The organism is Streptomyces sp. NPDC096193 (genome assembly GCF_040302905.1).
GTDB lineage: Bacteria > Actinomycetota > Actinomycetes > Streptomycetales > Streptomycetaceae > Streptomyces.
Map to the genome: position 1 here is coordinate 171,588 of NZ_JBEOSJ010000002.1, position 115,343 is coordinate 286,930.

General features: G+C 69.8%; 90 protein-coding genes and 5 pseudogenes (2 of these 95 cut by a window edge). 65 read left to right on the top strand and 30 right to left on the bottom strand.

From position 1 onward, the window contains the following. From mpaP to ABTX78_RS03535, 6 genes are all read left to right on the top strand, one after another. Positions 1-1,561 carry the 3' portion of a daptide biosynthesis intramembrane metalloprotease gene (mpaP, locus tag ABTX78_RS03510; RefSeq protein ID WP_352205148.1) on the top strand. The gene continues 161 nt to the left of window position 1, outside the view, so 1,561 of the gene's 1,722 nt are visible here — the last part of the coding sequence; the start codon falls outside the window, past its left edge; the stop codon is at positions 1,559-1,561. A 148-nt stretch (positions 1,562-1,709) separates the two neighbouring features. Next, on the top strand, positions 1,710-4,190 hold the full coding sequence (gene lanKC / locus ABTX78_RS03515) for a class III lanthionine synthetase LanKC (protein WP_352205149.1): 2,481 nt from the start codon (positions 1,710-1,712) through the stop codon (positions 4,188-4,190). Next, positions 4,187-5,494, top strand: a complete 1,308-nt coding sequence (locus ABTX78_RS03520) for a YcaO-like family protein (RefSeq protein ID WP_352205150.1) — start codon at positions 4,187-4,189, stop codon at positions 5,492-5,494. Before lanKC ends, ABTX78_RS03520 begins: the two co-directional genes overlap by 4 nt. Before the next feature lie 95 nt (positions 5,495-5,589). After that, complete coding sequence (locus ABTX78_RS03525) at positions 5,590-6,648, top strand: glucose-1-phosphate thymidylyltransferase (RefSeq protein ID WP_352205151.1); 1,059 nt, start codon at positions 5,590-5,592, stop codon at positions 6,646-6,648. Then, complete coding sequence (rfbB, locus tag ABTX78_RS03530) at positions 6,645-7,652, top strand: dTDP-glucose 4,6-dehydratase (protein WP_352205152.1); 1,008 nt, start codon at positions 6,645-6,647, stop codon at positions 7,650-7,652. Before ABTX78_RS03525 ends, rfbB begins: the two co-directional genes overlap by 4 nt. Before the next feature lie 250 nt (positions 7,653-7,902). Continuing rightward, positions 7,903-8,493: a helix-turn-helix transcriptional regulator gene (locus ABTX78_RS03535; protein WP_352205153.1), complete on the top strand. Its 591-nt coding sequence runs from the start codon at positions 7,903-7,905 to the stop codon at positions 8,491-8,493. Positions 8,494-8,787: 294 nt separating this feature from the next. On the opposite strand, the gene ABTX78_RS03540 is transcribed toward ABTX78_RS03535, so the two are convergent. Genes ABTX78_RS03540 through ABTX78_RS03560 form a run of 5 tightly spaced genes read right to left on the bottom strand, consistent with a single transcriptional unit; the run spans position 8,788 to position 14,729 of the window. Further along, a complete protein-coding gene (locus ABTX78_RS03540; protein WP_352205154.1) occupies positions 8,788-10,221 on the bottom strand; it encodes an MATE family efflux transporter in 1,434 nt (477 codons plus the stop codon). A 4-nt stretch (positions 10,222-10,225) separates the two neighbouring features. Beyond that, complete coding sequence (locus ABTX78_RS03545) at positions 10,226-11,254, bottom strand: cysteine synthase family protein (protein ID WP_352205155.1); 1,029 nt, start codon at positions 11,252-11,254, stop codon at positions 10,226-10,228. 49 nt (positions 11,255-11,303) lie between these two features. Continuing rightward, on the bottom strand, positions 11,304-12,683 hold the full coding sequence (locus tag ABTX78_RS03550; RefSeq protein WP_352205156.1) for a type III PLP-dependent enzyme domain-containing protein: 1,380 nt from the start codon (positions 12,681-12,683) through the stop codon (positions 11,304-11,306). After that, positions 12,674-13,699 (bottom strand): ornithine cyclodeaminase family protein, encoded by a 1,026-nt coding sequence (locus tag ABTX78_RS03555; protein WP_352205157.1) that lies wholly within the window; start codon positions 13,697-13,699, stop codon positions 12,674-12,676. The genes ABTX78_RS03550 and ABTX78_RS03555 overlap by 10 nt, the downstream gene beginning before the upstream one ends. 34 nt (positions 13,700-13,733) lie before the next feature. Continuing rightward, positions 13,734-14,729 (bottom strand): TauD/TfdA family dioxygenase, encoded by a 996-nt coding sequence (locus ABTX78_RS03560; protein ID WP_352205158.1) that lies wholly within the window; start codon positions 14,727-14,729, stop codon positions 13,734-13,736. A 383-nt stretch (positions 14,730-15,112) separates the two neighbouring features. On the opposite strand from ABTX78_RS03560, the gene ABTX78_RS03565 reads away from it, so the two are divergent. The 4 genes from ABTX78_RS03565 (at position 15,113) to ABTX78_RS03580 (ending at position 20,029) form a co-directional block, all read left to right on the top strand. Next, the gene (locus ABTX78_RS03565) at positions 15,113-16,669 is read left to right on the top strand and encodes an ABC transporter substrate-binding protein (RefSeq protein ID WP_352205159.1); all 1,557 of its coding nucleotides are present in this window, start codon (positions 15,113-15,115) and stop codon (positions 16,667-16,669) included. A gap of 116 nt (positions 16,670-16,785) precedes the next feature. After that, on the top strand, positions 16,786-17,676 hold the full coding sequence (locus ABTX78_RS03570) for an ABC transporter permease (RefSeq protein ID WP_502993773.1): 891 nt from the start codon (positions 16,786-16,788) through the stop codon (positions 17,674-17,676). Next, positions 17,673-18,518: an ABC transporter permease gene (locus ABTX78_RS03575; RefSeq protein WP_352205161.1), complete on the top strand. Its 846-nt coding sequence runs from the start codon at positions 17,673-17,675 to the stop codon at positions 18,516-18,518. The genes ABTX78_RS03570 and ABTX78_RS03575 overlap by 4 nt, the downstream gene beginning before the upstream one ends. Further along, complete coding sequence (locus ABTX78_RS03580; RefSeq protein ID WP_352205162.1) at positions 18,515-20,029, top strand: ABC transporter ATP-binding protein; 1,515 nt, start codon at positions 18,515-18,517, stop codon at positions 20,027-20,029. The genes ABTX78_RS03575 and ABTX78_RS03580 overlap by 4 nt, the downstream gene beginning before the upstream one ends. 96 nt (positions 20,030-20,125) lie before the next feature. Here the strand turns inward: ABTX78_RS03580 and ABTX78_RS03585 are convergent, their stop codons facing one another. The 6 genes and pseudogenes from ABTX78_RS03585 to ABTX78_RS03610 all read right to left on the bottom strand — a co-directional run bounded on the left by ABTX78_RS03585 (position 20,126) and on the right by ABTX78_RS03610 (position 23,589). After that, positions 20,126-20,830 (bottom strand): response regulator, encoded by a 705-nt coding sequence (locus ABTX78_RS03585; protein ID WP_352205163.1) that lies wholly within the window; start codon positions 20,828-20,830, stop codon positions 20,126-20,128. 155 nt (positions 20,831-20,985) lie between these two features. Continuing rightward, the gene (locus ABTX78_RS03590) at positions 20,986-21,336 is read right to left on the bottom strand and encodes a sensor histidine kinase (protein ID WP_352205164.1); all 351 of its coding nucleotides are present in this window, start codon (positions 21,334-21,336) and stop codon (positions 20,986-20,988) included. Then, a complete protein-coding gene (locus ABTX78_RS03595; RefSeq protein ID WP_352205165.1) occupies positions 21,333-22,052 on the bottom strand; it encodes a hypothetical protein in 720 nt (239 codons plus the stop codon). The genes ABTX78_RS03590 and ABTX78_RS03595 overlap by 4 nt, the downstream gene beginning before the upstream one ends. A gap of 122 nt (positions 22,053-22,174) precedes the next feature. Next, on the bottom strand, positions 22,175-22,690 hold the full coding sequence (locus ABTX78_RS03600) for a hypothetical protein (RefSeq protein WP_352205166.1): 516 nt from the start codon (positions 22,688-22,690) through the stop codon (positions 22,175-22,177). Between the two features lie 129 nt (positions 22,691-22,819). Continuing rightward, positions 22,820-22,957 (bottom strand): annotated as a pseudogene (locus ABTX78_RS03605) (transposase); the annotation flags it as partial. Positions 22,958-23,073: 116 nt separating this feature from the next. Beyond that, on the bottom strand, positions 23,074-23,589 hold the full coding sequence (locus ABTX78_RS03610; protein WP_352205167.1) for a GtrA domain-containing protein: 516 nt from the start codon (positions 23,587-23,589) through the stop codon (positions 23,074-23,076). A gap of 534 nt (positions 23,590-24,123) precedes the next feature. Here ABTX78_RS03610 and ABTX78_RS03615 point away from each other — a divergent pair. The 4 genes from ABTX78_RS03615 (at position 24,124) to ABTX78_RS03630 (ending at position 27,465) form a co-directional block, all read left to right on the top strand. After that, positions 24,124-24,654, top strand: a complete 531-nt coding sequence (locus ABTX78_RS03615) for a hypothetical protein (protein WP_352205168.1) — start codon at positions 24,124-24,126, stop codon at positions 24,652-24,654. A gap of 79 nt (positions 24,655-24,733) precedes the next feature. Continuing rightward, a complete protein-coding gene (locus ABTX78_RS03620; RefSeq protein ID WP_352205169.1) occupies positions 24,734-25,579 on the top strand; it encodes a DUF4097 family beta strand repeat-containing protein in 846 nt (281 codons plus the stop codon). A gap of 99 nt (positions 25,580-25,678) precedes the next feature. Continuing rightward, on the top strand, positions 25,679-26,680 hold the full coding sequence (locus tag ABTX78_RS03625) for an ATP-binding cassette domain-containing protein (protein ID WP_352205170.1): 1,002 nt from the start codon (positions 25,679-25,681) through the stop codon (positions 26,678-26,680). Then, a complete protein-coding gene (locus tag ABTX78_RS03630; RefSeq protein WP_352205171.1) occupies positions 26,677-27,465 on the top strand; it encodes an ABC transporter permease in 789 nt (262 codons plus the stop codon). The genes ABTX78_RS03625 and ABTX78_RS03630 overlap by 4 nt, the downstream gene beginning before the upstream one ends. 922 nt (positions 27,466-28,387) lie before the next feature. Here ABTX78_RS03630 and ABTX78_RS03635 read toward each other — a convergent pair. Continuing rightward, a pseudogene (locus tag ABTX78_RS03635) lies at positions 28,388-28,902 on the bottom strand (alpha/beta hydrolase); the annotation flags it as partial. 431 nt (positions 28,903-29,333) lie between these two features. On the opposite strand from ABTX78_RS03635, the gene ABTX78_RS03640 reads away from it, so the two are divergent. Next, positions 29,334-30,653: an aldehyde dehydrogenase family protein gene (locus tag ABTX78_RS03640; RefSeq protein ID WP_352205172.1), complete on the top strand. Its 1,320-nt coding sequence runs from the start codon at positions 29,334-29,336 to the stop codon at positions 30,651-30,653. Between the two features lie 30 nt (positions 30,654-30,683). On the opposite strand, the pseudogene ABTX78_RS03645 reads toward ABTX78_RS03640, so the two are convergent. Next, a pseudogene (locus ABTX78_RS03645) lies at positions 30,684-31,420 on the bottom strand (aldo/keto reductase); the annotation flags it as partial. Between the two features lie 192 nt (positions 31,421-31,612). Between ABTX78_RS03645 and ABTX78_RS03650 the strand changes: the two are divergent. From ABTX78_RS03650 to argF, 11 genes and pseudogenes are all read left to right on the top strand, one after another. Further along, complete coding sequence (locus tag ABTX78_RS03650) at positions 31,613-32,044, top strand: nuclear transport factor 2 family protein (RefSeq protein WP_352205173.1); 432 nt, start codon at positions 31,613-31,615, stop codon at positions 32,042-32,044. Between the two features lie 78 nt (positions 32,045-32,122). Continuing rightward, entirely contained in the window at positions 32,123-32,539 is a 417-nt protein-coding gene (locus tag ABTX78_RS03655; protein WP_352205174.1) for a cell division protein SepF, read from the top strand. A gap of 56 nt (positions 32,540-32,595) precedes the next feature. Continuing rightward, on the top strand, positions 32,596-33,765 hold the full coding sequence (locus ABTX78_RS03660) for an AAA family ATPase (protein WP_352205175.1): 1,170 nt from the start codon (positions 32,596-32,598) through the stop codon (positions 33,763-33,765). Beyond that, positions 33,762-34,094 (top strand): nucleotide pyrophosphohydrolase, encoded by a 333-nt coding sequence (locus ABTX78_RS03665; RefSeq protein ID WP_352205176.1) that lies wholly within the window; start codon positions 33,762-33,764, stop codon positions 34,092-34,094. The genes ABTX78_RS03660 and ABTX78_RS03665 overlap by 4 nt, the downstream gene beginning before the upstream one ends. Positions 34,095-34,284: 190 nt before the next feature. Next, positions 34,285-34,779, top strand: a pseudogene (locus tag ABTX78_RS03670) (DUF6099 family protein); the annotation flags it as partial. 553 nt (positions 34,780-35,332) lie between these two features. After that, positions 35,333-36,256, top strand: a complete 924-nt coding sequence (locus tag ABTX78_RS03675; RefSeq protein ID WP_352205177.1) for an LLM class F420-dependent oxidoreductase — start codon at positions 35,333-35,335, stop codon at positions 36,254-36,256. A 5-nt stretch (positions 36,257-36,261) separates the two neighbouring features. Next, positions 36,262-37,170 carry a homocysteine S-methyltransferase gene (gene mmuM / locus ABTX78_RS03680; RefSeq protein ID WP_352205178.1) on the top strand — a complete coding sequence of 303 codons (909 nt, stop codon included), beginning with the start codon at positions 36,262-36,264 and terminating at the stop codon, positions 37,168-37,170. Between the two features lie 246 nt (positions 37,171-37,416). Continuing rightward, entirely contained in the window at positions 37,417-39,024 is a 1,608-nt protein-coding gene (locus ABTX78_RS03685) for a 3' terminal RNA ribose 2'-O-methyltransferase Hen1 (RefSeq protein WP_352205179.1), read from the top strand. Further along, positions 39,021-41,576 carry a polynucleotide kinase-phosphatase gene (locus ABTX78_RS03690; protein WP_352205180.1) on the top strand — a complete coding sequence of 852 codons (2,556 nt, stop codon included), beginning with the start codon at positions 39,021-39,023 and terminating at the stop codon, positions 41,574-41,576. Before ABTX78_RS03685 ends, ABTX78_RS03690 begins: the two co-directional genes overlap by 4 nt. A 366-nt stretch (positions 41,577-41,942) precedes the next feature. Next, a complete protein-coding gene (locus tag ABTX78_RS03695; protein ID WP_352205181.1) occupies positions 41,943-43,175 on the top strand; it encodes an arginine deiminase in 1,233 nt (410 codons plus the stop codon). 62 nt (positions 43,176-43,237) lie between these two features. Continuing rightward, positions 43,238-44,263: an ornithine carbamoyltransferase gene (gene argF / locus ABTX78_RS03700; protein WP_352205182.1), complete on the top strand. Its 1,026-nt coding sequence runs from the start codon at positions 43,238-43,240 to the stop codon at positions 44,261-44,263. 18 nt (positions 44,264-44,281) lie between these two features. Here argF and ABTX78_RS03705 read toward each other — a convergent pair whose 3' ends face one another. Beyond that, entirely contained in the window at positions 44,282-44,716 is a 435-nt protein-coding gene (locus ABTX78_RS03705) for an ATP-binding protein (RefSeq protein ID WP_502993750.1), read from the bottom strand. 273 nt (positions 44,717-44,989) lie between these two features. On the opposite strand from ABTX78_RS03705, the gene ABTX78_RS03710 reads away from it, so the two are divergent. Beyond that, positions 44,990-45,817 carry an enoyl-CoA hydratase family protein gene (locus ABTX78_RS03710; RefSeq protein ID WP_352205184.1) on the top strand — a complete coding sequence of 276 codons (828 nt, stop codon included), beginning with the start codon at positions 44,990-44,992 and terminating at the stop codon, positions 45,815-45,817. 146 nt (positions 45,818-45,963) lie between these two features. Beyond that, a complete protein-coding gene (locus ABTX78_RS03715) occupies positions 45,964-48,282 on the top strand; it encodes a bifunctional salicylyl-CoA 5-hydroxylase/oxidoreductase (protein WP_352205493.1) in 2,319 nt (772 codons plus the stop codon). Between the two features lie 61 nt (positions 48,283-48,343). On the opposite strand, the gene ABTX78_RS03720 is transcribed toward ABTX78_RS03715, so the two are convergent. Further along, complete coding sequence (locus ABTX78_RS03720; RefSeq protein WP_352205185.1) at positions 48,344-49,150, bottom strand: PaaX family transcriptional regulator; 807 nt, start codon at positions 49,148-49,150, stop codon at positions 48,344-48,346. Between the two features lie 4 nt (positions 49,151-49,154). Further along, the gene (locus ABTX78_RS03725; RefSeq protein ID WP_352205186.1) at positions 49,155-50,771 is read right to left on the bottom strand and encodes an AMP-binding protein; all 1,617 of its coding nucleotides are present in this window, start codon (positions 50,769-50,771) and stop codon (positions 49,155-49,157) included. Between the two features lie 129 nt (positions 50,772-50,900). On the opposite strand from ABTX78_RS03725, the gene ABTX78_RS03730 reads away from it, so the two are divergent. The 5 genes from ABTX78_RS03730 to ABTX78_RS03750 all read left to right on the top strand — a co-directional run bounded on the left by ABTX78_RS03730 (position 50,901) and on the right by ABTX78_RS03750 (position 56,601). After that, positions 50,901-52,043, top strand: coding sequence for an acyl-CoA dehydrogenase family protein (locus tag ABTX78_RS03730; RefSeq protein ID WP_352205187.1), 1,143 nt, complete (start codon positions 50,901-50,903; stop codon positions 52,041-52,043). Next, positions 52,040-52,438, top strand: coding sequence for a RidA family protein (locus tag ABTX78_RS03735; protein ID WP_352205188.1), 399 nt, complete (start codon positions 52,040-52,042; stop codon positions 52,436-52,438). Before ABTX78_RS03730 ends, ABTX78_RS03735 begins: the two co-directional genes overlap by 4 nt. A gap of 46 nt (positions 52,439-52,484) precedes the next feature. After that, positions 52,485-53,330: an alpha/beta fold hydrolase gene (locus ABTX78_RS03740; protein ID WP_352205189.1), complete on the top strand. Its 846-nt coding sequence runs from the start codon at positions 52,485-52,487 to the stop codon at positions 53,328-53,330. Between the two features lie 86 nt (positions 53,331-53,416). Then, the gene (locus tag ABTX78_RS03745) at positions 53,417-54,961 is read left to right on the top strand and encodes an MFS transporter (RefSeq protein ID WP_352205190.1); all 1,545 of its coding nucleotides are present in this window, start codon (positions 53,417-53,419) and stop codon (positions 54,959-54,961) included. A 257-nt stretch (positions 54,962-55,218) separates the two neighbouring features. Next, entirely contained in the window at positions 55,219-56,601 is a 1,383-nt protein-coding gene (locus tag ABTX78_RS03750; RefSeq protein ID WP_352205191.1) for a PP2C family protein-serine/threonine phosphatase, read from the top strand. A gap of 40 nt (positions 56,602-56,641) precedes the next feature. Here the strand turns inward: ABTX78_RS03750 and ABTX78_RS03755 are convergent, their stop codons facing one another. Next, on the bottom strand, positions 56,642-57,025 hold the full coding sequence (locus ABTX78_RS03755) for a hypothetical protein (RefSeq protein WP_352205192.1): 384 nt from the start codon (positions 57,023-57,025) through the stop codon (positions 56,642-56,644). 388 nt (positions 57,026-57,413) lie between these two features. Here ABTX78_RS03755 and ABTX78_RS03760 point away from each other — a divergent pair, with 388 nt between their 5' ends. The 5 genes and pseudogenes from ABTX78_RS03760 to ABTX78_RS03780 all read left to right on the top strand — a co-directional run bounded on the left by ABTX78_RS03760 (position 57,414) and on the right by ABTX78_RS03780 (position 62,053). Further along, a complete protein-coding gene (locus ABTX78_RS03760; RefSeq protein ID WP_352205494.1) occupies positions 57,414-57,842 on the top strand; it encodes a hypothetical protein in 429 nt (142 codons plus the stop codon). Between the two features lie 226 nt (positions 57,843-58,068). Further along, positions 58,069-58,416: pseudogene (locus ABTX78_RS03765) on the top strand (alcohol dehydrogenase catalytic domain-containing protein); the annotation flags it as partial. 257 nt (positions 58,417-58,673) lie between these two features. Then, entirely contained in the window at positions 58,674-59,072 is a 399-nt protein-coding gene (locus ABTX78_RS03770) for a zinc-binding dehydrogenase (protein WP_352205193.1), read from the top strand. Between the two features lie 346 nt (positions 59,073-59,418). Further along, positions 59,419-59,862: a nuclear transport factor 2 family protein gene (locus ABTX78_RS03775; protein WP_352205194.1), complete on the top strand. Its 444-nt coding sequence runs from the start codon at positions 59,419-59,421 to the stop codon at positions 59,860-59,862. A gap of 367 nt (positions 59,863-60,229) precedes the next feature. Continuing rightward, positions 60,230-62,053, top strand: coding sequence for a PhoX family protein (locus ABTX78_RS03780; RefSeq protein WP_502993752.1), 1,824 nt, complete (start codon positions 60,230-60,232; stop codon positions 62,051-62,053). 514 nt (positions 62,054-62,567) lie between these two features. On the opposite strand, the gene ABTX78_RS03785 is transcribed toward ABTX78_RS03780, so the two are convergent. Beyond that, positions 62,568-62,819: a hypothetical protein gene (locus tag ABTX78_RS03785; protein WP_352205196.1), complete on the bottom strand. Its 252-nt coding sequence runs from the start codon at positions 62,817-62,819 to the stop codon at positions 62,568-62,570. 201 nt (positions 62,820-63,020) lie between these two features. On the opposite strand from ABTX78_RS03785, the gene ABTX78_RS03790 reads away from it, so the two are divergent. After that, complete coding sequence (locus tag ABTX78_RS03790) at positions 63,021-66,521, top strand: NACHT domain-containing protein (protein ID WP_352205197.1); 3,501 nt, start codon at positions 63,021-63,023, stop codon at positions 66,519-66,521. Between the two features lie 6 nt (positions 66,522-66,527). Here ABTX78_RS03790 and ABTX78_RS03795 read toward each other — a convergent pair whose 3' ends face one another. Together ABTX78_RS03795 and ABTX78_RS03800 are read right to left on the bottom strand one after the other, a co-directional pair. Continuing rightward, positions 66,528-67,775 (bottom strand): NsdA family TPR-like regulatory protein, encoded by a 1,248-nt coding sequence (locus tag ABTX78_RS03795; RefSeq protein ID WP_352205198.1) that lies wholly within the window; start codon positions 67,773-67,775, stop codon positions 66,528-66,530. Positions 67,776-67,934: 159 nt separating this feature from the next. After that, positions 67,935-68,288, bottom strand: a complete 354-nt coding sequence (locus ABTX78_RS03800) for a winged helix-turn-helix domain-containing protein (RefSeq protein ID WP_352205199.1) — start codon at positions 68,286-68,288, stop codon at positions 67,935-67,937. Between the two features lie 160 nt (positions 68,289-68,448). On the opposite strand from ABTX78_RS03800, the gene ABTX78_RS03805 reads away from it, so the two are divergent. From ABTX78_RS03805 to ABTX78_RS03860, 12 genes are all read left to right on the top strand, one after another. Further along, positions 68,449-68,712, top strand: coding sequence for a hypothetical protein (locus ABTX78_RS03805; protein WP_352205200.1), 264 nt, complete (start codon positions 68,449-68,451; stop codon positions 68,710-68,712). Beyond that, positions 68,709-69,137: a WhiB family transcriptional regulator gene (locus tag ABTX78_RS03810; protein WP_352205201.1), complete on the top strand. Its 429-nt coding sequence runs from the start codon at positions 68,709-68,711 to the stop codon at positions 69,135-69,137. Before ABTX78_RS03805 ends, ABTX78_RS03810 begins: the two co-directional genes overlap by 4 nt. Further along, positions 69,134-70,165 (top strand): DUF2637 domain-containing protein, encoded by a 1,032-nt coding sequence (locus tag ABTX78_RS03815; RefSeq protein WP_352205202.1) that lies wholly within the window; start codon positions 69,134-69,136, stop codon positions 70,163-70,165. Before ABTX78_RS03810 ends, ABTX78_RS03815 begins: the two co-directional genes overlap by 4 nt. A 148-nt stretch (positions 70,166-70,313) precedes the next feature. After that, entirely contained in the window at positions 70,314-72,518 is a 2,205-nt protein-coding gene (locus ABTX78_RS03820) for a cell division protein FtsK (protein WP_352205203.1), read from the top strand. Between the two features lie 140 nt (positions 72,519-72,658). After that, on the top strand, positions 72,659-72,952 hold the full coding sequence (locus tag ABTX78_RS03825) for a hypothetical protein (protein WP_352205204.1): 294 nt from the start codon (positions 72,659-72,661) through the stop codon (positions 72,950-72,952). A 4-nt stretch (positions 72,953-72,956) separates the two neighbouring features. After that, the gene (locus ABTX78_RS03830; RefSeq protein WP_327680188.1) at positions 72,957-73,145 is read left to right on the top strand and encodes a hypothetical protein; all 189 of its coding nucleotides are present in this window, start codon (positions 72,957-72,959) and stop codon (positions 73,143-73,145) included. 9 nt (positions 73,146-73,154) lie between these two features. After that, on the top strand, positions 73,155-73,763 hold the full coding sequence (locus ABTX78_RS03835) for a hypothetical protein (RefSeq protein ID WP_352205205.1): 609 nt from the start codon (positions 73,155-73,157) through the stop codon (positions 73,761-73,763). A 6-nt stretch (positions 73,764-73,769) separates the two neighbouring features. Continuing rightward, positions 73,770-74,279, top strand: a complete 510-nt coding sequence (locus ABTX78_RS03840; protein WP_352205206.1) for a hypothetical protein — start codon at positions 73,770-73,772, stop codon at positions 74,277-74,279. Between the two features lie 85 nt (positions 74,280-74,364). Beyond that, positions 74,365-75,204, top strand: a complete 840-nt coding sequence (locus ABTX78_RS03845; protein ID WP_352205207.1) for a bifunctional DNA primase/polymerase — start codon at positions 74,365-74,367, stop codon at positions 75,202-75,204. Continuing rightward, on the top strand, positions 75,201-77,090 hold the full coding sequence (locus ABTX78_RS03850) for an AICE element replication initiation protein (protein WP_352205208.1): 1,890 nt from the start codon (positions 75,201-75,203) through the stop codon (positions 77,088-77,090). Before ABTX78_RS03845 ends, ABTX78_RS03850 begins: the two co-directional genes overlap by 4 nt. Continuing rightward, complete coding sequence (locus ABTX78_RS03855; RefSeq protein ID WP_352205209.1) at positions 77,074-77,268, top strand: helix-turn-helix transcriptional regulator; 195 nt, start codon at positions 77,074-77,076, stop codon at positions 77,266-77,268. Before ABTX78_RS03850 ends, ABTX78_RS03855 begins: the two co-directional genes overlap by 17 nt. 2 nt (positions 77,269-77,270) lie before the next feature. Next, complete coding sequence (locus tag ABTX78_RS03860) at positions 77,271-78,548, top strand: tyrosine-type recombinase/integrase (protein ID WP_352205210.1); 1,278 nt, start codon at positions 77,271-77,273, stop codon at positions 78,546-78,548. A gap of 734 nt (positions 78,549-79,282) precedes the next feature. Here ABTX78_RS03860 and ABTX78_RS03865 read toward each other — a convergent pair. Then, positions 79,283-80,812: a helix-turn-helix domain-containing protein gene (locus ABTX78_RS03865; RefSeq protein ID WP_352205211.1), complete on the bottom strand. Its 1,530-nt coding sequence runs from the start codon at positions 80,810-80,812 to the stop codon at positions 79,283-79,285. A 184-nt stretch (positions 80,813-80,996) separates the two neighbouring features. Between ABTX78_RS03865 and ABTX78_RS03870 the strand changes: the two genes are divergently transcribed. Both ABTX78_RS03870 and acnA read left to right on the top strand, forming a co-directional pair. Beyond that, complete coding sequence (locus ABTX78_RS03870) at positions 80,997-81,362, top strand: hypothetical protein (RefSeq protein WP_352205212.1); 366 nt, start codon at positions 80,997-80,999, stop codon at positions 81,360-81,362. A 196-nt stretch (positions 81,363-81,558) separates the two neighbouring features. After that, positions 81,559-84,276, top strand: coding sequence for an aconitate hydratase AcnA (gene acnA / locus ABTX78_RS03875; RefSeq protein ID WP_352205213.1), 2,718 nt, complete (start codon positions 81,559-81,561; stop codon positions 84,274-84,276). A gap of 397 nt (positions 84,277-84,673) precedes the next feature. Here acnA and ABTX78_RS03880 read toward each other — a convergent pair whose 3' ends face one another. After that, entirely contained in the window at positions 84,674-88,507 is a 3,834-nt protein-coding gene (locus ABTX78_RS03880; protein ID WP_352205214.1) for a GH92 family glycosyl hydrolase, read from the bottom strand. Positions 88,508-89,016: 509 nt separating this feature from the next. Here ABTX78_RS03880 and ngcE point away from each other — a divergent pair. The 10 genes from ngcE to ABTX78_RS03930 all read left to right on the top strand — a co-directional run bounded on the left by ngcE (position 89,017) and on the right by ABTX78_RS03930 (position 102,825). Then, positions 89,017-90,465 carry an N-acetylglucosamine/diacetylchitobiose ABC transporter substrate-binding protein gene (gene ngcE, locus ABTX78_RS03885; protein ID WP_352205215.1) on the top strand — a complete coding sequence of 483 codons (1,449 nt, stop codon included), beginning with the start codon at positions 89,017-89,019 and terminating at the stop codon, positions 90,463-90,465. A gap of 49 nt (positions 90,466-90,514) precedes the next feature. Next, positions 90,515-91,438 (top strand): carbohydrate ABC transporter permease, encoded by a 924-nt coding sequence (locus tag ABTX78_RS03890; protein WP_352205216.1) that lies wholly within the window; start codon positions 90,515-90,517, stop codon positions 91,436-91,438. Positions 91,439-91,529: 91 nt separating this feature from the next. After that, the gene (locus ABTX78_RS03895) at positions 91,530-92,447 is read left to right on the top strand and encodes a carbohydrate ABC transporter permease (protein ID WP_502993754.1); all 918 of its coding nucleotides are present in this window, start codon (positions 91,530-91,532) and stop codon (positions 92,445-92,447) included. Between the two features lie 241 nt (positions 92,448-92,688). After that, on the top strand, positions 92,689-93,888 hold the full coding sequence (locus tag ABTX78_RS03900) for an ROK family transcriptional regulator (RefSeq protein WP_352205217.1): 1,200 nt from the start codon (positions 92,689-92,691) through the stop codon (positions 93,886-93,888). A 122-nt stretch (positions 93,889-94,010) separates the two neighbouring features. Next, positions 94,011-95,123, top strand: a complete 1,113-nt coding sequence (locus ABTX78_RS03905) for a substrate-binding domain-containing protein (RefSeq protein WP_352205218.1) — start codon at positions 94,011-94,013, stop codon at positions 95,121-95,123. 181 nt (positions 95,124-95,304) lie between these two features. After that, entirely contained in the window at positions 95,305-96,093 is a 789-nt protein-coding gene (locus ABTX78_RS03910) for an ATP-binding cassette domain-containing protein (RefSeq protein WP_352205219.1), read from the top strand. Continuing rightward, positions 96,090-97,391: a sugar ABC transporter permease gene (locus ABTX78_RS03915; RefSeq protein WP_352205220.1), complete on the top strand. Its 1,302-nt coding sequence runs from the start codon at positions 96,090-96,092 to the stop codon at positions 97,389-97,391. The genes ABTX78_RS03910 and ABTX78_RS03915 overlap by 4 nt, the downstream gene beginning before the upstream one ends. A 163-nt stretch (positions 97,392-97,554) precedes the next feature. Then, a complete protein-coding gene (gene dxs, locus ABTX78_RS03920; protein WP_352205221.1) occupies positions 97,555-99,468 on the top strand; it encodes a 1-deoxy-D-xylulose-5-phosphate synthase in 1,914 nt (637 codons plus the stop codon). 172 nt (positions 99,469-99,640) lie between these two features. Next, positions 99,641-101,188: an amino acid permease gene (locus tag ABTX78_RS03925; protein WP_352205222.1), complete on the top strand. Its 1,548-nt coding sequence runs from the start codon at positions 99,641-99,643 to the stop codon at positions 101,186-101,188. 137 nt (positions 101,189-101,325) lie between these two features. Then, a complete protein-coding gene (locus ABTX78_RS03930; RefSeq protein ID WP_352205223.1) occupies positions 101,326-102,825 on the top strand; it encodes an ArnT family glycosyltransferase in 1,500 nt (499 codons plus the stop codon). On the opposite strand, the gene ABTX78_RS03935 is transcribed toward ABTX78_RS03930, so the two are convergent. From ABTX78_RS03935 to ABTX78_RS03960, 6 genes are all read right to left on the bottom strand, one after another. Next, positions 102,801-103,187: a PIN domain-containing protein gene (locus ABTX78_RS03935; protein ID WP_352205224.1), complete on the bottom strand. Its 387-nt coding sequence runs from the start codon at positions 103,185-103,187 to the stop codon at positions 102,801-102,803. The genes ABTX78_RS03930 and ABTX78_RS03935 overlap by 25 nt on opposite strands. A gap of 66 nt (positions 103,188-103,253) precedes the next feature. Then, on the bottom strand, positions 103,254-105,380 hold the full coding sequence (locus ABTX78_RS03940; RefSeq protein ID WP_352205225.1) for a 3-hydroxyacyl-CoA dehydrogenase NAD-binding domain-containing protein: 2,127 nt from the start codon (positions 105,378-105,380) through the stop codon (positions 103,254-103,256). Continuing rightward, complete coding sequence (locus ABTX78_RS03945; RefSeq protein ID WP_352205226.1) at positions 105,377-106,597, bottom strand: thiolase family protein; 1,221 nt, start codon at positions 106,595-106,597, stop codon at positions 105,377-105,379. The genes ABTX78_RS03940 and ABTX78_RS03945 overlap by 4 nt, the downstream gene beginning before the upstream one ends. 985 nt (positions 106,598-107,582) lie before the next feature. Further along, positions 107,583-108,872, bottom strand: a complete 1,290-nt coding sequence (locus tag ABTX78_RS03950; protein ID WP_352205227.1) for an HRDC domain-containing protein — start codon at positions 108,870-108,872, stop codon at positions 107,583-107,585. A 77-nt stretch (positions 108,873-108,949) separates the two neighbouring features. Beyond that, positions 108,950-109,612 carry a helix-turn-helix transcriptional regulator gene (locus tag ABTX78_RS03955; protein ID WP_313943533.1) on the bottom strand — a complete coding sequence of 221 codons (663 nt, stop codon included), beginning with the start codon at positions 109,610-109,612 and terminating at the stop codon, positions 108,950-108,952. A gap of 277 nt (positions 109,613-109,889) precedes the next feature. Continuing rightward, the gene (locus tag ABTX78_RS03960) at positions 109,890-110,570 is read right to left on the bottom strand and encodes a DUF3000 domain-containing protein (RefSeq protein ID WP_352205228.1); all 681 of its coding nucleotides are present in this window, start codon (positions 110,568-110,570) and stop codon (positions 109,890-109,892) included. A 92-nt stretch (positions 110,571-110,662) separates the two neighbouring features. On the opposite strand from ABTX78_RS03960, the gene hemE reads away from it, so the two are divergent. Beyond that, a complete protein-coding gene (gene hemE, locus ABTX78_RS03965; protein ID WP_352205229.1) occupies positions 110,663-111,727 on the top strand; it encodes a uroporphyrinogen decarboxylase in 1,065 nt (354 codons plus the stop codon). Between the two features lie 54 nt (positions 111,728-111,781). Here hemE and ABTX78_RS03970 read toward each other — a convergent pair whose 3' ends face one another. Both ABTX78_RS03970 and ABTX78_RS03975 read right to left on the bottom strand, forming a co-directional pair. Beyond that, positions 111,782-113,158 (bottom strand): FAD-dependent oxidoreductase, encoded by a 1,377-nt coding sequence (locus ABTX78_RS03970; RefSeq protein WP_352205230.1) that lies wholly within the window; start codon positions 113,156-113,158, stop codon positions 111,782-111,784. A 27-nt stretch (positions 113,159-113,185) separates the two neighbouring features. Beyond that, positions 113,186-114,151 (bottom strand): DUF4349 domain-containing protein, encoded by a 966-nt coding sequence (locus ABTX78_RS03975; RefSeq protein WP_352205231.1) that lies wholly within the window; start codon positions 114,149-114,151, stop codon positions 113,186-113,188. A gap of 127 nt (positions 114,152-114,278) precedes the next feature. On the opposite strand from ABTX78_RS03975, the gene hemG reads away from it, so the two are divergent. After that, positions 114,279-115,343 carry the 5' portion of a protoporphyrinogen oxidase gene (gene hemG / locus ABTX78_RS03980; protein ID WP_352205232.1) on the top strand. 375 nt of this gene lie beyond the right edge of the window, so the window shows 1,065 of its 1,440 coding nt (coding positions 1-1,065); it begins with the start codon at positions 114,279-114,281; its stop codon lies off the right edge, out of view.

The following is a 115,343-nucleotide window of genomic DNA, read 5'->3' on the forward strand; positions in this document are numbered from 1 at the left end:
GGCAGACGGTTCCCTGTGGATCGTGCAGTCCGGACAGCAGTACATCCGGGTCGGCGCGGACATGGCCAAGCTCATGCGTTCCATGGACGGAGAACGCGACCACGCGGCGCTGGTGAGCACGCTGGGCGGCCCCTGGACGGAGCACGCCGTCGCCACCGCCGTCCACAAGCTCCAGGAGATGCGCCTGCTGGAGGACGGACGGATCCACCGGCACAGCGGCACGTGGTTCAAATACGTACCGCCCCTGACACTGCAGTTCACCGTCCTGAAGCCGCAGCGACTGCTGAACCGGCTGGTGCCGCTCATCAGGCTGCTGGCGAACCGGGTCGCGGCCGTCGTCGCCGGGATGCTCGTCCTGGGCGGACTGCCGGCGCTCACCGTGCAGGCCCCGGCGCTGTCGCAGGCGCTCGGACAGCCCTTGCCGTTCGCCGTCCTGCTCGGTGTGATGACCGCGACGATCGTCACGACCGCGCTCCACGAGATGGGCCACGGTGCGGTCCTGGCCCACTACGGCGGACGCCCCAGCCGGATGGGCGTGATGCTCTTCTACATGTCGCCCGCCTTCTTCTGCGACGTGTCCGACGGCTGGCGCCTTCCCCACAAGGAACAGCGCACCCGCGTCGCCCTGGCGGGCATCGTCACGCAGACAGTGGTCGCCGGAACGGTCTCCCTTGCCGCGCTCGTGCTGTCCACGGTCAACGGCCCTTCGCCGCTGCACGACGGCATGCTGATCTTCGGAGTCTCCACCTACCTCACGGGCGTACTCAATTTCGTACCGCTCGTGAAGCTCGACGGCTATCTCGCGCTGATGAGCCACCTCGACATCCCGCACCTGCGCGACCGGTCCATGACCGACGCGCGGCGGTTCCTGGCCCGGATCCTGTTCGGTGGCCGGTACAGCCGTGAATTGCCGCAGCTCACCTGGGCCGTGCCCTTCGGCTTCGCCTGCATGCTCTTCCCCCTCTACCTCGTCGCCGTCGCGATCGGCCTGTGGTCGGACGTCGTGCAGAGCCTGGGCCTCGTCGGCGCGGCCGTGATGGCCGCGGCGATCAGCTACCTGATGTACCACGCCTGGAACGGCGGTGAACGGCTGCTGCGCGAGGCACGGCGGGCCGGGGCAGGCCGCCTGCGGATCGCCTTCGCCTCGGTGCTGGCCGTCGCCGGCGTCGCAGCCGCCCTGGTGTTCGTCCGGCTGCCCTACACCGTGGTCGGCGGATTCGTCCAGGAAGGCGGTCAGGTCCGGCTGGTACTGGCCGACACGGCCGACACCGACGCGGTCGCACGGGGCTCCCAGGTCCGCCTGGAACGGCGCGGCCTGGTCATCGGCACCGATGTCGGCACCGGCGTCGTCGCGGTGGACCGTGCCACACGGGGGACGGCACCACTGTCCGCCTTCGTCCCCTTCCGCGAGGGCGACCACTTCCCGATGGAGGTGTCGGGCTTCGCGCTGCGTACGGACAAGGCTCCGGCCGAGCGCGCCGGTCTGGCGTACGTCGACGCGGGCAGCCGCCCCGCGTGGGAGTGGCTGTATCTCAAGTACGTATCCCCCTATGGGCGTTGACATCCCGACGCCGGGCCAGGCAGCCGGCATGGGAGACAGGTAAAGGTTATGGACGTAGGCAGACATCTTCACTACTGCCCTCCCGGCAGCCCGTTCTTCGACCTGCCGGCCACGGCGCACACGGACGAGGACGACTTCCCTCTCGCCCATGAGGAGCCGGCCCCCGGGCCGGGACGGCGGCACCGAGTGGATCGGTATCTCGCCGCCCGACGCCGGAATACCCGGGCAGGGCTGGAAGATCCACGTGTCGGCGACCCCCGACAACGCCGAGGACGTCCTGGCCACCGTCTGGAAGTACTGCCTCGCGGGCGGCATCACCTTCAAGTTCCTGCGCAGCCGCGCCGTACTCGAATTCCGCAACAGCAAGTACGGCGACCGCAGCGCCAGCGGTAAGTTCGTCACCATCTACCCGCTCGACGAGGCCCACCTGGCCCTCATCCTGCGCGAGTTGGACGACCTCCTGGGGGGCTGCGAAGGCCCCTACATCCTCAGCGACCTGAGATACCGGTCCGGCCCGCTCTACGTGCGCTACGGCGGCTTCCTCCTGCGCACCGTACGGGCGGACAACGGCGAACTCGTGCACTGCGTGGAGGATCCCGAAGGCAGGCTGGTCCCCGACCACCGCGGCCCCGGCTTCCGCCCGCCCGCCTGGGCGCCCCTTCCGGATTGCCTGGCCGAATCGGCCGCGGCACGCGACTTGGGCACCCTGGAGGACTTCCCCTACCGAGTCACCTCCGCGGTGCACTTCTCCAACGGAGGAGGCGTCTACCGCGGCACCGACAACCGGGACGGCGCGGACGTCCTGCTCCGCGAAGCCCGTCCCTTCGCCGGTCTGGTGGACGGCGAGGACGCGGTCAGCCGCCAGCGACGGGAGCACTGGGCGCTGGAGCAACTGGCCGGACTGGACTGCATTCCCCGCCTCATCGATTTCCGCAAGGGGCGCGAACACTACTTCCTGGTCAGGGAGTACGCCGAAGGCGAGCCCCTCGCCAAGGAGATGGTCCGCCGCAACCCATTGGCGCGCGACAGCCGGTCCCCCGAGGACTTCACCGCGTACACCGAGTGGGCCCTGAGGATTCTGGGCCTGGTCGAAGAAGGCATCGCCTCCCTGCACGCCCGCGGAGTCGTCTTCCGCGACCTGCACCCGTCCAACATCCTCGTCCGCCCGGACGACACGGTCGCCTTCATCGACTTCGAGACGGCCGACTCCGTGGATTCCCCGGCCAGGCAGACCATGGGAGCACCCGGGTTCACCGCACCGGCCGAGTACCGGGGCCCGGCCATCGACCGTTACGCCTTGGGCTGTCTGCGCCTGGCCGTGTTCATCCCACTGCCGACTCTGCAGCTCTGGGGCCCGTCGAAGACGGAGGACCTCATCGACGCGGTCGTCGCACACTTCCCGGTACCCGCGGACTTCGCCGACACCGTTCGGCGCGATCTGGGCATCCCGGCCGACGCGACGCGCTCCCGGCCCGCCGCAGACCAGCGGCCGGTTCTACGTGAGGACTGGCCCGCGCTGCGCACACAGATCATCGACGGGGTCCTGGCCACCGCTACACCGGACCGACAGGACCGGCTCTTCCCCGGGGACCCGGAGCAGTTCGCCACGTCCGAGGGCGGGGCGGCCTTCGCCTATGGCGCCGCCGGGGTCCTGTGGTCCCTGGCCGAGGCCGGCGCGTCGGTCCCCGCACGCCTCACCGACTGGCTGGTCGCCGCCACCCACGCCCTGGAACGCCCTTCCCCCGGCTTCTGCAGCGGGCTGAGCGGAATCGCCTTCGCATTGGACCGGCTCGGGCGTGCCGAGACCGCCAGCGCACTCGTCTCCCAGGTCGGGGAGCGCCTCGACACCGAGACCGGCGGCACTGACGACACCCTGCTCAGCGGGGCCTCCGGGGTGGGGCTCACCCTGCTCCACTTCGCCCGGCGCACAGGCGCGGGCGCCCTGTTGGACCAGGCCGTCCGGCTGGCCGAGCGGATCACCGCCGGGCCGGCCGGGAGACCGGACGGCAGGGCACGTTTCGGGCTGCTGCGGGGGCCTGCGGGCCGCGCCTTGTTCCTGCTGCGGCTGTACGAGGAAACCGGCGCCCCGTCCTATCTGGAGCACGCCCACACCGCGCTGCGACAGGAACTGACCCACCTCGGCTGGAAGGGTGATCACCTGCCCGAAGAAGCTCCGGGGCGGGCGCCGTTGCTGGCCACGGGAAGCGCGGGCACCGGAATGGTGCTGCACGACTTCGTGACGCACCGTCCGGAACCCGAGCTCATCCGCGCGCGTGACGCGATCCTGGGATCGGCCCGGCGCAGATTCGTGGCCCAGGCAGGCCTGTTCCACGGCCGCGCGGGCACGCTCGTGGCCCTGCGCCACCTGGCCGACGGCACCGACGCGGAGAAGAACGGGGGAGAGGAGGAGAGCGTACGCCTCCATGTGAACGGCTTCGCCCTGCAGACCGTGCGCCTTGACGACCGACCTGCCTTCCTGGGGCACGAGGCCATGCGGGTCTCGACCGATCTCGCCACGGGAGCCGCGGGGGTGCTGCTCGCGCTGAACGCCGCGCTCACGGACGACGGACCGTCACTTCCGTTCTTCCGCAGGGGCGGCCGAGAGCCGCGTGAAGGAGCCGCCTCGTGATCGATTTCCTTGCCACTTTGGACCGTACGCAGGGGCTCGCCGAACGGTGCGAGGTCCAGCCGCCCGCCCCGCCCACCGATCTGCTGTGGCGTGCCCTGGTACGGATCACCCCCGGTACCCCCTCCTCGGAGCCCGTCGGCCGCGCCCTGGACCCGTGCGTCGTCGGGGCGTACGGGCACTCGCGATCCGACGCTCTGACACGTGGTGTGGGCGAAGCCGTGGAACGCTACGCGCTCTTCCCCTCGGCGGAGGCCCCGTCCGGCACCGTACGCGCCACAGCGCGGGAAGCCGGCGGGTCGGCGCTGGCGTTCCACGGCCCGGACACGGTGCTGGGCGACCCGCGCGCCGCCGACGAGGTCCTGACCTGGTACCCGGCCCGGAGGCTGCGGGACGGGACCGAGGTTCTGGTACCCGCGCCGCTCGTGGACTATCCGGACGCCTCGCCCGAGGCACGGCACTTCGACCCGACTCCGTCCGGAGCGGCCTCCGGCCACGGCTACGCCATGGCGCTGCGCGCCGGTCTGATGGAAGTCATCGAGCGCGATGCCTTCCTCATCGCATGGGAAGAGCGACTGCGGCTGGCGCGAGTGACGCCGTTCTCGCTCACCACGGACGATGCCGCCGCTGGGCTCGGAGGGAAGCAGAACAGCAAGCGCCGCAACCTCGCGGCCCTGTGGCAGAAGACCGAGCAGGCGGGACTCGTACCGGTCCTGGCGGACATGCCCACCGCGGTGCCGGGCGTCGTCTGCACCATCGCCGCGATCATCGACGAGACCGGGGCCGGTCCGTTGGCGACGGTGGGGTGCAACGCCTCGGACGACCCTTGGTGGAGCATGCTCGGGGCACTGCAGGAAGCCCTCCAGGTCCGCTCGGTGATCCTCAACTCCTGGGACGAGCACGGCTTCGGCGAAGCGCCGACGCGGATCGACAACGACGACGACCGACTGCGGCATCTGGCCTCCCGTGAGGGCTACGAGCGAGTCCGCGAGTGGGTCGACGGCTTCATCCGGGAGACCCCGCACCGGACCTGGAGCGGGGTGCCGACCGACGCGGTCGTACGGAGCCTGGTCGCCGACGGTGCGGATCCGCTCGCGATCGACCTCACCCAACGGCTCCCCGTCGGGCTGCGCGAGATGGGGTGGGCCGCGGTCAAGGTCATACCGGTCGGATACCAACCCCTGCGGCTGGTCGAGGGCCACGACTTCAGCTGGCACACCGGCCGGCTGCGGACCGCCCAGGCCCGCACCGGCCGTCGCACGATGCCCGTCTCCGCCTTCTCCGACAGGCCGCACCCCTTGCCGTGAGACGCCACCGGTCCCGGGCCTGCTCCAGGTCCCGGCCCCGGTGTCGCTGTCGGCACAAGCTCCCCTCTCGTCCGTCCCTCACAGCCGGAGTCATCGTGAAAGCTCTCGTCCTCGCGGGCGGCAGTGGGACAAGGCTGCGGCCCCTCACCCACACCGCGGCGAAGCAACTCATTCCGGTCGCCAACAAGCCGGTGCTCTTCTACGTCCTGGAGGACATCGCCGCGGCCGGTATCACGGAGGTGGGGATCATCGTGGGCGCCACCGCCCCCGAGATCCGGGCCGCCGTCGGCGACGGCGGCCGGTTCGGACTGCAGGTCGACTACATTCCGCAGTCGGCTCCGCTCGGTCTCGCCCACGCCGTACTGACAGCCCGGGACTGGCTGGGCGACGACGACTTCGTGATGTATCTCGGGGACAACTTCATCGCCGGAGGCATCACACGGATCGTCGACGCATTCCGCCGTGAGCGGCCCGATGCCCACATCCTGCTGACCCAGGTGCCCGATCCGACCGCCTTCGGCGTCGCCGAACTGGGCGCCGACGGTCGGGTGCTGGCCCTTGAGGAGAAGCCCCGGCACCCCAAGAGCGACCTGGCCCTGGTCGGCCTCTACCTCTTCACCCGTACCGTCCACGAGGCCGTACGCGCCGTCGCACCGTCCGCCCGCGGCGAACTCGAGATCACCGACGCTCTCCAATGGCTGATCGACACCGGCCGCGACGTCCGCTCCACCCGGATCACCGGCTACTGGAAGGACACCGGCAACGTCACAGACATGCTGGAGGTCAACCGATCCGTCCTGGACACCTTCGTCACCCGCGTCGAAGGTACGGTCGACGCGGCCTCGGAGCTGATCGGCCAGGTCGTCGTGGAGCCGGGCGCGCGGATCATCCGGTCCCGGATCACGGGCCCCACCGTGATCGGCGCCGACAGCACGGTCACCGGGTCGCTCATCGGCCCGTACGCCTCCATCGCGTCGGGCTGCTCGGTGCTCGACAGCGAGATCGCACACTCGATCGTGCTGGACGGCGCGCGCATCGACGGTGTGCGCCGGGTCGAAGCGTCCCTCATCGGCCGTGAGGCCGTGGTCACCCCCGCCCTCGCCGCGCACCGGCTGGTGATCGGCGATCACAGCAAGGTCGAGATCCTCGCATGACTCCCACGAAGGTCCTGGTCACCGGCGGTGCCGGGTTCATCGGCTCGGCCTACGTCCGGATGCTGCTGGCCCCCTGGGCGCGGGCGGCCACCACCGGATCGCAGGGCCCCGGGGTCACCGTCACCGTCCTCGACAAACTCACCTACGCGGGCAGCCTCACCAACCTCGCGGTCGTCCGGACTGACCCGCGCTTCTCCTTCGTACGGGGTGACATCTGCGATCCGGAGCTGGTGGGCCAACTGGTGGCCGACCACGACGAGGTGGTGAACTTCGCCGCGGAATCCCACGTCGACCGGTCCATCGCCTCGGGTTCCCACTTCGTCAGGACGAATACGCTCGGCACCCAGGTACTGCTCGAAGCCGCCGTACGGCACCGGGTCACCACCTTCGTCCAGGTCTCCACCGACGAGGTGTACGGCTCGATCGCCCACGGCTCCTGGGACGAGGCGGAACCGCTCGCCCCCACCTCGCCGTACGCGGCGTCCAAGGCCTCCGCCGACCTCGTCGCCTCCGCCTACCACCGCACCCACGGCCTGGACGTCCGTATCACGCGTTGCTCGAACAACTACGGCGCACACCAGCATCCGGAGAAGGTCATCCCCCGCTTCGCGACCAACCTGCTGGACGGCCTGACGGTCCCGCTGTACGGAGACGGCGCGAACGTACGGGACTGGCTCCACGTGGAAGACCACTGCCGGGGCATCGAACTCGTCCGCGCCCAGGGCCGCCCGGGCCGCACCTACAACATCGGCGGCGGAACCGAGCTCACCAACAAGGAGCTCACGGGCCTGTTGCTGGAAGCCTGTGGCGCGGGATGGGAGCGGGTGGTCCACGTCGAGGACCGCAAGGGGCACGACCTGCGGTACTCCGTCGACTGGACGCGCGCCCGCGAGGAACTGGGTTACCGCCCCCGCCACGACTTCGAGCGAGGCCTCGCCGACACGGTCGACTGGTACCGCGCGCACCGCGACTGGTGGGAGCCACTCCGGACCCCTGTGCGGTGATCAAATGCGGGCAACTGGGGTCCCTGGGACGGGCTTCCTCAGTTCTTCCTCAACTATGTGGCACCCCTCTCTCCACAACTTCTTTGCCGAAGCTTTTATGTGTTAGCTTCCTCGTTGCTGATCAAGGGTTCTCGTGGGCGGGGGAGAGCAACTGGGCTTGACTCGCCCGGATTCCTGCCGCTCTGTGCATCAGAATTACGGGGTACGGGGAAGCATGGAACGAATATCTCTTATCGTCAATTCTCCCGCGTTGCGACGCCGGATAACCGAGGTGCTGGCCGGCCCTGGGTGGCTCGTCTCCGGGTACGGAATGGGAAGGGCCGTCGCGTACTCGTCCACACCGGCGGACATCGTCGTGGTGGAGGCCTGCGCGCTGAAGGCTGACCCGTCGCTCGCCCACCAAGGCGCTCGGCTCATCGTCCTGGTCTCGGGCCAGGACGATTCCTTCTGGCCGTCGTCAGCCCACGCCCGGTTGGCCGGCATCATCGACCGTGACGATCCCGACCACGGCTACATAGCCGCAGTTCGCGAGGTGTTGAGCGGGCGAGGCTGGGTCTCTCCCGAGCTCGTCCCCACGCTGCTCTCAGGCCGTATGGGCCACCTCCGGCCGACCCCGCCGCCCGCCGAGGAGGTCAACCGGCTCACCGACAGGGAGAGAGGGGTGGCCCGGCTGGTGGCCGAGGGCTACTCCAACTCGGAGATCGCTGAGCAGCTCACCATCGAGCGCAGCACGGTCAAGTTCCATGTGTCGAATGTGCTACGCAAACTCCGCTGCCGTGACCGCGCACAGGTGGCGGCTCTATGGCATTCGCACGCACCCTCGGTCAGCTTCGTGGCCTGACAGGTCCGGGTTCCGCTCCGGCATCCGGGGCGGAACCCCGGATGCCGGGGTATCCGCGGCCTCTGGCAGGCCGCCGAGGGCAGCCCCCGGCGGAGTGAACGCGGTCGACGCCGGCCGAAGTCGGACTGCCGCGCCACCGTCGTCCGTTTTCAGGGTCGACGTGATGGCGATGACGCATCATGTGGAGTGTTTGGCCAAGTCCTCACCCGCGTGGTTGTGGGCCCTCGCCGGAGTGTCCGCCGTGACCCCTGCCGCCGTCTCCCCGCCCTTCATTGGGTGCGTACAGGGCGGGTGTCAGACGGTGGCGGGGAGGGCTGCGGCGGCCTCCCGCTCGTTGAGGGAGCGGGTGTAGCGGCGCAGCAGGAGGATCGCGGTGGTGGCGAGGCCGGTGAGGAGGCCGAGCCAGATGCCGAGGGTGTCGAGGCCGGCAGCGTACGCCAGGAGCCCGGATGCGGGCAGGCCGATGGCCCAGTAGCCGATGAGCGTGATGCGGAAGCCACTCTTGGTGTCATCGAGGCCGCGCAGCAGTCCGACGCCGATGTTCTGGGCACAGTCGAAGAACTGGAGGAACGCGGTGACGATGAGCAGGTGCGTGGCGATGGTGAGGGCCTGGCTGGTGCCGGAGTCGAGGAAGGGAGCCAGGACCAGCCGGGGGATGGTCACGTACAGGAGGCCGACGACGGCCATGACCGCGGCCGCACAGGCGAGTGCGGTGTTCTTGATGCGGCGCGCGTCGTCGTGGTTGCCGAGGGCGAGTTCGCGGCTGACGTTGATGGACGCGGCGTGGGAGAGGCCGACGGCGACCTGGAAGACGATATAGACGAGCTGGTTGACGGCCGTGTGGGCGGCGAGCGCGTCGGGGCCGAAGGAGCCGGCCATCAAGGCGGTGAGGGAGAAGAAGCCGGCTTCCGAACCGTAGGTCGCGGCGATGGGGATGCCGAGCGCGATCAGGCGCTTGACCACGGCGGGGTCGACCTTGGCCAGGTTGAGGGAGAGCAGCGGCGCGAGCTCCTTGTCCTTCTTCGCGGAGAGGTAGAGCGCGAGGAAGGTCAGGAGGTAGACGGTGGACGTGGCGATGCCGACGCCGGTCAGGCCGAGGCGGGGCAGGCCCCAGGTGCCGTGGATCAGGATCCAGTTCAGGCCCGCGTTGACCGCGACCGAGGCGATCGTGATCTGCAGGAGGGCCTGGGGGCGGCGCATGCCGACGGTGAACTGGCGGACGGCCTGGAACCAGAGGCAGGGCAGCAGACCAGGGGCGAGAGCGTAGAGGACGTTCTGGGCGAGGTCGGCGACGGCCTCGTCCTGGCCGAGCAGGGGCAGGGCCTGGCCTATGAGGATCATGAGGACGGCGCCGACGATGCCCGCGAGGGTGGCTACGGCCATGCTCGCCCGGACGATCGCCCGCACTTCCTCGTGTGCTGCGGACCCCGCTCCGGTGGCGTCCGTGCCGGTGACCCCCTGGTCCTTGTCCCCGGCGGACTGCTGTTCCGCGCGGGCCGCGGCGGCGGCGATCTGGTTGCCGACGGAGGTGACCAGGCCGACGCCCATGGTGCGGAGCTGGTTGAAGATGACGATGGCCAGTCCGCCGGCGGCGAGCTCGGTGGTGCCGAGGAAGCCCATCATGATCGTGTCGGTGGTCGTGAGGGCGACCTGGGCGAGCTGGGTCAGGATCAGGGGGACGGCCAGGGCGGCGAGGGTGCGGCTGTCGCGGAGGAGCGTGGTCAGCATGGGGTTATCGGTTCCCGCGGAGTTTGGTGAGGAGTTCGTCTACTTCCCGCTCGGTGTCGGGGCTCAGCAGGTCGCGTTCGCGCATCCATTCGTCGTTGAAGACGGTGTCCATGTACTTCTCGCCGCCGTCGTTGATGAGGGCGACCATAGTGCTGCCGGGCGGAAGTGAGCTGAGGCGGGTCAGCGCCGCGTAGACGACACCTCCCGCCGAGCCCCCGATCAGGAGACCGGTGCGGGCCACCGCGCGGCAGGCGGCGAAGGCCTCGATGTCTCCGACCTTGACGCCTTCGTCGAGGAGGTCGAAGTCGACCAGGGCGCCGAGCTCGGCGCCCTCCGGAGTGCCGGTACCGGACTGGTAGTAGTCGTGGGCGGGGCCGCCGAAGGCGATGGAGCCCTTCGGCTCGACGCCGACGACGCTGAATCCGCCGATGAGCTTGCCGAGTTCACGGGCGGTGCCGAACAGGGCGCCGCCGGTGCCGACTGCGGCGATGAGCACGTCGATCTGTCCGTCGAGGGCCTCGACGAGCTCGTGGGCGACGGGGAAGTAGCCGACGCCGTTGGCGGGGTTGTTGTGCTGCTCGGTGAAGACGGTGTTGTCCTGGCCCTGGGCCATCTCCTCGGCGAGCTCCTCGCGGGCGGCGGTGGCAAGTTCCTCGGCGCCGTCGTCGACGACGTACACGAGCTCGGTGCCGAGGGCCTTCATCCCGCGCAGCTTGTCGACGCAGGCGTGGTGGTCGACGACGGCGGTGAAGGTGTAGCCGCGCTCGGCGGCGATGACGGCGAGGCCGAGGCCGGTGTTGCCCGAGGTGGACTCGATGATCCGGCCACCCGGGCGCAGTTCGCCGGCCTCCTCGGCGGCGGTGACCATGGCGCGTGCCATGCGGATCTTGGCGGTACCGGTCGGGTTGAACATCTCCAGCTTGAGAAGCAGCCGGCTGCCGGTCTCGGAGACGGCCAGTTCCAGCAGGGGGGTGTACCCGATGAGGTCGGACAGGCGGGAGACCACGGCGGGCCGCTGCAGGGCTCCGGACATCGACAACTCCAGGAGATCGTGGGGACGGCGTGGGCGTGCGGCGGTGCGCTCAGGTGAAGTGACGGTCCAGGCGCCAGCGCGGCCGGGCACCGTCGGTACGGTCGATGACGACCTTGGGCGGGATGGCCAGGTCGTGGAAGGGGGACTCGTTGGAGTCCATCTGGTAGCCGGCCGTGTTCGGGTAGACCAGCAGGTCGCCCACTCGGGGGCGGCGGGGGAAGCCGACCTTGCGCCATGTGAGCATGTCGGATTCCAGGCAGGTCGCCGCCCCCACGCCGGCCGGGTACAGGCCTGCTCCGGAGTCGGACCCGGCACCGTCGCGGGGGACGAGGTGCGGGTCGGGCAGGTACTCGCTGTTGAACCACTGCTCGGACAGGCTGAGGCTGGTCCCGTCCACGGTCAGCAGCTGGTACCCGTCGCGGTCCTTGACGCCCTGGATGGTGAAGACGCTCGCGCCGGCCTGGTCCAGCAGAGCCCGGCCCGGTTCCAGGAGCAGGGTGACGCCGGCATCCCTCAGGATGTCGGCGAGGGACTGCTCGCGCCCGTCGGGCCGGGCGGCGAGGAGCGCCGTCAGGGCCTCGGCGCCGGGCCGGGGGCAGTGGTACGGGTAGAAGTCCGAGTCCTGGAAGGCTTTGCGCGCGTGGTAGTGGCGCCTGTCGTGCCCTTCCAGGAAGGCGTGCCAGCTGTCGGCGTCGGTGTAGCTGATCGGCAGGCCGCCGCCGATGCTGATCCGCCCGGTCTCCAGTCCCTGGACGCGGGCCTTGAGGCACAGGTCCGCCAGGTGGGCGGCGAGGTCGGCGCGGGGCTGGATCGCGTAGCCGGACAGGTGGAAGCTGAAGCCCTCCATTCGTACCGTGTCGCCGGCCTGGACGCAGCGTTCCAAGGCGGTGGTGAGTTCGGCGTCGTTCATGCCGAATCGGCTGTGCGGCTGCTGGGGCGGCAGTATGCGCAGCAGGATGCGGGCCGGGCGGCAGGGGCCGTACGGGACACCGGTGATGAGGGTGTCGAGTTCGTCGAGGGCGTCGACGGCGATGAGCGCGCCGTGTTGCACGGCGAGACGCAGAAGGGCGGGGTCCTTGGCGGGGCCGGTGAGCACGAGGTGCTCACCGCGGACGCCGTGGCCGAGGGCCTCGCGCAGTTCGGCGGCCGAGGCGACATCCACCCCGGCGCCGGCGGCGGCGGCCCGTTCGACGAACACGGCCGCCTTGTTCGCCTTCTTCGCGAAGTACACGAAGCCGTCCACGCCGGCCTCGGCCAGAGACTGGCGCATGGCGGCGAGGTTGGCGTCGAAGGCGTCCGGGAGCAGGAAGTGGAACGGGCCGCCGAAGGCGTAGGCCAGCTCGGGCAGCAGACCGGACTCCCGTACCCGGTCGGCCGCCGGGTCCGGGCGTACCGGCAGGGTGGGCCAGCTGGTGCCGGTTACTGCCACAGCGGCACCTCGGTGCCCAGATTCTGGGTGAGGGCGAGCTGGGCGAAGCGGTGGCCGAGGGCGATGTCGGTGACGACGAGGCCGCTGTTGTAGGCGAAGATTCGTTCCTTCGCGTTCTGGCGGCCGGTCGTGATCCCGGCGAGGACGGGCGGGAACTCGGCCTCCACGGAGGGGAGTTTGCCGTCGGCGTCCGCCATGTCGGTGCCGGTGACGTTCATCTGTGCCTCGCTGGTGGCGATGACACGGTCGGCACTGTGCAGGGTGGAGGGGGCAAGCCCGTGACCGACGAGGATCGTCAGCGCGCCGGGCTTCAGCCAGCTCGACTCGACGGCGGCCGGGGTGTGCGCACCGGCGGTGGCGACGATGACGTCCGCGTCGGCGGCAGCGGCCCGCAGGTCGGTGACGACCTCCAGGTCACGGTCGGGGAAGTGCGTACGCAGCTGCTCGCGGACGGCGGCGATGCCCTCGGAGTGGGTGCCGAACACCATCAGCCGGTCCAGGTCCGGGAGCGTCGTGAGGAGGAACGGCAGGGCGAGTCGGCCCTGAGTCCCCGTGCCGATCACCAGGGCGGTCCGGGCGCCGGGGGGCGCGCATTCGCGGGCCAGCAGGGCCGATACGGCCGGGGTGCGCAAGGAGCCGATGCGGGAGCAGTCCATCATCGCGACCGGCAGGCCGGTGACGTCGTCGTACAGGGTGAGCGAGGTGTAGTAGTGCTGCTCGTCGCGGCCCTTGTCGAGGCCGTGCTTGTAACTGGTCTTGATGGCGACGACGTTGCGGGTGCCGTCGCGGCCGAGCATGGCGTAGGAGACCGAGTGTCCGTCGTGCGGCTTGACGGTCAGCTTCCGGGGGTTGTCGGACTGGCCGGCGTGAAGGGCGCGGTAGGCGCCCTCCACGGTGTCCACCACGTCGGCCAGGGATATGTCGATCCCGGCGAGGTCGGAGGTGGACAGGATGCGCAGGTGGGTGTCGTCGCCGGATACCGGGGCGCCGATGGGGGCGGCCGTGGTGTCGGTCATGAGGGATTACTCCTCCGGTGCGGGTGGCGGGTGTTCAGCTCGCGTGCGCTTCGAGGGCGGCCTGACCGTAGCCGTGCTCGTATGCCTCGGCCGGGGGGCGTGTACGGCGCCCGGGGACACGGACGGAGGCACGCTTGAGCCAGCGGTCGGTGCCGTCGTAGCGGGCCTGGAAGGGGACGCGGCCGTGCACGACGAGGTCGTTGTCGACGACCAGGACCTCGCCCGGGCTCAAGGAGACCGCTACCGAGACGCGCGCCAGTTCCTCGGAAAGCCGGTGATAGGCCGCCCGGTAGTCGTCGTCGGCGCCGTCGAGGGGGGTGTAGGCAGGGTCGAAGCGCATGGTCATGCCCTCGTCGGACGCGTACAGGGTGGGTACGGGCGGCGGGGCCTGGTCGGCGAAGCGCTGGGCCACTTCATAGGCGTCGTCGGGGAGGATCGGCAGGACCGGCCGGGACAGGAGGTCCACGTCCTCGTCGGCGAGGCGGGTCTTGCGGATGCCGGCGGCGGTGGTGGCGATGTTGTCGTGGTTGCGCATGCAGCCGAGCATCAGCAGATGGGCGCGGCCCGGGTGAAAGGCGTCCTCGGTGTGCGGGCTGAGGAGCACACTGCTGGAAGCGCCGGTCTGTGCGGTCTCGTGGCCGGGGGAGGGGACGATGTTGTGGACGAAACGCCCGTCCTGCTGGCCTTCCCAGGCGAGGGGGTTGCCCATGACTGTGGCCAGAAGCAGCAGTGCGATGTCGTATACGGCTCCGCGGTCACGGGCGTTGGCCCAGCCGGCCGGGGTGGGTCCGATCGCTTCGTCGTCCAGGGGCAGGCCGCGCAGGACGAACAAGCCGTCGGCGGTGTCCACGGGACGGCAGTGCTCGCGCAGGGCGTCGCCGAGTTCGCCCGCTCGCTCGGCGACCCGTTCCAGCAGCACGGGCGATGTCGCTGACGTGCCGAATTCGCCGAGGATCTTCTGTGCCGCCTGGCGGAGTTCGTCCACGCAGTGGGCGTCGAGCTGACGGACGGGGGCGACTGCCGGGCTCATGGCAAGATTCCGTTTCCGTGGGGTGGCAGGGGAAATCGGCTGGATGGACCGGTTCGTCAAGCGCGACCAACGGGCCGCGGGCGCATGACAGGCAGGACTGTTGGCCGCGTGATGAGGGTGGCGTCGAGCTGCGTCCACCGGGGGACGACCGCACGCTAGCATCAACCTTAGGTGAGGCATACCTTACTGAGCACCCCCTCAAGGGAGGCTGATGTCTCGTCAGGAACCTTTTGGTTGAAGGCGATTCGGAGCAGCCATTGCGGGGCGTCGAAAAGGGGCATTCGTTCGATCCTGCCCGCACCCCTTGCGGTAATGGTTGTCATTAGGATAGGCAACCCTAAGCAACTTCCATGATGTGCTCCGAACGTGGATCGAGGACGTACGTGAACTTCAACAGGCGCCAGGTGCTGTGGGCCGGCGGAGCGATGGGTACGGCCACCCTGTTGGCGGCATGCTCGGGCAGCGGTTCCAGTACGTCGTCCAAGCCCGCGGCCGCCGACGGCGGCAAGCCCAAGAAGGGCGGCACGCTCCGCGTCGGCGCCCTCGGCCGGGCCGGGGCCATCACGAGGGACCCGCACGGTACGCAGAACAATGAGAGCGACTACCTCGTCCTCGCCCTTGTCTACGACACCCTGACGGTGCCCGGCGCCAAGCCCAACACCGTTCCGCGCGTGGCCGTTTCGTGGGAGTCGTCGGCGGACCTGAAGACCTGGAAGTTCAAGCTCGCCAAGGGCGCCGCCTTCCACGACGGGAGCCCGGTCACCGCCGAAGACGTCGTCTGGTCGCTCCGCCGGCTGCGCAACACCCCCTCGGGTGCCGCCCGCCTGCCCGGCATCAAGCCGGAGAACATCACGGCCGACGGAGCCGACACCGTCGTCCTTGTGTCCGACTACGCCAACGCCGAACTCCCCCTCCTCACCCGCCTGACGACCTTCGTCCTGAAGAAGGGCACGGCCGACAAGGACCTGGAGAAGGCCCCGGGCACCGGCCCCTTCAAGCTCGACTGGTACCGGGGCGGCAACGCCCGCCTGATCAGAAACGACAAGTGGTACGGCGGCACGGTCAACCTCGATGCCATCGAGGTCACCATGTTCGAGACCCCTCAGGCCATGGCCAACGCCCTCCTGGCGGGCCAGATCGACGTCGCCTCCAACGTCGGCGCCGTCGCCGCCCGCACCGCCGGGACCCGCAAGGACGTCCAGGTTCTGCGCCGCCCCAACGACATGGCGATGCCGATCGTCATGCGCACCGCCGCCGGCAGCCCCTTCGCCGATGTCCGGGTCCGCGAGGCCATGCGCCTGGTCGTCGACCGCGATGCCATGGTCAAGCAGGTCCTCTCCGGCTACGGCACCGTCGCCAACGACATCATGGGCACCGGCGACCCCAACCTCGCCAAGGACATCCCGCAGCGCAAGCGGGACCTGGCCAAGGCCAAGCAGCTCCTGACCGAGGCCGACTTCGACCTCTCCAAGACGTATGACCTCGTGACCACCGAGGACATCGCCGGACTCGCCGAGTCGGCGACCCTCTTCGCCAACCAGGCCCGCGAGGCCGGAATCAAGATCAACGTGGTCAAGCAGGAGTCGGGCGCGTTCTGGGAGAAGACCTGGAAGGCGGGCGACTTCTACACCACCTACTGGGGCACCAACGACTCGGTCGTGTTCTTCGCCTCCAAGACCATGGTCAGCGAGGCCGGACAGAACGAGGCCGGCTGGGCCGACAAGGAGTTCGACGCCACCTACCGCAAGGTCATCGGCACCGCCGACGCGAAGCAGCGTGCCGTGGCGCTGAAGGAACTCCAGCGGATCGAGTTCGACAAGTCCGGCTACCTGCTGTGGGGCATGGCGGACGGCATCGACCTGGCCGCCGCGAAGGTGAAGAACCTGCCCAAGCTCGCCGGCTACGGCCGGGTCCAGCTCGAGAACGTGTGGCTGGGTTGAGCCACCAGGCCGAAGGCGCGGTGGCCGTCCCCGTAGGTACGGGGGCGGCCACCGCGCCGCGCCGCGGCCCGGCAGTGGCCGCTCGTGTTCTCGGCGCTCTCGGGCGCCGAGTCCTGATGCTGGCTGTCCTGCTGGGCCTGGTCTTCGCGGCAGTGGAACTGCTGCCGGGGGACGCGGCGAGCGCCAGCTCCGAACGCGGCGACAGCGCCGCCGACGTCGAGGCGCGACGTCACCTCCTGGGTCTGGACCGGCCCGTCTGGGAACGTTTCTGGGACTGGATGACGGCCCTGCCCACCGGAGACCTCGGCACATCCGCACGGGGCCAGAAGGTCACCGATCTGCTCGCCGACCCCTTCCCCAACACCCTGGTGCTGGGCGCGAGCGCCTTCGTCCTGACCGTCATCGCCTCCCTGGCTCTGGGCAGTTGGGCGGCGTCCCGCCCCGGCGGCCTCGCCGACCGCGTCATCGGCCACACCTCGACGGCGGCGTTCGCCGTCCCCGAGTTCGTCACCGCCGTCGGCCTGCTCCTCGTGCTGTCGCTGTGGACCGGCTGGCTGCCGGCCGTCACCATGACCGGCGCTGACGGGTCACCGTCCGACTGGACGATGCTGATCATGCCGGTGCTCGCCCTCGTCATCCCGCAGACCGGCTGGAACACCCGCATCGTGCGCGGAGCCCTCGCCGACCAGGCCCGCACACCGCACGTGGAAGCCGCTCACCTCGACGGACTTCCCGTCCACCGAGTCGTCCTGCGCCACGCCCTGCCCGGCGCCGTGCCCGCGATCGCCACCGGCATCGCGACCTCCACCGGCATGCTCCTCGGCGGGGCCGTGGTCGTGGAGACCCTGTTCAACTACCCGGGCATCGGCAGCGTTCTGGCCGCCGCCGTCGCCGGCCGCGACACCCCGCTCATCGCAGGCGTCGTCGTCTGCGCCGGCGCCGCCATCAGCCTCGTCCTGCTCGCCGCCGACCTGATACGCGCCCGCACCCTGGGAGATGGCCCATGACCGTCGGCACCCTCGCAGGCACGCCCGCCAAGGCCGGGACCCGCCGCCGCTGGCCCGCGATCCTCCCCGCCCTGGTACTCATCGGTCTCGCGGTGGCCGGACCCCTGCTCGCCGCCCACCCCCTCGACGCTCCGCTGTACGCCCCGTACGCCACCGCCGGCGAGGGCGGGCCCCTCGGCGGCGACCAGCTCGGACGCGACGTACTCTCCCGGCTTCTGCACGGCGGCACGGTACTGATCGGCAGCGCCGCCCTCGTCTCCGTCCTGGTCACGCTGGCCGGCGTGGTCGTCGGCTGCTTCGCCGTCCTGCATCCCGTCCTCGGCCGCGCCGTGGAGCGCGCCGCCGACGTCGCGATTCTCCTCCCGCCGGTCCTCGGCATCATGCTGATCGCGCTGGCCTGGCCCGCCGGAGGGCGCTGGGCCGTCATAGGCGCTGCCGTCGTCCTCGGCACCCCCTACGCCGTACGCATCGTCGCGGCGGCCGCGGCCCCACTGGCCGGAGCCGGATACGTGGAAGCGGCTCTCGCCCGGGGAGAGAGCCTGCGCCACATCGCGCTGCGGGAAATCCTGCCCAACCTGCGCTCCACGGTCGCCGCTCTGTTCGGCCTGCGATTCGTCGAAGCCGTGTACGTCATCGCCATGGCCGCCTTCCTCCAGATCGGCCCCCAGCCCCCGGCCGCCGACTGGGCCCTGATGATCCGCGAGAACGCCCCCGGCATCCTCCTCAACCCCTGGGCCGTCATCGGCCCCAGCCTGGCCATCGCCGCTCTCGCCATCAGCGCCAACCTCGCCTGCACCTCCCTCGCGCCCCGCTCCGTACGCAAGGCGGTCACCACTTCGTGAACACCTCCGCACAGCCGGCCACAGGCACCCAGACCTGCGACGCCACCGGTGGGCCCGCACAGCTGGCCGCCGCCACCGGACTCGACATCCGCATCCCGGGCGGGCCGGTCCTGCTCAGCAACGCCACCCTGACGGTCACCGCCGGCCGGATCACCGCTCTCACCGGCCCCTCGGGCTCCGGAAAGACCACCCTGCTTCGAGCCCTCACCGGACACCTCCCCGACGGCGCGTCAGTCACCGGTGGCACGCTCACCGTCCTCGGACACGACCCGACATCCCTGACCTCCGAGGAACTGCGGCTGCTGCGCCGCACCCATCTCGCCTACGTCGGCCAGGACCCCGGATCCGCCCTCAACCCCCGGATGAAGGTGCGCGACCTCGTCGCCGAGACGGCCCCCGGCCGCCTCGACCGCGAGGCCGTCCTGGAACTCCTGCGTGAAGTCCGGCTCCCCGTCGACTCCGGCCTGCCCGACCGGCGGCCCACCGCGCTCTCCGGCGGCCAGCAGCGCCGTGTCGCCCTCGCCCGCGCGATGGCCCGCACCCCGAAGATCCTGCTGCTCGACGAGCCCACAGCCGGCCTCGACGCGGCACTGCGCGACGAGATAGCCGACCTGCTGCGCCACCTCGCGGTCGGCCACGACCTCGCCGTCGTGATGGCCTGCCACGACCCCGAACTCGTCGCCACCTGCGCGGACGACACGGTGTCGCTGAAGGCCCCCTCAGTGCCCCGCCCGCGCAGACCCCGCGACACACGGAAGGAGGACGAGCTCAGGCCCACCCCCCAGCCGGCCCCTGCCGAAGGCATCGTCGCCCGCGCCGTCGGCGTGGCCTTCCGCAGTCGCGCGGGCCTCCAGCAGGCCCTGGCCGAAGTCGACTTCACCGCGGAACCCGGAAGCCGCACCGCGATCGTGGGCCCCTCGGGCTCCGGCAAGACCACCCTGCTGAGGGTCCTGGCCGGACTCCATCAGGCTGATACCGGCACCCTCACCCTCGACGGTGCCCCGCTGGCCCCGCACGCACGCAAGCGACCCCGCTCCCACCAGCGCCGCATCCAACTCATGCCCCAGAACCCCCTGGACGCGCTGAACCCGTCACGCACGGTCGGCGCCCAGCTGGACCGCCCTCTGCGCCTGCACACCGACTTCACGGCAACCGAACGCAGCGTCCGGATCGCCGACCTTCTCTCACAGGTGGATCTGCCGGCCGACTTCCAGGCCCGCTACCCGGCGGAACTCTCCGGCGGCCAGCGCCAACGCGTCTCCGTCGCCCGCGCCCTGGCCACCGGCCCCGACGTCCTGCTGTGCGACGAGATCACCTCGGCGCTCGACCCCGAGACGGCGACGTCCGTGATGGACGTCCTGACCCGCTTGAACGCAGAACAGCACATGACGATCGTGCTGGTCTCCCACGAACTGCACCTGGTCGCCGCCTACACCGACACCGTCCATCTCCTCGACGATGGCCGCCTCACCGCGTATGGCCCGACGCACGACCTCCTGCCGTCGCCCTGACCTCTCGTCATCACGGAGTCCGCGCACGCCGCGATCGGCGCGGAGGTGCCGCCGCCGTCTTTGCTGAGGAGGACGAGCGTGTCGGCGGAGCCGGATTCAGCCACCGTCAGCCAGGTTGTTCCGGTAGGCGTAGCCCACGGCTTGGCCGCGGTCGGTCGCGCCGGTCTTCGCGAAGACGCGGTTGATGTGCGTCTTCACTGTGGCCTGGCTTACGACGAGCCGGGCGCAGATCTCCGCGTTGGACAGGCCCTTGGCGATGAGGGTGAGCACCTCGGCCTCGCGCGGGGTCAGACCGTCCGGCAGCGTGTCCGCCGCCCGTCGGGCGGAGCCGTGTGCGGCCGGTGTGGCCGCCGGCCGGGCTCGGCCGGACTGGAGGGCGGCGACCAGCCGGGCCTGGACCACGGGATCGAGCCAGGTACGTCCGCCGTGCACATGCCGGATCGCCGTCTCGGCCGCGTCGTCGTCCGCGTCCTTGGTCAGGTAGCCCCGCGCGCCCGCCCGCAGCGCCGGGAAGACGGAGTCGTCGTCCACGTAGGTGGTCAGCGCCAGTACGGAGCTGCCCGGCGCCTTCTTCCGTACGACCGCCGTGGCCGCGACTCCGTCGAGCACTGGCATGTTGAGGTCCATCAGCACCACGTCCGGGCGGAGCCGCTCGGTGAGTTCCACCGCCTCGGCACCGTCGCGAGCCGCGCCGACCACCTCGACGCCGTCCAGCATGCCGATCAGCAGGACGAGCCCTCCTCGCACGACCTGCTGATCGTCCGCGATCAGGACTCTGATCCGCTCGCTGGGCCGCGCCATGCCGGGACCTCCATCCGCACCTTCCAGCCGTCCTGGGTCGGCCGTGCGCCGGCGCTTCCGCCGGCTTCGCTCAACCGCTCCCGCATGCCCGTCAGGCCCAGGCCGGAGCCCACGACCAGTGCCGAGGGGGCCGGGCCCAGTGCGGTTCGCCGGTCCTAGATCGTCAATACCGTGGTCGTGGGTTCGTAGCAGAGGGTCACGGTGGTGCGGGCACCGCGCGCGTAGCGGGTCGCATTGGTCAGCGCCTCCTGGGTGCCGCGGTACAAAGCGAGATCCGCGTCGGCGGGCAGGGCACGACGCGCCCCGACGACGGACAGCGTCACGTCGAGTTCCAGGTCCACGCGGTAGCGCTCGACCAGCTCCGGCAGACGCTCCAGCGAGGGCGTTTGCTGTCCGCGCAGTGCGCTGACGGCCCGGCGTGCGTCGCCCACCCCCTCCTTGACGAGCGTGCCGGCCCGGTCGAGCAGCTCCCGCAGGTCGTCGCCGGCCTGATCGCGCCGGGTCATCCGCCGCGCGGCCTGTATCTGAACGGCGAGCCCGGGACAGGGTCTGGGCGAGCACGTCGTGCAGGGTCCTGGGCGATGCGAGTGCGCTCGGCCAGCGCAGCGGCCTCGGCCTCCGCCTCCCGGGCGTCTTCGAGCTGGGCGAGCAGCAACTTCGCGCGTTCCTCGTGGTCACCAGCCTGTCGCATGCTGATCGCCATCAGGGCGAGGACCACGCAGAACAGCAGCCGGCTGAGCGTGTTGGCCACGCCGCCGTCCGCGCCGGCGAACGCGGCGGCGACCAGACCGGCCATGACGACGCTGCCGAGCAGCACAGCCTGCCGTCGCCGCAGCACGAGGAAGGCGGTCAGAACTGCCACCGACGGCGGCAGGACGGACATCGAGCCGGACTGGAGGACGCCGAGTGCGAGACCGAACCCCGTGACCGACAGGCAGAACGCGACGCCGGAGACAGGTTTCACGACCTGCCACAGCCCCGAGGCGACGGCGGCCAGCGACAGCAGGCAGCCGGCGAGGACCACCGCGACGGCAAGGTGCACCCCCTGCACGCCGGGTCTCGGCTCGGCGTACATGGACTGCACGGCGACGGCGGCCAGGACGCCCCACAGTAACGGTCGCAGGCGTCGGCCCCGGCGCTCGCGCCGGTCCCGGACACCGGCGAGCGCCGCGGTCGGCCTCGGACTGACCGCCAGCGGCGTGCCGTCCGGGAGATCCGTCATGCTCTGAAGAACAGGGACGTGCCGTGTCCGCTTTGCAACCGGCTCCGGCCCGGGTCCGGAGAAGCGGGCGCGGTCCGGCGGGCGGACACAGTGCCCAGTGCGCGGCACCGGCGGGATCGGCCTCACGCCCGAACCGGGGCGGTTGCGACAGAGGAGATCCGCCGCGCCTTGATCCGCACCACGGCGAGCCGGGACAGGACCTGCGCCAGGGCCATCAGCAGCAGAGCGGCCGTCCATGCGGCGGAACCGGTGATCAGGTTGTCGCGGCTGATCTGTGCAATCGTCGTGGAGCCGCTGTGGGTCGCCCAGTACTCGAATCCGGCACGTGAGTTCATGCCCACGATCCACAGAAGCGCGACGACCACCCCGGCCCTGGCCAAGGCGATTCCGTCCGAGCCGCGATGCACACCTGTGGTGGCGCCACACGCGACGCCCAGGACCGCGCCGGCGAGGACCCCCACGAGGTCGAGCTGGACGTCGTGCCCCTGGGTCGGGAAGGACCTCAGGTAGTACACGGCCGCGGCGGCAACGGCCACCACGGGCAGCAGCGCGTTGCGCAGCGTCTGGCGGATGCCGCGGATCTGCGGGATCACCAGGAGGAACAGGGCGGCGGAGATGAGGTGGTCGGTGGTTGTCATGGCTTCGAGCGTGTCGTGCGCGCCGGTGCGGAACGTCGGCCCGAGAGCGGACTTTGGGTTGATTGCTCAGTCAACCCGCGGATTGAGGCGCCGGTCCCCGAGATCCGGTTTCCGGCCGCACCCCGAGTGCCGGATCCCGGTATGCAGCACGAACAGAATCCCGCACAAGGCCTGCCGGTCCGGCACTCGAGGGCGGCCCTCCACCTCCTTCGCCCTCGGCTTCGGCACTAACGGCTCGATCGGTGACCACAGTTCATCGGACACGATCCACGGCCGCGACTCTCTTCCCCACGACGGGACCAACGAGCAAACAAGCCGACTCACTCTGTGAGCGGGGGCCGGGGATCGACCTCCGGCCCGGCGCTGCACCGCCGACGGAACCGTCAGGCGGCGCGGCAGAGCGACGCGGAGCCCGCCGTGACCGAGGGCCGGCCCACGGTCATGTGGACCGGGCGGGCATCGCTCGCACCCTGCGAGCGGTTGCGTGCGAAGACGACGAGACGCAGCACCGCGAACCGCGCCACACCGGCCAGCGCGGAAGCGGACAGATAGACGGCCTGCTGGAGCAGCGCGCCCGGCTCCGCAGCCAGTTGGTGCAGAACGAGCATCGCCACACAGGTCACGATGTACGCCGCAGCCGCGGAGCCGGCCGACTGCACATGCTGACGCCAGGTCGCGCGCCCACCCGCGCCGAAGGTGAAGCGGGCGTGCAGCTCGGTGGCGAGGAGCGTGGAGACGACGGTGATCAGGGCGTTGGCGAGGGCCCAGGGGATCCAGGAGGCGAGGGCCGCCACGGCGAAGCTGGAGGCGAGCCCCACCCCGCCGCCACAGAGCACGAAGCGGGCGAAGGCCGCGACGGCGCCGGGCGTCGCCTGCTGCTGACCCTGTGCTGTCTCCATGGTCCGACCCCTTCGACTGCTCTCGCTCCGCGAAACGCGCTTCCCCCGACCGTGGGGCCGAGGGCTGTACCGCCGTGACGCCATAGTGGCACACGCGTGGCGCCACGTGGAGCCATATTCGACATCGCGTGCGCCGCTCGCGGTGTCATGGCTTCCGAGTGGGTCGTGAATGTGCAGGTCGGCGGCGCGATGCTGCCTCGGCGGGTGCCGGGAAGTCCGACGCGTGTCCCCTTCATCGCCGGGGCTTCTTAGGTGCAGGGCGGAGGCGTTGCACCCGGTGCAGCCCTTGAAAGAGCCCTCTCCGGTCGGCTTTCAGGGGGCGGCCGCGAACCTCGCGGCGTCTCGCGGTGCCAACCAGCGCCATCAGGGGGCTCTCTGGTGACGTCCAAGGGGTCGTGAATCCGTATGGTGTCGCGCTGGCGCAACTCGATGTCGGTTGGTTTGCGCAGGTCAAGGGCGTCCGATTGGTCATCGTGGATGATTGGTTCCCCTGAGCGCTTGCCTGTGACGCCATCGTGGTGCCATGATGACGTCATGGACCTCACGCCGTATGTCGACAACCTGCGCCGCGAACTCGCGGTGGCCGCCGAAGCCGGCGGCGAAGAAGCCCGCGAACTCGCCGAGCGCCTCACCGCTCCCCTGGAGTCGGCGACCCGCCTGGCGATGCTCAACGTGCTCTCCGCCGCGATGGACGAGGTCACCCGTGAACTCGCCCCGGGTTCCGTCGACGTACGGCTGCGCGGACTCGACCCCGACTTCGTGGTGACTCGGCCGGCGGGCGACGAGGCGTACGACGAGGGGAGCGGGCCGGCCGAGCCGCTCAGGGCTCCGGCTCCGGCGCCCGCCGACGGCGACGAGGGCGGCACCGCCCGCGTCAATCTGCGCCTGCCCGCCCACCTCAAGGCGCGCGCCGAGGAGGCCGCGAGTCGCGAGGGCCTGTCGGTCAACGCCTGGCTGGTGCGGGCGGTGTCGGCCGCGGTCGACGGTGGCGCCCAGTCGCGTACGTCGGAGAAGACCCGAGCCACCCGCACCGTCGGAAACAGCTTCACGGGCTGGGTGCGCTAGCCCGCGCCCCGCTCCCACGTCACTCACACCACGTCCCACCAGCAGGGACGCCGCGAAGACCCAACAGGACGGGACAGCCATGCCTTCTTTCGACACCCCTCTGCCGATCTCGGTCACCGCCAACGTGGCCGCCGGTTCCATCCAGTTCACCGCGAGCGACCGCCACGACACCGTCGTCGAGGTGCGGCCCCGTGATCCGAAGAAGGACAAGGACGTCCGGGTCGTCGAGCAGACCGAGGTCGCGTATGCCGGCGGTGTGCTGACCATCAGGACACCCAGGGGTCCCTACCTCGTCGGCCCCAGCGGCAGCGTCGACGTGACGGTCGAACTGCCCACCGGCTCGCGCATCGACGCGACCGGCTCCTGGACACAGGTGCTCGGCGAGGGCCGGCTCGGCGAGGTCCGTGTGAAGACCTCGTCGGGTGATGTCCGCCTGGACGAGACGGGCCCGCTGCAGCTGACCGCGTCGCACGGTTCGATCACCGTGGGCCAGGTCGAGGGTCTGGCCGAGATCACCACCAGTTCCGGCAGCGTGCGCGTCGGTGTCGTGGACGGCCCGGCCGTCCTGAAGAACTCGCACGGCTCCACGACCATCGGCGCCGCGATCGGCGAGCTGCGAGTGCGCGGAGCCAACGGCGACATCGACATCCAGCGCGCCGAGAGCTCGGTCGCCGCGACGACCGCCCACGGCACCCTGCGCGTGGGTGATGTGGCCCGTGGCACCGTCCAGTTGGAGACCTCCTACGGCGCCATCGAGATCGGCGTCCGCGAGGGCACGGCCGCCTGGCTCGACGTCAGCTCGAGCAACGGGCAGGTGCGCAACGGGCTCGCGTCCTCCGACAACCCGGAGAAGACCGACGAGACCGTCGAGGTCAAGGCCCGTACCCGCTACGGCAACATCGACATCCGCCGCGCCCGCGCCTGAGCGCTCGATCTGCCGCTCACCAAGCCCGCTTCGCCGCTCACCGTCCACTTCACCGCTCACCGCTCCTTCGAATGGGAGAGCCCTATGCCTTCTTCTGTCATGCCCACATCCAGTCAGGCCGGCGGTACCCCGTCACCGGCCGCCGTCTCCGCCGTCGGTCTGCGCAAGTCGTACGGCGACAAGACCGTCCTCGACGGCATCGACCTCGTCGTGCCGGCCGGGTCCGTGTTCGCGCTGCTCGGCCCGAACGGCGCCGGCAAGACCACCGCCGTGAAGATCCTCTCCACCCTTATCGCGGCCGACGGCGGGCAGGCCCAGGTGGCGGGGCACGATCTGACCGCCGCACCGCAGGCGGTGCGGGGCGCGATCGGCGTCACCGGGCAGTTCTCCGCCGTCGACGGTCTGATCACCGGCGAGGAGAACATGCTCCTGATGGCGGACCTGCACCATCTGTCCCGCGCCGAAGGCCGCCGTACCGCCGCCGAGTTGCTGGAGCGCTTCGACCTCACGGACGCGGCGAAGAAGCCCGCCTCCACCTACTCCGGCGGTATGAAGCGCCGGCTCGACATCGCCATGACGCTGGTCGGCGGACCCCGGATCATCTTCCTCGACGAGCCGACCACCGGACTCGACCCGCGCGCACGTCACAACATGTGGGGCATCATCCGCGAGCTCGTCTCCGGCGGTGTCACCGTCTTCCTCACCACCCAGTACCTGGAAGAGGCGGACGAACTCGCCGACCGCATCGCCGTCCTGAACGGCGGCAAGATCGTCGCCGAGGGCAGCGCCGACGAGCTGAAGCGGCTGATCCCGGGCGGGCACGTAAGGCTCCGCTTCACCGACCCTGCCGCCTATCAGTCGGCCGCCGTCGTCCTGCGTGAGGTGACCCGGGACGACGAGTCGTTGTCGCTGCAGATCCCCAGCGACGGCAGCCAGCGCGAACTGCGCTCGATCCTCGACTGGCTGGACTCCGCCGGCGTCGAGGCGGACGAACTGACCGTGCACACCCCGGACCTCGACGACGTGTTCTTCGCCCTGACCGGCCCCGGCCCCGCCGGCTCCACCGCCGTCCCCAACCAGTCCAAGGAGACCGTCCGATGAGCGCCCTCTCTCTCGCCGTCCGCGACTCGAACACCATGCTGCGGCGCAACCTGCTCCACGCGCGGCGCTACCCGTCGCTCACCCTGAACCTGCTGCTCACCCCGGTCATGCTGCTCCTGCTGTTCGTCTACATCTTCGGCGACGTGATGAGCGCGGGCATCGGCGGCGGAGCCGACCGATCCGAGTACATCGCGTATCTCGTCCCGGGCATCGTGCTGATGACCATCGGCAGCACCACCATCGGCACCGCCGTCTCCGTCTCCACCGACATGTCCGAGGGCATCATCGCCCGCTTCCGCACCATGGCCATCCACCGCAGCTCCGTGCTCATCGGACACGTCGTCGGCAGCGTCCTTCAGGCAGTGGCCAGTGTGGTCCTCGTCGGGGCCGTCGCGGTCGCCATCGGCTTCCGCTCCACCGACGCGACGGTTCTGGAGTGGCTCGCGGCCTTCGGACTGCTCGTGCTCTTCGCCACGGCACTCACCTGGATCGCCGTCGGCATGGGCCTGATCAGCCCGAACGCCGAAGCGGCCAGCAACAACGCCCTGCCGCTGATCTTCCTCCCGCTCATCTCCAGCACCTTCGTCCCGGTCGACGCCATGCCGGGCTGGTTCCAGCCGATCGCCGAGTACCAGCCGTTCACCCCGGCCATCGAGACCCTGCGCGGCCTGCTGCTCGGGACCGAGATCGGCCACAACGGGTGGCTCGCCGTGGTCTGGTGCGTGGGGCTCGCCGTCCTCGGCTACGTCTGGTCGAAGTCGGTGTTCAACCGCGACCCGAAGTAGGACCCGAAGACCGAGGTAGGACCCGAGGTAGGACCGCAGGGAAGGGGCAGCCGCTCGCGGGCCGCGGCCACGGCCGCGGCCACGGCCACGGCAGAACGTCCCCCGGGGCGGCGTACTCCGACGACGCGTCGGCGTACGCCGCCCCGTCCGTCTTCCCGGCCGTCGTCAACCAGTTCGGCGCGCATGACCTGGCGCGGGTCGCGGACGATTTCGACGAGGAGACGAAGGCCGCGTACATGGCGCCCGGCAGCTTTTGTCGATCGCGCTGCCGGGAAGGAGCGTGCAGACCGTCGAAGGCACGGGTTCGCGGAGCGGAGACTTTCGCCGGGCGACCCCGAGGCCGGCAAGAAGTGGTCCACGCGCACGGTGACGCGCACGGTCACCGGGTTCCCGGACGGGAAGTCGGCCCCGATCGACCGATCGACCGATCGACCGATCGACCGCGACGGTGCCGGTCGTCGGACCTCGCCCGCGCCGCCGGCACGGACGGGAAGAAGCGACAGGCGTGCAAGGGCCTTCTGCGGCAGAAGCCGATTCTCCATCAATGCGTGGACGCCGGTAAGGAACCCCTGATAAGCACTGTCGAAATATCGAACGGCGAGAAAGTCGGCCATTGCCTGGACGGCCGGCGAGATAGACCTTTTGGCGGGAGCGGGAGCGGGAGCGGGAGCGGGAACGGTCGGACGGACTTCTCTCAGTGGGGGGCCTTCCCGCGCTCACGGCGGCCTTCGCATTCCTGATGTCCCCGCGTCGACGCCAGGCCTTCGCGGGTGCCGTCAAGGCGGGGGCCCGGGGGGCTTCGCGCCACCTGTCGCCACAGCGATGCGGAAGAGACCGCACGCCGGGTGGACGAGACGTACAGGCCCTCGGTCCGGGTGCAGGCCAGTGGACGTCTGCCGCGGGCCGGGGGCGGTCGGTGCGGCTAGGCGGCCGTGGCCTGACGGATCATGTCGACGACCGCCGCGGGCTGCGACACGTACACGGAGTGGCTGCCCGGAACTCGGTGACGGTGGCACCCGCGCGCTCGGCCATGGCCCTCTGTGCCGGCGGAGGGATCATGCGGTCGTCGGCAGCGACCAGGTACCAGCTGGGCTTGGAGCGCCAGGCCGGTTCGCTGACGGCGCCTTCGAGGGCCTCGACTCCCCACGGCACCTGGGAGTCGGCCATGAAGCGGGCCTGTGCCTCGGGCAGGTCAGCGGCGAACGAGGCGTGGAACTGCTCGCGGTCGAGGAAGAGCTGGCCGTCCTTCGGAGGGAGGATCGGTGGCACGGGCGCACCAGGGGCCGGGTCGGCGATCAGGGAGTTCACCGACTCGCCCTCGTCCGGTGCGAAGGCCGCGACGTAGACGAGTGCGGAAACCCTGGAGTCCCGTCCCGCCTCGGTGATCACCACGCCCCCGTAGGAATGCCCCACCAGTACGGCCGGGCCGTGCTGCGCCTGTTGGTTGCGGCACGTTGTCTGCGCGGAGGTTCTGCACCCGCCTCGGCGTCGGCACGGAAGGCCGTTCCGGGGCAGCAGCGGTACGGGGGTGGGCTTGTCGGGAGGGGGAGTCGGCGCGGACGGTGTGGGTCGCAGATCGGCTGCCGCGGGACAGACACCCCCGCGCCTTGCTCCGGCGGGCTGCCTTCGCTTACGCGGGGCCGCCCACCAGCTCGCGCGGGCGACCGCACACCGCCTCGCGCCAGGTCAGCCCCGCCACCAACACCGGCTCCCACCCGCTCGCCCGCGGCGGCGCCACCCCCGTCTCGCGCCAGCCGTACCCACACCCCCGCCGGCAAGTCGCACGCCGGCTCCGGAATGTCTCCGTCCACCAAAACGTTGGTATCTGCAACGACCGGCCGAAGTCCCCACATCACCAGCGAGGAACCGTGAACCAGCACAGCCCCGAGCAGCCCTCCGACATCGTCGCCCGTCTGCGGGCCACGTACCGCGCCGGCCGCACCGCCCCCGTCGACTGGCGTACGGACCAGTTCCGCCGGCTGCGCGAGATGCTCACGGAGCACGGCACCGACCTCGCCGGCGCCCTCCACGCCGACCTCGGCAAGAGCTCCACCGAGGCCTTCCGTACCGAGATCGACTTCACGATTCGCGAGATCGATCACACGCTGGAGCACCTCGACGACTGGCTGCGCCCGGAGCCCGCGCCCGTCCCCGCGCACATCGGTGAGGCGACGGCCTGGACCCAGTACGACCCGCTGGGCGTCGTCCTCGTCATCGCGCCGTGGAACTATCCGGTGCAGCTGCTGCTGACGCCCATGATCGGCGCGCTCGCCGCGGGCAACGCGGTGGTGGCCAAGCCCAGTGAGATGGCCCCGGCCACCTCCCTCGTCCTCGCGCGCCTGCTGCCTCGGTTCCTCGACACGGACGCGGTGGCCGTCGTCGAAGGCGGGATTCCCGAGACGACCGCCCTCCTCGCGGAGCGCTTCGACCACATCTTCTACACCGGCAACGGAACCGTCGGCCGCATCGTCATGACGGCCGCGGCCCAGCACCTCACGCCGGTCACGCTCGAACTGGGCGGCAAGTCACCGGTGTTCGTCGACCGGGACGCCGACCTCACCACGGTCGCCGCCCGTCTGGCACGCGGCAAGTTCCTCAACGCGGGCCAGACGTGCGTCGCACCCGACTACGTCCTCACCGACCCCCGCACGGCCCGCGCCCTGGAGCCCGCCCTGACCGAGGCCGTGCGGCAGTTGTACGGCGCCGAGCCGGCGATCTCCCCCGAGTACGGCCGGATTGTCAACGAACGCCACTTCGACCGGCTCAGCGGCCTGCTGGACTCCGGACGCGTGGTGGTCGGCGGCGACACCGACCGCGACCGCAAGTACATCGCTCCGACCGTCCTGGCCGATGTCGACCCCGGCGCCCCGGTCATGCAGGAGGAGATCTTCGGCCCGGTCCTGCCCATCGTCACCGTTCCCGGGCTCGACGAGGCCATCGACTTCATCAACGACCGTGACAAACCGCTGGCGCTGTACGCGTTCACCGAGTCTGCCGACACCCGCCGGCGGCTCGCGGCGGAGACATCGTCCGGCGGTCTCGGGTTCGGTCTGCCGCTCGCCCATCTCACCGTCTCCGACCTGCCGTTCGGCGGAGTCGGCGAGAGCGGCATGGGCAACTACCACGGCCGGTACTCGATCGAGACGTTCAGCCACCGCAAGGCCGTCCTGGAGAAGCCGCTGGGCTGAGGGTCGCCACCAACCGGGTCGTCGGTCAGGTCAGTACGACGAATCCAGCCGCTCCCGCTGCTGCTCCGTGAGCTCCAGGTCGACCGCTTCCAGGCTCTCGTTCAGCTGCGCCCCGACGACGCCCCGACGAGGGGGATCATCGGAACCTCGCCACCGATCAGCCAGGCCGGCACCACCTGGTTGACGGTCGCGCCGGCCCCCTTCGCCACCTCGTGCAGCGCCGCCGGCCGTACCGGCGTGCCCGCGTGGTCGAAGTCGCTCCCCAGCGGCTTGTCCTCCCGGACGTACGCGCCGGACAGCAGCGGCGAGTAGGCGACCAGCGGCAGCCCGGGTGCGGAGCGCAGACAGCTCAGCAACTCCCCGCTCACCACGCCTTCCTGGCCGACGGGCGACCGACGGCTGGGGAAGTCGGTGCGCCGGCGCAGACAGCTGTGGTGGTACTGAAGGACCTCCTGCCCCGGCAGGCCCGCGTCCCTGGCCAGGGCCCGGGCGCGTTCGACCTGCCAGGCCCAGTGATTGCTCACTCCCAGCAGGCCGACGCTGTCGTCGGCGACGAGCCCGGTGAACGCCTCGACTGTTTCCTCCATCGGTACCCGCCGGTCCTGGGTGTGGGCGTAGAGGAGATCGATCTTCTCCACGCCCAGGTTCTTGCGGCTCCGCTCCGCGGATTCCCGGATCACTCGTGCCGCGTGCGGTATCTCATCCCGGTTCCTCTCCCGCGCCGTGGGGCCAGGGCGCAGGTAAGGAGTCCGGATCTTCGAGGGCACTCCAAGTCAGGGCCTACCAGGGGCAGTTGCGGGGCGGTTCCGGTCGGCATCGGCTGCCGCGACCGTCGGGTCCGCGTTCACCCCTTCCGTCCTCCGCTCACCACGTGATAGTCAAGAAACTGACTAGTCACTATTCTGACTATGACATCCATGCAGAGCATACAGAGTCAGTCCGGGAAGCCTGGAGGAACCATGACGAGCACCACCGAACGATTCCGCGCCGCCGTGGAGAGCCGTGACCTCACCGCTCTGGACGACCTGTTCACCGAGGACGTGCGCTTCTACAGCCCGGTCAAGTTCAAGCCTTTCGAGGGCAGGAAGATGGTGATCGGCCTGTGCGGTGTCCTGTTCCGTACGTTCGAAGGGTTCCGCTACGTCGGACGGCTCGACGGCACGGGGGAGACCGCGGACGGCAAGGAGGCACCGTCGGAGATCCTGGTCTTCCGGGGGACCGTCAACGGCAAGCAGATCCATGGCCTCGACCTTCTTCAGTTCGACGAGTCGGGAAGGATCAAGGAGTTCACCGTGATGGTCCGCCCGATGTCCGCCGTGCAGGCCATGTCGGACGCCGTGTTCGCGGGTCTGGTCGCCGACGGCCTCGTGCCCGCACCCGCCGAGGGCTGACCCCGGGCGCCCGATCCGTGCCCGACTCACCCGTGTCGCTGTTGGGCCGAACGGGTGAGGCGCGCCAGGATGGGGAGCATGAGTAGGTACGAGAGGTACGACGTCACCGACGAGCAGTGGGAGGGCCTCGCCCAGGTCGTCCCCTTGCGCAGCCGTAACGAGTGGCCGTCGCGTGTCGACCACCGGACCGTCCCCCATGACCACGAGGCCGTCGAGCACCGCCGGTTCGTCGTCCTTCGCGTGCAGGTCTTCGCCGACGCGCGTGAGGTCGCCGAGTACCTCGTCGCGCAGATTCCGGTCCTGCTCGACCTGACCGGCGCGGACACCGATGTCGCCAAACGCATTCTGGACTTCAGCAGCGGCGTCGTCTTCGGCCTCGGCAGCGCCATGCACCGAGTCGACCGGAACGTCTTTCTGCTCGCCCCCGTCGGCACCGAGGTCGAGGGCCTGGCGGCCGCCACCGACACCCTCAGCCGCTCCGTCCCCCGTTCGTAGGAAGGTCGCCGAGGCGGAACGGTTCGGCGTGTCGAGCGCTGCGTACCGTCCGGTTCATGACCACCAGCAGCCCGCTCACCGGCCCTGATTCCGTGCCGGCCGGAGCGTCCAGTGCTCGCCCGACCGTCACCGAACTGAGGCTGTCCGCCTTCCGCAAACACCGGGGAGCGACGTTTCCGGTCGCCCCGCTCACGCTCATCGCCGGACCGAGCGGCAGCGGCAAGTCCACTGTCCTGCAGGCCTATGAGGCGCTGGCGCGGCTCGGCGCGGGCGACGAACTGGACGAGACGTTCCCGGACCCGGCGGCCTGCGTACCGGAGTCGGCGGGGCCCGACGCACAGGGACGGCGGGGATTTCGCATCGGCTGCACCGTCGACGGTCCCGCGGGCCCGGTACGGCTCGACCTCGCCGTCCAGGCGGAACCCGAACTGCGCATCGTGGGCGAGCGGTTGACCTGCGGCCGCCAGACCCTGCTCACCACCGCGCTGCGCGACCCGGGTCGGGCCACGGTCCAGGCGGCCTGGCACACCGCCGGATCCGTGTCCGTGACCCGGGCACCGCTGCCCGGCGACCGGCTCGGCACAGCGCTGCTGCCCTTGCGCGTGGCAGGCAAGACGGACGGCCAGTTACGCGTGCTCGCCGCAGCCGAACAGGTGGTGGTCGCGCTGCGCTCGGTGTTCGCCTGTGACCCGCAGCCGTACGGCATGCGCCGGCCGGTGCCGGCGGGGGAGGGCAGGCTGCGACGGGGCTGCGACAACCTCGCCGAAGTGCTGCACCGCACACGCAGCGAGTGCGCCAAGCGGCACGCGCGGCTGGCCGCGGCGGCCCGCACGGGATGCGCCGGGGACGTGGCGGATCTGGCCGTGGAGGAACTGGGGGACGGGACGGTACGGGCTCTGCTCGGCCGGGGCGAGGGGCGGGACGCGACACCCGTGGGGCGGCTGGGGGAAGGCGAGTTGAGGTATCTGGGACTCGCGCTGGTACTGCTCACCGGGCCCGGTGTGCTCGCGATGGACCAGGCGGCGGAGGTGCCGTCCGCGTATCAGTCCCTCACTGTTCTCGCCGACGGCTTCGACCGTTGTCTCGACCCGCGGCAGGCACGCGAACTGACCCTCCTGGCCGCGGAGATGACGGCCCGCGGACACGTACGGCTGACGGGGGCCGTCGCCGATGCGGGCTTCGCGCGCGGGGTCGAGGGCGTGACGGTGGTAGATCTGGTCCCGTGACGAGACACGATGGACTGGATGTGGCCGGGTTGCAGCGCAGGCTCGCCGAATTCGCTCAGGCGCGCGGCTGGGAGCCGTACCACACCTCGAAGAATCTGGCGGTGGCGCTCAGCGTCGAGGCGGCCGAACTGGTGGAGATCTTCCAGTGGTTGACGCCCGAGGAGTCGGCGCGGGTGATGGACGACGAGGAGAAGGCGCACCGGGTGCGCGACGAGGTCGCCGATGTGCTGGCATACCTGCTCCAGTTCTGCGAAGTGCTCGGTGTGGACGCGCTGTCGGCGCTCTCCGACAAGATCGACCGCAATGAGATCCGTTTCCCGGTGAAGTGAACTCCAGGTGGAATGAGAAGGTCCGAGAGCCTGTTGATCATGCGTCTGTCACTCTCCGGAGTTGTCTACTTATCCACAACCGCCTTCCTGTCCACAGATTTCCGAATTCCTCTGGCGTTCAGGCTCAACCGCCTTCACTCTGGGTAATGAACTGAGAGGGCAGTAAGTCGTACGAACGGGGGCGGCGTTCATGGACGCGGAGCGGCTCATCGACGCGAGTCGACATGCCTTGGCGCAGAGCAGGGAAGTGCCGGACATCGTGGCGGAGGCCTGGCAGGCCCAGGCCCTCGCTCAGGCGATCGGAGACAGGCTGGCGGCCCATGGGCCGCTGGAGGTGAGAGGCGAGGCGCGCGGACTCAGCGAGATCGGCGGAAGCAGCGGTTCGGCACTGGACCACCCGGCCGTCCGCAGCGCCGGGATCAGAGCCGCGCAGCTCTCCGGGGTGGCCGACGCGCGGGGGACGCTGGTCGGACTCGGCGCGCTGCTGGCCGATGTGGGGATCGCCCTGGTCGGTGTGGCCTGCGGCACCGACGAGGAGGGTCTGTACTGGCAGTGCATCGAGGCCATAGACGCGGCCGACGAGTCGAACGACCGGGTGCGCGGGATGCTGCGCCGGCTGACGGCGCGGGAAGCGGCGAGACCGCCTGATGCGCTCAGAGGGAGAGCGGGGCCTGCGGCCACCCCGTCCGCTCGGAATACCTCGCCGGCTGAGCGCACCACGAATTCGTCGGGGTCCGGTCCGCCGTGGCCGGGTGGCGCGTCGGGGCAGGCGGGACCGCCCACGCCGCCCGGGAGGCCCGGGCGGTCGGAGCTGCCGGGCGCGCCAGGGACGTCAGGTCCGTCAGGGACGTCGGGGGCGTCCGGGCCGGTGGTCGTGCCGGACGCGGTGGACTCGGCGGCGGGTACATCGTGACGGGTGCGGGTGCGGGTGCCGGGTGCGGCGCGGGTTCGGGTGACTGAGGCGGCTCGGGTGCGGAGGTCGGGCCCGGCGTAGGCCGGGGTGTCTGAGGCGGCTCGGGTGCGGAGGTCGGGCCCGGCGTAGGCCGGGGTGCGGGGCGCGGCGCAGGCCTCGGTTCGGGTGCCGTGTGCGGCGGGGGTTCGCGTGCCGGTACGGGTGCCGATGCCGGGGTGCCACGACCGGTCCTGTGTTCCCGGGCATGGTGTTCACCCGACCGTGGCAGGGCGGGCCAGGCCGTGACGGTGGGGTTGACTCACCCTCGAAGGTGCAGGATGGATGTATGGATCTTCGAATCTTCACCGAGCCCCAGCAAGGGGCGAGCTACGACACCCTGCTGACCGTTGCCAAGGCGACCGAGGACCTCGGCTTCGACGCCTTCTTCCGCTCCGACCACTATGTCGCCATGGGCTCCGCCGACGGGCTGCCCGGGCCCACCGACGCATGGATCACGCTGGCCGGCCTCGCCCGCGAGACCAGCCGCATCCGGCTCGGGACCCTGATGACCGCGGGCACCTTCCGGCTCCCGGGCGTGCTGGCCATCCAGGTCGCCCAGGTCGACCAGATGTCGGGCGGCCGGGTCGAGCTGGGCCTGGGCGCCGGCTGGTTCGAGGAGGAGCACAGGGCCTACGGCATCCCCTTCCCCAAGGAGAAGTTCGCGCGGCTGGAGGAGCAGCTCGCGATCATCACCGGACTCTGGGCGACGGAGGTCGGCAAGACGTTCTCGCACACGGGCCGGCACTACCAGCTGACCGATTCGCCCGCGCTGCCCAAGCCGGTCCACGGCAAGGTCCCGGTGCTGATCGGCGGACACGGGGCGACCCGCACCCCGCGGCTCGCCGCGCAGTACGCCGACGAGTTCAACATCCCCTTCGCCTCCATCGAGGACAGCGAGCGGCAGTTCGGCCGGGTCCGCGCCGCCGCGGAGGCGGCCGGGCGCGCCCCCGGCGACCTGGTGTACTCCAATGCCCTCGTCGTCTGCGTGGGCAAGGACGACGCGGAGGTGGCCCGCCGAGCCGCCGCCATCGGCAGGGACGTCGACGAGCTCAAGGCGAACGGCCTGGCCGGATCGCCCGCCGAGGTCGTCGACAAGATCGGCCGGTACGAGGCGATCGGCGCGTCCCGGCTCTACCTCCAGGTCCTCGACCTGCACGACCTGGAACACCTGGAGCTGATCTCCGCACAGGTCCAGTCCCAGCTGAGCTGATCCCTGTGCAGCCCGCCCGTTCGCTCGCCGCCGCCCTCGCCGAAGGCACCGTCGTCCTCGACGGAGGCCTCTCCAACCAACTGGAGGCCCAGGGCTGCGATCTGTCCGACGACCTCTGGTCGGCCAGGCTGCTCGCGGACGACCCGCAACAGATCGAGGCGGCCCATGGCGCCTACGTCCGGGCGGGCGCGCAGGTCCTCATCACCGCCGCCTACCAGGCGTCGTTCGAGGGCTTCGCCCGCCGGGGCGTGGGCCGTCACGAGGCGGCGGAGCTGCTCGCCCGCAGCGTGCGGCTGGCCCGGGCAGCGGCCGAGTCCGCGGACAACGAGGTGTGGGTGGCCGCATCGGTCGGGCCGTACGGCGCGATGCTCGCCGACGGGAGCGAGTACCGCGGGCGGTACGGGCTGTCCGTGCGGGATCTGGAGCGCTTCCACCGGCCGAGGATCGAGGCCCTGGCCGAGGCAGGGCCGGACGTCCTCGCGCTGGAGACGGTGCCGGACCTCGACGAGGCCGAGGCGCTGCTGCGCGCCGTCGAAGGCTGCGGGATTCCCGTGTGGCTGTCGTACACCGTCTCGGGTGACCGGACCCGGGCCGGTCAGCCGCTGCCAGCCGCCTGTGAACCGGCTGCCGGGCACGACCAGGTGATCGCGGTGGGCATCAACTGCTGCGAGCCGGACGACGCCGGCCGCGCTGTCGAGCAGGTGGCCGCGGTGACCGGAAAGCCCGTCGTGGTGTACCCCAACAGCGGGGAGCGGTGGGACGCCGGTGCACGGCGATGGCGAGGAGGACCGACCTACGATCCCGCCCGCTCACCGGACTGGTCGGCGTCGGGCGCCCGTCTGATCGGCGGTTGCTGCCGAGTCGGTCCCGACACGGTCGCCCGCGTCGCCGCTCTCACGCGTGGTCGAGGCTGAACCCCGGACCGGTGGGTCATGACCGGACGACCGTCGCATGCAGATCTCATAGGCGCGCCGAAGGGCCGGGGACAACCGGTGATCGCGCATCCCGACCCCCGGCGCCCGACGTCAGCACAAGTGCGTTCCGGTCCGCCGTCGCCGTCGCCGTCGCCGTCGTCGTACCCGTCGTCGTCCGCGTAGTCCGCTTCCGGATGACGAGGAATTCCCTGGTCGGGGCCGGTGAATGCGGCCATACTCGGACGGGTGTTCCTGACGATCAGCACCACCGGCACCCCAGAGCGTCCCGCGACCGACCTCGGCTTTCTGCTGCACAAGCATCCCGACAAGGCGCAGACGTTCTCCACCTCGCACGGCACGGCGCACGTCTTCTACCCCGAGGCGTCCGCCGAGCGGTGCACTGTCGCGCTCCTTCTGGAGGTGGATCCGGTGGCGCTGGTGCGGCGCGGCAAGGGCAAGGGCCGTGGCGGCGCGCCCGACGCGGCGCTCGCGCAGTACGTCAACGACCGCCCCTACGCCGCGTCCTCGCTGCTCTCGGTCGCCATGACGACCGTGTTCAAGAGCGCCCTGCGCGGCGTGTGCGCCGCGCTTCCCGGGCGGGCCGAGGCACCTCTGCCGCTGCGGATCGACGTGCCTGCCATGCCCGCGCGCGGTGGCGCGGAACTGGTGCGCAAGCTGTTCGGGCCGCTGGGCTGGACCTCGGTGGACGCCCGGCTGGTGGCGCTGGACGAGCAGTTCCCGCAGTGGGGCGACTCGCGCTACGTACAGCTGGTGCTGGAGGGGGACCTGCGGCTCTCCGACGCGCTGCGGCAGCTGTATGTGCTGCTGCCGGTGCTGGACGACGCCAAGCACTACTGGGTCGCGCCCGACGAGGTCGACAAACTGCTGCGGGCGGGCGAGGGCTGGCTGGCCGAGCACCCGGAGCAGAAGCTCATCACCAGCCGCTATCTGTCACGGCGCTGGGGGCTGACCCGGCAGGCGATGGAACGTCTCGAACTGGTCCGCCTCGCCGAGGCCGACGACCTCGAGGTGGAGGCGGTGGACAACGCCGTCGACGAGACGACCGACACCGACGAACGGCCAGCGCCGCTCGCCGTGCAGCGGCGGGACGCGATCCTCGAAGCGCTGCGCGCGGCCGGTGCGAGCCGGGTGCTCGACCTGGGCTGCGGGCAGGGCCAGTTGGTGCAGGCACTGCTCAAGGACGTGCGCTTCACCGAGATCGTCGGGGTCGACGTGTCCGTACGAGCACTGACCATCGCCGGGCGGCGGCTGAAGCTGGACCGCATGGGTGAGCGCCAGGCCGCTCGCGTCCGGCTGACGCAGGGCTCACTCACCTATACCGACAAGCGGCTGGCCGGCTACGACGCGGCCGTTCTCAGCGAGGTCATCGAGCATCTCGACCTGCCGCGGCTGCCCGCCCTGGAGTACGCGGTGTTCGGGTCCGCCCGGCCGCAGACCGTGATCGTGACCACGCCGAACGTCGAGTACAACGTCCGCTGGGAGACGCTGCCCGCCGGACATGTCCGCCACGGCGACCACCGCTTCGAGTGGACGCGCGAGGAGTTCCGCGGCTGGGCGACGGGAGTCGCCGAACGCGACGGCTACAGCGTCGTGTTCGTCCCCGTCGGGCCCGACGACCCCGAGGTCGGACCGCCGACCCAGATGGCCGTGTTCACCAGGAACGACGGCAGGAGCGACACCGGGAACGACCACGGCAGCACGAGCGACGCCGACACCGACAGCGGCGGCAGATACGACGCCGGGAACGACCACGGCAGCCAAAGCGAGACCCACAGCAGAGACGACGCCGGGAACGACACCACCGGGACCGAGAAGGAGGCGAAGGCCGCATGACCACGACCAGTACCACCGCCGCGCCGGCGAAGCGCGTGCTCCCCGTCACCGACCTGTCCCTCGTCGTCCTCATCGGCGCCACCGGGTCGGGCAAGTCGACGTTCGCCCGCAGGCACTTCAAGCCCACCGAGGTCATCTCCTCCGACTTCTGCCGGGGACTCGTCGCCGACGACGAGAACGACCAGAGCGCGAGCGGCGACGCCTTCGACGTCCTGCACTACATCGCGGGCAAGCGGCTCGCCGCCGGACGGCTGACCGTCGTCGACGCCACCAGCGTGCAGTCCGAGAGCCGTCGACAGCTCGTCCAGCTGGCACGGCAGCACGACGTGCTGCCCATCGCGATCGTCCTCGACCTCCCGGAGGACGTGTGCGCCGAACGCAATGCCGCACGTCCCGACCGTGCCGGTATGCCGCGGCACGTCATCTCCCGCCACCGGCGCGAACTGCGGCGCTCCTTGCGCGGCCTGGAGCGCGAGGGCTTCCGCAAGGTCCACATCCTGCGCAGCGTGGAGGAGGTCGAGGCCGCCGAAGTCGTCCTGGAGCGGCGCTACAACGACCTCACCCACCTGACGGGGCCATTCGACATCATCGGTGACATCCACGGCTGCAGTTCCGAGCTGGAGACGCTGCTCGCCTCGCTCGGTTACAGCGACGGCGTGCACCCCGAGGGGCGTACGGCCGTGTTCGTCGGTGACCTGGTCGACCGCGGTCCGGACAGTCCCGGCGTCCTGCGCCGGGTGATGTCCATGGTCGCCTCCGGCAACGCGCTGTGCGTGCCCGGAAACCACGAGAACAAGCTCGGCCGCTACCTCAAGGGACGCAACGTCCAGCACACGCACGGACTGGCCGAGACCATCGAGCAGCTGGACAAGGAGGACGACGCGTTCCGGGCGCGGGTGCGGGAGTTCATCGACGGTCTGGTCAGCCACTACGTCCTGGACGGGGGCAACCTGGTCGTCTGCCACGCAGGCCTGCCCGAGAAGTACCACGGGCGCACCTCCGGCCGGGTCCGGTCGCACGCCCTGTACGGCGACACGACCGGCGAGACCGACGAGTTCGGACTGCCCGTGCGCTATCCGTGGGCCGAGGACTACCGGGGACGGGCCGCTGTGGTCTACGGCCACACCCCGGTCCCCAGCACCTCATGGATCAACAACACCATCTGCCTCGACACCGGGGCGGTGTTCGGCGGCAAGATGACGGCCCTGCGCTGGCCCGAGCGCGAACTGGTCGACGTACCGGCCGAGAAGGTCTGGTACGAGCCGGTCAGGCCCCTGCTCACCGAGGCGCCGGGGGGACGCGAGGGCCGGCCGCTGGATCTCGCCGACGTCCAGGGACGCCGGGTCGTGGAGACCCGGCACATGGCACGGATCGGTGTGCGCGAGGAGAACGCCGCGGCCGCGCTGGAAGTCATGAGCCGTTTCGCCGTCGACCCTCGGCTGCTGGCCTATCTGCCGCCGACGATGGCACCGACGGCCACCTCGAAGACGGAGGGCTTTCTGGAGCACCCCGTCGAGGCGTTCGCGCAGTACCGCGCGGACGGTGTCGAGAAGGTCGTGTGCGAGGAGAAGCACATGGGTTCGCGGGCGGTGGCCCTGGTGTGCCGCGACGCCGCGGCCGCGCGCGAGCGGTTCGGGGTCGAGGGACCGACGGGCGCCCTGCACACGCGTACCGGCCGGCCCTTCTTCGACGACCCGGCGGTCACCGAGGAGATCCTGGAGCGGCTGCGGACAGCCGTGACCGAGGCGAGGCTCTGGGACGAGCTGGACACGGACTGGCTCCTGCTCGACGCGGAGCTGATGCCCTGGTCGCTGAAGGCCTCGGGGCTGCTGCGTTCGCAGTACGCGGCGGTCGGCGCCGCGGCCCGGTCGGTCTTCCCGGGCGCCACGGCCGCCCTCGAAAAGGCGGTTGCGCGCGGCATCCCGGTCGACGGCCTGCTCGCCACGCAGCACGAACGGGCCGACGACGCGGCCGCGTTCACCGACGCGTACCGGCGCTACTGCTGGACGACCGAGGGGCTGGAGGGCGTGCGTCTCGCACCGTTCCAGATCCTCGCCGTGCGGGGGCGTTCACTCGCGGCCGTGCCGCACGACGAGCAGTTGGTCTGGCTGGACCGTCTGGTGGAGCACGACCCCACGGGTCTGCTCCAGGTCACCCGCCGGCTCGTCGTGGAGACGGCGGACGCGTCCTCGGTCGCCTCCGGGGTCGACTGGTGGCTGGAGATGACGGGGCGGGGCGGCGAGGGGATGGTCGTCAAGCCGCTCGGTGCGCTGGCCCGCGACGGGAAGGGCCGCCTGGTGCAGCCGGGCATCAAGGTCCGCGGGCGTGAGTACCTGCGGATCATCTACGGCCCCGAGTACACCCGCCCGGAGAACCTGGAGCGCCTGCGCGGCCGGTTCCTGAACCACAAGCGTTCGCTGGCGCTGCGGGAGTACGCGCTCGGGCTGGAGGCACTGGACAGGCTGGCCGACGGGGAGCCGCTGTGGCGGGTCCACGAAGCGGTGTTCGCGGTGCTGGCGCTGGAGTCGGAGCCGGTGGACCCGCGGCTCTGACCTCCCGCGGGTCGCGGGCCGGGCCGGCCCGGCGGCCGGATCTGCCGCGCCGGCCGGTCCGGGGTCCGCCGCCACAGCGGCCCCCGGACCCGCACCCCGCGGGCGAGCCGGAACACGAGCGAGCCCGTACGACGGCCTACGGGTGTCCGTACGCGCGGGGTGCCGGGGTGTGTCAGAACCCGTACGACGGTCTGCGGGTGTCCATGCGCGAGGGTGTGCCGGAACCCGTACGACCGTACGCGGGTGTCCGTGCGCGCGGGCGAGCCGCCGTCGAAATGCCCGATGCGGCGGCGGCAAACATCAGGATTCATCGTTTGACTGGCCATTCGCCGGGTGAACGGCGCATTGCGCGGTGAGGATGAGGACATGGGATTCCACGTCGACTCCGAGACCGGGCGGCTGCGCCGGGTCATACTGCACCGGCCCGACCTCGAACTGAAGCGCCTCACCCCCAGCAACAAGGACGCGCTGCTCTTCGACGACGTGCTGTGGGTGCGTCGAGCCCGCCACGAGCACGACGGGTTCGCGGACATACTGCGTGACCGCGGGGTGGAGGTGCACCTCTTCGGCGATCTGCTGCGCGAGTCGCTGGACATCCCCGAGGCACGCAAGATCGTGCTGGACCGGGTCTTCAACGAGAAGGAGTACGGTCCGCTCGCCACCGACCACCTCAGGGTCGCCTTCGACGAGTTGCCGACTCCCGATCTCGTCGAGGCGCTGGTCGGCGGGATGACCAAGCGGGAGTTCCTCGCCGGACACCCCGAGCCGACGTCCGTCCGCTTCCATGTGATGGACCTGGACGACTTCCTGCTCCACCCGCTGCCCAACCATTTGTTCACCCGGGACACGTCCGCCTGGATCTACGACGGGGTCTCGATCAACGCCATGCGCTGGCCGGCCCGGCAGCGCGAGACGGTCCACTTCGAGGCGATCTACAAGTACCACCCGCTCTTCACGAGCTCGCAGGCCGGACCGTTCCACCACTGGTCGGAGGGGCAGGACGACTACCCCTCCACCATCGAGGGCGGGGACGTGCTCGTCATCGGCAACGGCGCGGTGCTGATCGGGATGAGCGAGCGCACCACGCCGCAGGCGGTGGAGATGCTCGCGCGGGGGCTGTTCGCCGCCGGGTCGGCCCGCACGATCGTGGCGCTGGACATGCCGAAGAGACGTGCCTTCATGCACCTCGACACCGTGATGACCATGGTCGACGCGGACACCTTCACGCAGTACGCGGGTCTCGGCATGCTGCGCTCGTACACCATCGAGCCCGCGGACGGTTCGAGCGGTCTGAAGGTGAGCGACCATCCTCCCGAGCACATGCACAGCGCGATCGCCGCGGCGCTGGGACTCAAGGAGATCCGCGTCCTCACGGCGACCCAGGACGTGCACTCGGCGGAGCGCGAGCAGTGGGACGACGGCTGCAACGTTCTCGCGGTGGAGCCGGGTGTCGTCGTCGCGTACGAGCGCAATGTCACCACCAACACACATCTGCGCAAACAGGGCATCGAAGTGATCGAGATCCCCGGCAGCGAACTGGGGCGGGGCAGGGGCGGGCCGCGCTGTATGAGTTGTCCCATCGAGAGAGATGCCGTATAGCAATACAAGCTCTCGTATATACTTCCACGGTCACCGCTTTTCGCGACCCAGGAGCAGCCGCCATGGCCATACATCTCGAAGGCCGCCACTTCCTCAAGGAGCTCGACTTCACCGCGGAGGAGTTCCGCGGCCTGGTCGAGTTGGCCGCCGAGCTCAAGGCTGCCAAGCGGGCCGGTGCCGAGGTGCAGCGGCTGCGCGGGAAGAACATCGCGCTGATCTTCGAGAAGGCCTCGACGCGTACCCGCTGCGCGTTCGAGGTCGCGGCGGCGGACCAGGGCGCCGCCACGACGTACATCGACCCGGCGGGTTCCCACATCGGCACCAAGGAGTCCGCCAGGGACTCCGCCCGGGTTCTCGGCCGGATGTTCGACGCCATCGAGTTCCGCGGTGACGCCCAGGCCACGGTCGAGGAACTGGCGCGGTTCGCCGGGGTCCCCGTCTACAACGGCCTCACCGCGGACTGGCACCCCACCCAGATGCTCGCCGACGTGCTCACCATGGTCGAGCACAGCGGCAAGCCGCTCGGGGAGATCTCGTACGCCTACCTCGGCGACGCCCGCTTCAACATGGGCAACTCCTATCTGGTCACCGGCGCTCTCCTGGGCATGGACGTACGGATCGCCGCACCGCGGGCGTACTGGCCGGCCGACGAGATCGTGACCCGTGCCCGCGCGGCCGCCGAGTCCAGCGGTGCGCGCATCACGCTGACCGAGGACATCGCCGAGGGCGTACGGGGCGCGGACTTCGTCGCCACCGATGTCTGGGTGTCCATGGGGGAGCCCAAGGAGATCTGGGCCGAGCGCATAAAGGCGCTGGCGTCGTACGCGGTGACCATGGACGTGCTGCGGGCGACGGGCAACCCGGAGGTGAAGTTCATGCACTGCCTGCCGGCGTTCCACGACCTCGGCACCTCGGTCGGCCGGGAGATCCACGAGACGTACGGTCTGGCCGAACTGGAGGTGACGGACGAGGTGTTCGAGTCGGAGCACTCCGTCGTCTTCGACGAGGCCGAGAACCGTATGCACACGATCAAGGCGGTCCTGGTCGCCACGCTGGCGGGACCCGCCGGCGCCGGACTCCCCGGATAGTCATGCGGGGAGAGCGCGTCAGGTCCGCGACGGCAGCGTGAACCAGACGGCCTTGCCCTCCGCGGTCGCCCGGTGCCCGCAGTCCGAGCTCAGGGCCCTTATCAACAGCAGGCCGCGCCCGTGCTCCTGCCACGGGTCCGGCTCACCGCCCGGCACGGCGATCCGGCACAGATCCCCGGGCGGCGCCGGGTCGCCGTCGTGGACCTCCACCTGGCAGCCGCCCGCGAGCAGCTCCACCACCAGCTCTATGGGCGACTCGCTGGGGGTGTGCTCCACGGCGTTCGCGACCAGCTCGGCGGTCAGCAGCTCCGCCGTGTCACTGTCCGCCGACGCCTCGATCTCCGCCAGCGCCGTGCGGATCAGGGCACGCGCCATGGGCACCGCTGCCGTGGTGTGCGGCAGGGCGATGCGCCATGAGGCGGGGCCGGAGGCTTCGAGCAAGGCAGGGTCCATTCAGGGGTGGCTCTGGGTGGGGCCGTTCACGAGGTGAGGTCCTGCCCTCCACCATAGGAATCGCGGCTGCGCGAACAAGGGGCGCAGGCCACCCTGGTCAGGACCTGTGTCACAACCGCTACAGGACCATTGCCCTGTCACGCCAGGACTGTCGCCGACATCACAGTCTCGGTGTCCCCCGGTCCGGCGTATAGCGCACTCGTGACGGCAGTCACGTATGGGTGATAGCTTCGAAGGGCAGGCAGGACCGCCGGCCGAGGGAGGCACCACTCCATGAGCCCGTTTCCCAGCTCAGCGCCGCGCGCGGACGCATGGCGTCATCTGCGCGTCACCACGGAGGACGGTATCGCGACGGTTACGCTCGCCCGGCCCGAGAAGCTGAACGCCCTCACCTTCGGCGCCTACGCCGACCTGCGTGATCTGCTCGCCCAGCTGTCGCGCGAGCGCTCCGTGCGGGCGCTGGTGCTCGCCGGCGAGGGGCGTGGCTTCTGCTCGGGCGGCGACGTCGACGAGATCATCGGCGCGACGCTCTCCATGGACACCGCACAGCTCCTCGACTTCAACCGGATGACCGGGCAGGTCGTCCGGGCCATCCGCGAGTGCCCCTTCCCGGTGATCGCGGCGGTCCACGGGGTCGCGGCCGGCGCCGGCGCGGTGCTCGCCCTTGCCTCGGACTTCCGGGTGGCCGACCCCTCCGCCCGGTTCGCGTTCCTGTTCACCAAAGTCGGGCTCTCCGGCGGAGACATGGGCGCCGCCTATCTGCTGCCGCGCGTCGTCGGTCTCGGGCACGCCACCCGGCTGCTGATGCTCGGCGAGGCGGTGCGCGCGCCGGAGGCCGAACGCATTGGACTGATCAGTGAGTTGACGGACGAGGGACACGCGAACACCCGCGCGGCCGAACTCGCCCGCCGCCTCGCCGACGGCCCTGCACTGGCCCTCGCCCAGACCAAGGCGCTGCTCACCGCCGAACTGGACATGCCGCTCGCCGCCTCCGTGGAGCTCGACGCCTCGACGCAGGCCCTGCTGATGAAGGGCGAGGACTACGCGGAGTTCCACGCGGCCTTCACCGAGAAGCGCCCGCCGAAGTGGCAGGGCCGGTGAACCCCGCGGAAACGGCAGGGCCGGTGAACCCGGCGGAAGCGGCAGGGCCGGTGAACCCGGCGGAAGCCGTAGGACCCGCGAACCCCGCCGACGGCGGTCCGGAACCGCGCGCCGCCGCACGCTCCGCCGGCCCCGCCGGGGATCCGCTGCCCGGGACGGGCCCCACGGGCACCAGCACCGGCTCCGGCCCGCGCCCCCTGCGCGTCGCCGTCATCGGCGGTGGACCCGGCGGTCTGTACGCCGCCGCCCTGCTCAAGCGGCTCGACCCCGCCCGCGACATCACCGTCTGGGAACGCAACGCCCCCGATGACACCTTCGGCTTCGGCGTCGTCCTCTCCGACGAGACCCTCGGCGGCATCGAGCACGCCGACCCCGTCATCTACCGAGCGCTCCAGGACGAGTTCGTCCGCTGGGACGACATCGACATCGTCCACCGCGGCCGCACGCTCACCTCCGGCGGCCACGGATTCGCCGCGCTGGGCCGGCGCAGACTGCTGGGGATACTGCACGAGCGCTGCGAGTCCCTCGGGGTACGGATCCACTTCCGCACCCCCGCGCCCCCCGCCGCCGAACTCGCCGCCACGCACGACCTCGTCATCGCGGCCGACGGGGTCAACAGCCTCACCCGCGAGGCACACGCCGACGCCTTCGTGCCCCGGATCACCACGCACCGGTGCCGCTACATCTGGCTGGCCGCCGACTTCGCCCTCGACGCGTTCCGCTTCGAGATCGCCGAGACCGAGCACGGCGCGATGCAGCTCCACGGCTACCCCTTCTCGTCCGACGCCTCCACCGTCATCGTCGAGATGCGCGAGGAGGTGTGGCGGGCAGCGGGGTTCGACGCCTGCGACGAACAGGAGTCCACCGAACGCTGTGCCAAGATCTTCGCCGACGCTCTCGACGGCCGGCCGCTGCGGAGCAACAACTCCGCCTGGATCGCCTTCCGCACGGTCGTCAACGACCGCTGGTCCCACGGCCGTACCGTGCTGCTGGGCGACGCCGCGCACACCGCCCACTTCTCCATCGGCTCCGGCACCAAGCTCGCCGTCGAGGACGCCCTCGCCCTCGCCGCCTGCATCGACGAGCAGCCGACCCTCGACGAGGCACTGGCCGCGTACGAGACCGAGCGCCGGCCGGTCGTGGAGTCGACCCAGCGGGCGGCCGCCGCGAGCCTGCGCTGGTTCGAGGAGCTCGGCACCTATCTCGGCCAGCCGCCACGGCAGTTCGCCTTCAACCTGCTGACCCGCAGCCGCCGGGTCACCCACGACAACCTCCGGCTGCGCGACCCGGCGTTCACCGACGACGTCCAGCAGGATTTCGGGTGTCCGCCCGCCACGCCCCCCATGTTCACTCCGTTCCGGCTGCGCGGCCTCGAACTGCGCAACCGGATCGTCGTCTCGCCGATGGACATGTACTCCGCGACGGACGGGCTGCCCGCCGACTTCCACCTCGTCCACCTCGGCGCACGGGCCCTCGGCGGTGCCGCGCTGGTCATGACCGAGATGGTGTGCGTGAGCGCGGAGGGCCGCATCACGCCCGGCTGTACGGGCCTGTACACCGAGGACCACACGACGGCCTGGCGCCGCATCACCGACTTCGTGCACGACCGGTCGCCTGGCACGGCCATCGGTGTGCAGCTGGGCCACTCCGGCCGCAAGGGGTCCACGAAGCTCATGTGGGAGGGCATCGACGAGCCGCTGCCCACCGGCAACTGGCCGCTCGTCGCCGCCTCACCCCTCTCGTACCGCCCGGGCGTCAACCAGATCCCGAGGGAACTGGACAGCGCGGGCCTCGCGGACATCCGCGAACAGTTCGCGGACGCGGCCCGCCGGGCCGTCCGCAGCGGCTTCGACCTCCTCGAACTCCACTGCGCGCACGGCTATTTGCTGTCCGGGTTCCTCTCGCCGCTCACCAACCACCGCACGGACGCGTACGGCGGATCGCCGGAGAACCGGCTCCGCTTCCCCCTCGAAGTCTTCGACACCGTGCGGGACATCTGGCCCGACGACCGGCCCATGACGGTGCGCATCTCCGCCACCGACTGGGCGGCCGGCGGCACCACAGCCGAGGACGCGGTGGAGATGGCCCGGGCGTTCGTCGCGCACGGCGCCGACGCGATCGATGTCTCCACCGGACAGGTCGTCGCCGAGGAACGTCCCGAGTACGGCCGCTCGTACCAGACGCCGTACGCCGACCGGATCCGCAACACCCTCGGGGTGCCGGTCATCTCGGTCGGAGCGATCTCCTCCTGGGACGACGTCAACTCGCTGCTGCTGGCCGGCCGCGCGGACCTCTGCGCCCTGGCCCGCCCCCACCTCTACGACCCGCACTGGACGCTGCACGCGGCGGCGGAACAGGACTACACGGGCCCGGGCGCGCCCTGGCCGCTGCCGTACGGCGCGGGCAGCCGCAAGCCCCCGGCGGGCCGCACGGACGCCCCCAAACCGAGGCTCACGCTGCGCTGAGGCGGACGGCACGGACGGCGGCTGGGGACGAGCCCGTGCGGCAACGCCGGTGCGTCCGCCCTCACGTCTCGACGAAGACCGCTCCCGCGTCCCGCAGCAGCTCGTGCAGACGCGTGAACACCCCCGCGGAACGGCCGCCCGGCCAGCCCTCCGGGAGCAGTTCGAGCGGCAGCCCGGGATCCACGTACGGCAGCCGCCGCCAGGAGTCCAGCGCCCGCAGATAGTCCCGGTAGGCCTCCTCGGGCGAGCCCGTGTGCCCCGCCGACCAGATCCGCAGCACCGGCTCGTGCGCGTCGAGGAACTCCTCGTGCTGCTTGGCGATCGCGCCCAGGTCCCACCAGCGCGCCACCGCCTCCGCCGTGGCCGCGAAGCCGAGGTGCTCACCCCGGAAGAGTTCGACGTACGGGTCGAGCTGGAGGCGGCGCAGCGTGTGCCGCGTCTCCTGGTACAGCCGTGCCGGGGCGATCCACACCCCCGGCGCGGCCGACCCGAAGCCGAGACGGCCCAGCCGGGAGCGCAGGAGATGGCGCTTGTGGCGTTCGGCCTCGGGAACCGAGAAGACGGCCAGCACCCAGCCGTCGGTGAGCAGCGGGGCCGGCGGGTCGTAGATGCGCCGGTCGCCGTCGTCGAGCAGTTGCCGTGCGTCCTCGGACAGTGCGTATCCGGCCGCGCCGTCGGGCGCGCGGCCGGCGATCAGCAGCCCGCGGCGCTTGAGACGGGAGACGGACGAGCGCACGGAGGGCGCGTCCACGCCGAGTGCCCCCATGAGCCGGATGAGCTCGGCGACGGGCAGGGGCCCGGGCCGTTCGCGTCCGTACGCGCCGTAGAGGGTGACGATCAGGGAACGGGGGGTGTGCTGGTCGGCCACGTGATCACTCTAGGGCCCGCAGGCGGAAGCGCTGCAGCTTGCCGGTCGGGGTCCGCGGCAGCGCGTCGAGGAAGACGATCTCGCGGGGGCACTTGTACGGCGTGAGCCGGTTCTTGACCGACTCGGTGAGCGCGGCCTCCGTCTCCTCGCCCCGGGAGACCCCGTCGCTCAGGACGACGTACGCCACCACGATCTGCCCGCGCAGCCCGTCCTCCCGCCCGATGACCGCGGCCTCCGCGACGTGCGGGTGGTGCAGCAGGGCCTCCTCGACCTCGGGTCCGGCTATGTTGTAGCCGGCGGAGATGATCATGTCGTCGGCGCGGGCGACATAGCGGAAGTAGCCGTCCCGCTCGCGCACGTAGGTGTCACCCGTGAGGTTCCAGCCGTCGCGCACGTAGTCCAGCTGCCGCGGGTCGCTCAGATAGCGGCAGCCGATCGGGCCGCGGACCGCGAGCAGCCCCGGTTCGCCGTCCGGGACCGGTGTGCCGGAACGATCCACCACCCGCGCCTGCCAGCCGGGCACCGGTTTGCCCGTCGTGCCGGGCCTGATGTCCTCGTCGGCCGCGGAGATGAAGATGTGCAGCAGTTCGGTCGCGCCGATGCCGTTGATGATGCGCAGACCCGTCCGCTCCAGCCAGTCCCGCCAGGTGGCGGCCGGCAGGTTCTCACCGGCGGACACGCATCGGCGCAGCGAGCCGACGTCGTGCCTGTCCAGGTTGTTCAGCATCACGCGGTAGGCGGTCGGAGCGGTGAACAGCACCGACACCCGGTGCTCGGCGATGGCCGGCAGCATCTGCAGCGGGCCCGCCTGTTCCAGCAGGAGCGCGGAGGCGCCCGCCCGCATCGGGAAGATCACCAGTCCGCCCAGGCCGAAGGTGAAGCCGAGCGGCGGGCTGCCGGCGAATACGTCGTCCGGCTCCGGCTTCAGCACCTGCGCGGAGAAGGTGTCCGCGACGGCCAGCACGTCCCGGTGGAAGTGCATGCACCCCTTGGGGCGGCCGGTGGTGCCGGAGGTGAAGGCGATGAGCGCGACGTCGTCGGCTGCCGTCTCCACCGGGGTGAACGGCTCCGCGGACTGCGCGGCGGCAAGCCGGAGCAGGTCGTCGGGGGAGTCACCGCCGTACGAGGTGATGCGCAGCCCCGGCACCTCGGCCTTCGCCAGGTCGTCGAGCGAGCGGATGTCGCAGAGGGCGTGGCTGACCGCGCCGATCTCGCAGACGGTGGCCAGTTCTCCCGCCCGCTGCTGGGCCAGCACGGTGACCGCGACCGCACCCGCCTTGAGCACGGCCAGCCAGCAGGCCGCGAGCCAGGGTGTCGTGGGGCCGCGCAGCAGGACGCGGTTGCCCGGGACGACCCCGAGGTCGGTCGTGAGGGTGCGGGCGATGCGGTCGACCCGCTCGCGCAGGTCTCCGTACGACCAGATCTCGCCCTCTCCGGTACGGAAGACGGGCCTGTCCGCCCCGAAGCGGTCGATCGTGCGGTCCAGCAGCTCGGCGGCGCAGTTGAGCCGCTGGGGACGGTGCAGAGCGGGCAGCTCGAAGAGGAGTTCCGGCCACTGCCCGGCGGGCGGGAGGTGGTCGCGCGGAAAGGTGTCGACGTGGGCCGAGGGTGTCAGCTCCATGGTGCGCCCCCTTCTCGTCGTGGGGTCGTGGAGGGAGCGTATCGTTAAGGTGACGACAGTCAATGGTCCGCGATATTGTGCTTCCCCGGGGGCCACCGCCGGACCCCGGCCGTCGAAGTGGGGGCACGAATGCCCGTATTCTCGCTCGATCCGGCTCAAACCGCCTGGTGCGCGGAGCTGCGCACCCTGGCCGCCGAGACGCTCCGCCCCCTGGCGGAGAAGGGCGAACCGGGCCGGGTGAACCGCCCCTTGGTCGCCGCCCTCGGCGAGCGCGGCCTCCTCGCCCGCCTCTTCGGCGCGGGCGCGCTGGAACTGTGCCTGCTGCGCGAATCGCTCGCCCACGGCTGCACGGAGGCCGAGACCGCACTCGCGCTCCAGGGCCTCGGCACATACCCGGTCGTCCAGGCCGGCACCCGCGCACAGCAGGAACGCTGGCTCCCGGAGGTGATCGCGGGCCGCGCCGTCGCCGCCTTCGCGCTGAGCGAGCCGGACGCCGGCTCGGACGCGGCCGCCCTCGCGCTGCGGGCCGAACCGGACGGCGAAGGATGGCGGCTGACCGGTGAGAAGCGCTGGATCTCCAATGCCCCCGAGGCCGACTTCTGCACGGTCTTCGCCCGCACCACCGAGGGCGCGGGCGCCCGCGGGGTGACCGCCTTCCTCGTACCGGCCGACCGGCCCGGGCTCGGCGGACAGGCGCTGGAGATGCTCTCGCCGCACCCCATCGGGGCCCTGACCTTCGACGGCGTACCGGTCACCCGGGACGACATGCTCGGTGAGCCCGACCGCGGCTTCCGCGTCGCCATGAACACCCTCAACCTCTTCCGCCCCAGCGTCGGCGCCTTCGCCGTCGGCATGGCACAGGCGGCCCTGGACGCCACGGTGGAGCACACCGCCCGCCGCACGGCGTTCGGCGGACCGCTCAAGGACCTCCAGTCCGTCGCCCACCGGGTCGCCGAGATGGCGACCCGCACGGAGGCCGCTCGGCTGCTGGTGTACGCGGCGGCCGAGGCGTACGACGACGGGGCCGCCGATGTGCCCAAGCGCTCCGCGATGGCGAAGCTTCTCGCGACGGAGACGGCGCAGTCCGTCGTCGACGCCGCCGTCCAACTCCACGGCGCGCGTGCGCTGCAGCGTGGTCATCTGCTGGAGCATCTGTACCGTGAGGTGCGGGCTCCCCGGATCTACGAGGGTGCCACCGAGGTCCAGCGCTCGATCATCGCCAAGGAGCTGTACGCCGGGAAGCCGTACGCCGCCAAGGAGCCGCCCGTATGAGCCTGCACCGCCACAACCCGGCCGAACTCTCGCCGCCCACCGGCTTCACGCACGCCGTGACGGCGACGGGGACCCGGTTGGTGTTCCTCGCCGGACAGACCTCGCTGGACATGGGCGGCAAGGTCGTGGGGGAGACCCTCACCGAACAGTTCGAGACCGCTCTGGCGAACCTGCTGACGGCCCTCGCCGGGGCAGGCGGAGCTCCGCAGGACCTGGCCCGGGTGACCGTGTACGCCACCGATGTCGAGGACTACCGCGCCCACGCGCGCGAACTGGGCACGATTTGGCGGCGGTTGGCGGGCCGGGACTATCCCGCGATGGCCGTCATCGGTGTCGTGCGGCTCTGGGACGAGCAGGCGCTGGTGGAACTCGACGGCATGGCGGTCCTGCCGTAACGCACTCCCGCTACACCGTGATGACGCGGGAGAGAGGGGAGATGCCGTGCCGGAGATCGAACTGCGCGCCGGGACGATCGCCTACGAGGACACCGGCGGATCCGGTCCGGTTGTCGTTCTGCTGCACGGACTCGTCCACGACGCGACTGTCTGGCGCAAGGTGATCGCAGACCTGCGCCGGGACCACCGCTGCATCGCCCCGACCCTCCCCTACGGCGCCCACCGCACGCCGATGCGCCCGGACGTCCCGCTGAGCCCCGACTCCGTGAACGAGCTGATCGCGGAATTCCTGGACAGGCTCGATCTGCGCGAAGTGACCCTCGTCGAGAGCGACTGCGGACGCGCACAGACCGTCGCCGGCAGGCATCCGGAGCGGCTCGCGCGGCTGGTGCTCATCTCCTGCGAGGCCTTCGACAACTACCCGCCCGGCCTGCCGGGCAAGATGATCTCGGTGGCCTGCAAAGTCCCGGGCGGTGTCGGCCTGATGGTGCGCACGCTCGCACTGAAGCCACTGCGCCGGCTGCCCGTCGGCTTCGGCGCATTCACCAAGCACGGCGTACCGGACGACATCGTCGACGCCTGGCTGCGACCGTTGCTGACCGACCCGGCGATCCGGGCCGACTTCCGGCGCTACGGCAACGCCGTCCGCAGGACCGAACTGCTCGAAGCCGTCGAGGGACTGCGGGCATTCGACCATCCCGCCCTGGTGGTCTGGGCCACCGAGGACCGCATGATGCCGCGTGAGCACGGCAGGCGGCTGGCCGAACTGCTGCCCCGAGGACGCCTCCTGGAGATCGACGACAGCCGCACGCTCGTCTCGGAGGACCAGCCGCAGCGGCTCGCGAGCGCCCTGCGCGCGTTCATCGCGGAACCCGCGGCCGGGGGACGGTGATCGACTGGTGGGGCCGGGTGCCCGGGTTTACCGTCGATTAGTGGACGGAACCGTCTACTCACCGCTGTGTGAGGGCACGATGCGCCATGACGAGCTCGCAGCCGACACCCGCCTCGCCGACCATCACGCCGGACTCCGGCGGCGGCAACGGAACGGCCCTTCTCGTCATAGCGTCCTGCCAGCTCATGGTGGTTCTCGACGTCACCATCGTGAACATCGCGCTCCCGCACATCCAGAGCTCGCTGGACTTCTCCACGACGAGCCTCGCCTGGGTGGTCAACGCCTACACCCTGACCTTCGGCGGACTGCTCCTGCTCGGTGGCCGCGCCGGTGACATCCTCGGCAGGCGACGGGTCTTCATGTTCGGCGTGCTGCTCTTCGCACTCGCCTCCTTCCTCGGCGGGTTCGCCCAGAACGAGCCTCAACTCCTCGCCGCACGCGCCCTCCAGGGCGTAGGCGGCGCCATCGCGTCACCGACCGCGCTCTCGTTGATCACCACGACGTTCTCCGAAGGCCCCGCCCGCAACCAAGCCTTCGGCGTGTTCGCCGCCGTGTCCGCGGGCGGCGGAGCGATCGGCCTGCTCGCCGGCGGCATGCTCGTCGAATGGCTCAACTGGCGGTGGGTGCTCTTCGTCAATGTGCCGATCGCCCTGTTCATCGTGCTGCTGACCCCCCGGCACATCAAGGAGTCCGAACGCCACCCCGGCAACTTCGACGTCATCGGGGCGCTCACCTCCACCCTCGGCATGGTCGCGCTGGTCTACGGCTTCATCCGGGCCGCCCAGGAAGGCTGGCGCGACCCGGTCACGCTCGGCTCGTTCGCGGCGGCGGTGGTGCTGCTCGTGTCGTTCATCATGGTCGAGCGCCGCTCGTCCCAGCCCATCACACCGCTGCACATGTTCGCCGACCGCAACCGCGCGGGCACGTACGGCATCATGCTGAGCCTCGCGGCAGCGATCTTCGGCATGTTCTTCTTCCTCACGCTCTTCGTCCAGAACGTCCTCGACTTCGGCCCGCTCATGGCCGGTCTCGCCTTCCTGCCCGTCAGCGCCGTCATCGCCGTGGGCGCGGGACTGGCCTCCCAACTCCTGCCGAGATTCGGGCCGAAGCCCTTCATGGTGACCGGTGCGATCCTCGCCGCGACCGGCCTCGGCTGGCTGACGCTGACCGACATCCACTCCACGTATCTCGGCAGCGTCCTCGGACCCATGCTGATCTTCAGCCTCGGTATGGGCATGCAGTTCGTGTCGCTGACGCTGATGGCGGTCTCCGGAGTGGCGCCGGCCGAGACGGGAGCGGCGTCCGGTCTCCTCAACACCACCCAGCAGGTGGGCGGTTCGCTGGGGCTGTCCATCCTGGTCACGGTGTTCGGCACCGCCAGCCGTCACGAGGCCGAGGACCAGATCGCGGACTTCGCGGCGAACGCCACCCCGGCGGAACGGCTGATCTTCCAGCGTACGGGGCAGCTGCCGGCGCACTGGGGTGACGAGGTGCTGACCTCGGGGGTCTCCGCGGCCTTCGTGGTGGCCGCGATCTTCACGCTGATCGCCGCCGTGATCGCTCTCCTGGTGATCCAGGTCCGGCCCTCCGACCTGGAGCGGCTGAAGGGCGGGGCCACCCCCCACCCCTGACATCACCCGCCCGACGTCGCCCACTGACACACCCGCCTTGCGTCACCCACTGACACACTCTCCTGACGTCCCCCTGACGCCACCCCCCCACCAGGCCCTTCTGTCCCACGGCCGACGGGCCGGATGCGGTGTCACGTGGGGCGCACGAGACTGAGATCATCGCCCGTGAGGGAGGAGGTGATTGTGTGCGTGCCGACTCGCCTGACGGAGACGGGGGTGCGTCCCAGGCGGTGGGCCTCGCCGTGCTCGATACGGACATGAGATACCTCTTCGCCGACCCGTCCTACTGCCGGATCTCGGGCGAAGTACGCGCGGGCCTGGAGGGCCGCGGCATCAGCGCCCGCGCGTCGCTGAGCGTCGGCGAAGCGCCGCTACCGGCCGCCGTGCTCGCCGACGGACACACCCGTTCCTTCGTCACGCCCGCCACCCGCTGCACCTGGGAGCGGCTCACGGTCCGCGGCGAGACAGTGGGAGTGGTGGGACTGGTCACCGAGACCGTCACCACGGCCGACCGGCTCCGGATCGCCGAGGCCGCCGACCGGATAGGCACGACCCTGGACGAGCGGGCCACCCTCCTGGAGGTCGTCAGCTTCCTGCACTCCGAACTGGCCGACGCCGCCGCCGTCGACCTGCTGCCGGCGGACCCGTCCCGCACCGGCCCCGTGGCGGACCGGGTGGCCTCCGCCGGGCGGGTCGAGCTGCTGCCGGACCACCCGCCCCGGGCCGTCCTGCGCGGCCGCCCGGTCCTCGTCGAAGGGCGGCTCGCCCTGCCACTCACGCTGAAAGGCCACGTCCTGGGGGCGGTGACCCTCGCCCGCGCCGATGACGACTTCACCGACCGCGATCTGCTGATCGCCCAGTCCGCGGCCCGGCGGGCGGCCGTCGCCATAGAGCACGCCCGGATGTTCGCCCAGGCCCAGCGCACGGCGGTCGAACTCCAGCGGGCCCTGCTGACCGACCCCGGCCTGCCGCACCCCAATCTCAAGCTCGCCACCCGCTACCTGCCCTCGGGCACGGGCACGCTGGTGGGCGGCGACTGGTTCGAGACCGTACGGCTGCACTTCGGCCGCACCCTGCTGGCGATGGGCGACGTCATGGGCCACGGCGTCGAGGCCGCGGTCGACATGAACAGCTACCGCTCGGCCCTGCGGGACTTCGCCTCCGCCGACCTCCCGCCGCACCGCGTCCTGCGCCGCCTCGACCAGGACATCTCCGACGCCGACACCCGCCGCCCGGCGACCTGCCTGCTGGCCCGCATCGACCCGGCCCGGGGACTCGCCACCTTCTCCAGCGCCGGCCACCTCCCGCCGGTGGTCTTCAATCGCGAGGGAGTGGCGGACCTGGTCCGCGTCCCGGTCGGCCCCCCGCTCGGCACGGGCCTCGGCGGCTACGACATTCTGTCCCGCTCGCTCGACCCCGGGGACACGCTGCTGCTGTTCACGGACGGCCTGGTGGAGCGCCGCAGCGAGGACATCGATGCCTCGCTCGCCCGCTTGGCCGCGGTCCGCCCCGACCCGAAGGGCTCGCTGGACGACCTGGTGGACGAGGTCCTGAGCGAGCTGGACGCGGCGCACGCGGAGGACGACGTGGCCCTCATGGCGGTGAGGATCCGGCGCAAGGCGCCGGGGGAGGAGGGGTGAGCGCACGACATGCGCCCGGGGTCACTGCGCCGAGGTGGCGTCAGCACCACTCGACGGAGTCCGCTGGGTCCTTCCCCACGTTGACGTTGCCGCCCCACACCCAGGCGGTCCGATAGGTGGCGGGGGAGGCGCTGTCGAAGACCGTTCCCCGGTACCAGATATCGGTCGTGTAGCCGCCGGCGGTGACGCGGTCGCCCTCCAGATAACAGACGCCGTCCATGTAGAAGCGGTCCACTGTGGGGCCCGTGTTGGCGACAACTCCGGCCGCGACGAAGGGGCCTGTGCGGATGTTGCTGTTCGGCTGCAACGACACGTAGAACCCCGAAGCCCCCGCGTGGGCGGTCCCCGCGGCGACACCGGTCATGGTGGCGGCGCCCACGAGCGCGAGTCCGGCGGCGGCGAGGCGGGTGCGGTTCCTGGGCATGGGGCGCTCCTTGTTATGTCTGCGAGGACGGGGCTGCTTCGCTCAGGAGACGTGCCTCGCAGGCCCGCCGTATGACGCCGGTGCCCATCGATTTCGAAGCGCGAGCGGGGCACGGGGCAGCGCGCCACCGAACTGCGTTTCCCCCAGCCCGGCTTGGTGTGTCAATCACAGGGGCTGACCAAATGCTCGGATGCGTCTGAAGGCGATGATGCAGCAGCTGAAGGAGATCGACTTCGATCACACTCGCAGCGAACGCGCATGACTGATCACGATGAGTTCCCGTTCTTGACTTGCGGGAGCTGACCGTGACGGCAGGCGCTGTCGGTCTGCGCACCGCTGGAGGGAGGCGCATCCTGAATGGGAAAGGGCAATGGGTAAGGAGCAGGTGATGTCAGTCCTGCGATTCCATATGGACTCCTCGATGAGCCCGTCAGAGGTCATGGGTGTATTGACCGATTTCAGCTCGGCGCGGGCGAAGACGTGGCCGACGATCGACTCGGAGCACTTCACGGTTCACGAGCGGGGCGACACCTGGGCCGAAGTAACCGAGGGCACGGAAAGCAGCTGGGAGCGCGCCCGCTACGAATGGGATCCTGCGGGGGACACGGTCAAGGTCACGACCTTTGATTCGAAGGTCTTCGGCCCCGGTGGCGGCTGGGTTTTCCGGATGGCTCCGGAGAACCAGGGCACCCGCGTCGACATTCAGCTCGAACGGGAGCACCCGACGACGTTCAAGGGCAAGATGCTCGGCGTGATCTTGCCCTTCGCAGGGCCGGTGTTCAAGAAGTCCTTCAAGGAACCCCTCAAAAGCGCGTAGGGACCTCTCGGTGCGAGTCCCGGCGATCCCTGTGCAGCTCGCGGCCGCGCGTGCCCAACAGCGCAAGTCTCATTACGTGTTGCGTCGATGACGCCGCGCCTCCCCGATGAGGCAGCAGCACGCTCGCCCCGCTGAGCCCGGTGATGCTCTGGCATGCGTGCCCGGGCGAGAGGCGCGCTGCGCTCGGGGGACGCAGATTCTCCCAACCAGGAAAAGAGCGGTTGCCATGTCAACCTACAAAGTCATCGAGGTCATCCCTGACGGTTCGCTGCAGTCGGCCGAACGGGAACTGGCCGAGCCCACTGCGGGAAAGGTGCGCATCCGGGTAGAGGCGTGCGGGGTCTGTCACAGCGACAGCTTCACCGTGAAGCCGCACGACCCCGCGCAGGCGTCCCCGGTTGCCGGGCACGAGATCGTCGGCGTGATCGACGCGCTGGGGCCCGGGGTGGAGGGCTGGTCGATCGGGCAACGCGTCGGGGTCGGGTTCCTCGGGGGGCACTGCGGTGTGTGCCGGTCCTGCCGGATGGGGAACTTCGTCGCCTGCACCAACCAGCCTCAGACCGGAGTGGGCGTCGACGGTGGTTACGCGGAAGTCGTCTACGCGAGGGCGACCGGTCTGGTCGCGATCCCGGATCAGCTGCCGCCTGCTGAGGCCGCGCCGCTGCTGTGCGCGGGGTTCACGACATTCAACGCGCTCCTCAAGGCAGACACCAAGGCCGGCGACCTCGTGGGCATCCAGGGCATTGGCGGCCTTGGGCACCTGGGTATCCAATACGCAGCCAGGATGGGCCTTCAGGTCGTCGCCATTGCACGCGGCGCCGCCAAGGGGAGTTGGCTCGCGGGCTCGGCGCCCAGCACTACATCGATTCGAGCGAGACGGATCCCGGCGAGGAACTCACCAAGCTCGGCGGGGCACAGGTCATCATCGCAACGGCCGCAGCGGGCGACATCTCACCCCTCCTCAACGGCCTTGCCGACGGTGGACGACTCGTGGTCGTGGGGGTGTCCGACCAGCCAGTCAAGGTCACTCCGCTACAGCTCGTCTTCGGCGACGTCCGGATCATGGGGTCCCTCACCGGAAGCGCCTTCCAGAACGAGAACAACCTCCGATTCGCCACGGACCAAGGAGTCCGGGCGATGATCGAAACCCGGCCGCTGAGCGAGGCGACCGAGGCGTACGAGCGGATGCTCAGCGGAGACGCCCGCTTCCGCATGGTGCTCACCGTGTGACCGCACGGTCTGGCAGATAGGGGTGGCCATACGGCGGAGGGGACGGCTCAGGGGACGAGGCAGTCTTCGGCAGGGAGACCATGAGGATGGAGGAACCCCCACTCGGCGGGAGCCACAAGGGGAGCCACACATGACGGCACTCGGCGGTCTCGTGCGCACCCAGAGGGACTCCCATCCACGGTGCGGACCTCCACGGTTGCGCTTCGGCCTGGGGCAAGGCTTGGTCGATCATGCTCCGCATTACCCCCGACGTAATCGACCCCGCCACGCGACTGCGGCACCGTGGAACACGTCAGCGAGATCCCTCGCCGAGGATCCCGAACCGCAGACCCGAGGAGTGCCCACGATGACCCTCAAGTCCCCCGACACCACCGCGAGTTCCGTCGCCGACGCCACCCGGCACGTCGTCCAGGAGTTCATCACCGCCCGCGTGGCCGGTGACGTCGAGCGGCTCGTCGAGATCTTCGCCGACGAGGTCGACTGGCAGCTCGCCGAGAACCCCGTCGTCCCGTGGATCCGACCGCGCTCCACCGGAGCCGAGTGCGCCTCCCAGTTCACCGACCTCGCCGAGCACACGGTCGCCGAGGACGCACGGGCTTCCGTCGACACCTTCCTCGTCGACGGCGCCGACGCCGTCCTGATGGGGCACCTCTCGGGAACCGTGCGGGCCACGGGAAAGACCTTCGAGGGCCCCTTCGCCCTCCACCTCACGGTCGAGGAGGGCCGGATCACCCGGCACCACCTGTACGAGAACAGCCTCTCGATCGCCGAGGCGTGCACCGTTTCCTGAGGCCCCGCTCCCGGGTCCCCCGGCCGTCGGCCGTGTCCGGACGATGCCGCGACACAGCAGACGGCCCGCACGCCGCCAGACGGACCCAGGGCGGCTCAGATGTCCCGGAAGGGGACCAGCGCGAGGGCTTCGCCTCCGCTCGAGCGCGGCCGAGCGCTTGGTGGGGCATCAGCCGCGTGGCCGAAGGACGACAAGGAACATGGGAAGGACAGGTGGCAGCTTCCTGGCTTCCGCTCCCGTTCTCTCGCGAGTGACTTCCAGGCCACTTCGCCTTCCTATTGTGGCCGCGCTCCCCAACCCCGTGGTTCGTCCTGGCTGGAGGCCATCTGTGCGCCCCGAGAATCCCGCTTCACCTTCGATGTCGGAGTTGGCCCAGCGCCGGCTCTCCCGCAGGACCGTTGTGGCCGGGGGACTCGTCACGGCCGCCGCATCGTTCTTCGGCACGGCGACCCCGTCCGAAGCGGCGGCTGCCGAGGCGGGATCCGCGGCCGGCGGTGCCCGCAGACGGCCGCTGCTCGGATTCCCGGCGATCCCCCCGAGCGTCGCCGACGAGGTCAAGCTGCCGCCCGGCTACCGGTACCAGGTGCTCTACCCGTGGGGCCACCCGATCGTGCCGTCCGGGCCCAAATTCGCCGAGGACGCCGGCAACAGCGCGGCGGAGCAGGCCGAGCAGGCGGGTGACCAGCACGACGGCATGTGGTTCTTCCCGCTCAGGGGCGGGCGTTCCGGTCTGCTGTGCGTGAACCACGAGGCCACGGCCGAGCAGTTGCTGCACACCGACGGCCGGGCCGACTGGTCGCCGGAGAAGACCGCCAAGTCGCTGGCCGCGCACGGCGTTTCGATCATCGAGATCGAGCGGGACCGCCGCGGCCGGTGGCACCTGTCGGAGTCGGAGTTCGCCCGCCGGGTGACCATGACCACGCCTGCCGAGATCACCGGTCCCGCGGCGGGCCATCCGCTGCTGCGCACCGGCGCGGACCCGGACGGCGTCCGGGTGCTGGGCACCTTGAACAACTGCGCCAGTGGGCCGACCCCCTGGGACACGTACCTGACGTGCGAGGAAACGGTCAACAAGTACTTCTACTACGGCGAGAAGCCGCCGCCCGCCGGTTCGGTCGAGGAGCGCTACGGCATCGGATCGGAGAGTCCGTACCCGTGGTACACCACGGACGCCCGGTTCGACATGAGGACGGAGCCGAACGAGTACAACCGGTTCGGGTGGGTGGTGGAGATCGACCCCTTCGACCCGTCGTCGACTCCGAAGAAGCGGACTGCTCTGGGGCGCATGGAGCACGAGAACGCCGTCGTCGCCCGCGGCAGGCACGGCGAGGCCGTCGTCTACATGGGCGACGACACGCAGTTCGACTACTTCTACAAGTTCGTCGGCGCGGAGCCGATCAAGAAGGCACTCAAGCGCGGGTGCAGTCCGCTCGACGAAGGCACCCTGTACGTCGCCCGGTTCGAGGAGGACGGCTCCGGAAGGTGGCTGCCGCTGGTGCACGGTGAGCCGGGCCTGACCGCGGCCGACGGGTTCGCCGACCAGGCCGAGGTGCTGATCCACGCGCGTCTTGCCGCCGACGCGGTCGGAGCGACCCCGATGGACCGCCCGGAGTGGTGCACGGTGCAGCCCGGCACCGGCGCGGTGTTCTTCACGTGCACGAACAACACGGCCCGAACCGAGTCGGTGAACGCGCCCAACCCCCGCCTCAACAACCGTTTCGGGCACATCATGAAGATCGACGAGAAGCGCAACCCCAGCGCGAAGACGTTCGTCTGGGACATCTTCCTGCTCGCCGGGGACGAGGCGAGTGGCGCCACCGTTCCCCCGAGCCAGGCGTTCGGCTCGCCCGACGGCCTGTGGTTCGACGCCCAGGGCCGGCTGTGGATCCAGACCGACGGCACCCAGCCGATGGTCAACGGCTCCGGTCAGAACAACCAGATGCTGGCGGCCGACCCCGACACCGGCGACATCCGGCGGTTCCTCGTCGGCCCGCCGCGCTGCGAGATCACCGGGATCACCTCCACGCCGGACGGCCGGTCGCTGTTCGTGAACATTCAGCACCCCGGTGACTCCGGCACGCCCGACAACCCCCGGGCGAGTTCGAACTGGCCCGACTTCAGCCCCACCGGTCGTCCTCGGTCGGCCACGATCGTCATCACCAGGGAAGACGGTGGCGTGGTCGGCGGCTGACCAGGCCCCGCGCCCGATCTCGACGGCAGCGCAGGTCCGTGGTCGACGGGACCGGCGCTGAGCGCCACCGACGGCTCGCGCAGCCCTCGGCCGGCGGCCCGCTCCTGTGGTCGCCCGCGATGATCTCAGCGAAGCGCCCGGTCGGCGCAGCCTGTGGAGCCCGGCCCGTAGCCCGCTGCGGGCCCAAAGTCCCGGAGACGTCCCAGAGATGCCGCCGCACCCTGTCCGACCCGCTGAGTAGCAGGTCGGACAGGGTGCGGCGGCACTCGCCCATCAGATGTCCCGGAACTGACGCGCTGGGGTCCTGAGCTTCGATCTTGTCAACCATGACCCTTCCCACCTGCGACGCAGCTGTCGTTGACTGTCGTCCTTGGCCAGCGTTGCGCCACGTTCCACGGCCCCACGACGGCCCGGCTGTCCGGTCGGTGGAGTGGGCAGGCGCTTCGAAGAGAAGGCTTCTGCTCAGGTTCAACACGATCTCCTTGTCTGCGGCGCGTTACCGAGCGGTAGTAGTTCACGGGTTGCGCACCCGGCTCTGATTCGGCAGGGTCCGTGACGCCGCTTCCAGCTCCGCGCATGCCTTTACCACGGCAGCGCGATGCATTGGCGTCGACCCCTCCACGGCCACGCAGATGCGCCGAGTGTGCTCCTCCTCCATCCTCACAGCGGTGCGGTGCGTGATCCAGGCGCGGAGCAGTCCGGCGGCGACCGCGACGGGCAAAAGAACTGCCGCGAGAGCGGGATCAATGGCTGCGAACTGTGTCACGGGGTTCTCCTCGCCGAGATAGGGCGGTGATGGGTATGTCCCAACCCTGCGAGCTGTGGGGAGTTTCCCACTAGGCTTGAGAAGCTCCAGGAAACTACGGGCCGTTGGCGAATCGGGGGAGCGGTGGTTGGGGGACGTCCACCGAAGGGCGACCAGCGCTATTCGGAACTTGAAGAGCTAGCAGCTTGGTTCCGTCAGGCCGTGACGGACGCCGGCTACGAGAGCCTCAACGCCGCGGTGCGGGCGGAGATCGCTCACAAGAACGTCGTCTATGGCGTCTGCAGTGCTACCAGGATGGTGAAACCGGAGGTCATCCGGTCCTTCGCTGTGGCCCTGGGGCGTGAGCCATCCGATGTGATGCCGGTTTGGACCCGGGCGAAGGAGGCCATGGACCGTGCCGCGAGCGCGGCCAAGGAAGTGCAGGCTCTCAGGCTGTCCTCGTGGACTCAACTGCCCCTGCCGTCGCTCAGTGTGCGCAACTTGCTGGAGGCCCAGGCGAGGGCGGTGGAAAGGCTGCCCTACGACATGTTGGGCGTTACTGAACCACCGCTCTCCGCCGTGTATGTCAGGCAGCGGATCCGAGTACCCGACTCGGTGGGAGACGGCCTGACTCGCAAGGGGATACCACTAGGCGAAAGTCCCGGTGCGCTCGCGCCCATGGCTACGCCTCGCCACGACGACGCTCGGCCCACCGAAAAGCAGCTGCCGGTGCCGAAGGCACTGGCCCGCCACCAACATCTACTTATCACTGGCGAGCCCGGCGCTGGCAAGTCCACGCTGTCAAGCCACCTCGCTTGGACGCTTTCCCGTATTTGGCTGCGGGAGGAGAGCAGTCTCAATGCGCCGGTCGACGAGCCTCTGCTCCCGGTGAGGGTCGCCGCGCGGACCCTTCTGGGCGACACGGGCTCCTGGAGCGCCACATTGGGTCAGGCCGCTCGCCGCAGCCTCGGGCACAGCCTGATCGCCGAGCCCGACCCCGGGCTCTTCCGCGGCCGCGCGCAAGGTGCGCGCTGGGTGGTTCTGGTCGACGGCCTCGACGAAGTCGCCGACCGGGTTCAGCGCGTCAAGGTCATCAGGATGATCGCGCTGCACACGCGCACGGACGGGGACTACCGCTTTGTGATTACTAGCCGCCCGCTGCCCGACGGCGAGCTCGCTCCGCTACGCGGGCCATCGGTAGGCGAATACAGCATGGAGCCCTTCGGTGCTGAGGAGCTGAGGGACTTCGCTGGTAAGTGGTTCGCGGCACAGTACGAGGACAAGGCGTCGGCGTGGGCCGCCGCTCAACGATTCCTCGAGGAGATTGAGGACGGTCGACTCCAGGAGCTGGTCCACAACCCACTGCTGGCCACGATCGCCGCTGTGAACGCCACCGTGGACCCCACGAACCAGCTCCCGACTAGCCGGCTCAGCCTCTACCAGCGCTTCTTCGGCCACCTGCTCACGCGAAGCGACGCGGGTAGGGCAGAGCTGCGTCGGCGCTACGCCTCTGAGCCGGAACGCATGGCCATGCACCTATGGCTGGACAAGGAGAAGCGCCGACTCCTCGGAGTGCTCGGTCAGCTCCGATTGGGAGGTGAGGACTCGCTGTTCGAGGCGGCGCTCGCGTGGATCCGCGAACACGGTCACGAGCATGTCGCACAGGAAGGATGGCAGACGGACGTCAGGGACTTCCTGCGAGGGACAGGGCTGCTTGTACAAGAGCAGCACGACTACCGCTTCCTGCACCACTCATTCGCCGAGTTCTTCGCCGCCCGGTCGTACGCCGAGGGCATTGGCCCCGATTTCCCCGAGCTGGAATCCTGGATCCTCCGGGCATTTAATGAAGACAAGCAGACCTTGGCGATGTTCGTCCTGTGTCTATGGGCTGAGCGGGAGGAATGCGAGGCCGATCGGATCGCCAACCAGCTACTTACCGGGGCGGCAGGAGGTCATGAGCGGCCTCTGCTTGCCGGTCTCCTCCTCGCCGAGGGGGCTCACTTCGGCGAGGAGAACCGTCGGCTTCTGATCGAGCGATTGGAGAGTATCGGCTGCTGCGCCCGTGAGGAGGAGGATCAGGAAATGGCCTTCGCCGCGCTGGGCGCGCTCGGGGCGGAGCCCGGTGTGCTGGACAGGCTGGAGCGCATGGCGCGGAGTGAGCTTCTGGACGACGGGAAGCGGCTGTTCGCCCTGGAGGCATTCAGCCGGAGCGGCGCCGCGGAACTGACGGAGGAACTGCTTAGTGAAGTGCTCAGCGGTGTGGCGGGCTTGCTCGGTAAGGCCGCACGAGTGGCGGTCGCTCTCGGCGACCGGGCGCGGGAACTGGTCCGCCGACGCGCCTGGCAACTGACGGCGGAGCCGGACGTAAACAGCTGGCATCTGTCGCACGCGGCCCAGGCTCTCGCGCAGATGGAAATGCGCGAAGACGCTGTTCGGCTTGCCCGCAAGGTACTGGAGGACCCGTCTGCAGGGTGGACCTCGATGCAACGGGCTACGGAGGCGTGGCTCACCGCGGCGCCGGGCGCGGCGCAGGAACTGACCGAGATCGTGCTTTCCTGGCCTCCTACGGACCAGTCCAGCCTCATGGCTGTGGGAAAGGCGCTGGAGAAGTCAGGCGAGATCCAGGCCGCCTCCCGTATTGCTCTGACGCTACTCCGGTCGCATTCCACCGTCGCCACGGAGTGGGCAGCGTCCTTGTGGGCCAAAGCACAGGGGCAGGACGCGCGCTTCGAAATTCAGGCCGCTCTGGAACGCAGCAGGGCCGACGCGGGACACTACCTGTGGGTCCCTGCGTACCTCCACCGGGCACTTGCCGGTCTCGGTGATGCGCGGGAGGCCGCCGACTGGGCGCACGTGGTGCAAAACGAAGGTCGCTGGGGGACATACGGGGCTGCGTACGCGGTGGAGGCCTGGCTGCAAGCGGAAGGGCTACCTGCCGTAGATGGGGTCATGGAGCTTATCTCCCGCGGCGCGTCGCTCACCCCTATGGATCGATCGATTGCGGCGGAGGCTCTCCTAGACAGCGGGGCAATCGCAGAAGCGGGAGAAGTGGCCGAGCTTTCTCTACGGACACCCGAGGGCTCATCTGCCGGCTATGAGCAGGCGACAAGGGTCCTACTCAAGGCAAGAGGCGGCGATGCAGCATCAGGCCTACTGCAGATATGGGACTGCACGCCGGCACTGGCCGACGACTCCAACTGGCTCCAGGGCGTGCTGCAAGTCCTGCCGCAACAAGAGGACCACCTTGAACTGACCTGTGCACTCGCCCGACAACTGGTAGCGCTCCCCGCAGGCGGTCAAGACGACGTACTACGTGGACTGCGAGTCTTGCTCTCCGTGGAAGGTGCCGAAGCGGCGCCCTACGTTGTCGATACTCTGCTGACCCACCCCTGGGCCAAGTGGCACCCGATGTGTGACGTCGCCGCGGAACTTGCAGCATTGGGACAACGGCAGGCGGCCCTCCGATTGTGGAAGCAGGCTCTCGGATTCCCAAACCCTCCACAAGGCTATGAGCTCGTCCCGCTCCTCGACATGCAGGCGGCAGGACTGGACACCGAAGCCGCTGCCCACATCGAGGAACTCATTACCGACCCGGGCACCCGTGCACCTCGGCGGCTGCGCCTTCGGCAGCTACTAGCTTGGCTCAGAGCAGCAAATGAGGCGCCAGACTTGCCGCCGCAACGCAACGAGACTATCCGCATGGTGGCGACCGACATCTCATAGAATTGCTTACGAAGGGAGGAAGCCAGGCTTCGCTCGTCCTAACTCTGTAAGGCGGTTCAGGTAGTCCTGTGCCGTCGGCTCGGTTCTATAGCGATCGCGAACCACTGCTGCCAGTTCGCGGCTCGTCATGATGAGAGAGGGAACCGACTGCCGGTTGCCCCGCAGGGCGCGTTCGCCGTGGATGAGAGCTTGTTCGAGGTCGCCCTCGCGAGCTGCAGTAACACCGAGAGTCACCCGCGCCTCCGCGTTACGCATCGGTGCGCGCTCCGTGCCGTCGAAGTCAGTGCCGGCGCGCAGGACTTCCTCCGCCAAGGTGCGAGCGAGCTTGTCCTCGCCGACCAAGCGGTAGCAATCCATCGCGTAGAAGTCGAACTTGGCGGGGTCGACGACGAAGTGGTTGTCGAGGTTCTCCGGGTGGGGGAGGCCTTCGAGGAGGCGCCGCCCCCTGTCGAGGGCGACCTCGACCTGGCGGCGGTCGCCAAGCCGCGCCCAAGCCTTCGCTTCCTGGGCAGCAAGCTGCACGGCGACGCTGTGGGTGGCTGCCGTTTCGGCGCCGGCCTGGGTGGCGGCGATTACGCCGCGGTAGTCGCCGGTCGTCAACGCGAACCAGGCCCGCATCTCGTGCGCCCAACCCGCGATCTCTGCGTGGTCCGACTCAGTGGCTAAAGAGAGCGCGGCCCGACGGGTGGACTCTGCCGCGTGACGGTCGCCGGAGTCGTACTCGACGCAGCCGACGAGAAGGGCGAGCCACCCAGAGAGGGCGAGCACTTCGCGGTGCTGGGCGAGCGTAAGGCTCTTCGAGTGGAGGTCGACGACGCGGCGCAGCCACTGCCGGCCCTCGATGAGGAGCTGTTCGCTCGGCATGAACGGGTACTCGGAGCAGAGCCGGTCTGTCGTGATCCGCAGTGCGTCGAGGGTGGCGCTGTCCACGTCGGAGCGGTTCAGACGGCTGACGATCTCCAGTGTCTCCATGCCGCTCGCGGCGAGGATCTCGCGTTCCCCGTCGCGTCGGCCGGGAGCGGGGAAGAGCGCGTGCGTGACAGTGCCGAACGTGGCCGCAATGATCGGGCGGTAAAACTCGCTGGGGAGTGAGCCAGACTCCCAGCGTTTCCACTGACGGATCATGCTCTCGTCGGCAGGCAGCTCCGTCGGAGCGTGGGCCCGCAGTGCTCGGACCGCATCACGTTGTGACCAGTCGCGTGCAGCTCGCTCGGCTGTGATGCGCCGTGCCCACGCGGGCCTGTCGTCGCTCATTCGCCCTCCTTCGGGTGCCGTGCTGCGAGTCTGCTCTGTCAGGCGGGGGGACAGGCAAGAGGACAGCGCGGGGGCAGCTCGGTGTCCCCTTGCCTCAGCCCGTGCCCCCTCCCCTGTCACTTATTTCAGTGCGGTCTGTCCGTGCATGGTGTCTCCAGTTCAAGCACCACCGGAAGCGGAGCGCTCTTCGAGCTCTGCCACTCGCTCGGTCAACGCCTGGATCTGGGAGCGGATTTCCTTGATGTCGTCCACAACATCCGGCTTACCGCCGGCACCGTCGTTCTCGTTCGTCGCCACGAAGTACCCGCGGTTGCCCGCGGAAAAGATGAGGCCCTCGCCCGCGAGCACACGCAGGGCCTTGTTCAAGGTCTCACCGGCGATCCCGAACTCTTCCGCCAGCCGTCTGCTGGGCGGCAGCTTGCCGTCGGGATACCTGCCGTCGCGAATGCGTCTGCGCAGCTCATCAGCGGCCTGCACTGATTTTGGCCTGGGATCGTTCGCGGCGAGGCTCATGCATCCGAGCGTATCGAGCTAGAGCGCTCTGCAACGTACTGCCGCATAAGTCTTGTGATCTAGTGCGCACTAGTGCAATCTGAGTCATGCGCGGTCGTCTCCGGCCAAGGGAACCCGGCCGCGGCATTCAGCCCTGTCCCGATCAAGCGCAGGAGCTTTGATGGAAGCGTTCGTTGCTGGTCACGAGGCCGTGTCGGCCCGTGACTTCGCCGAGCTCTCGCTCGGCTTAGATGTCGAACTGTTCGCAGGCTTACCCGGTGAATCTCGCGCGGAGCGGCGCGTACGACTGGCCGTTGCTCGAGAAGCTCTCACAGAGCTGCTCGAAGCGGGGGAGTCGGACGAGCTGACGGCAGGTGTCGCGGCACTAGCGCAGTCGCTGCTTCGCCGCCGGCCCGTGCAGCGTGCGAAGGCGGTGGTTTCATGACTGGGCTCATCACCGGCACGCGGAACGGGCACCTGACCGGCCGTCCGTCCGACGCCTGGCACCTGGCGTTCGAGCTGGCCCCGGATCCTGGGCTGTCAGACGCCGTGTGCAAGGGCATCGAGCCTGAGGTGTTCTTCCCCGAGCGAGGCGACCGTGTGACGGCCACCCTGGCTCGGGAGATCTGCGCGCAGTGCCCCGTGGCTGCGGCCTGTCTAACCGACGCTCTCGCCACCGAGGGCGCCGTCGGCCACGCGAGCCGCTTCGGCATCCGGGGCGGCAAGAGCCCGGAGGAGCGGCACGCGATCTACCGCCGTAGCCGGAAGGTGGCCGCGGTTGAAGTAGCGAGCGATACGGGATCGCTCATAGAGCAGCGCAAGCCCAGGACGTCGCCTGCCGTTGACGCGACCAAGGGGGCGGCGGCATGAGGCGTTTCGAGGTTCCGGTGCTGGCGAAGCCGGAAAAGGTTCTGCTCGGCACGGTTGCTGTCACGGCGGCTGGGGTCGGCGTGCTGGGACTCGCCTCGTCGTTCGAGGCGGTATCGGCGGCGGGTGCCCGGTGGGGGTTCGCAACCCCGTGGATGTTGCCAGTCGGCATCGACGTTGCGATCCCGGTGTTCACCGCGGCCAACCTCCTGCTGATTAGGGTCAACATGCCATTGGCGTGGGTGCGGTTCGTGCCGTGGGTGCTGACGCTGGTCACCTGCTGGCTGAACATCGCGGCCGGGCACTCGGTGTCCGCGAAAGTGGCACATGGCACGATGCCGTTGCTCTGGGTGGTGCTCTCCGAAATCGCGGCGCACGTGTACGCCGTTCGGATCGGCGCGGCGACCGGACGACGGATGGAGAAGATCCGACGTTCGCGCTGGCTGCTCGCCTTCCCCTCCACATTCGGGCTCTGGCGCCGGATGACGCTGTGGGAGATCACCTCGTACACGGACGCGCTGGCCCGAGAGCGCGAGCGGCAACTCGCGCGCGCGGACCTGCGCGACCGGCACGGACGGCGCTGGCGTTCCGAGACGTCGCGACGCACGCGCGTCCTGCTCAAGCTCGGTGAACTCGCCCCCGCTGGTACTCCGGCCATAGCGCCGACAGAAGAGCGGGTGAGCCTCAAGAAGCCGCAGGCCGCGCCCAACAACCCCCCGTCCGCGCCCAAGCCTGTCAATGCCGAGGCCAAGCCGCGCCCGAGGCAAGTGCGTGCGGCGCGCACAGCTGCCGCACACACCGCGCGTAGTAGTGATCCCGAAGAACAGGGCGAGGCGCGCGCATGGGTCGCGGAACGGCTGCGCACGGGCCACGAGGTCGCGTGGCGCGAGCTGGCCAAGGAGTCCGGACGGGGTGAGACCTGGTGCCGCGCGCGTATCCGCGAGGCCAAAAGCGTGCTCACCGCCGATGCATCGGAGTCTTCTCCCGCAGAACGGCGCCGCGTGCGCCTCGTGCCCGTCGCGGGTGAGTAGGTCCCGCCACTGACGGCCGCCCATCTACGCCCCGCCAAGGAACAGCGCGCTGCGTGAGGTTGCACGACTTCGCGGTGTCCCGGACGCCTGCCGTCCAAAGCGCCGTCCGGGCACCGTTCCAACCCCGTGTCCCAGGGAGGGACGTTCAGTGAATCACGACGAAGAAGACGACCTGATCCGCCGACTTGAGGCCGCCATGGCAGCCGACCTCGAAACCGACTTCGGTGCGGAGGTGGTCGACCTCGACAGGGCTCGTACGGCCCGGGTCGGGTTGGCCGACGTCACGCCCGACCTGACCGCCGACGGGGCGGCCGACTGGGACGAGGGCGACGATGCACCGGCCGGGCCGAAGCCGGTTGACTCACCCGCGCTCCCGTCTCCGGGGGGGACGACGTACAAGCGCCGGCCGATCGTGCCGAACTGGCTGACCTCGAAGCCGGGGTTCGTCGCCACGGTGCAGCGGGCGACCGGCAACGCCCTGTACGCCACGGCGTATCACGGCATCCGCACACCCTGGTACGCGCTCCAGCTCGGCCTGCTCGCCCCGCGCGGCACGGCCCGGCTGGTGAGCGAGACGAGCCGGTGGGTGTGGGACGCCGAAGGCGCCCCGCTACGCGCCTATGAGGTGCGGCAGGAGAACACGGCCGAATACCTCAAGCTCTCCCGGCAGCGGGACGGACGGGTCCGGCTGCGGGTGCTGCTGGCCACCGTCGGCATCGTGTTCGGTGCCGCGGTTGCATTCACGCTCTATGTGATGGCGCCGGGCTGGCTGGCGGTGTTCGCCACGGCTGCGGTGCTGGTGGCCGGGTACCGCGGTGCTCCGCAGGATCAGCCGGTGATCGGCCCGGCAGTGCTCAAGACCGAGCTGCAAAAGCTCACCGGCCCGATCGTGCTCCGCGCGCTGGACAACATCGGCAACGCGAAGCTGTCGGCCGCCATCAAGAAGGGCGGCGACATGAACGGCATGCGGTTCACCTCCGAGATCACCCGCGACGGGCCCGGATACCGCGCCGACCTGGACCTTCCGTGGGGTGTCACCCCGGAAGACATCATGGAGGAGCGCAAGCCGCTCGCCTCCGGTCTGCGGCGCAAGGTCGGCTGCGTGTGGCCCTCATCCGACCCCACGGAGCACGAGGGCCGGCTGATCCTGTGGGTCGGCGACAAGCCCATGAACGAGACCACCAAGCCCGCCTGGCCGCTGCTGAAGTCGGGCACCGTGGACCTGTTCAAGCCGGTCGTGTTCGGCAACGACCAGCGCATGGGCGACGTGTCCGTGACCCTCATGTTCGCCTCGGTCGTCGTCGGCTCCATCCCCCGGATGGGTAAGACGTTCCTGATGCGGCTGTTCCTGCTCATCGCCGCCCTCGACCCGCGAGCCGAGCTGTACGCGTTCGACTTCAAGGGCACCGGCGACTTCGGCGCCCTGGAGCCGGTCTGCCACCGCTACCGGGCAGGCGATGAGGACGAAGACATCCTGTACGTCCTCGAATCGCTGCGCGAGCTGCGGGCGGAGCTGCGCCGGCGGGCGAAGGTCATCAAGTCCCTGCCGCGCTCGCGCTGCCCGGAGTCGAAGGTGACCCCGGAACTCGCAAATGACAAGAGCCTGGGGCTGCACCCGATCGTCGCCGGATTCGATGAGTGCCAGGTCCCGTTCGAGCACGAGAAGTACGGCAAGGAAATCGAAGAGATCGCCACCGACCTGGGCAAGCGCGGTCCCGCCCTGGGGATGACGATGCTGTTCGGCACCCAGCGCCCGGACGCGAAGTCGCTGCCCACCGGGATCAGCGCGAACGCGGTGCTGCGGTTCTGCCTGAAGGTCATGGGCCAGCCCGCCAACGACATGGTGCTCGGCACGTCGATGTACAAGGCGGGATACCGGGCCACGATGTTCTCCCGCTCGGATCGCGGCATCTGCTGGATGGCCGGCGAAGGGGACGACCCGCGCATCGTCGCCTCCGCGTTCGTGGACGCGGTCGGCGCCGAAACCGTGGTGGCCCGCGCCCGGGTGATGCGCGAGGAGTACGGCAACGTCACCGGCCACGCCATCGGCCAGCAGCCCGAGAGCGGCGAAGCCTCCTTCGATCTCCTCGCCGACGTGCTGCGCGTCGTCGCGGCCGACGAAGAGAAGGTGTGGAACGAGAAGGTCGCCGCCCGACTCGCCACGCTCCGGCCGGAGGTCTACGGCGGCTGGAAGGCCGAAACGGTCACCTCGAACCTCAAGCCGCACGGCGTGGCCGCGCAGGACGTATGGGGCACGAGCGACAAGGGCAAGGGCACCACCCGCCGCGGCATCGCCCGCGCCGACGTCACCAAGGTCATCACTGAGCGTGACGGGAAGCGGCCGACGGACTGACGCGGAGCGCTGCTAGGCCTAGCAGTCACCGCTGCTAGACCTAGCACCCCCGCTAGCACCCCGAACCGGTTCTGATCAGGAACCTCGCACCTAGCACCCCACCTGCGCAAACCCCGGAAATCCTGCCTGGAAGGCACCCCATGACCCTCATCCTCCTTGCTAGCACCTGCCTACTCATCGTCACTCTCGGTTACGCAAGTCTGTGCGCCGGATCGCCCTACGGCGACTGCCGCAAGTGCCGCGGATTCGGCTTCGCCATGAAGACCGACCGCAAAGGCCGCATGAAGCGCGGCAAGACCTGCCGCCGCTGCAAGGGCCACGGCAAGCGCATACGCGTCGGCCGGCACCTCTACAACGTGTGGCTGCGCCTCTACCGCGCCGGCACCGACACCCCCGCCAGGAAGCCCGCTTTCAAGCCTGTCTCGAAGGGATAGCCCGATGGCCATCACCGTCTCGCTCGTCGCCCTGTTCGGGCTGGTCCTGTTCTTCCTGCTGCGCTCCAAGACCCTCGGCTACGGCTCCGCGTTCATCGCTGCGATGTTCGGGTTCTACCTCGCCTCCACGGGCGCGTCCGGCCCCGTCAACGAGCTGTCCGCGGCTGTCATCGACGCCATCAGCAAGCTCTAGGAGGCAGCCGTGAACGAACCGATCATCGCCCGCAGCGCCCTCGCCCTCATCGCTCCCAAAGCAGCACCCGCTGTGGCCACGTCCACCGTGCTGATCCTCGGCCGGATCTGGAACGCCAACGGCGCCGAACACTCGGTCGGCAACGCCGCGCTGATGGTCGTGCTCGCTGCCGGAGCAGCAACGGCCGGCGCATTCGCCTCCGCCGGTCGCGCCGGTGACCCCGTCATCGCTGGAACCGCGTTTGCCACCTCCGGAGGTCTCGCCCTGGCTGGTGTTGCCGGATACACCGATGGCCTCGCGCTGCCGCTGCTGCTGTGGGCGCTCGCCACCGCCGTCACGTATGGCATCACGGCCCGCTACTGGCGCACCGACCGCCGCGACACCGTGGCTTTCGAACGGCACACCACCGTGCGGCGCGAGGAACACGGCCACATCGAACGCGTCGAAGCCCTGCGCGCCGGGGCACAGATCGAGGTCGCCCGCACCGGGGCCGCCTACGCCGAACAGCTCGCCACCGCAGTCATCACCCGCGCCGCCCTGCCCGGCTTCAACCCGCAGGCACTCACGGATGCGGGCCTCCCCGAACTGCCGGCCACCAACCACCTTCGGAAGGACTGACCCACAGTGTTCGAACTGCGCATCATCTGCGACCCCGGCGACAGGGACGGGATAGGCAAGACCCTCGCCGCCGCGTTCACCACCGGCCAGGTACGCGAGCACCCCACCCGCGACGGGCAGCGCATGCGCCTGTACATCACAGCGGACCACCGGCCCGACGATGTGGAATGGCCGACGCCGGAGAAGGCGTACGCGCTCGCGCCGAGCATCATCAGCGAAATCGGGTGGACCGCCCGTGCCGCGGCCGAGACCTCGTTCGGCACCGAGCTTGGACGCGAGTTCTGGCTCCGCAAAGCGGCACTCCTGGACCGCATCGCCCTCTCGGACGAGAGCGCCGGATACACCTTGGATCCCACCGCGCTCGCCACTGAAGCCGCCCGGCGGCTGCTCGCATACGACCGCGACGGGAACGGCTGCTACGGCGGAGCCCCTTACCGGCCCGAGCACCCGCAGTCCGAGGCCAATCCGCGCGCTTACGTCCGTCAGGAATACGCGCACTGGGCCAAGCACCAGTAGCTGTGCCCGGGGCGGGTGTCTCCGGCCAAGGAACCCACCCGCCCCGGCTCTCCAGTCCCGATCAACGAAACAGGAGACCTTCAGCATGCCGCAGCTCAGCCGAGACGGACAGCTCAGGGCAGCGCTTGACGCTGCTGCCCGTGGCTGGCACGTCTTTCCTCTCATCCCGGATAGCAAGCGACCTGCCGTCCGGGACTGGGAGAACCGTGCCAGCACCGACCGCGAACGCATCGCCCGGTGCTGGCAGGCCGCGCCGTACAACGTCGGCGTCGCGACCGGCCCCTCCCAACTTGTCGTCGTTGACCTCGACACTCCGAAGGGACCCGACGACGTTCCGCCGGCGGACTGGTCTCTGCCGGGCGTTACCGAAGGCTCGGACGTTCTCGCCCTGATTTCCGAGCGGGTGGAGCAGCCCTACCCCGGTTGCACGTTCACCGTCCGAACCGGCCGCGGCGGTACCCACCTCTACTTCCGCACCCCTTCTGGAAAGCGGCTGCGGAACACCGGCGGCAAGCTCGGGTGGAAGGTCGACACTCGCGCAAACGGCGGCTATGTCGTAGCGGCGGGCAGCGTCGTCGATAGCCGTCTTTATGAGCCGATCCTCGACATCGAACCGGCGCGGCTGCCCGGATGGCTCGTCGATGCGCTCACCATCAGGCCTGCACCGTCGCCTCTTGCTCGCATCCCCTCAGGCGTTCCCGGCCGTCGTGCCGTTGGACTTGTGCGGACTGTTTTGGAGGCGGGAGAGGGCGAGAGGAACAACCGCCTCTACTGGGCCGCTTTACGTGCCTTCGAGAGCGGTGCCGAGGCTGCGGCCGGAGTTGCCGCCGCGCTCCTCGATGCGGCAGTCAGCGTCGGCCTGTCTGAGACGGAGGCTCGCGCCACGGTGGCGTCCGCCGAGCGTCGGATCAGGGGCGGGCGATGACGAGCGAAGACAGGGCCAAGGAACTGCTGACCAGCAATGGCGTCGATCCCGATGCGAAGCCGGATGGCAAAGGTCCCTCGCAGGCCTCGCAGCTGGTCGCCCTGGCTCGGCAGCGATTCGACGTATTCATGTCCGACGACGGACGTCCTTACGCCGTCACCAAGGGCGGCCCGAACATCGCACTACCTCTGCGCGGAAAGGCCGGCCTGCGCTCCCAGCTTGCCCGCATCTACACGGATGTCACCGCTGGCAGTGTGCCCTCGCAATCCGCACTCGCCGATGCGATGACCGTTCTCGAGGGAATCGCAGCGATCGCCGACCCCTGCACGCCGCAGCTCCGCACCGCTCGTCACCACCAGCAGATCGTCGTCGACCTCGCTACGCCTGATGGCTGCTGCGTCCTGGTCGGGCCGGACGGCTGGGGACGAAGCCCGCGTTCCCCGGTTCTCTTCCGCCGATCGGGAGCGATGAAGGTCCTGCCCGCCCCGGTACGGGACGGCGACGGACTCGCCCGGCTGCGCGGTTTGATGAACACCAGCGATGAGGGATTCCATCTGCTCGCCGCCTGGCTGGTCGCGTCGTTCATTCCGGATCTGCCTCACCCGATCCTCACCTTTCGAGGCGAGCAAGGCACCGGCAAGTCCAAAGGCGCCGCAATGGTAATCGGCATCATCGACCCATCCGGCGCGCCGAAGCGGACCGCGCCGCGGGATGTGAAGTCCTGGGCCACACAGGCCTTCAACTCATGGGCGCTGTGCATCGACAACGTCTCGTACATCCCGGATTGGTTCTCCGACGCCCTGTGCCGTGCGGTGACCGGCGACGGCATTGTCGACCGTGCTCTCTACACAGACGACGACGTCGTCGTCCTCGAATTCCGCCGGGTTCTGGCCATGACCACCATCGACGCCGGTGCCCTCGCGGGCGACCTCGCCGAACGGCTGCTGACCATCGAGCTTCACACCATCCCCGACCGGAATCGCCGTGAGGAAGCCGAGTTGGACAGTGCCTATCGCGATGCGCACCCGAGCATCCTTGCCTCGCTATTCGACCTGCTCGCCAATGTCCTGCGGGTTCTTCCCGAGGTCGAGCTCACCCATCGCCCGCGCATGGCGGACTTCGCCCGCGTCCTGGCGGCCGTTGACCACGTCACCGGCTGGGACACCCAAGGCAGCTACCGGGCAACCGCCGCTGACGCAGTTGCCGATGTCCTCGAGGCTGAGCCGTTCGCACGAGCTGTCGTCGACCTCGTTCGGGCCGCCGGCCCTGCCGGTGTCTGCATGACCGCTGCCGACATTCTCGGGAAGATCTCTACCCCGGAGAAGCTGCCGCGGAAATGGCCCAAGGACGCCACGCGCGCAGGCGGACAACTCAAGCGCCTCGCACCAGCGCTACGCGCGATCGGCTTCGACGTTGACGACACCCGGAGGGAAGCGGAGGGTAATCGTTCGCGGCTCTACCGCATCACGTCAGTAGAGAGTCATCGCATTCCAGTGCCCGGAGCGCCCGCAGCACCCGGGGCCGCCGCTGACCTGCATGAACACCCGGGTGCTGGAGCGGACGCCAGCACCCGGACAGCACCCGGCATCACCTGCGAGCGCACCAATTCGGGTGCTGCGGGCGCTGTACCGGGCGCTGTGGCTACGCCAGCACCCGAAAACCGTACGCAACCTGAGCAGGGTGAGCTTGTCCTTTCGGGTGCTGCGGGTGCTCCGGGCGCTGGAGTGCGGCCTCTCTCTGGTGACGCCCAGCACCAGGTGACCCTCTGTGTCACATGCGGGACCCCGCTCGACCCGAGTTCAGCGGCTGTGGGAGAGACCTCTCACCCCTGCTGTGACCCGGCTCCGATCAGTACCGACGGAGGACCGAATGTCGGTACTGCCTGAGCGCTACTTCACGCCGCAGGACGTCGCAACGTTGCTCGGCGTGCCCATCGAGACCGTCTATCAGTGGCGCCGCAAGCGCACCGGTCCGCCCGGATTCCGCGTCGGCAGGCACCTCCGCTACGACCCCGATGCCCTTCACCGCTGGATCAAGTCCCGCACTGAAAGTGAGCGTTCCTGATCGTGGCTGGCCATATCCAAGACCGGTGGTACAAGACCGAGCCCGGGCCCGACGGTAAGGTGCGCCGAATCAAGAGCGAGCGTCACGGTAATGGGATGCGCTACCGTGCCCGCTACATCGGCCCCGACGGCAACGAGAAGAGCCGTTCCTTTCCCGACAAGCAGAAGCGGCTCGCGGAATCGTGGTTGGCGCAGATCGCGGCTGATCTGACCCGAGGGCAGTACGTCGACCCGGCGGCCGGCAAGGTGACGTTCCAGATGTATGCCACGACGTGGCTGCGGTCGCAGACGACCAACGTGTCCACCATCGACGCGATCGACCAGCGGTTCCGGTTGCACATTTTCCCGCATATCGGCTCCCGTTCCATGAGCGCTTTTCTGCCCGCTCACATCCGGGAATGGGGGAGAGCGCTGCACGACGCAGGCCTCGCTCCCTCGTATCAACGCGTCATATTCGCCAACGTCTCGTCCGTATTCGGGGCAGCAGTCGACGACGGGGTCATCGTCCGGAACCCGTGCCGTGCGAGTTCGGTACGGCCGCCGCGGGCCGATACTCGGAAGCTCAAGCCCTGGCCGGAGGAGCGCGTCTTCGCCGTCCGCGACACTCTGCCGTCGGCCTACCGCACGGTCGTCGACCTGGGTGCCGGGTGCGGTCTGCGGCAAGGGGAGATCTTCGGCCTGGCCGTCGACGAAGTGGATTTCCTCAGCGGAGTCGTGCACGTCGTGCGCCAGGTGAAGCTGGTCAAGGCGCAGCTCGTGTTCGCTCCGCCTAAGGGTGGCAAGTTGCGGGACGTCCCCCTGCCCGATGCAGTCTCATTTGCCCTCGCGGAACACATCACTGAGCGCCCGCCGCTCGAAGTTACCCTGCCGTGGAAGACCCCGGAGGGTCCACCCGTCCGGGCGTCGCTGCTCTTCTACTCACGGGAGCACAAGCCGGTGAATCGGAACTACTTCAACATGCGTGTGTGGAAGCCGGCCCTCGCGCGCGCTGGCGTGATTCCGGAGCGCGAGGTGGGAGAGCCGCGCTTCGTGTCGTCGCGCGAGCACGGCATGCACGCGCTTCGACACTTCTACGCCTCGGTCCTGTTGGACGCAGGAGAGAACATCAAGGCGCTCGCGGAGTACCTGGGCCACGGAGACCCAGGATTTACCCTGCGCACGTACACGCACCTGATGCCGAACAGCCAGGCGCGAGCGCGAAAGGCCATCGACCGTGTCTTCCACAAGAGCGATGACACGGCTGCCGGCCCACAGACGGTGCAGGGAGAAAAGGCATCCTGACCGCCATGAAGCTGCGTTTGCGGCTGCACCCCTTCGCACCCGGGCCCGGGCCGGGTGCCTCGATCCGACGCTCAGCACTCTTCAAGACGCACGGCTTCGCCGAGCTCGCCGACTGCTCTCCAATAGTCGTCAAGAGTGGAATAGAACGCCGAAGGGTCTCTTGTTCCCCCTGCGATATCCCCCAGCCTCATGTAGACCGCTCTAGACGCCTCAGAAACGGCATGGCAGGCATCTATGGCTCGGGTGCTGAGAGCGTGGACGGTAGCAACCTGACATGTGTGGCGGAATGAACCGAAGACCTCGCGTAGACGCGCTCGATGCTCTTCGAGTCGCACACAGCGCTGCTCCTGGTCTTCAATCTTCAGGATGTTCGGCGTTTGGCGATACTCGACGCCCATGAGGTGAGCTTGCTCGAGGTAGGCGAAATAGGCCGCGCGTCGGACTTCCTGTCGACAAGCCTCTGCCTGGGCTGCAACCGCAATCTCAGCTTGTAACTGTGCGGCTCTTGTATGCCCGCGGCTCGTAACCCAGCTCGCCAGCACGGCCGTGGCACCCGTCAGCCCTGCAATCCATAACCCACCGTCCCCCATGCTGTTGGAGTGTGGGGCCTAACGGCCGGCGGCACCAGCCTTCGGAACACCGGACCAATCGGCCGTCGGCCGTGTCTTCAGAGCACGGCCGACGGCCCACAGACGGCCCAGGCGAGCGGAAACCCGCTCCGACCTGGGGCTGCCTCAGATGTCCCGGAAGATCTCGATCTGCGCCCCCACCGAGTTCAGGCGCTCCGCCAGCTCCTCGTAACCCCGGTTGATCACATACACGTTGCGCAGGACCGACGTCCCCTCCGCCGCCATCATCGCCAGCAGCACCACCACCGCTGGGCGCAGCGCCGGCGGGCACATCATCTCCGCCGCGCGCCAGCGGGTCGGGCCCTCGACCAGGACGCGGTGCGGGTCCAGGAGTTGGAGCCGGCCGCCGAGGCGGTTGAGGTCGGTCAGGTAGATCGCCCGGTTGTCGTAGACCCAGTCGTGGATCAGCGTCTTGCCCTGGGCCACCGCCGCGATCGCCGCGAAGAAGGGCACGTTGTCGATGTTCAGGCCCGGGAACGGCATCGGGTGGATCTTGTCGATCGGCGCCTCCAGCTTCGAGGGACGCACCGTCAGGTCCACCAGCCGGGTGCGGCCGTTGTCCGCCGCGTACTCCGCCGTGCGGTCGTGGTCCAGGCCCATCTCCTCCAGCACCGCGAGCTCGATCTCCAGGAACTCGATCGGGACGCGCCGGATGGTGAGTTCGGACTCCGTGACGACGGCGGCGGCCAGCAGGCTCATCGCCTCGACCGGGTCCTCGGAGGGGGAGTAGTCGACGTCCACGTCGATGGTCGGGATGCCGTGCACCGTGAGCGTCGTGGTGCCGACGCCCTCCACCCGTACGCCGAGCGCCTCCAGGAAGAAACACAGGTCCTGGACCATGTAGTTGGAGGAGGCGTTACGGATGACCGTCACACCGTCGTGCCGGGCCGCGGCCAGTAGCGCGTTCTCGGTCACCGTGTCGCCGCGCTCGGTCAGCACGATCGGCCGGTCCGGCGTCGTCGCCCGCTCCACCTCCGCGTGGTAGAGCCCTTCCGTCGCGGTGATGTCGAGGCCGAAGCGGCGCAGCGCGATCATGTGCGGCTCGATCGTGCGCGTACCGAGGTCGCAGCCGCCCGCGTACGGGAGCTTGAAGGCGTCCATCTTGTGCAGCAGCGGGCCCAGGAACATGATGATCGACCGGGTCCGCCGGGCTGCCTCGGCGTCGATGGCGTCCATGTCGAGCTGGGCGGGCGGCACGATCTCCAGGTCCAGGCCCTCGTTGATCCAACGGGTGCGTACGCCGATGGAGTTGAGCACCTCCAGCAGGCGGAAGACCTCTTCGATGCGGGCCACGCGGCGCAGCACGGTGCGGCCCTTGTTGAGCAGGGAGCCGCACAGCAGCGCCACACAGGCGTTCTTGCTCGTCTTGACGTCGATGGAACCGGAGAGCCGGCGACCGCCGACCACCCGCAGATGCATGGGCCCGGCGTAGCCGAGTGACACGATCTCGCTGTCGAGCGCCTCGCCGATACGAGCGATCATCTCAAGGCTGATGTTCTGATTGCCGCGCTCGATACGGTTCACAGCGCTCTGGCTGGTGCCGAGTGCCTCCGCGAGCTGTGTCTGTGTCCAGCCCCGGTGCTGCCGGGCGTCACGGATGAGCTTGCCGATGCGTACGAGGTAGTCGTCTGCCATGGAGGGCACGCTATCTCAGATATGAGATGTGATCGCGCGAGGGGGGTCTGTCGGAGTGACGAATCGTTAGCAAATGGGTGATGCTGCCATTCAGGGGTAGTTCGGGTTGTCAGGAGGCTCGGCCGCCGAGCGAGTCACCGGCTGCCGCTCTTCTCGGCGGTGACAGCCCTTGGGCCGACCGGCCATGGGGGACGCTCGGGGCGGGGTCGGCGCGCGGCGTCAGGGACGCAACCCGCAGCGGCGCGCCATCGGTGTGCTCGGCTGGGCGCTGCCGGTCCTGTTCGTCGTCGCCGCGTTCGTCCTGAGGGTGCGTTCCCCCTGGGCCGCGTTCGCCCTGGGCCGCGCTGACGCGTGGTCGCGCGCCGCTCCGGGCGCGGTGAAGCCGCCGGTCGCCGACGCGTCCCGACCGCTGCCCCGGCCGCCTGATGTCCGCAGTCGCGCCGAGCCAGTACGCGCCGCGACGCCCGCCCCCTCCGGGGTGTCCTCCGCGCGTCACCGCTCCGTCGGGAGAAATGACCGGTTCGCCCGCCTCGCCCCGTCCGGGGCATGAGGTCCGTCACCTGAGTCCAGGCATGACCGAGCGGCGGTCATGTACTAGAGTTATCTCGACATCGAGATATCTGCCGAAGGCGTACCGCAGCCGCCACCGGTAAGGGTTACCTAACTAAGCCTTACCTTAGCGGATCGGCGAGGAGCCGTGGCGGCAGCATGGACGTAGTACGCGCACATTGATGAAGGAGACTGTCGTGTCGGCGAACAGCTTCGACGCCCGCAGCACGCTGCGCGTGGGCGACGAGTCGTACGAGATCTTCCGGCTGGACAAGGTCGAGGGGGCCGCCCGCCTCCCTTACAGCCTGAAGGTGCTGCTGGAGAACCTGCTCCGCACCGAGGACGGCGCGAACATCACCGCCGACCACATCCGCTCCATCGGCAACTGGGACTCGCAGGCGCGGCCGAGCCAGGAGATCCAGTTCACGCCGGCCCGTGTGATCATGCAGGACTTCACCGGTGTGCCCTGTGTCGTCGACCTCGCCACCATGCGCGAGGCCGTCAAGGAGCTCGGCGGCGACCCGGCGAAGATCAACCCGCTCGCGCCCGCCGAGCTGGTCATCGACCACTCCGTGATCGCCGACAAGTTCGGTACGAAGGACTCCTTCCTCCAGAACGTGGAACTGGAGTACGGACGCAACAAGGAGCGCTACCAGTTCCTGCGCTGGGGCCAGACCGCCTTCGACGAGTTCAAGGTCGTCCCGCCCGGCACCGGCATCGTCCACCAGGTCAACATCGAGCACCTGGCCCGCACGGTCATGGTGCGAGGCGGCCAGGCGTACCCCGACACCCTGGTCGGCACCGACTCGCACACCACCATGGTCAACGGCCTGGGTGTGCTGGGCTGGGGCGTCGGCGGCATCGAGGCGGAGGCCGCGATGCTCGGCCAGCCCGTCTCGATGCTCATCCCGCGCGTCGTCGGCTTCAAGCTGACCGGTGAGCTCACGCCCGGCACCACCGCCACCGACCTGGTCCTCACGATCACCGAGATGCTGCGCAAGCACGGCGTCGTCGGCAAGTTCGTCGAGTTCTACGGTGAGGGCGTCGCCGCCACCTCGCTCGCCAACCGCGCCACCATCGGCAACATGTCGCCGGAGTTCGGCTCCACCGCCGCGATCTTCCCGATCGACGACGAGACGCTGAAGTACCTGCGTCTGACGGGCCGTTCGGAACAGCAGGTCGCGCTCGTCGAGGCGTACGCCAAGGAGCAGGGCCTCTGGCTCGACCCGGCCGCCGAGCCCGACTTCTCCGAGAAGCTCGAGCTCGACCTCTCCACGGTCGTCCCGTCGATCGCCGGTCCGAAGCGTCCGCAGGACCGCATCGTCCTCGCCAACGCCGCCGAGCAGTTCAAGCAGGACGTCCGCAACTACGTCGACGCCGTGGACGAGGCCGGCCAGGAGTCCTTCCCGGCCTCCGACGCTCCCGCCATCGCCCCGAACGGCGCGCCGTCGAACCCGGTCACCGTCACCGCCCCCGACGGCTCGACCTACGAGATCGACCACGGCGCCGTCACCGTCGCCGCGATCACCTCGTGCACCAACACCTCGAACCCGTACGTCATGGTCGCCGCCGCGCTGGTGGCGAAGAAGGCGGTCGAGAAGGGCCTGACCCGCAAGCCGTGGGTCAAGACCACCCTCGCTCCGGGCTCCAAGGTCGTCACCGACTACTTCGACAAGGCGGGCCTGACCCCCTACCTCGACAAGGTCGGCTTCAACCTGGTCGGCTACGGCTGCACCACCTGCATCGGCAACTCCGGTCCGCTGCCGGACGAGGTCTCCAAGGCCGTCAATGACCACGACCTCGCGGTCACCTCGGTGCTCTCCGGCAACCGCAACTTCGAGGGCCGGATCAACCCCGACGTCAAGATGAACTACCTGGCGTCCCCGCCGCTGGTCGTCGCGTACGCCCTCGCCGGTTCGATGAAGGTCGACGTCACGAAGGACGCCCTCGGCATCGACCAGGACGGCAAGCCGGTGTTCCTCGAGGACATCTGGCCGACCGAGGCCGAGGTCAACGACGTCGTGGCGAACGCCATCGGGGAGGACATGTTCAACAAGTCCTACCAGGACGTGTTCGCCGGTGACGCCCAGTGGCAGGCGCTGCCGATCCCGACCGGCAACACCTTCGAGTGGGACCCGCAGTCCACCTACGTGCGCAAGCCCCCGTACTTCGAGGGCATGACCATGGAGACCACCCCGGTCGAGGACATCACCGGCGCCCGGGTGCTCGCCAAGCTCGGCGACTCGGTCACCACCGACCACATCTCCCCGGCGGGTGCCATCAAGGCCGACACCCCGGCCGGCAAGTACCTCACGGAGCACGGCGTCGAGCGCCGCGACTTCAACTCCTACGGCTCGCGCCGAGGCAACCACGAGGTCATGATCCGCGGCACGTTCGCCAACATCCGCCTGCGCAACCAGATCGCGCCGGGCACCGAGGGCGGCTACACCCGCGACTTCACTCAGGATGACGCTCCGGTGTCGTTCATCTACGACGCCTCGCAGAACTACCAGGCCGCCGGCACCCCGCTGGTGATCCTGGCGGGCAAGGAGTACGGCTCCGGCTCCTCCCGTGACTGGGCCGCCAAGGGCACCGCGCTCCTCGGCGTCAAGGCCGTCATCGCCGAGTCGTACGAGCGCATCCACCGCTCGAACCTCATCGGCATGGGCGTCCTGCCGCTCCAGTTCCCGGAGGGCGGGTCGGCCGAGGCCCTCGGCCTGACCGGCGAGGAGACCTTCTCCTTCACCGGCGTGACCGAGCTGAACAACGGCTCCACGCCGCGCACGGTCAAGGTCACCACCGACACGGGTGTGGAGTTCGACGCGGTCGTCCGCATCGACACCCCCGGTGAGGCGGACTACTACCGCAACGGCGGCATCATGCAGTACGTGCTGCGGAACCTGATCCGCAAGTAAGCACGACAGTACGGCGAAGGGCCGCACCCCCGGCGAGGGGTGCGGCCCTTCGCTCGTCCCGGCGTGACCGGGGAAGTTCTCATCGCTCCGGGCCGATCACCTCAACAGGTCCAAGTACTTGCCGAGCAGCTCGCGTGCAGGAAGCCGCCGTTCCGGGACGTGGAGGTGGACGTTGCCCGGCTTGTCGGCCGCCCACAGGCGTAACGAGGACGTCACCCGGTCGGTCCTCGCCAAGACGCCGGAGGCGGGGCTGTGCGCCCCGCCGGAGCCGGCCACGGCGCCTGGGACCGGGTCGGCCGCGACGGCGGAGCCGGCATGCGAACAGGCCCGCACCGGCGGAGCCGGATGCGGGCCTGTCAGCGAACTGCCGGGCAGCGCCCGGATCATGAGGGCAGGATCAGGAGATCAGCTCGATCTCCGCCAGCGTCGGTGTTCCCACCGCCACCAGCCGGTACGACGTGTACGTACCGGGCCGCGCGACAGTGAAGGCGCGGGTCTGCTTGTCCCACGTGAACTTCTGGCCGGACCGCTGGTCGAGGTCCTTCCAGCGCTCCCCGTCGTTCGAGCCCTGCAGCACCCACCCGGTCGGCGCCTTGGCGCGGGCCGAGGAGGTCAGCGTGTACTGGAGCGCCCGCGTCTTCGACGCCACCGGGAGTTCCACCGTGCCGAGCGTCGCCTCCGTCGCCGACGAGTTGTCGAACAGCGGACCCGAAGCCTCGATCACGTCGTGCCGCGGCTTCGGCGCCTGGTCGTCTTGGGTGATGGAGACGGGGGCCGCCTTCTTTCCGCTGCCCCAGGCGGACGGCTTCGGTCCCATCGCGAACTCCAGGGTGCCGCCGCGGGCGATCAGTTCGTGCGGCAGAGCGGTGGAGTTCCAGGACTTGCCGTTGACCTTGAGGCCCTGGACGTAGATGTTCTTCGCGCTGTTCTCCGGTGCCTTGACGACCAGCTTGCGGCCGTTGTCCATGCGGACCGTCACCTTGGTGAACAGCGGCGAGCCGATCGCGTACTCACCACTGCCCATGACCAGCGGGTAGAAGCCGAGCGAGGAGAACAGGTACCAGGCCGACTGCTCGCCGTTGTCCTCGTCGCCGTGGTAGCCCTGCCCGATCTCGCTGCCGGTGTAGAGGCGGGAGAGCACCTCGCGCACCTTCTCCTGCGTCTTCCAGGGCTGCGAGGCCGCGTTGTACATGTAGGTGACGTGGTGGGCGACCTGGTTGGAGTGGCCGTACATGCCCATCCGTACGTCACGCGCCTCCGTCATCTCGTGGATGACGCTGCCGTACGAGCCGACGAACTCGGGGGAGGCCGTCTCCGGGGTCGAGAAGTAGGTGTCGAGCTTCTCGCCGAGCCCGGAGCGTCCGCCGTAGAGGTTGGCCAGGCCGCGGCTGTCCTGCGGAGCGGTGAAGGCATAGCCCCAGCCGTTGGTCTCCGTGTAGTCGTAGCCCCACACCCGCGGGTCGTACGAGGCGCTCGGCACCCGCCAGTCGCCCTTGAGGTCGCGGCCCTGGAAGAAGCCGGCCTCGGAGTCGAAGAGCGAGACGTAGTTGCGCGCCCGGTTGAGGAAGTACTCCGACTCCTCCTTGTACCGCGGGTTCTTGGTCTTCTTGTAGAGCGCCTTGCCCATCGAGGCGATGCCGTAGTCGTTGAGGTAGCCCTCCAGCGACCAGGACAGGCCCTCGTGGGTCGAGGTGGACGCGTAGCCCAGGAACGGCGAGGTCTCCATGCCCTTGCGGCCGACGCCCGAGGACGGCGGGACGACCGACGCGTTCTTCAGCGCGGCCTCGTACGCCGCCTCGGCGTCGAAGTCCACACCCTTGACGTACGCGTCCGCGAAGGCGACGTCGGAGCTGGTGCCGGTCATCAGGTCCGCGTAGCCCGGCGAGGACCAGCGGGAGATCCAGCCGCCGTCCTTGTACTGCTGGACGAAGCCGTCCACCAGCTCGCCCGCCTTCTTCGGCGTGAGGAAGGAGTACGCGGGCCAGGTGGTGCGGTAGGTGTCCCAGAAACCGTTGTTGACGTAGACCTCACCGTCGACGATCTTCGCGCCGGTGTGAGTGGGGGTGTCCGGACCGGTCATCGGCGAGAACGGGCTCGCGTACTGCTGCTTGGGCCGTGCCTTCGTCCCGGTGTTCTCGAACCCGGAGTTCGGGTAGAGGTACAGCCGGTACAGGCTGGAGTAGAGCGTGGTCAGCTGGTCGCGGTTGGCGCCCTCCACCTCGATCCTGCCGAGCACCTCGTCCCAGGCGTCCTGCGCCTTGTCCTTGACCCGGTCGAAGCGGCTGCTCGCCGGGAGTTCGTCGGCGAGGTTCTTCTTCGCCTGGTCGACGCTGATGAGTGAGGTGGCCAGGCGCAGCGTGACGGTCCGGTCCTCGCCGGCGTCGAACCGGAAGTGACCGCTGACGCCGGTGGCGCCCGAGTCGGTGACGGGCGCGTCGAAGACGCCGTGGACGAAGAGCCGGGTGGCGCCCGTCGACAGGCCGCTCTTCACGTCCGAGTAGCCGCTGAAGGAACGGGTGGCCGGATCGAGGGTCAGGCCGCCCTCCTTCGTCACGTTGTCGAAGAGGATGCTCGCGTTGTCACCGGGATAGGTGAACCGCATCATCGCCGCGTGGTCGGTCGGGGCCATCTCGGCCTTGAGGCCGTTCTCGAACGTCACGCCGTAGTAGTGCGGACGCGCGGTCTCGTTCTCGTGCCGGAAGGGCAGCGCCCGCTTGTCGCGGTCGGTGTCCGGGGTGCCGGCGAGCGCCGAGGGCATCACCTGGAACGTCTGCCGGTCACCCATCCAGGGGCTGGGTTCGTGGCTGGCGGCGAACGCCTCCACCGCGGGCAGATTGTCCGCGTTGTTGCCCCGGGAGTACTCGTACAGCCAGCTCTTGGACTCGGCGTTGGTGACCGGCGTCCAGAAGTTGAAGCCGTGCGGCACGGCGGTCGCGGGGAAGGTGTTGCCGCGCGAGAAGGAGCCGCTGGAGTTGGTGCCGCGGGTGGTCGAGGCATAGTCCGAGAGGTGCGCGAGGCGCTTCTCCGGGGCCTTCGGCGCCAGCGTGATGTCATCGACCCAGCCCTGGAACTTCGCCGGGCCCTTGGGGGAGTCGTACGCCACCAGAACGCGGTCGACGGTCTTGCCGGACGCCACCGAGCCGATCCGGGACGCCACGTGGTTCCACTGGTTGACGTACAGCCGCTTGGCCGCGCCCTGGCCCTGCGGGGTCAGCAGCCCGCCGTGCGCGTCCACGGCCCGCAGATCACTCAGATAGGTGCCGTCGGTGAAGGCGAGGTCCACCGACACGTTCGTGGCCGGGTAGTTCAGATCCGTCTCCGGAAGGGAGGGGAAGACCCGGTACGAGAGCTCGGTGTCGCGGCCGACGGCCGTGTTGACGTCGAAGACCTTGTTGTACGAGTAGGCCCGTCCGTCCGCCTTGTGGTTGCCGGCGTAACGCAGGGCACGCTTTCCGGTGAATCCGGCATTCGACTTGGCGGTGGGGGAGCCGGCCGGCCCGCGGTCGACGAGGCTGCGCATCTCGTCCGGCGCCGGGGCGCTGGTGTCACCGTTGGAGAACTGGACGTCGGCCAACTGGGTGGCGTCCGAGGCGCCGTTGTTCTTGGTGATCTCCAGCCGGTAGTGCGCGTAGGCGGTCACCTCGGACGCGGCGCCGATGTCGTACGTCCTGGTCTGGAAGCGCTTCTCGAAGCTCTGGCCCTCGCGGGTGTCCAGGACCTTCCAGTCCTTGCCGTCGGCGGAGCCCTTGAGGGTCCAGTCCTTCGGGTCCCGTTCGGCGTGGTCGTTCGCGGACGTCATGGCGTACGTGACGACCTTGACCGGTTCGTCGGTGTCGAACTCGATCCAGGCGGTGGGCTCGAATCCCAGCCATTTGGTGCCCGGCTGAAGATCGACCAGGTTCTCCTTGGTTTCTCCCGCGCCGGTGTTCTCGCCGCTCGCGCGGAGCTCTATCACCTTGTCGGTGATGTTGCCCGGTATTCCGGTGGAGAAGCCGCCGTCGACACCGGATGACCGCTTCTTTCCGTCCGGGCCGACTTCTACGGTATTGCGCCAGTCGGGCTGGCGTTCGTCCTCCTCGAAGGAGGTTGTGAATTCCCGGTCCGCGGCGGGACGAGCCGTCGGCGCGGGCTGGGCGACCGCGGCCGACTGGCCCGTCACCACGAGCAGGGAAGCGGCAGCCACGAGGGCTGCCGCGTTGAGTGGACTCTGCCGAAGTCTGGGTCTGGCCATCACGGGCCTGTCCTCCAGGTGAAGCCGCGTCGGACAACGTTGTCAGCGCGATGCGCAGGCTCCAGTAGGGAGGCAAGTGCCATGCGGTGTCAAGGGTGTTGGCGACGTGGCGCGGCTGGATTCGACCGTTCCGCAACAAATGATGTGGTCATATGGGCGCGCACGGGGGCCAGGTATCCGTCGAGGTCTCAACTCGGGAAAGACTGCTCCCCAAAGTTGCTTTCGATCTTGCTCCGTTGACCTGAAGTGGACTATACCTGTCGGCGTCCGCATACCTGTTTTATATGGCAGCGGACCAGGGGGGACGGGGGAGGCGGACGGCCGAGCGTATCGACTACCGTCCCCACACGATCCGTTCCCGCTGCCAACCGTGCACGACCCCGAGCTTCACTGGTTTTCCCCCCGGGAGAACACAGCAACTGACCGCGGTGGCGGGGCCCTTCGCCTGTGGCGATATGGACGGGCGACCGGTACACCGCCTGAGTCCTGGAGAAGGCGAGGACTTGAGCATGGGATCCACCTCCGCCCACAACAATGAGGGCCTTGGCCGTCGTAGTCTGATCAAGCGGTCTGCCGCACTCGGTCTGCTGACCGTGCCGACGATGAGCTTCCTGTCCGCCTGCGCGAGCGGCGACGGTGGCAGCAGCGACAAGGTCGACAAGGGCCAGAAGTCCGCCAAGAATCCGCTCGGCGTCAATGAGACGGCGCAGCTCGAGGTGGTCATCTTCGACGGCGGATTCGGCCAGCAGTACGCACTGGACGCCGAGAAGAAGTACCAGGCCGCCTTCCCCAAGGCCCCCAAGGTCAAGCACCGGGCCACCCAGAAGATCCAGTCGGAGCTCCAGCCGCGCTTCAACGGCGGCACCCCGCCGGACCTCATCGACAACTCCGGCGCCCAGCAGATGGACATGGGCGTCCTGGTCGGCAAGAAGCAGCTCTCCGACCTCACCCCGCTGCTCGACGCTCCCTCCATCGACGACCCCAACAAGAAGGTCCGCGACACCCTGCGGCCGGGCATCGTCGAGATGGGCCAGTTCGACGGCGCGCCGGTCTGGATCCTCTACTACGCCTACACCGTCTACGGCGTGTGGTACTCGCAGACCAACCTCGAAAAGCTCGACTCCGCGTACCCGGAGACCTGGGACGAGATGCTCGCGCTCTGCGAGAAGGCGAAGAAGAAGGGCATCGCCGGCTGGACGTACGCGGGCAAGCACCCGTACTACCTGCCGTTCTCCCTGTACCCCTTCATCGCCAAGATCGGCGGCCGCGAGGTCCTCGACGCCATCGACAACCTGGAGCCGAAGGCCTGGGAGCACCCCGCGGTCAAGGCCGCGTTCGAGGCGTACTACGAGCTCTACAAGAAGGGCTACATCCTCAAGGGCACGCCCGGCATCGACCACATCCAGTCCCAGACGGCCTGGACCGAGGGCAAGGCGCTCTTCATCCCCAACGGCTCCTGGGTGGAGAACGAGGCGGCGAAGACCACGCCCAAGGACTTCAAGATGATGGTGGCCGCGCCCTCCGGCCTGGACGCGTCCGACAAGCTTCCGTTCGGCACCATCTGGGCGTCCGGCGGCGAGCCCTTCATCGTGCCGGCCAAGGCGAAGAACGCCGAGGGCGGTATGGAGCAGCTGCGCATCATGCTCAGCGAGGCCTCGTCGAAGAGCTTCACCGCACAGGTGAAGTCCCTGACGGCGTTCAACGGCGGAACCGACGGTCTGGCGCTCTCGACGGCCATGCAGTCCGGCGTCGACTCGCTGAAGAAGGCCGGCGCCAACGTGGTCAACCCGCGCATCCAGGACTGGTACGTGAAGCTCCAGAAGGAGCAGATCGGCGTCGCCGGTCTCGGTGAGATGATGGCCGGCCGCGCGACCCCCGCGGAGACCATCAAGAAGATCCAGGGCTTCGCGGACGCGGCGGCCAAGGACCAGTCGATCAAGCACTACAAGCACCAGTGAGCAGGCGTCACCAGCGGCGGCATTCGCCGGAAGATCGGGGTCGGTAACCATGCAACACGGCAAGTACCGGTTCATCGTGGGCTTCTTGGCTGCCCCCTTGGCCTTGTACGCGGTCTTCGTCATCTGGCCGTTCATCCAGTCCATCTACTATTCGTTCACGGACTGGACGGGCCTGAGCCCGGACTTCAAGATGGTCGGCTTCGACAATTACCGTCGAATGCTGGACGACGACATCTTCTGGAAATCGCTGCAGCACAGCCTCTGGTTCGCGCTGCTCCTGCCGCTGGTGACGCTCGGCCTCGCACTGTTCTTCGCGTTCATGCTGAATGTCGGCGGGCGGCGCCGGAAAGGCGCCGCCATCGCCGGCGTCCGCGGTTCCTCCTTCTACAAAATCGCGTACTTCTTTCCGCAGGTGCTGTCGATCGCGATTGTCGCCCTGCTGTTCCAGTTCGCGTACAACCCCAACGACGGTGCGATCAACGGCGCGCTTCAGGCCGTCGGTCTCGACAGCATCCAGCCGGACTGGCTCGGCGACCCCGATCTCGCCCTGTGGTGTGTCATGGCGGTCCTGGTCTGGAGCACGGTCGGATTCTTCGTCGTCCTCTTCTCCGCCGGAATGGCGTCCATTCCCAAGGACTTCTACGAGGCGGCGCTGCTCGACGGCGCGAGCCGGTTCACCACCTTCTTCCGCATCACCCTTCCGCTGCTGTGGGACACCGTGCAGTCCGGCTGGGTCTACATGGGCATCCTCGCCCTGGGCGCGGAGTCCTTCGCGGTCGTGCAGATCATGACCGTGGGACCGGGCGGACCCGACTACTCGACCACGGTTCTCACGCTGTACGTGTACCAAACGGCCTTCCGCGACGGACAGGCCGCCTACGCGACCACGATCGGTGTCGCCCTGCTCGTCGTCACCCTGGCCTTCGCGGCCGTCGTGATGCGGCTGGGCCGGCGCGAGCGGCTGGAGTACTGATGCGGCGTCATCCCGGGGACACGCCCTCGGACCCCCGGCAGAAAAACAGCTCGGTCGCGGTGGCCGGCACGACAGCACGAGGTGATCTCCGGTGAAATCCACTGACGCGCCGCCCGCCGGTGTCCCCGAGGTCCGCCCGCAGGTCGTGAAGACGAAGGTGGAGCCCGCCCCCACGAAGAAGAGCTCGGGCGGTGTGCTCAACGTCTTCTCGCACGGCGTGCTCGTCATCTGGGCGATCATGGTCGTGCTGCCGCTGCTGTGGGCGGTGATGACGTCCTTCAAGACGGACCGGGCGATCTTCACCTCGCCGTGGTCGCTGCCCGACTCGCTGCACTTCGAGAACTGGTCGCGCGCCTGGAGCCAGGCGCACATGAGCGACTACTTCCTCAACACCGTCCTGGTGGTGGGCGGTTCGCTGATCGGCACGCTGCTGTTCGGCTCCATGGCCGCGTACGTCCTGGCGCGCTTCGACTTCCCCGGGAACCGCTTCATCTACTTCCTCTTCATCGGAGGAATGAGCTTCCCGATCATGCTGGCGCTGGTGCCGCTGTTCTACGTGCTGAACAACGTCAGCCTGCTCAACACGCTGCACGGGCTGATCCTCGTCTACATCGCCTACTCGCTGCCGTTCACGGTCTTCTTCCTGACCGCCTTCTTCCGGACACTGCCGTCGTCGGTGGCCGAGGCCGCGATGATCGACGGCGCGTCGCACACCCGGACCTTTTTCCAGGTCATGCTCCCGATGGCCAAGCCCGGGCTGATCAGCGTCGGCATCTTCAACTTCCTCGGGCAGTGGAACCAGTACATGCTGCCGACCGTGCTCAACACGGACCCGGACCGCAAGGTGCTCTCGCAGGGTCTGGTGGAGCTGGCCGTGAGCCAGGGGTACAAGGGCGACTGGTCCGGACTGTTCGCCGGTCTGGTGATGGCGATGCTGCCGGTGCTTGCCGCGTACATCATCTTCCAGCGTCAGGTGGTGGCGGGACTGACGGCCGGCGCGATCAAGTAGCCGCCCGTGCCACAGCGACGGCCGTGCCCCGGCGGGCCTTCCCGCCTGGGCGTTCGCCGTGCCGGTGCCTTGTGCACCCGGCGCGCGGCGATCCCTCACGCCGCTCAAGGTCTTGACGGGATAACCCCCTGGGCGTTCAGCTTAGAGTTCACAAGTTGGAGAGACGTCGGGATTGCCTCACGGGGATTCCGGCCGGGGGCGGCCGTCGTGCCGCCCACCGGGGGCAGGAGTGGATGAGTCAATGGAGACTCCGGGATCGCAGACATCTCTGCACCGGGCCAACCTCGAACGGGTGGTGCGCGCGGTCCGCATGGCGGGCTCGCTGACGCAGGCCGAGATCGCGAGGAGCACCGGCCTGTCCGCGGCCACGGTCTCCAACATCGTTCGCGAACTGAAGGACGGCGGCACCGTCGAGGTCACTCCCACCTCCGCCGGCGGCCGACGGGCCCGCAGCGTCTCCCTCAGCGGTGACGCGGGCATCGTCATCGGCGTCGACTTCGGCCACACGCATCTGCGGGTCGCCGTCGGCAACCTCGCCCACCAGGTGCTGGCCGAGGAGTCGGAGCCGCTCGACGTCGACGCCTCCTCCGCGCAGGGCTTCGGGAGAGCCGAACAACTGGTCAACCGGCTGATCTCGGCGACCGGGATCGGCCCGGACAAGGTGATCGGCGTGGGCCTCGGTGTGCCCGGTCCCATCGACGTGGAATCGGGCACGCTCGGCTCCACCTCGATCCTGCCGGGATGGACGGGGATAAACCCCAGCGAGGAGCTCTCCGGACGGCTCGGTGTCCCGGTGTACGTGGACAACGACGCCAACCTCGGCGCCCTCGGCGAACTGGTCTGGGGCAGCGGTCGGGGGGTGCGGGACCTCGCGTACATCAAGGTCGCCAGCGGTGTCGGGGCCGGTCTGGTGATCGACGGTCAGATCTACCGCGGGCCCGGCGGCACCGCCGGGGAGATCGGCCACATCACCCTGGACGAGTCCGGTCCCGTGTGCCGCTGCGGCAACCGCGGCTGCCTCGAGACGTTCGCCGCCGCCCGCTACGTCCTGCCGCTGCTGCAGTCCAGCCACGGCGCCGATCTGAGCATGGAACGCGTGGTCCAGCTGGCCCGGGAGGGCGACCCCGGCTGCCGCCGGGTCGTCGCCGACGTGGGCCGCCACATCGGCAGCGGCGTGGCCAATCTCTGCAATCTCCTGAACCCGAGCCGCGTAGTACTGGGCGGGGACCTCGCGGAGGCCGGAGAATTGGTTCTGGGACCCATTCGTGAGTCCGTCTCCCGGTACGCCATCCCCAGCGCCGCGCGGCAGCTGTCGGTGGCACCGGGCGCTCTTGGTGGACGGGCCGAGGTGCTTGGCGCACTGGCTCTTGTGCTCAGCGAAATGGGCGATTCGACCCTTCTTGACAGCGCTCTGCCGACCAGTGCGCCTGCCTTCACTTAGATAACGAATGGCACCGTTGTCATCTCGTTAAGGATTTACTCCTTGACGCTGACACCGGGGCCGAGTTGACTTCCAGCCACCTCGGCCGCAACGACGCGGCCCCGTCAGGGAGGTTTCCACAGATGAACGCACATCTGCGTCGTGCCGCCGTTGCTACTGCCGCCACCGCCATGGCCGTCTCGCTCGCCGCTTGTGGCAGCGCGAAGGAGTCCGGCGACAAGGCCAAGGAGTCGGGCGCCGCGAAGGGCGACGACATCACGGTCGGTCTGCTGCTGCCGGAGAACCAGACCGCGCGCTACGAGAAGTTCGACAAGCCGATCATCGAGAAGAAGATCGGCGAGCTGACGAACGGCAAGGCGAAGCTCGTATACGCCAACGCCAAGCAGGACGCGACGCTGCAGACGCAGCAGGTCGACACCATGATCACCAACAAGGTCGACGTGCTGATCGTCGACGCTGTCGACTCCAAGGCCATAGCCGGCGGCGTCAAGAAGGCCAAGGACGCCGGTATCCCCGTCGTCGCCTTCGACCGTCTCGCCGAGGGCCCGATCGACGCCTACACCTCCTTCGACAACGAAGAGGTCGGCCACGTCCAGGGCAAGGCGCTCCTCGAGGCGCTGGGCGCCAAGGCCAAGGCCGGGCAGATCGTCATGATGAACGGCGCGGTCACCGACCCGAACGCCGCCCTCTTCAAGAAGGGCGCGCACGCCGAGCTCGACGGCAAGGTGAACATCGGCAAGGAGTACGACACCAAGGAGTGGAAGCCGGAGAACGCCAACGCCAACATGGAGGCGGCGATCTCGGCACTCGGCAAGGACAAGATCGTCGGCGTCTACTCCGCCAACGACGGCATGGCGGGCGGCATCATCACCGCCCTCAAGGGCGCCGGCCTCGCCAAGCTCCCCCCGGTCACCGGCCAGGACGCCGAGCTCGCCGGTGTGCAGCGCATCGTCGCGGGTGAGCAGTTCATGAGCGTCTACAAGCCGTACGCGCAGGAGGCGGCCGTCGCCGCCGAGATGGCCGTCGCGCTCGCCAAGGGCGAGAAGCTCGACTCCATCGCCAAGGAGAAGGTCGACAGCCCCACCACCAAGGGTGTTCCTTCGGTGCTCGTCCCGGTCGTCTCGCTGACGAAGGACAACATCAAGGACACGATCCTCAAGGACGGCATCTACAGCATCCAGGAGATCTGCACCCCGAAGTACAAGGCCGCCTGCGACACGCTCGGCCTGAAGTAGGACCGTGAGCCCCCGCGGGGCTCACCTCCACAGAAGCCTGTCCGGCATCCCGCCCTCCACATCACCCCGCTGCTCGGGCGGGATGCCGGACGGATCACTTCGCTCTCTTTTCCCTGCTGCTCAGCTCAGCCTCCGCGCCACACCCCGGCGCGGCATCCCCGCCGGTCAGGCGGCGAAGGAGATGGTTCACGTGTCCGCTACGCCCGTGTTGGCGTTGCGAGGGGTCTCCAAGCGATTCGGTGCCGTCCAGGCGCTCACCGACGTAGAGCTTGAGGTCCACTCCGGAGAGGTCGTAGCCCTGGTGGGCGACAACGGCGCCGGAAAGTCCACGCTGGTCAAGACGATCGCCGGCGTGCACCCCATCGATGACGGCGTCATCGAGTGGGACGGCAAGTCCGTGTCGATCAACAGGCCGCACGACGCCCAGAACCTGGGCATCGCGACCGTCTACCAGGACCTCGCGCTGTGCGACAACATCGACGTTGTCGGAAACCTGTACCTCGGCAGGGAGATCCGCAAGCGCGGCATTCTCAACGAGGTCGAGATGGAGCGTCGTGCTCTCGAGCTCCTCAACACGCTGTCGATCCGCATCCCCAGCGTGCGCATCCCGATCGCGTCGCTGTCCGGCGGTCAGCGCCAGACGGTGGCCATCGCCCGTTCGATGCTCGGCGAGCCCAAGCTCGTCATCCTCGACGAGCCGACCGCGGCCCTCGGTGTCGAGCAGACCGCCCAGGTCCTCGACCTCGTCGAGCGCCTGCGCGAGCGCGGTCACGCGGTCATCCTGATCAGCCACAACATGGCTGACGTCAAGGCCGTAGCCGACAAGGTCGCCGTCCTGCGCCTCGGGCGCAACAACGGTGTCTTCGACGTGAAGTCCACGTCGCAGGAAGAGATCATCTCCGCCATCACGGGCGCCACGGACAACGCCGTGACCCGTCGTGCGGCGCGCAACGCGGAGGTTCAGAAGTGAACATCGACAAGACCTCCACGACGACCGACGCGCCCACGGACGCTCCCGTCGTGAACCCGGAGGCCGCCAAGGCCGCCGTCACCGCGGTCGACCCGCGGCTGCTGGTGCGCGAGCAGGGCCTCGCGGGCTACTTCTCCGAGTTCAAGCGCAAGATGCACGCCGGGGACCTGGGCTCGATGCCGGTCATCGTCGGTCTGATCATCATCGGCGCGATCTTCCAGAGCCTGAACTCGAACTTCCTCTCCGCCGAGAACCTCAGCAACATCGCGGTCACGATGGTCGCCACCGGCATGATGGCGGTCGGCATCATCTTCGTCCTGCTGCTCGGTGAGATCGACCTCTCGGTCGGCTCCGTCAGTGGTGTCTCCGGCGCCGTGGTCGCGGTGCTGAGTGTCACCCACGGCATGAACGAGTGGCTCGCGGTTCTCGTCGCGGTGGTCAGCGGCGCCGCCATCGGCGCGCTCCACGGCTTCTTCTTCGCCCGGATCGGCGCCCCCGCGTTCGCCGTCACGCTGGCCGGCCTGCTGTTCTGGCTCGGCTTCATGCTCCAGCTGCTCGGCGAGAACGGCACGATCAACCTGGACGGCGAAGGTGTCGTCGGCCAGCTGACCACGTACTACTTCACCGACGTGGCCGCCGCCTACGGTCTGGCCGCGGTCGCCGTGGCCGGCTTCTTCCTCTCCAGCTTCTACGACAACCGCCGCCGTGCGGCCGCCGGCATCCCGTCCCGGCCGCTCGTCGACATCGTGGTGCGCACCGTGGCCCTGGCCGTGATCGCCTTCGCCGGCGCGATCATGTTCAACCAGTACAAGGGCCTGCCGCTGGCGCTGGTCCTGTTCCTGGCCGTCCTCGTGATCACGGACTTCGTCCTCCGCCGTACCACCTACGGCCGGAAGATCTTCGCGCTCGGCGGCAGCGTGGAGGCCTCGCGGCGTGCCGGTATCAACGTCACGGCCATCCGGATCTCCGTCTTCTCCCTCGCCGGCACCTTCGCGGCCATCGGCGGCCTGTTCTGGGCCTCCAAGATCGCGGCGGCGAACCAGAGCGCCGGCGCCGGTGACCTGCTGATGAACGTCATCGCGGCGGCCGTCATCGGCGGCACCAGCCTCTTCGGTGGCCGCGGCCGGACCTGGAACGCCCTCCTCGGCGTCATGGTCATCGTCTCGATCCAGTACGGACTGGCGCTCGAGGGCATCGCCACCCCGATCCAGTACATGATCACCGGTGGTGTGCTGCTGGCCACCGTCGTGATCGACTCGATCACCCGCAAGACGCAGAAGACCGCAGGTCGCGCATAGCAGAACCAGCCAGTGCCCGGCACCGTGACACGGTGCCGGGCACTGCTGCGTCTGGGCCTTCGGAGTGATGCGGAACGCACCGCCCGATGACTGCGCCCCGTCGCGGAACATTAGACTCGACGAATCGGCACGCTCGACCAGCTCAACAGTCAAGGAGGCACGGGTGGCTTTGCTTACCCGTATCAAGGGACCGCGCGATCTGGACCGGCTCAGCCCGGAGCAGCTGGATCAGCTGGCCGCAGAGATCCGGACCTTTCTCGTCGACGCGGTCTCCAAGACCGGCGGGCACCTCGGTCCCAACCTCGGCGTCGTCGAGCTGACCATCGCTCTCCACCGGGTCTTCGAGTCCCCGAAGGACAAGGTCCTGTGGGACACCGGTCACCAGAGCTACGTGCACAAGCTCCTCACGGGCCGTCAGGACTTCTCCCGCCTCAAGATGAAGGGCGGCCTCTCCGGCTACCCGTCGCAGGCCGAGTCCGACCACGACGTCATCGAGAACTCCCACGCCTCCACGGTGCTCGGCTGGGCCGACGGCCTCGCCAAGGCCAACGAGGTGCTCCGCAAGGACGACCACGTCGTCGCGGTCATCGGTGACGGTGCCCTGACCGGCGGTATGGCCTGGGAGGCGCTGAACAACATCGCCGCCGCCAAGGACCGCCCGCTCGTCATCGTCGTCAACGACAACGAGCGTTCCTACGCGCCCACCATCGGCGGCCTGGCCAACCACCTCGCCACCCTCCGGACGACCGACGGCTACGAGCGCTTCCTCGCCCGCGGCAAGGACATCCTGGAGCGCACCCCCGTCGTCGGCAGGCCGCTCTACGAGACCCTGCACGGCGCCAAGAAGGGCCTCAAGGACTTCATCGCCCCGCAGGGCATGTTCGAGGACCTGGGCCTGAAGTACGTCGGCCCCATCGACGGCCACGACATCGAGGCGCTGGAGTCCGCCCTCGCCCGCGCCAAGCGCTTCGGCGGACCCGTGATCGTGCACTGCCTCACGGAGAAGGGCCGCGGCTACCAGCCCGCCCTCCAGGACGAGGCGGACCGCTTCCACGCGGTGGGCAAGATCCACCCCGACACCGGCCTGCCGATCGCCAGCTCGGGACTCGACTGGACCTCCGTGTTCGGCGAGGAGATGGTCCAGCTCGGCAGGGAGCGGGAGGACATCGTGGCGATCACCGCCGCGATGCTCCAGCCGGTCGGGCTCGACAGGTTCGCCAAGGCCTTCCCGGACCGTGTCTACGACGTCGGCATCGCCGAGCAGCACGGCGCGGTCTCCGCGGCGGGTCTGGCGACCGGCGGCGTGCACCCCGTCTTCGCGGTCTACGCCACTTTCCTCAACCGCGCCTTCGACCAGGTCCTGATGGACGTGGCCCTGCACAGGTGCGGCGTCACGTTCGTCCTGGACCGCGCCGGTGTCACCGGCACCGACGGCGCCTCGCACAACGGCATGTGGGACATGTCGATCCTTCAGGTCGTCCCGGGCCTGCGGATCGCCGCGCCGCGTGACGCGGACCAGGTGCGCGCCCAGCTGCGCGAGGCGGTCGAGGTCGACGACGCGCCGACCGTCGTGCGGTTCTCCAAGGGTGCCGTCGGCCCCTCGGTGCAGGCCGTGGGCCGGGTCGGAGGCATGGACGTCCTGCGGGAGGCGAAGGTGGCCGACCCCGACGTCCTGCTCGTCTCCGTCGGCGCGCTCGCCCCGATGTGCCTGGAGATCGCCGATCTCCTCGACAAGCAGGGCATCTCCACCACCGTGGTCGACCCCCGCTGGGTCAAGCCGGTCGACGAGGCCCTCGCGCCGCTCGCCGAGCTGCACCGGGTCGTCGTCACCGTCGAGGACAACAGCAGGGTCGGCGGTGTCGGCTCCGCCGTCGCCCAGGCGCTGCGGGACGCCGGCGTCGATGTCCCGCTGCGTGACTTCGGCATCCCGCCGCGCTTCCTCGACCACGCCTCCCGCAAGGAGGTCATGGCCGAGATCGGCCTGACGGCGCCGGACATCGCCCGCCAGGTGACGGGGCTCGTCGCCAGGCTGGACGGCCGCTTCGACAGCGAGGCCGTGGAGCCCGCCCGCGACTGACCGTCACCCGCTTGACGCGAATGGCACTGCACAGCGTGCATGAAGAGGGGCCGGAGGGTCACCCTGGGGGGGTGGTCCTGCCGGCCCTCTCGCGTGAAGCGTGCCTTTACGGCCGCCCGTGGACCACCCGCCGTCCCGATCATGTCGGGGATGCCAAGCGTGGAGGTGCACGGTGAGCACACAGACAGACCCTGCGGGCGGCCCAGCAGGCAGGAGGGGCGTCTTCCGGACCAAGACGGTCGAGCAGTCGATCCGCGACACCGAGGAGCCCGAGCACGCGCTGAAGAAGTCCCTCTCCGCCTGGGACCTGACCGTCTTCGGCGTCGGCGTCATCATCGGCACGGGCATCTTCGTCCTCACGGGTATCGCGGCCAAGGAGAACGCCGGGCCCGCGACCGCCCTGTCCTTCGTCGTCGCCGGCGTCGTCTGCGCACTCGCGGCGCTCTGCTACGCGGAGTTCGCCTCCACCGTGCCGGTGGCAGGTTCCGCGTACACGTTCTCCTACGCCTCCATCGGCGAACTGCCGGCCTGGATCATCGGTTGGGACCTGGTCCTGGAGTTCGCGCTCGGCACCGCCGTGGTGGCGGTCGGCTGGTCCGGGTACGCGCGGAACCTCCTGGACACCAATCTCGGCTGGCAGATGCCTTCCGCGTTGTCGGGGCCCGACGCGGGAGGGCACTTCGACCTGCTGGCCTTCCTGCTCATCCTGGCGCTGACCGCCGTCCTGGTCATCGGCATGAAACTGTCCGCCCGGATCACCGCGATCGTCGTCGCGATCAAGGTCACCGTGGTTCTGCTGGTCATCGTCGCGGGCCTGTTCTTCATCAAGGCGGACAACTACACCCCGTTCATCCCCCCGGCCCAGGCGCAGGAGACGGGCAGCGGTCTCACGGCGCCGCTGGTGCAGGTGCTGTTCGGCTACGCGCCCACCAACTTCGGCGTCATGGGCATCTTCACCGCGGCGTCCATCGTCTTCTTCGCCTTCATCGGGTTCGACGTCGTCGCCACCGCGGCGGAGGAGACCAGGAACCCCCAGCGGGACATGCCCCGCGGCATCCTGGGCTCGCTGCTCATCTGCACCGTGCTCTACGTGGCCGTGACGCTCGTCGTCACCGGTATGCAGAACTACAAAGAGATGTCGGCGACCGCGCCGCTCGCCGACGCCTTCAAGTCCGTCGATCAGCCATTCTTCGCCGGTGCCATCAGCCTCGGCGCGGTCGTGGGCCTCATCACCGTCTGCATGATCCTCCTCCTGGGCCAGACCCGGGTGTTCTTCGCGATGAGCCGTGACGGGCTGCTGCCGCGCTTCTTCTCCGTGACCCACCCGAAGTTCCGGACCCCCCACCGGGCGACCATCGTGCTCGGCTGCGTCATCGCCGTCATCGCGGGCTTCACCAGCCTCGAGGCGCTCGCGGCCCTGGTGAACATCGGCACGCTCTTCGCCTTCGTGATCGTGGCCCTCGGCGTCATCGTCCTCCGCCGCAGCCGCCCCGACCTGCACCGCGCCTTCCGCACCCCGTGGGTGCCGGCGCTCCCCATCATCTCCATTCTGGCGTCGCTCTGGCTGATGCTGAACCTGCCGACCGAGACCTGGCTGCGGTTCGGCGTCTGGATGGCCATCGGCGTGGTCGTGTACTTCCTCTACGGCCGCGGACACAGCCGGTTGCAGACGCGAGCCGGGCGCGGCAGGTCCCTGTCGGGTGACGGCAACCCTAAGTAGCCCGGCGGCCGTACCCCCGCTCAGCGGTGGTAACAGCTACACCATTCGCACCGGCCCCGTATGTCCTGCTCCGGCGGGACCTGCGGGGCCGGATACTGTGCGTTTCCGGGCCTCCACCCTGACCCGGAAAGGCACTCATGCCGGCGGAGCCGCCATCCTCGCTACGCCGCGTCCCCGCGCGGTCCCTGCCCCGGCAGCGCCGCTGGGTACCGGCCCCCGTGCGCCGTCTCCACTACTGGCGGCGGTTGCTCCCGGCGCTCGGCCTGCTCGCGCTCGTCACCCGCATCCCCTCCTTCGGGCACCGGGTGTGGAGCCCCGACGAGGGCTATCTCGCCGTCCAGGCCCGGATACTGGCGGACGGCGGAGCGCTGTACGAGACCGTCGTCGACCGCAAGCCGCCCCTGCTGCCGCTGCTCTACGAGATGTTGTTCGCGCTGTTCGGCGACGAGTCGCTGCGCTCGGTGAAGGTCTTCGCGGTCCTCGCCCAGCTCGTCACCGCCGCACTGCTCGCCAGCATCGCCCGCCGCCGCTGGGGCGACCGCGCCGGGCGCACCGCGGGCGTGCTGTATCTGCTGGTGTCCATCGGCCTGAACCCGGAGGACGCCCAGGCCGCCACCTTCGAGGTCTTCATACTGCCGTTCACGGCCGCGGCCGTCCGGTACGCCGACCGCGGCCGCTGGGCCGCCGCGGGCGTCGCGGTCGCGGGGGCGTTCCTCACCAAGCAGACCGGCGGAGCCGTCCTCGGCCCGGTCCTGTGGCTGCTCTGGCAGACCGCTCCGGCGCCGCGGAGCGCCCTGCTGCGTACGGCCCTGGGATTCGCCCTCCCGGTCCTGACCGCCGCGCTGCTCACCGACCCGTCCGGCTTTCTGTTCTGGACGGTCACCGGATCAGGGGCGTACGCCTCGTTCACCGGCTCCGAACTGCACGTCCTGTCCCGGGCCGTGGCCAACACGGCGCTGCTCGGGGTCGCCTGCGCGGGACTGGTCCCGCCGGTCGTGCGTGTGCTGCGCAGTGCGCGCACGGGCGTGGGCGACCTCTGGCTGTGGCTGGCGTCCTCGGCTGTCGCCGTGCTGCTGGGTTTCCACTTCTTCGGGCACTACTACCTGCAACTCATTCCGCCGCTGGCCCTGTTGGCGACGGGCGCGCTGCAGATCCTGCCGCGCCACCGGCTGGCGTCCGCGCTGCTGTGGTCGGCGTGCGGCTGCGCCCTGTTCCTCGTCTGGGGGACGCTGGCGCCGCGTCCGGAGCTGGCCCACGCCCAGCGCCTCGCGACGGCCGTACAGGCCCGTACAGGCCCCGCCGAGCGCGTTCTCGTGTGGGGGATGCACCCGGAGACGTACTGGCTCGCCGACCGGCCGCCCGCCAGCCGCTTTCTGACGGCCGGACTGCTCACCAACTACAGCGGCGGCCGCAACGGCCCCCAGGTGGGCGAGAAGTACGGCGTGGACGGCGCCTGGCCCACGTTCGCCGACGAGATGCGCGCCCACCCGCCGGCGCTGATCGTCGACGACTCCCGGGGCAAACCGTTCGCCCCCGAACGCGTCCCGACCCTGCGCAGGCTCCTGGAACGGCACTACGAACCGCTCCCCGACGAGATCGACGGTGCGGTGCTCTACGTCCGCTCATCCGGCGGCTGAAGGGCCCGGGGACCCATCGTGCGGGCGCCGAGTGCCTCGACGCGCCGCCGCAGTTCCCGGTCGGCCGTGACGACCACGACGTCCCGGCCGGCATCAGCCTCGGCGACCAGCTCCACGATCCGGTCGTCACCGCTGCCGGGCGCGGAGACGACCCGCACCGCGGGGATGCTCTCCACACCACGCGCGGCCCCCTCCGCGACGAGCACCACGTCGAGGGGGCCGGGAAGCTCGGGCAGCCCGGCGGCGGCGACCTGCGGCAGCCGGTCGCGCAGTCGCTCCACGGCGCCGCGCCGGTCCCGCCACCAGCCGTCCGGCACGGATCCGATGACGTTGGCCGCATCGACGATCAGCAGGGGTTCCATGCAACCAGCGTGACATGCGAAGGCCCCGGCACCAGTCGGGTGCCGGGGCCTCGGTCAGCGGTAGGACTACGCGGGGACGCTCGCGACGCCCTGCGCCAGGAACGGCTTGCCGTTCACCCGCTGGGAGACACCCTCACGGTCCAGGTACGGCGTGATGCCGCCCAGGTGGAAGGGCCAGCCGGCGCCGGTGATCAGGCAGAGGTCGATGTCCTGGGCCTCGGCCACGACACCCTCGTCCAGCATCAGACCGATCTCCTGCGCCACCGCGTCGAGAACGCGGTCGCGGACCTGCTCCTCGGTGAGGACGGAGTCGCCCTGCTGGAGGAGTGCGGCGACCTCGGGGTCCAGCTCCGGCTTGCCGGAATCGTGGACGTAGAAGCCGCGCTTGCCGGCCTTGACCACCGCGGCCAGGTTCGCCGAGACCGTGAAGCGGTCCGGGAAAGCCCGGTTGAGGGTCTCGGACACGTGCAGACCGATCGCCGGGCCGACGAGCTCCAGCAGGACCAGCGGCGACATCGGAAGTCCGAGCGGCTCGATCGCCTTCTCGGCGGTGGCGACCGGGGTGCCCTCGTCGATGACGTTCTGGATCTCGCCCATGAAGCGGGTCAGGATGCGGTTCACGACGAACGCGGGGGCGTCCTTCGTCAGCACCGCGGTCTTCTTCAGCTTCTTCGCCACACCGAACGCGGTGGCGAGCGAGGCGTCGTCCGTCTGCTCGCCGCGGACGATCTCCAGCAGCGGCAGGACCGCGACCGGGTTGAAGAAGTGGAAGCCGACGACGCGCTCCGGGTGCCGGAGCTTCGACGCCATCTCGGTGACGGACAGCGAGGAGGTGTTGGTGGCGAAGATCGCGTGGGCGGGGGCGACGGCCTCCACCTCGGCGAACACCTGCTGCTTGACGCCGATCTCCTCGAAGACGGCCTCGATGACGAAGTCGGCGTCGGAGAAGCCCTCCGCCTTGTCCAGCACACCGGAGACCAGGGCCTTCAGGCGGTTGGCCTTGTCCTGGTTGACGCGGCCCTTGCTCAGCAGCTTGTCGATCTCGGCGTGGACGTAGCCCACACCCTTGTCGACGCGCTCCTGGTCGATGTCGGTCAGGACGACCGGCACCTCGAGGCGGCGCAGGAACAACAGCGCCAGCTGGGAGGCCATCAGACCCGCGCCCACGATGCCGACCTTGGTGACCGGGCGCGCCAGGCTCTTGTCCGGGGCGCCGGCGGGACGCTTGGCCCGCTTCTGCACCAGGTTGAAGGCGTAGATGCCGCTGCGCAGTTCGCCGCCCATGATGAGGTCGGCCAGCGCGGTGTCCTCGGCGTCGAAGCCCGCCTGGAGGTCGCCGTCCTTGGCGGCGGCGATGATGTCCAGGGCGCGGTAGGCGGCCGGGGCGGCGCCGTGCACCTTGGAGTCGGCGATGGCACGGCCACGGGCGACGGCCTGGTCCCAGGCGTCACCGCGGTCGATCTCCGCCCGCTCGACGACGATCTCGCCCTTGAGGACGGACGCCGTCCACAGCAGCGACTGCTCCAGGAAGTCGGCGCCCTCGAAGATCGCGTCGGCGATGCCGAGCTCGAAGACCTGCGCGCCCTTGAGCTGCTTGTTCTGGTTGAGCGAGTTCTCGATGATGACCGAGACCGCGCGCTCCGGGCCGATCAGGTTCGGCAGCAGCGCGCAGCCGCCCCAGCCGGGGACGAGACCGAGGAAGACCTCGGGCAGCGAGAAGGCGGGGATGGCCTGCGAGACGGTGCGGTACGAGCAGTGCAGACCGACCTCGACACCGCCGCCCATCGCCGCGCCGTTGTAGTAGGCGAAGGTCGGCACGGCGAGGTGGGAGAGCCGCTTGAAGACGTCGTGGCCGCCCTTGCCGATGGCGAGCGCGTCGGAGTGCTCCTTGAGCAGCTCCACACCCTTGAGGTCGGCGCCGACGGCGAAGATGAACGGCTTGCCGGTGATGCCGACGCCGGTGATCGAACCCTCCGACGCCTCCTTCTCGACCTGGTCGATCGCGGCGTCGAGATTCGCGAGCGACTGCGGGCCGAAGGTGGTCGGCTTGGTGTGGTCCAGGCCGTTGTCGAGCGTGATCAGCGCGAACCGGCCCGCGCCGGGCAGGTCGAGGTGGCGTACGTGCGCCTGCGTGACGACCTCGTCCGGGAACAGCTCGGCCGCGCCCTTCAGGAGTTCCGTGGTGGTGCTCACTTGGTGCCTCCGTCGAAGTGCGGGTTCTCCCAGATGACCGTCGCGCCCATGCCGAAGCCGACGCACATCGTGGTGAGGCCGTAGCGGACCTCGGGCTGCTCCTCGAACTGGCGGGCCAGCTGCGTCATCAGACGGACGCCGGAGGAGGCCAGCGGGTGACCGAACGCGATCGCGCCGCCGTACTGGTTGACGCGCGCGTCGTCGTCGGCGATGCCGTAGTGGTCGAGGAAGGCGAGCACCTGGACGGCGAAGGCCTCGTTGACCTCGAAGAGGTTGATGTCCTCGATCGACAGGCCCGCCTTGGCCAGCGCCTTCTCGGTGGCCGGGATCGGGCCGTAGCCCATCACCTCGGGCTCTACGCCGGCGAAGGCGTACGAGACGAGACGCATCTTGACCGGCAGGTTGTTCTCGCGCGCGAACTCCTCGGACGCGATGAGCGAGGCGGTGGCGCCGTCGTTGAGACCGGCGGCGTTGCCCGCGGTGACGCGGCCGTGCACACGGAAGGGGGTCTTCAGACCCGCGAGGCTCTCCAGCGTCGTGCCGGGGCGCATCGGCTCGTCCTGCGTGACCAGGCCCCAGCCGGTCTCGCCGGCCTCGGGGTTGGTGCGGCGGACCGAGATCGGCACCAGGTCCTGCTGGATCTTGCCGTTCGCGTACGCCTTCGCCGCCTTCTCCTGCGAGCGCACGGCGTACTCGTCGGCGCGCTGCTTGGTGATGTGCGGGTAGCGGTCGTGCAGGTTCTCCGCGGTCATGCCCATGAAGAGGGCGGACTCGTCGACGAGCTTCTCGCTCACGAACCGCGGGTTCGGGTCGACGCCCTCGCCCATGGGGTGGCGGCCCATGTGCTCGACACCGCCGGCGACGGCGATGTCGTAGGCACCGAAGGCCACGCCGCCCGCGACAGAGGTGACGGCGGTCAGGGCGCCGGCACACATGCGGTCGATCGAGTAGCCGGGCACGGACTGCGGCAGGCCCGCGAGGATGCCAGCGGTCCGGCCGATGGTCAGGCCCTGGTCACCGATCTGCGTGGTCGCGGCGATCGCCACCTCGTCGATCTTCGTGGGGTCGAGGTCCGGGTTGCGGCGCAGCAGCTCCCGGATCGCCTTCACGACGAGATCGTCGGCCCGGGTCTCGTGGTAAATGCCCTTCGGGCCCGCCTTGCCGAACGGGGTGCGGACGCCGTCGACGAAGACGACGTCCCTGACGGTACGAGGCACGATGGCTCTCCTCCAGGGTGCGGGGTGGCACTGCTGCGGGGCGCGCTGAGCGCGCGCTTTCCTCCGGCCATGCTACTTGTGGGTAACCAAGCTGCCCACCCCAAGGGACGGGAGCGGCGAACGTCACACCGGGTGAGGCGCTTCAGCCGTTCCGCCGTTCGGACGCGTGGGCGCTCTGCGGGCGGTACGTCCAGCCCGTCCGGCGGGGGAGTACACGCCCGCCGGGGTGGAGCCACCGGTATGCGGGTTGCTGCGGGTTCTGCTCCGGCGCGGCGTGCCTCGACAGCCGGCGGGGCGGGGGCCGTGCCGGCGTGTGAGGACACGCCCGCGGGGGGTGCCGGGCCAACGGCGTGCGGGTTCTCGCGTCGTCCCGCGCCGGCTTCGCGCTCGATCGGCGGCGGGATGTGGGCCCGTGGGTTCGCCACTGGCGTGGAGGCCCGCACGGGTGAGGTGGCCGGGACGTCAAGCCCGTCGTCCGGCGGGGGCAGGTCGGCCCGCAGGGCGGGCCGCCGGTGTGTGGGTTCTGGCGGGGCTTGGCCCCGGGGTCCGCGCCTCGATCACGGGCGGGGGCCGACCGTCCAGCCCATCCGACGGGGGACAGGCAGGTCGGCAGGGCGTGCCTCTGGGGTGCGGGTTCTGGGGGCTTGGCCCCCGGGCCCGCGCCCCGGTCACCGGGCGGGGCCGGCCGTCCAGCCCGCCCCGCAGGAGCGCCGCGCCACCGGGGTGCAGGTACCGGCGGGGCTGCGTCCCCGAGGCCCGCGCCTCGGTCACCGGGCGGGGCCGACGGTCCAGCCCGTCCGGCGGGGGATAGCCAGCAGTGCGTGCCGCTCTTGTGCGGGTTCTGGGGGGCTTGGCCCCGGGCCCGCGCCTCGGCCACCAGACGGAGCCGACCGTCCAGCCCGCCCCGCAGGAGCGCCGCGCCACCGGCGTGCGGGTTGTTGCCGGTTCCGCCCGGGGCCCCGTGCCGTGCGGGGCCCCCGGTGCGTCAGGTCGTCGCGGTTGCCGTCAGTGCGCGCGTCAGCAGCGGCGCGACCTGTTCGATCTGCCACGGCCGCGCCCCGTACGACGCCAGTGCCTGCGCCACCGCCTCGACCGACGGCTGCGCCGGCGGCTCCCAGCACACCCGTCGGACCGTGTCGGGAGTGATCAGGTTCTCCTGCGGCAGGTTCAGCTCCTCCGAGAGCGCGGAGACGGCCGCCCGCGCCGCCGTCAGACGTGCGGCGGCGGCCGGGTCCTTGTCGGCCCAGGACCGCGGCGGCGGCGGGCCGTTGAGCTGCTGGCCCGGCTGCGGCAGCTCGGCGTCGGGCAGTGCCTTCGCCCGGTCGACCGCCGCCTGCCACTGTTCCAGCTGCCGCCGGCCCATGCGGTGCCCGAACCCGGGCAGCGCGGTCAGTGCCTGCACATTCGCCGGGAGGGCTAGTGCCGCCTCGACGATCGCGCCGTCGCCCAGCACCTTTCCCGGTGACACGTCCCGACGCTGGGCCACCCGGTCCCGGGTCGTCCACAGCTCCCGTACGACGGCCATCTGACGCCGCCGGCGCACCTTGTGCATGCCCGACGTCCGACGCCAGGGGTCCTTGCGCGGGGGTGCGGGCGGCGCCGAGGCGATGGCCTCGAACTCCTGGTGGGCCCACTCCAGCTTGCCCTGCCGGTCCAGCTCCTTCTCCAGCGAGTCGCGCAGATCGATCAGCAGCTCGACGTCGAGCGCGGCGTAGCGCAGCCACGGCTCGGGGAGCGGGCGGGTCGACCAGTCGACGGCGGAGTGTCCCTTCTCCAGTGCGTAACCGAGGACGGACTCCACCATCGCGCCGAGCCCTACCCGGGGGAACCCGGCGAGCCGTCCGGCCAGCTCGGTGTCGAAGAGCCGGGTGGGGAGCATGCCTATTTCACGCAGGCACGGCAGGTCCTGTGTCGCGGCGTGCAGGATCCACTCCGTACCGGACAGCGCCTCGCCCAGACCGGACAGGTCGGGGCAGCCGACCGGATCGATCAGCGCGCTGCCCGCGCCCTCGCGGCGCAGCTGCACGAGATAGGCGCGCTGGCCGTAGCGGTAGCCGGACGCGCGCTCCGCGTCGACGGCGACCGGGCCGGTGCCGGCGGCGAACGCGGCGATCACTTCGGCCAGCGCATCGGCGTCGGCGACTACCGGAGGAATCCCCTCGCGGGGCTCCAGCAAGGGGATCGGTTCTTCTTCGGCTGCGACGCCGTCGTCCGGGGGAGCGCCCCCGGCGGTTCGCAGTGCGGTCTCTGCTGCGGTCTCTTGGGCGTCGGTCACGTGTCAAGGGTATCTGTGAACGGACAGCGCCCGTCGACGGAACGTTCCGTCGACGGGCGCGAAGAAATGTGGAGCGATCAGTGAATGATGCCGGTGCGCAGGGCGACGGCGACCATCCCGGCACGGTCGCCCGTGCCGAGCTTGCGGGCGATGCGGGCGAGGTGGCTCTTGACGGTGAGCGCGGACAGGCCCATCGAGACGCCGATGGCCTTGTTCGACTGGCCTTCGGCGACGAGCCGGAGCACCTCGACCTCACGGCCGGAGAGCTCGCGGTAGCCGCCCGGGTGGCTCGGGGCACCCGGGGGGCGGCGGTGCAGTCGGCCGGCTCCGGCGCCGATGGGTGCCGCGCCGGGACGGGTGGGGTGACCGATGTTCGTACGGGTACCGGTGACGACGTATCCCTTGACGCCGCCGGCGAGCGCGTTGCGCACCGCGCCGATGTCGTCGGCGGCGGACAGGGCCAGACCGTTCGGCCAGCCGGCCGCCCGGGTCTCGGACAGGAGGGTCAGCCCGGAACCGTCGGGCAGATGGACGTCGGCAACGCAGATGTCGCGCGGGTTGCCGACGCGGGGACGGGCCTCCGCGATGGACGACGCCTCGATCACGTCACGTACTCCGAGGGCCCACAGGTGGCGGGTGACGGTGGAGCGGACGCGCGGGTCGGCTACGACGACCATGGCCGTCGGCTTGTTCGGGCGGTAGGCGACCAGGCTTGCGGGCTGCTCGAGAAGAACGGACACCAGGCCTCCTGGGGAAGGTGCGGGACGGGACCGGCTCGGGGAAGCCGGGGCGAAACCGTGCAGTTAGGTCACTGATCTCTTCGGCACCGAACGCGGCCGCCTTTAGAGAATGATCACGATTTAGTGAGTAACAATTGGGGCAATTCGGACGGGTGATCGATCATCCTACGAGCGAACTCATCAGGCCGTTCGTGCGAGGTCGGGTGGGGAGAGCGGTACGGGCTCAGCACGAAGGACGGCCCGCGCACAGTGTCGCGGGCCGTACCGGGGTGAACGTTCACCGATGCTGCGGGCCCCGCCGCTGGGGGAGGGAGACCACGCCCGTCACCGCGTCCGCCGGACCGGCCGGCGTCGGCGGCAGTCCCGCGATCTGACAGAGCAGATCACACCAGGCAGTGAGGTGTCCGCCCGAGTCCGGCACCCCGCCGTGACCCTCGCGCGGTGTCCAGGACGCACGGATCTCGATCTGCGTAGCGGGCCGCCGGTCGGAGAGTCCACCGAAATAGTGAGACCCCGCGCGGGTGACGGTGCCGCTCGGCTCACCGTACGAAAGTCCGCGCGCTTCCAGCGCGCCCGTCAGCCACGACCAGCACACCTCCGGAAGCAGCGGGTCGGCGGCCATCTCCGGTTCGAGCTCCGCCCGCACCAGCGTCACCATCCGGAACGTGCCCTGCCAGGCATCGTGGCCGGCCGGGTCGTGGAGCAGCACAAGACGTCCGTCGGCGAGATCGTCCTCGCCGTCGACCACCGCCGCCTCCAGCGCGTAGGCATGCGGGGCGAGCCGCTGTGGCGGCCGGGCCGGATCCACCTCGATCTCGGGGCGCAGCCGTGCGGCCCGCAGCGCGTCGACCGCCTGCGAGAACGCGCGGGGGACGGCGTTCCCCTCCGCGCTGTCCGTCGCATCAGCGTCGTTGGAATGATCCGGATGATCAGAAAACTGTCCCTGAGCCGCAGCCATGCGGGGAAGAGTAGGCGGAACGGGGGCTCGGCGCAGGGAGGGACACCCGGGCCGGGGCAGCCACTTCAGGCGTCCGTGCGAAGATTTGGGGCGTGAGCGCCAACGAATGCCCCTCGGGCCAGCAGCCGAAGACGTACGACTCCGCCTTCCTCAAGGCGTGCAGGCGCGAGCCGGTGCCGCACACGCCCGTCTGGTTCATGCGGCAGGCGGGCCGCTCACTGCCCGAGTACCTGAAGGTCCGCGAGGGCGTCCCGATGCTCGAGTCCTGTATGCGTCCCGAGCTCGTCACCGAGATCACGCTGCAGCCCGTGCGCCGCCACAAGGTCGACGCCGCGATCTACTTCAGCGACATCGTCGTCCCGCTCAAGGCGATCGGCGTCGACCTCGACATCAAGCCCGGCGTCGGGCCCGTCGTCGCCGATCCGATCCGCACCCGGGCCGACCTCGACCAGCTGCGCGACCTCACGCCCGAGGACGTCTGGTACGTCACCGAGGCGATGGGAATGCTCACCCAGGAGCTCGGCTCCACCCCGCTCATCGGTTTCGCCGGTGCGCCCTTCACCCTTGCGAGCTATCTCGTCGAGGGCGGTCCCTCGCGCAACCACGAACACACCAAGGCGCTGATGTACGGCGACCCGCAGCTGTGGGCGGATCTGCTGGACCGGCTCGCGGAGATCACGTCCGCGTTCCTCAGGGTGCAGATCGAGGCGGGCGCCAGTGCGGTGCAGCTGTTCGACTCGTGGGTGGGCGCGCTCGCTCCCGCGGACTACCGGCGCTCGGTGATGCCCGCGTCGGCGAAGGTCTTCGACGCGGTCGCCTCCTACGGCGTGCCCCGCATCCACTTCGGTGTGGGCACGGGCGAACTGCTCGGCCTCATGGGCGAGGCCGGCGCCGATGTCGTGGGTGTCGACTGGCGCGTCCCGATGAACGAGGCCGCGCGCCGCGTCAGCCCCGGCAAGGCGCTCCAGGGCAATCTCGATCCGGCGGTGCTCTTCTCCACCCGCGAGGCGGTGGAGGCGAAGACCCGCGAGGTGCTGGACGCGGCGTCGGACCTCGAGGGCCACATCTTCAACCTGGGCCACGGGGTGCTCCCGACGACCGACCCGGACGCCCTGACCCGGCTCGTGGAGTTCGTCCACGAGCGGACCGTTCGCTAGTTCTCGCCGCCGTGACCGGGCCCGTGGCCCGGTCACGGCAGGGTCCGGCCCGGCTCAGCCCGCCTTGCGGACCGCTGTCACTGCCTTGCGGGCCGCGACCAGGACCGGGTCCCAGACCGGTGAGAACGGCGGCGCGTAGCCCAGGTCCAGGGCGGTCATCTGCTCCACCGTCATCCCGGCCGTCAGCGCCACCGCCGCGATGTCGACCCGCTTGCCCGCGCCTTCCCGGCCCACGATCTGGGTGCCCAGCAGCCGGCCCGTGCGGCGCTCGGCGAGGATCTTCACCGTCATGGGCGCCGCGTCCGGGTAGTAGCCCGCCCGGCTCGTCGACTCGATCGTCGCGGTGACGTACTGGAGTCCGACCTCGGCCGCGTCCTTCTCGCGCAGACCGGTCCGCGCGATCTCCAGCTCGCACACCTTGCTGACCGCCGTACCGACGACGCCCGGGAACGTCCCGTACCCGCCTCCGATGTTCGCCCCGATGATCTGGCCGTGCTTGTTGGCGTGCGTGCCCAGCGGGATGTGCCGCTCGCGGCCCGAGACGAGGTCGAGCACCTCGACGCAGTCGCCGCCCGACCAGATGTTGTCGTGACCGCGGACCCGCATGGCCAGATCGGTGAGCAGCCCGCCGTACGCACCGAGCGGCAGCCCCGCGGCCCCGGCGAGTGCCGTCTCCGGCCGCACACCGATGCCGAGGACCACCACGTCCGCCGGGTACTCCTTGTCCTCCGTGGCCACCGCGCGGACCCGGCCGTCCTCACCGGTGAGCACCTTGGTGACCTCGGCCCCGTTCACCGTCGTGATGCCCATGTTGTCCATCGCGGTGTGGACCAGCCGGCCCATGTCCGGGTCGAGGGTGATCATCGGCTGCTCACCGCGGTTGAGGACGGTCACCTCGAAGCCGCGCTTCAGCATCGCCTCGGCCATCTCCACGCCGATGTACCCCGCACCGACCACCACCGCGTGGCGGCCCTCGGTGCCGGCGAGCGTGTCCAGCAGCTGCTGGCCGTCGTCCAGGTTCTGCACGCCGTGCACCCCGGGCGCGTCGATACCCGGCAGCGGGGGACGGACGGGGCGCGCGCCGGTCGCGATCACCAGCTTGTCGTAGCCCGTCCAGGCCACCTCGCCGCTCTCCAGGTCACGCGAGCGCACCCGGCTCCCGGCGACATCGATCTCCGTGACCTCGGTGCGCATGCGCAGATCGATGGAGCGCTCGCGGTGCTCCTCGGGCGTACGGGCGATCAGCCGGTCCCGTTCGCGTACGTCACCGCCCACCCAGTAGGGGATCCCACAGGCCGAGAACGAGCTGAAGTGGCCGCGCTCGAACGCGACGATCTCCAGTTCCTCCGGGCCCTTGAGCCTGCGTGCCTGCGATGCGGCGGACATGCCCGCCGCATCGGCCCCGACGATGACCAGTCGCTCTGTTGCCATGGGAACACGCTACGGGGGAGCGGCCGTTCAGTCCTGGCCAGGGCCGCGCACCGGGCCGGATCCCGTGCCATCCGCGTTGCCGTCGCCCGGCCACGGCAGATGCGCGGGCGCCGCCGCCTCGGTGGCCGCGCGCCGCGGCAGCCGCGGCCGTACCCCCCAGCGCCAGAGCGCGTACAGCAGCACGAGTACCGCGGCGAACGGGACCACCGCGCCGATCACGACGCCCGCCCAGCGGCCCGTGGCCACCAGCGCGTCCCAGCCGCCGCCGAGCGCGTCCACGAAGCCCGGGTCGTCGTCGTGCCGCTCCTCCTTCTTCCTCTCCTTCTCGGAGAGGGAGAGGGTGATCGTCGCCAGCGTGGTGCGGTCCTTGAGCGCGGCCTGCTGCGCGAGCAGCGATTCCAGATCCGCCTGACGGCTGCTCAGCTGCCCTTCGAGCGCGACGATGTCGCCGAGCCTGGTCGCCCGGTCCATCAGTGCCCGCACCCTGGCCACGCTCGCCCGCTGGGTGGCGATCCGGCTCTCCACGTCCACGACCTGGTCGGTGACGTCCTTGGCGTCCGCCTTGCGGGACAGCAGCCTGCCCGTGCCCGCCAGTGCCGACAGCACCTCGTCGTACTTCTCCTGCGGCACACGCAGGACGACCCGTGAGGCCACCTGCGTGTCGTCGATCCGCTCCGTCGACTCGTCCGCGACATGACCCCCGGCCGTCTCGACGGCGCTGCGGGCCGAGGCCAGCGCCTTCTGCGCGTCCGCGACCTCCACCTCCAGCGTCGCGGTACGGATGATGTGCGCCGGTGCGAGGGTGACCGGCTTCTTCGGCGCGGCGTGCTGAGCGTCGGGCTCCGCCCTGTCCGCGGCGGAACCCGCCGCCCCCTCCTGCCTGGCGGGTTTCGCCGCGCTCTCCCCCTTGTCGTCGCTCGCCCCGCCACTGCATCCGGCGACGGCGAGTGAAGCGGTGAGCATCAGTGCCGCGAACGTACGTCGAGCCCGCATGTCGGCCCCCCCAGGGACATCGGTGAGTGTCACCGGTTCGACGGCGGGCCCGCGGCAAGGGTTGCCGTCCTGCGGTCCCGAAGCGGTCACGGTCGGGACTCGGAACGGCGTTTGAGAGAGTGGGGACATGGAGTCTTCTGCGCACACGGGCGCCCCCACCGGCCATGTCGTCGTCGTGGGCGGCGGCATCGCCGGCCTCGCGGCCGCCCACCGGCTCGTCACCGCCGGAGTGCGGGTGACGCTGCTGGAGGCGACCGACCGGCTGGGCGGCAAACTGCAGACCGGCGAGATCGAAGGGCTTGCCGTCGACCTCGGCGCCGAGTCGATGCTCGCCCGCCGCCCGGAGGCCGTCGACCTGGCCCGCGCCGTGGGGCTCGGCGACCGGCTCCAGCCGCCCGCCACGGCCACCGCCTCCGTGTGGACGCGCGGCGCGCTGCGCCCGATGCCCAAGGGGCACGTCATGGGCGTGCCGGGCTCCGCCGAGGCCCTCACCGGACTCCTCTCCGCGGAGGGCATCGCCCGGATCGAGCAGGAGCGCGACCTCGCCCCCGTCGAACTCGGTGACGATGTCGCCGTCGGCGCCTACGTCGCCGACCGTCTCGGCCGCGAGGTCGTCGACCGCCTGGTGGAGCCCCTCCTCGGCGGGGTGTACGCGGGCGACGCCTACCGGATCTCGATGCGCGCCGCCGTCCCCCAGCTCTTCGAGGCGGCCAGGACCCATGACTTGCTGCTGGAGGGCGTGGCGGAGATCCAGCGCCGGGCGCGGGAAAGGCCGCAGAGCGGGCCCGTCTTCATGGGCGTCGCGGGCGGTGTCGGCCTGCTGCCGGGGGCCGTCGCCGACGCGGTGCGCGCCGCCGGCGGCGAGATCCTCACCGAGACCCCCGTCGTGGGCCTGAGCCGCGAGGCCGAGGGGTGGCGGATCCGCACCGACCGCGGGGTGTTCGCCGCCGACGCGGTGGTGCTCGCCACCCCCGCCTGGTCGGCCTCGGCCCTGCTCTCCGCCGAGTCGCCCGAAGCCTCCGCCGAACTCGGCCGGATCGAGTACGCCTCCATGGCCCTGGTGACCCTCGCCTTCCGGCGGGCGGACCTGACGGGCCTGCCCAACGGCAGCGGCTTCCTGGTCCCGCCGGTCGACGACCGCACCATCAAGGCCTCCACCTTCTCCAGCAACAAGTGGGGCTGGGTCGGCGAG

What these genes read in the sequence shown, in the direction of transcription:
- lanKC (WP_352205149.1), top strand. Translation starts at nt 1,710, where the DNA reads ATGAGGAGCCGGCCCCCGGGCCGGGACGGCGGCACCGAGTGGATCGGT.
- rfbB (WP_352205152.1), top strand. Translation starts at nt 6,645, where the DNA reads ATGACTCCCACGAAGGTCCTGGTCACCGGCGGTGCCGGGTTCATCGGC.
- ABTX78_RS03540 (WP_352205154.1), bottom strand. Translation starts at nt 10,221, where the DNA reads ATGCTGACCACGCTCCTCCGCGACAGCCGCACCCTCGCCGCCCTGGCC.
- ABTX78_RS03545 (WP_352205155.1), bottom strand. Translation starts at nt 11,254, where the DNA reads ATGTCCGGAGCCCTGCAGCGGCCCGCCGTGGTCTCCCGCCTGTCCGAC.
- ABTX78_RS03555 (WP_352205157.1), bottom strand. Translation starts at nt 13,699, where the DNA reads ATGACCGACACCACGGCCGCCCCCATCGGCGCCCCGGTATCCGGCGAC.
- ABTX78_RS03560 (WP_352205158.1), bottom strand. Translation starts at nt 14,729, where the DNA reads ATGAGCCCGGCAGTCGCCCCCGTCCGTCAGCTCGACGCCCACTGCGTG.
- ABTX78_RS03570 (WP_502993773.1), top strand. Translation starts at nt 16,786, where the DNA reads ATGCTGGCTGTCCTGCTGGGCCTGGTCTTCGCGGCAGTGGAACTGCTG.
- ABTX78_RS03575 (WP_352205161.1), top strand. Translation starts at nt 17,673, where the DNA reads ATGACCGTCGGCACCCTCGCAGGCACGCCCGCCAAGGCCGGGACCCGC.
- ABTX78_RS03585 (WP_352205163.1), bottom strand. Translation starts at nt 20,830, where the DNA reads ATGGCGCGGCCCAGCGAGCGGATCAGAGTCCTGATCGCGGACGATCAG.
- ABTX78_RS03590 (WP_352205164.1), bottom strand. Translation starts at nt 21,336, where the DNA reads ATGACCCGGCGCGATCAGGCCGGCGACGACCTGCGGGAGCTGCTCGAC.
- ABTX78_RS03595 (WP_352205165.1), bottom strand. Translation starts at nt 22,052, where the DNA reads ATGACGGATCTCCCGGACGGCACGCCGCTGGCGGTCAGTCCGAGGCCG.
- ABTX78_RS03600 (WP_352205166.1), bottom strand. Translation starts at nt 22,690, where the DNA reads ATGACAACCACCGACCACCTCATCTCCGCCGCCCTGTTCCTCCTGGTG.
- ABTX78_RS03610 (WP_352205167.1), bottom strand. Translation starts at nt 23,589, where the DNA reads ATGGAGACAGCACAGGGTCAGCAGCAGGCGACGCCCGGCGCCGTCGCG.
- ABTX78_RS03615 (WP_352205168.1), top strand. Translation starts at nt 24,124, where the DNA reads ATGGACCTCACGCCGTATGTCGACAACCTGCGCCGCGAACTCGCGGTG.
- ABTX78_RS03620 (WP_352205169.1), top strand. Translation starts at nt 24,734, where the DNA reads ATGCCTTCTTTCGACACCCCTCTGCCGATCTCGGTCACCGCCAACGTG.
- ABTX78_RS03625 (WP_352205170.1), top strand. Translation starts at nt 25,679, where the DNA reads ATGCCCACATCCAGTCAGGCCGGCGGTACCCCGTCACCGGCCGCCGTC.
- ABTX78_RS03630 (WP_352205171.1), top strand. Translation starts at nt 26,677, where the DNA reads ATGAGCGCCCTCTCTCTCGCCGTCCGCGACTCGAACACCATGCTGCGG.
- ABTX78_RS03650 (WP_352205173.1), top strand. Translation starts at nt 31,613, where the DNA reads ATGACGAGCACCACCGAACGATTCCGCGCCGCCGTGGAGAGCCGTGAC.
- ABTX78_RS03655 (WP_352205174.1), top strand. Translation starts at nt 32,123, where the DNA reads ATGAGTAGGTACGAGAGGTACGACGTCACCGACGAGCAGTGGGAGGGC.
- ABTX78_RS03660 (WP_352205175.1), top strand. Translation starts at nt 32,596, where the DNA reads ATGACCACCAGCAGCCCGCTCACCGGCCCTGATTCCGTGCCGGCCGGA.
- ABTX78_RS03675 (WP_352205177.1), top strand. Translation starts at nt 35,333, where the DNA reads ATGGATCTTCGAATCTTCACCGAGCCCCAGCAAGGGGCGAGCTACGAC.
- ABTX78_RS03690 (WP_352205180.1), top strand. Translation starts at nt 39,021, where the DNA reads ATGACCACGACCAGTACCACCGCCGCGCCGGCGAAGCGCGTGCTCCCC.
- ABTX78_RS03695 (WP_352205181.1), top strand. Translation starts at nt 41,943, where the DNA reads ATGGGATTCCACGTCGACTCCGAGACCGGGCGGCTGCGCCGGGTCATA.
- argF (WP_352205182.1), top strand. Translation starts at nt 43,238, where the DNA reads ATGGCCATACATCTCGAAGGCCGCCACTTCCTCAAGGAGCTCGACTTC.
- ABTX78_RS03705 (WP_502993750.1), bottom strand. Translation starts at nt 44,716, where the DNA reads ATGGACCCTGCCTTGCTCGAAGCCTCCGGCCCCGCCTCATGGCGCATC.
- ABTX78_RS03710 (WP_352205184.1), top strand. Translation starts at nt 44,990, where the DNA reads ATGAGCCCGTTTCCCAGCTCAGCGCCGCGCGCGGACGCATGGCGTCAT.
- ABTX78_RS03725 (WP_352205186.1), bottom strand. Translation starts at nt 50,771, where the DNA reads ATGGAGCTGACACCCTCGGCCCACGTCGACACCTTTCCGCGCGACCAC.
- ABTX78_RS03730 (WP_352205187.1), top strand. Translation starts at nt 50,901, where the DNA reads ATGCCCGTATTCTCGCTCGATCCGGCTCAAACCGCCTGGTGCGCGGAG.
- ABTX78_RS03735 (WP_352205188.1), top strand. Translation starts at nt 52,040, where the DNA reads ATGAGCCTGCACCGCCACAACCCGGCCGAACTCTCGCCGCCCACCGGC.
- ABTX78_RS03745 (WP_352205190.1), top strand. Translation starts at nt 53,417, where the DNA reads ATGACGAGCTCGCAGCCGACACCCGCCTCGCCGACCATCACGCCGGAC.
- ABTX78_RS03750 (WP_352205191.1), top strand. Translation starts at nt 55,219, where the DNA reads ATGAGATACCTCTTCGCCGACCCGTCCTACTGCCGGATCTCGGGCGAA.
- ABTX78_RS03755 (WP_352205192.1), bottom strand. Translation starts at nt 57,025, where the DNA reads ATGCCCAGGAACCGCACCCGCCTCGCCGCCGCCGGACTCGCGCTCGTG.
- ABTX78_RS03760 (WP_352205494.1), top strand. Translation starts at nt 57,414, where the DNA reads ATGTCAGTCCTGCGATTCCATATGGACTCCTCGATGAGCCCGTCAGAG.
- ABTX78_RS03775 (WP_352205194.1), top strand. Translation starts at nt 59,419, where the DNA reads ATGACCCTCAAGTCCCCCGACACCACCGCGAGTTCCGTCGCCGACGCC.
- ABTX78_RS03795 (WP_352205198.1), bottom strand. Translation starts at nt 67,775, where the DNA reads ATGAGCGACGACAGGCCCGCGTGGGCACGGCGCATCACAGCCGAGCGA.
- ABTX78_RS03800 (WP_352205199.1), bottom strand. Translation starts at nt 68,288, where the DNA reads ATGAGCCTCGCCGCGAACGATCCCAGGCCAAAATCAGTGCAGGCCGCT.
- ABTX78_RS03805 (WP_352205200.1), top strand. Translation starts at nt 68,449, where the DNA reads ATGGAAGCGTTCGTTGCTGGTCACGAGGCCGTGTCGGCCCGTGACTTC.
- ABTX78_RS03810 (WP_352205201.1), top strand. Translation starts at nt 68,709, where the DNA reads ATGACTGGGCTCATCACCGGCACGCGGAACGGGCACCTGACCGGCCGT.
- ABTX78_RS03815 (WP_352205202.1), top strand. Translation starts at nt 69,134, where the DNA reads ATGAGGCGTTTCGAGGTTCCGGTGCTGGCGAAGCCGGAAAAGGTTCTG.
- ABTX78_RS03825 (WP_352205204.1), top strand. Translation starts at nt 72,659, where the DNA reads ATGACCCTCATCCTCCTTGCTAGCACCTGCCTACTCATCGTCACTCTC.
- ABTX78_RS03830 (WP_327680188.1), top strand. Translation starts at nt 72,957, where the DNA reads ATGGCCATCACCGTCTCGCTCGTCGCCCTGTTCGGGCTGGTCCTGTTC.
- ABTX78_RS03845 (WP_352205207.1), top strand. Translation starts at nt 74,365, where the DNA reads ATGCCGCAGCTCAGCCGAGACGGACAGCTCAGGGCAGCGCTTGACGCT.
- ABTX78_RS03850 (WP_352205208.1), top strand. Translation starts at nt 75,201, where the DNA reads ATGACGAGCGAAGACAGGGCCAAGGAACTGCTGACCAGCAATGGCGTC.
- ABTX78_RS03855 (WP_352205209.1), top strand. Translation starts at nt 77,074, where the DNA reads ATGTCGGTACTGCCTGAGCGCTACTTCACGCCGCAGGACGTCGCAACG.
- ABTX78_RS03865 (WP_352205211.1), bottom strand. Translation starts at nt 80,812, where the DNA reads ATGGCAGACGACTACCTCGTACGCATCGGCAAGCTCATCCGTGACGCC.
- ABTX78_RS03870 (WP_352205212.1), top strand. Translation starts at nt 80,997, where the DNA reads ATGGGGGACGCTCGGGGCGGGGTCGGCGCGCGGCGTCAGGGACGCAAC.
- ABTX78_RS03880 (WP_352205214.1), bottom strand. Translation starts at nt 88,507, where the DNA reads ATGGCCAGACCCAGACTTCGGCAGAGTCCACTCAACGCGGCAGCCCTC.
- ngcE (WP_352205215.1), top strand. Translation starts at nt 89,017, where the DNA reads ATGGGATCCACCTCCGCCCACAACAATGAGGGCCTTGGCCGTCGTAGT.
- ABTX78_RS03890 (WP_352205216.1), top strand. Translation starts at nt 90,515, where the DNA reads ATGCAACACGGCAAGTACCGGTTCATCGTGGGCTTCTTGGCTGCCCCC.
- ABTX78_RS03900 (WP_352205217.1), top strand. Translation starts at nt 92,689, where the DNA reads ATGGAGACTCCGGGATCGCAGACATCTCTGCACCGGGCCAACCTCGAA.
- ABTX78_RS03905 (WP_352205218.1), top strand. Translation starts at nt 94,011, where the DNA reads ATGAACGCACATCTGCGTCGTGCCGCCGTTGCTACTGCCGCCACCGCC.
- ABTX78_RS03910 (WP_352205219.1), top strand. Translation starts at nt 95,305, where the DNA reads ATGGTTCACGTGTCCGCTACGCCCGTGTTGGCGTTGCGAGGGGTCTCC.
- ABTX78_RS03930 (WP_352205223.1), top strand. Translation starts at nt 101,326, where the DNA reads ATGCCGGCGGAGCCGCCATCCTCGCTACGCCGCGTCCCCGCGCGGTCC.
- ABTX78_RS03935 (WP_352205224.1), bottom strand. Translation starts at nt 103,187, where the DNA reads ATGGAACCCCTGCTGATCGTCGATGCGGCCAACGTCATCGGATCCGTG.
- ABTX78_RS03960 (WP_352205228.1), bottom strand. Translation starts at nt 110,570, where the DNA reads ATGGCTGCGGCTCAGGGACAGTTTTCTGATCATCCGGATCATTCCAAC.
- ABTX78_RS03970 (WP_352205230.1), bottom strand. Translation starts at nt 113,158, where the DNA reads ATGGCAACAGAGCGACTGGTCATCGTCGGGGCCGATGCGGCGGGCATG.
- ABTX78_RS03975 (WP_352205231.1), bottom strand. Translation starts at nt 114,151, where the DNA reads ATGCGGGCTCGACGTACGTTCGCGGCACTGATGCTCACCGCTTCACTC.